The organism is Saccharopolyspora soli (assembly GCF_022678645.1).
GTDB lineage: Bacteria > Actinomycetota > Actinomycetes > Mycobacteriales > Pseudonocardiaceae > Saccharopolyspora > Saccharopolyspora soli.
The window spans coordinates 1-113938 of record NZ_JALBWV010000019.1; the positions used below are offsets into that span (position 1 = coordinate 1).

Sequence of the window (113938 nt, forward strand, 5' to 3'; positions counted from 1 at the left end):
GCCACACCACGTTGGGAAGCTGCTGCGCGGGCATACCGTTCTGGATGTTCGTCATCCGAACCCCACCCTTCCCCGAACTTACGCTGCACGATCGCTTGCACGTGCAGTTGATCGTGCATCTAAGCTATCAGGTGCAGATGCACGATTGAATGCACGTGCATCTCATTGAGATCTTGATCACACGATCGGGGTAATGTCGTCACTTGGCAGGTGCTGCGTCGTTGCGCACGGCGCGCAGCCGTCAGCGACGCAGGGCAGCTCGCAGCTGCGGTTTTTCCAGTGCGGCAGGGGTTTTCGCCAGCTCCTCGGCGGCGATCAGGCGTCCTTGAGCGCGGCTTTCAGCGTCTTGCGGGTCTGCTCCGGCGTCTGCGCGTCAACCGCGAGCCGGTGGCTGACCTTGCTGTACACCTCGACCTCGTCGGGCTTGTCCAGGTACAGCGCACCGCAGAGGTGCTCCAGGTAGACGATGTCCGGCAGCTCGGGTTCGCCGAAACGCAGGATGGTGAACGCGCCCTCCGCGCCGGACCGGCCGAGCTCGAACGGCAGGATCTGCAACGAGACCGTGGGCATCGTGGTGGTTTCGAGCAGGAACTCGATCTGCTCGCGGATCACCGCTCGGCCGCCGATCGGCCGGTACAGCACCGACTCGTCGATCACCGCCCACAACCGCGGTGCTTTCGCCTGGCTGAACAGCTTCTGGCGCTGCATGCGCAACCGGACCCGGCGATCCAGCTCGTCTTCCGGGAACTCCGGGCGTCCCTGCGTGGCGACCGCGCGGGCGTACTTCTCGGTCTGCAGCAGACCGGGGACGAACTGGATCTCGTAGGTCTGGATCCGGGAAGCGGATTCCTCCAGCCCGACGTAGTCCTGGAACCACGAGGGCATCAGGTCGTTGAAGCGGTGCCACCAACCCGGCTCGTTGGACCGGCGCACGAGGTCTAAGAATGCCTCGCGCTCGGCTTCGTCCCCCACGTTGTACAGGGTCAGCAGGTCTGCGACGTCGCGTTCCTTGAAGCCCACGCGGCCGAGTTCGAGTCGGCTGATCTTCGATCCGGAACCGCGGATGGCGTATCCGGCGTCCTCACGAGTGATTCCGCTCGCCTCGCGCAACCTGCGCAGTTGGCTGCCCAGCACGAGACGGCGGGCGGTGGGGCCGCTTCCCGTGGCACTATCCGGGGCCACGCGAGACCTCCTGTGGAATGGACGCTACGACCCACTGTCGAGATCCAGTGGTTGAACGTTACGGGAGGGCATAGTAGTGGAATCCGGCCACAGGTCGAGTGCCTTACCCGGATCGGCGGTACCTACCCGGTCATACACTGCGAGCACGCGATCACCTACCCTGGGTGCGTCGGGGGTGGCAAGGGTTGGGGAGTGGCATGACACGAACCGGCGGAGAACGTACGGGCGTGCCGGGCGGCATCGATTCCACGCGCCCCAGCAGTGCTCGGGTCTACGACGCGATCCTCGGCGGCAAGGACAACTATGCGGCCGACCGCGTACTGCGCGACGAACTGGCGGCGGTGACTCCCAAACCGGGAGTGTTGGCCTCGGTCAGCCGGGCATTCCTGTTGCGGGTCACCCGATACCTCGCCAGCACCGCGAACATCGACCAGTTCCTGGACTGCGGATCAGGTCTGCCCACTTTGGAGAACACGCACGAGGTGGCGCAGCGGGTCAATCCGGACGCGACTGTCGTCTACGTCGACAACGATCCGACGGCAATCGTGCACGGGCGCGCGTTGCTCGCGGAGAACGACAGCACGCACTTCGTCGCGGCGGACATCACCGAACCGGACAAGCTGCTCGCCGAACCGGCAGTCACCAGGGGTCTGGAGTGGACCCGGCCGATCGCGCTGTACGTGCTCAACACGTTGCACCACATATCTGCCGACCACCGCTTGGCGGATCTGATGGCCCGCTACATCAACACCCTGCCGTCCGGCTCGTACGTGGCACTGACCCACTTCTGCCGTCCCGGTCCCGAGGATCCCGAAGCCAGCGAGTTGGCCGACAAGATGGAATCGGCCTACCTCAACTCGATGGGCACCGGCTGGTTCCGGTCCCGCGACGAGATCGCCAGCTACTTCGGCGGGCTCGAACTGCTGGAACCGGGCCTGGTGACGGTCGCGGAGTGGTGGCCCGACGGACCGCGCGAAAACCCGCTGGAACCCTTCCACCGCGTGCTGGTCGGCGGCGTCGCCCGCAAACCGTAGGAGCCCCGGGGGCACGTCAACGTGCGATGCGCCTGGAGCGCCGCGGCGGAAGTCGTTTCAGTACTCCTGGGTTTGGACCCTCGTCGGGCCGTCGTGCCAGGTCGCGATCACCGATGAACCGTGTTGGCCAGCGGTGAATTCCACCCGCAGCCAGCCGTCCTGCTGGTCCCAGGTCTGCACGGTGTAGCCGGAGCGCGGGGTGGCCGAGATCAGTTCCGCGCGGTCCGGTCGCACCGAGAGCACGACCGCGCCGCCCTCGACCTCGTAGGTGCGCACGTCGCTGGCGTCCTCGGTCGGCGACGGGCTCGGTTTCGGGGTGGGCTGGGTTTCCTCCGAGGTCGGCGGGGCCATTGTGCCCGGTTGCGGCGGCAACACCGGCGGTGATTCCGCCGGGGGCGGTGCTGGGCTGGCGGCGGGAGGAGGCGACGGCGACTCCGCCGGGGCAGACGTGATCGGACGCACCACTGGAACCGAGTCGGACTGGTCGAGCACCGCGCCGCGGATCACATCGCGCACACCGAGCCAGGAAAGCGTGACAGCGGCGGTGGTCGCGGCGAACCACACGCCGACGTAGGTGACGGCTCGTCTCATGCGCACGGGAGCGCCATCTTTCACTGCCGCGCCGTCGCCGCGCAACCACCGACCGGGGATCGGTCGGGCAGAACGCGCAGCACCGCTGGCGGTGTGCCGCGGTTCACCCACCGACCGGAAGGCGAAGAACTCTCACAGTGCCCGTATCGTCCCGGCCATGGCTGTGGTTCTGGTTGTCGAGGACGATCCGGTTGTGCGGGCGGCGATGATCCGCGACCTGACCGCAAGAGATTGGGTGGTGCGCAGCGTCGGGACCGCGCTCGCGTCGCTGCGGGAAGTAGCCGAGCACCCACCGGACGTCATCATCCTCGATCTCGGGCTGCCCGACCTCGACGGCGGCGAGACGCTGAAGATGATCCGCGGCGTCTCGAACGTGCCGACCATCGTGGCCACCGCCCGCGACGACGAGAGCGAGATCGTGCGCCTGCTGCGCGCGGGCGCGGACGACTACGTCGTCAAGCCGTTCTCCAGCGAACACCTCAACGCCCGCATCGAAGCGGTGCTGCGGCGGGCCCGTGGCGCGCAGCCCGCGCAGCTCGTGCAGGTCGCCGGACTGCGCATCGACACCGACAGCAGGGTGGCCGCGCTGGATGGCGCCGAGCTGGAGCTGACCCGCCGCGAGTTCGACCTGCTCGCCTACCTCGCCGCGCGGCCGGGCCGGGTGGTGCCGCGTCGCGAGCTGCTGGCCCAGGTCTGGCGGCAGTCCTACGGCGACGACCAGACCATCGACGTCCACCTGTCCTGGCTGCGGCGCAAGCTCGGCGAGAGCGCCGCCGAGCCCCGCTACCTGCACACCGTGCGCGGTGTCGGCGTCAAGCTCGTGGAACCCGAATGAGACGGACCATCGTGCTGGTGGCGCTGGCGGTGACCTCGATGGTCGCGCTGGCGTTCCTGATCCCGCTCGGCCTGATGATCAAGGAGATGGCGCGGGACCAAGCGATGTCCGATGCCGAGCGGCAGGCCGTGGCGTTGGCGCCGGTGCTGGCCACCACGACCGATCACGCGCTGATCAGGAAGGCGATCGCCAGCACGCACGCCGGTCAAGCCGGGTGGCTCGCGGTGTACCTGCCGGACGGCGGGGTGGTCGGCGAAACCCGAGTCGGTGCCGGTGATGTGCACCTCGCGATGGCTGAGGTGCGGACCTCCACCATCGAATTGCCCGGCGGCTCGGCGTTCGTGCAGCCGATCGCGCTGGATGGCGGCCGCACCGCGCTCGCCGAGGTGTTCGTGCCCGCTGAGGAACAGACCCGCGGGGTGCTGCGGTCCTGGCTGGTGCTCGGTGCCGTCGGGTTGATCCTGGTCGCCGGATCGCTGCTGGTCGCCGACCGGCTGGCGGCGCGCGTGGTGCGCGCGGCCATTCGGCTCGCGGACGCCTCTTCCGCGCTCGGTGCGGGTGATCTCAGCGTCCGCGTGCACCCCAGCGGGCCGTCCGAACTGGCGGAAGCCGGTCAGGCGTTCAACACCATGGCCGACCGCGTCCGCCAACTGCTGGCCGCCGAACGGGAGATGGCCGCGGACCTCTCGCACCGCCTGCGCACCCCGCTGACCGCGTTGCGGCTCAACGCCGAGGCACTGGGCGATGACCAGGCCGCCGAGCAGACCCGGTTGGCCGTCGACCGGTTGGAGCGCGAGGTGGACCTGGTGATCACCAGCGCCAGGCGAGCCGGGCCCGGTGAGGAAGCCGAGTGCGACGCCGCGGCGTTGCTGCGGCAACGGCTGGAGTTCTGGTCGGCGCTGGCCGAGGACCAGCAGCGGTCGTGGTCGTTGCGCGGGGCGGACGGCGAGGTCTACGTCCCGGTGCCGAGCGCGGAACTGGCCGCTTCGGTGGATGCCGTGGTGGGCAACGTCTTCCGGCACACCCCGGAGCAGACCGAGTTCGTGGTGTCGTTGCAGCGCAACGAAGGTGTGGTGGGGGTGATCGTGGAGGACGCCGGTCCGGGTGTGGCCGAGCTGTCGGGCGCCGTGCAGCGCGGGCGCAGCAGTGCCGGATCGACCGGACTGGGCTTGGACATCGCCCGGCGGGTCGCCGAATCCACCGGCGGTCGGCTCGCGGTGGACCGCTCCAGCCTCGGCGGCGCGCGGGTGTGCATGTGGCTGTGGCAACGCCCGGCGGGTCCGCGCTCCATCCGCCGCCGCGATCGTCGGCGACGGACCCGCGAGGCGTTCTGGCTGGCCTGATCGGTCGCGAGTGCGGAACCGGGCTCCAGCCCGGCTGCGCACTCACGACTCCTGCGCTGATCGTCGGCGCGGATGGTTACCCTCACTGGCGTGCTGACTGTGTCGACCGTGAACGTCAACGGCCTGCGCGCCGCCGCCAAGAAGGGCTTCGTGGAGTGGCTCGCCGCCACCCGAGCCGACGTGGTCTGCCTGCAGGAGACCCGCGCCGAGCCCGACCAGCTCGCGTCCGAGATCCGCGAGCCCGCTGGTTGGCACACCGTGCTGGTCCCGAGCGCGGCGAAGGGTCGAGCTGGGGTGGCGATCTACAGCCGCGTCGAGCCGTCTGCGGTGCGCACCGGCTTCGGCTCGGCGGAGTTCGACGACAGCGGCCGGTACGCGGAGATCGACCTGTCCGGCGTGGTGATCGGGAGCCTGTACCTGCCCAGCGGTGATGTCGGCACCCCGCGCCAGGACGAGAAGGAACGCTTCATGAAGGAGTTCCTGACGTACCTGGGCGAACTCCGCGAGCGCGCGGCGGCGGAGGGCCGGGAGATGTTGGTGTGCGGCGACTGGAACATCGCGCACCAGCAGATCGACCTGAAGAACTGGAAGGCGAACCAGAAGGAAGCGGGCTTCCTTCCCGAAGAGCGGGCCTGGCTGACCGAGGTCTTCGAAAGCGGCTACCAGGACGTGGTCCGCCGCCTGCACCCGGAAGGACCGGGCCCGTACTCCTGGTGGTCCTACCGAGGAAAAGCCTTCGACAACGACTCCGGCTGGCGGATTGATCTGGTCGTAACGACCGAAGGCATCGCGGAGCGGGCCACGTCAGCGGTGGTGGAGAAGGCTGCGACGTACGACCAGAGGTGGAGCGACCACGCCCCGGTCACGGTGACGTTCGACTACGACTTCGCATAACGACTGCGGGCTGAGCTCACTGTCGGTACGCCGCCTTGATCTTTTCGGTTCCGCTGTGGGTGACGCGTTCGACGTCGAGACCAGCGATGTTGATGTGCTCGTCGAGTTCGACACAGGGCCGGGCTTCGACTACTTCGGCAGCTACTTCGGTTTGAAGGAAGGGCTTGAGCGAATCCTGGATCGGCCCGTCGACATCGTGAGCGTGTCCAGCATCCGCAATCCGTACTTCAAGCGACAGGTCCTGGACACCAGGGAACTCCTCTATGCCGCCTGACCCCCGGACGTACCTTTGGGATCCTGATTCATGGATACGCGACGGTCGATGACGCTATGACTGCGTGCTCCGCGCCGGACACGGTTGGGTTAGCGCTTGGTGTAGGTCAGGTGCATGATGCCGCTGGTGAAGACCTGGGTGTTGGTCAGGTTGTATTGCTGGGGTGCGAATTCGCCGTCGAATAGGGGGATTCCGGCTCCGGCGACCACCGGGTAGCGCTTGATGATCAGTTCGTCGATTTCCGGCCGCAGGGCCGCTGCCAGTTTGGCGCCACCGACCAGCCAGATCTTCTTGCCCGCTTCGGCCTTCAGCTCGCGGATCTTCTCGATCGGATCGGTCGCGACGAGCCGCACGCCGGGGTCCGGGCTTTCCTTGAGCGTCCGGGAGAACACGTAGTGCCGCAGGTGTGCGTACGCGTTGGAAATACCTGCCCGCAGGCCGAGTTCGTAGGAATTGCGCCCTTCTACGACGGTGTCGAAGTGCTTGTGCTCGGCGTCGGCGATCCCGAGCGCTTCGTGGACGTGCGTGGGGATGATCTCCGGGAACTCGGCCAGCAGCGATGGCAGGTAATCGGCGTCGGGCACCATCAGTCCGCTGCTGGTCGGGTCCGATCCGTCGGGTGCGGCGATGTAGCCGTCGATCGTCGCGGCGACGCAGTAGGTGAGCTTGCGCAAGAAATCTCCTCGTGGCTGTGTCGGCCTACCGCTTGGTGTAGGTCAGGTGCATGACGCCGCTGGTGAAAGCTCGGGTGTCGGTCAGGTCGTATTGCTGGGGTGCGAATTCGCCGTCGAATAGGGAGATGCCGGCTCCGGCGACCACTGGGTGCAGTTTGATGATCAGTTCGTCGATCTCCGAGCGCAGGGCCGCGGCTAGCTTTCCGCCGCCGCAGAGCCAGATTCCAGCTCCCTTCTCCTGCTTCAGCTCGCGCACCTCGGCCACCGGGTCGGTGGCGACGAATTCCACCGTGGGATCGGGACTTTCCGCGGTGCTGCGGGAGAACACGATGCTGCGCAGGTGCTGGTAGGCGTTCGTGATCCCCTCCCGCATGCCGATGTCCCAGCTGCCGCGTCCTTGCAGGACGGTGTCGAAGTGCTTGTTCGGCGCGTCCGCGAGGCCGATCAGCGGGCGGATGTGCGTCGGCATGATCTCCGGGTACTCCGCGCGGATGAAGTCGCCGTGATCACCTTCGTGCAGGAAGAAGTCCGGGTTGTCGTTGGCCGGGCCAGTGATGAAGCCATCGATGGTCGACGCGACCAGGTAGGTCAGTTTTCGCACGAGCGCCTCCCCATAAACCACTTCGTGTGTAGTGCTTCAAATGTAGTACTCTGCCCGTAGTGGTTGCAAGCCCATTTTCTGGAGGACCGATGGTGCAGAACCCCGCCAGGCGAACGGCGCTTGTCGACGCGGCCATCGAGGTGCTGGCGCGGGACGGCGCGCGGGGCCTGACGTTCCGCGCCGTCGATGCCGAGGCCGCGGTGCCGAAGGGAACGGCGTCGAACTACTTCGCGAACCGGGACGACCTGCTCAACCAGGTCGGCGCCCACATCCACCAGCGGTTGACCCTCGACCCCGCCCAGCTGGCATCGGCCCAGCTGCCGCCCTCGCGCGAACTGCTCACCGAACTGATGCGGGCGCTGTTCCGGCACATCTCGGACGACCGGACCGGCTGGCTCGCACTGCTGGAACTCCGCCTGGAGGCAACCCGGCGGCCGGAACTCCAGGCGGCGCTGACCGAAACCCTGCGCGCCAACCTGAACACGAACATCGAAGGCCGCCGTGAATCCGGAATCCCCGGCGACGACATGACGACCGTGCTGCTCTACTACGCGATGACCGGCCTCATCCTGGAACACCTGACGGTGCCCGAAGTCCTGGCGCCATTCGACACCGACGAGCTGATCGCCACCTTCGTGGACCGCTCGCTGGCCACCTGACGATCAAGCGATCAGCAACTGCGACAGCTCGGCTCGTTCGGTGTTGTCCCGCAACATGTTCCTCGCCCGGATGATGTGATCGGTCGCGGCGATCTCGATCTCGAAGGCGTCCACCGACTGGCGTGCGTCGAGATGCCGGGTCGACCAGTCGGCCACCTGCGACCAGGAGTACAGGGCCCAGCCGCCGGTGGACGCCGGAGGCGGGAACCCGCCCGGACCGCGACGCGCGGTTGCCAGCAACCGGACGCTCTCGTAGGTCCGCCCCAGTCGGTCCGCGATGGTGCGCAACGGCACCAGGTCGTCCGTCTGCACTCCCTCGACGCGGAATCCGGCCTGCTCGGCGTTCTGGATCGCAGTCACGAGCGCATGCGCAAGAGTCGGGGACTCCCTTGTGAAGTCGAGGAGTGCGATGCCATTGCGGATCTCCACCACGGCGTCATCGCAACCGGCTTCGAACAGTGCATCGTGTCCATCTTCATCAGGGGCTCGATCAAGGATCAAGGTGAACTCGTGGCTGCTCATGAGCACTCCTGGTGTCGGTCACAAAACTTGTTGATCTTCGCTGCATCGTTTCCGGCACTCTCGGTGTGCGCCAGATGGATATCCGTCCTTTGCATTGCATGCAGATGATGACGCCCCAGCGGTGCCCCTTATGCCGTTTGTGCACTATGAAGCCGTCCGCCTCGGCGCGTTTGATCGCGTCGGCGATCGGTTTCTTGGGGTGTCGTCCACTGCTGATCATGAATCCAGCGTGCCGCCGTGCGTTGTGAGTATACAACACACGATCGTGGGCTGGTGGTCAGCGGGCGATCAGTTCGTTCAGCGGGGTGCTGGGGTCGGCGAGGATCATCGGGTCGACCGTGGTTCCCGAGGTGATCAGGGTTTTGATCTGGTCCGTCACGTCCCAGATGTTGACGTTCATGCCCGCCAGCACCCGGCCCTCGGACAGCCAGAAGGCGATGAACTCGCGGGCCGCCACGTCGCCCCGGAACACCACCTGGTCATAGCCGCCCGGCTCGACGTGGCCGAGGTATTCCATGCCCAGGTCGTACTGGTCGGTGAAGAAGTACGGCAGCTCCGCGTACTTGCTGTCCCGCCCCAGCATCGCCGCCGCCGCCGTGGTCGGTTGGTTGAGCGCGTTCGCCCAGTGCTCGACGCGGATCGGCTTGCCCAGCAGCGGGTGGAACGCGTTGGCCACGTCACCGGCCGCGACGATGTTCGGGTCGCCGGTGCGCAGCGACGCGTCGACGAGGACGCCGTTCTCCACCCGCAGCCCGGCCTCCCGCGCGAGTGCGACTTCCGGGTCCACGCCCACCGCGATCAGCACCGCTTCGGCCGGGAGCTCGGTGCCGTCCCGCAGCCGGACCGCAGTCGCCTTGCCGTTCGAGGTGACGATCTCGCTGACCCGGCTGCCGAAGCGGAAGTCGACGCCGTGGTCCCGGTGCAGCGCGGCGAAGACCTCGGCCACTTCCGGGCCCAGCACCCGCAGCAGCGGCAGCTCGGTGGTCTCGACGACGGTCACTGCCACGCCCGCTTCGCGCGCGGCCGCGGTGACCTCCAGGCCGATCCAGCCCGCACCGACCACCACGAGCTGCTCGATGTCGGCCAAGGTCTGCTTGATGCGATCGCAGTCCTCGACGCGGCGCAGGTGCAGCACGCCTTCTGCGTTGATGCCGGGTATCGGTAGCGAACGGGGGCTGGCACCGGTCGCGAGCAGCAGCTTGTCGAAGTCGAGTCGGCTGTTGTCGGAGAGCTCGACCTGCCGCAGCGCCCGGTCGATCCGCCGCACCGACACCTCCAGCTGCAGATCCACGCGGTTGTCCAGGTACCAGGACTCGTCGTGCACGTAGGCGCTGTCGAATTCGGCGTTGCCCATCAGGTAGCCCTTGGACAGCGGCGGTCGTTCGTACGGGCGATGCGGTTCGTCCCCGAGAAGCGCGATTCGCCCGTCGAACCCCAGATCGCGCAACGCCTGCGCGCCCTTGGCACCGGCCATCCCGGCGCCGACGATCACGAAGGTCTCCGAATCACCCACGACCCCGCCTCACTCCCGGCGACAACCCCATTGCCCAGAGCGTCCTGCCCGCTACCGGCCCCGGCAAATCGGACGAGGTGAAGGGCACCATCGACCGACGACTTAGCCGGTCGAAGGTGCCCTTCACTACACCACTCGTACGGGTGGTGATCAGCGCACTGCGTCGAGGGCGTCGATCAGACCCGCTCCGTAGAAACCCGCACCGCGGGGGCCGCCCGCGCAGACCGCGTCCGGCTTGCCGTCGCCGTCCGGGTCGTAGTTCTCGGGGCAGGCCAGCGCGTCGGCCTGGTTGGTCAGCGCACCTATCACCTGCTGGGCACTCCACTCCGGGTGCGTGCTGCGCAGCAGCGCGACCACACCGGCCGCGTGCGGCCCGGCCATCGAGGTGCCCTGCATCCAACCCCAGCCGCCACCGGGCACCGAGGAAAGCACCCGGCCGTTCTGCGACGGCGTCGGCGGGATCTGCCGGGCGTCGCCACCCGGTGCGGTGACCGTGATGGACCCCAACCCGTAGTTGGAGTAGTACGACTTCACCGCCTGCACACCGACCGCGGAAACCGAGACCACCCCGGGCAGTTCACCAGGCAGGATGTGGCAATCGTGGCCGGTCTGCCGGTCCTGGAGCGGGCCGCCGTTGTTCGGGCTGTTGGTGTCGCGGATCGGCTTGGACAGGTCCCAGTTGCTGTTGCCCGCCGACACCACCGTGGCGACGTCCTTGCCCTCCGCGTACGAGACGGCGCGGCGCACCGCCTCGGCACCGGCCTTCTGGTCCGGGTCGCTGTCGCACCACAGGTACCAGGGGTCGACGAAGTACGAGTTGTTGGTGACGTCGAACCCGTGCTCAGCGGCCCAGATGAAGCCGCAGACCGCGTACTCGGGGTAGATGAAGCCGTTGTCGTCGATCACCCGCACCGACGCCAGCGTGACGTTCGGGGCGACTCCGGCGACCCCGACGCCGTTGCGCGCAGCGGCGATGGTGCCCGCGACGTGGGTGCCGTGGTCCTGCGTCGGGTCCTGCGGCTGCCAGGCTTCCTGCCGGGTGTCCGGCACGCCCTCGTTCACGCAGCTCACCGACTTGGACACGTCGAGGTTCGGCTTGAGGTCCGGGTGCGTCGGGTCGATGCCGTAGTCCAGCACGCCGACCGTGATGTCCTTGCTGCCCTGGGAGATCGCGCTGGCCTGGTCGGCCTTGATCTGCGCCAGGTCCCACTGGTCGGGCTCCAGCGGTTCCTGACCGGGCTTGGCCGCCAGCGCGGCGGCGCCCTCGAACTTTCCTTCCAACGCCTCCAGCCGCTGCGATTGCGCGGGCGGCAACTGCTCGGCGAGGTTGCGGCTGGCACCGGCCTGCTCCACGGCGGGTTGGGTGCGCACCGCGGCGGCGAATCCGGGGTCGGTCGAGGTCGCGACGACCACCCCGATCTGCGGCCAGCTCTGCACCACGGTTCCGCCGACGCCGCGCACCGACTCCTCGGTCTGCCGCAGACCGTCCCCGGTCGGGCCGAGCACGACGAAGTGCGCCGGTGCGGCGGTGGCCGCGGGCGCGGGTTCGGCCGCGCTCACGACGCTGGCGGGTACCAGCAGCGCCAACGCGAGCGCGGAGCCAGCGATGCGCACCGCGCGGCCGCTTGTTCTAGTGCCTGACACGTGTCCCTCCTATGGAGACAAAGTGCAAATCACCCAGTGGTAGTCGTCGGATTTTGCGCCTGAACCGGTGATCGCGGGTAGGCCGAAACGGAGTAATCGCGGATTGGATGTGACTGCGGGTGGCGGTCGGGCAAGCGGCGTGAGCCGCTTTCAACCACTCTCGCAGCTTGCGCCGCTGCGGGTTCTCAGAGGTTTTCTCGCGAGGACAGCCCCGACGTGGTGTATTTGGACATGCATGATGTCGGGGATCCCGGAGTCGAGAAGACCTCTGAGGTTGCGCTACCGGCATCGCCACGCAAACCAATCCATGCACTGTAAGAGGTCGGGAATGAGGTGCGCGGCACGTTGATGGTGGGTGGGCAGGGCGGCGTTGGCGACTTAGAGTCGGTGGGTGTCGGTTGCAGATCTGGAACTCGTCCCGCCGGAGCCCACCCCGAGCGCGTCAGCGATGCGCCGAGCGTTGCGCCGCGCCACCGATGGTGTGTCCCTGGATGCCACCGAGGCTGCGGTCCTGTTGCACGCTCGCGGCGATGACCTGGAAGAATTGTTAGCGGCGGCTGGTCGCGCCCGTGACGCGCACCTGATCGCGGAGGGCCACGAAGGAGTGGTCACCTACAGCCGCAACGTGTTCATCCCGCTGACCCGGCTGTGCCGGGATCGCTGCCACTACTGCACTTTCGCGACCGTTCCGCACCGGGTGGAATCGGCGTACCTGGAACGCGACGAGGTGCTGGAGATCGCCCGGCAGGGTGCCGCCAACGGGTGCAAGGAAGCCCTGTTCACGTTGGGCGACCGACCGGAAGAACGCTGGCCCGCGGCTCGGGAGTGGTTGGAGGCACGCGGATATTCCTCCACAGTGGACTACGTGCGGTCCTGTGCGATCGCGGTCCTGGAGGAAACCGGGCTGTTGCCGCACCTCAACCCCGGTGTGCTCAGCTGGTCGGAGCTGACCAGGCTCAAACCGGTCGCGGTGAGCATGGGCATGATGCTGGAGACCACCGCCGAGCGGCTGTGGCGCGAGAAGAGCGGACCGCACTACGGCAGCCCGGACAAGCAGCCCGCCGTGCGGTTGCGGGTGCTGACCGACGCCGGTCGCGTCGCGGTGCCGTTCACCAGCGGAATCCTGATCGGAATCGGGGAAACCCGCACCGAGCGCGCCGAATCGCTGCTCGCGCTGCGCGGCATCGCCCGGCAGTACGGGCACATCCAGGAAATCATCGTGCAGAACTTCCGGGCCAAACCGGACACCGCGATGCGCGCCATGCCCGACGCGGACCTGCACGACCTGGCCGCCACGATCGCCGTGGCGCGCCTGCTGATGCCTTCCGGGGTGAGCGTGCAGGCTCCGCCGAACCTCATCGGCGACGAGCAGTTGCTGATGCTGCGCGCCGGAATCGACGACTGGGGCGGCGTTTCGCCGGTGACTCCGGACCACGTCAACCCGGAAAAGCCCTGGCCACAGCTCGACGAGCTCGTCGCGAAAACCCGCGAAGGCGGGTTCGACCTGCGTGAACGCTTGACCGCATACCCGCGCTACGTGCGCACGGGGTTGGCCGGGGACAGCACGCAGTGGCTCGACCTGCGGGTGGCCTCGCACGTCGCTGGGCTGTCCGGTTCGGACGGGATGGCCCGCGCGGACGCCGAGGTCGTCGGCCGTGAATGGCAGGAACCGGACGGGGGTTTCGAGTCCATTGGTCGCACTGACCTGCACCGCAGCATCGACACCACCGGGCGCACGGAAGACCGTCGTGGCGATTTCGACACCGTCTACGGCGACTGGGACGAGCTGCGCAACCAACTGCCCGCCGACGCCGCCCCGCACCGACTGGACACCGATGTGCGCGACGGTCTGCGGACCGCCGAAACCGACCCGGCCGCACTGCTCGACGAAACCAACACCGCAGCCGCGATGGCCTTGCTGACCTGCGACGGAGCCGCCCTGGACGAGCTCGCTGGGATCGCCGACGCGCTGCGCCGGGAAGTCGTGGGCGACGACATCACCTACGTGGTGAACCGAAACATCAACTTCTCCAACATCTGCTACGTCGGGTGCCGCTTCTGCGCCTTCGCGCAGCGCGAACGCGATGCGGACGCCTACCGGCTCTCGCCGGAGGACGTCGCCGATCGCGCCGACGAGGCGTGGCGGGCCGGGGCAACCGAGGTGTGCATGCAGGGCGGCATCGATCCGCGCCTGCCGGTGTCCGGCTACGCCGACCTGGTGCGCGCGATCAAGCAGCGGGTGCCCGAGATGCACGTCCACGCGTTCAGCCCGATGGAGATCGTCAGCGCCGCCGCGAAGGCCGGGGCGTCCATCGCCGACTGGCTCGCGGAGCTCAAAGAAGCCGGTCTGGACAGCATTCCCGGCACCGCGGCGGAGATCCTCGACGACGAGGTGCGCTGGGTGCTGACCAAGGGCAAGCTGCCCGCCGCCGAATGGATCGAGGTCATCAGCACTGCGCACCGCCTGGGCATCCCGTCCTCGTCGACGATGATGTACGGCCACGTCGACACCCCGGAGCACTGGCTGGGCCACTTGCGGACCCTGGCGAGCGTCCAGGACACCGCGGCCGAGCACGGCAACGCCGGATTCACCGAGTTCGTCCCGCTGCCGTTCGTGCACCGCAACGCGCCGATCTACCTCGCCGGGCTCGCGCGTCCCGGGCCGAGCCGCCGGGACAACCGCGCGGTGCACGCGATGGCGCGGATCCTGCTGCACGGCCGCATCGACAACGTGCAGTGCTCCTGGGTGAAGCTCGGCGACGACGGCACTTCCGAGGTTCTCAACGGCGGTGCCAACGACGTCGGCGGAACGCTGATGGAGGAGACCATCAGCCGGATGGCCGGATCCGAGCACGGCTCGGCTCGCTCCGTTGAGGAACTGCACGAGTTGGCCGGTCGGGCGGGCCGTCCGGCGCGGCAGCGCAGTACCACTTACGGGCGGGTTGGTCGGGTGCAGCTCGGGATCAGCCAAGCCTAACCCGGTCGAGCGTGTCCGAAATCACTTGAATTTTTTGCACACGACCGGGTGTTGCCGGTTCCGGGGCGCTGGCCTGCGCGATCAGTTCACCGCGGGACCCGCTGAAAACCGTTGTGGGACGGAAAATATGATCATTTAGTCGTGGCCGGTTTACGCAAAGCGACCACGTCTGTAACGGGTGGTCGGTACGGTCCGTCACCGGACTCAAACGAGTAGGTGGCCCGAAAGGGTCAACTGTCGTAGGGAGGCAACGCTCGTGCGTAGCCGAATATCTCGCGTGGTCACGCGAGTTTCCGCGTTGGGCGCCGTGGTCACCGCAGTGCTCTTGGCGACCGCGAGCGGCGCCAGCGCCGCCGGGTCGGCCATCCTCGCGGAGCCCGGCCCGCTGGACAGGCTCAGCGCGCCGGTCGGTCTCACCGCGGTCGGACTCGGGTTGGTCGGGATGCTCGCGGGCGTGTTCCGGAAGAAGAAAGTGCAGCCGGAGAACCAGCGCAAGAGCTGATTCTGGCCGCGAACCGGTGACCTCGCCCCGGCCGCGCGCCGCGGCACTTGCGAGAATCAACCCGTGAGCAGCGACAGTCCCGCACCCCAGAACAGCGACCAGCCCGCGGCACGGCCGCGCGTGCTCTCCGGCATCCAGCCAACCGCCGACTCGTTCCACCTCGGCAACTACCTGGGCGCCCTGCAGGAGTGGGTCGCCATGCAGGCCGACCACGACGCCTTCTACTGCGTCGTCGACCTGCACGCCATCACCGTGGCGCAGGACCCGGAGCTGTTGCGTCAGCGCACCCGGCTCTCCGCCGCCCAGCTGCTGGCCATCGGCATCGACCCCGACCGCTCGACGCTGTTCGTGCAGAGCCACGTCCCGGAGCACGCCCAGCTCAGCTGGGTGCTGGAGTGCCTGACCGGCTTCGGCGAGGCCGGTCGGATGACCCAGTTCAAGGACAAGTCCGCCCGCCAGGAGGCCGACCACGTCAGCGTCGGCCTGTTCACCTACCCGGTGCTGCAGGCCGCGGACATCCTGCTCTACCAGGCGGACGCGGTCCCCGTCGGCGAGGACCAGCGCCAACACCTGGAGCTCACCCGCAACCTGGCGCAGCGGTTCAACTCCCGCTTCGGCAACACCTTCACGGTGCCCGCGGCGCACATCCCCAAGGAGACCGCCAAGATCTACGACCTGCAGGACCCGACCGCGAAGATGAGCAAGTCGGTGCCCGCCGGGGTGGTCGAGCTGCTGGAGGAGCCGAAGCGTTCGGCGAAGAAGATCCGCTCCGCGGTCACCGACCTGGAGCGCGAGATCCGCTACGACGTCGAGAACAAGCCGGGCATCAGCAACCTGCTGGTGATCTACTCCGCGCTGACCGGCAAGAGCATCGCCGAGCTGGAGGCGGCCTACCAGGGCAAGGGGTACGGCGACCTGAAGAAGGACCTCGGCGAGGTCGTGGTCGAGTTCGTCACCCCGTTCCAGGAGAAGGTCCGCGGCTACCTCGACGACCCGGCCGAGCTGGACAAGGTCCTGCACCGGGGCGCCGAGCGGGCACGCTCGGTCGCCGCGGAAACGCTGCGCACGGTCTTCGATCGGGTGGGCTTCCTGCCGCCGATGGGCTGAGCTGATCAACTGCGGGTAGCCTGCCACCGTTCGGCGGATGCCGTTCCGGCGGGAGGTGCATCGTGGCAGGTCAGAAGCAGGATGCGAAGCCGAGCCGAATGGCCCTGCTGCGCCGCCGGTACGAATGGCTGGACCGGCTCATCCGCGCGTTCGAGCGATACCAGAGCCGGTACGGCGACTACTACGCCGCCGCGATCACGTACTTCAGCGTGCTCGCGATGGTGCCGCTGCTGATGATCGCCTTCGCGGCGGCCGGGTTCGTGCTGCGCGGCGACCCGGCGCTGTTGGACCAGTTGCGGACCTCGATCACCTCGGCGGTGCCGAGCCCGGCGATGAGCGACATGCTCAACCGGGTCGTCGACCAGGCGATCGGCCAGGCCGGGGCGGTCGGGGTGATCGGTCTGCTCGCGGCCCTGTACTCCGGGCTCGGCTGGATGACGAACCTGCGGGAAGCGCTGACCGCGCAGTGGACGCAGGAGGCCGCCAAGCAGTCGATGGTCCGGCGGATGGCCTCCGACCTGGTGTCGCTGATCGGGCTCGGGGTGGCGCTGGCGGTCTCGTTCGGCATCAGCGCCATCGGCGGCGGGGTCGGGCAGCGGCTGTTCGAACTGATCGGGATCGAGCACACGCCAGCGGCGGGGTTCGTGCTGCGGGCGCTGTCGATCGTGCTGTCGCTGACGGCGAGCTGGCTGGTGTTCCTGTGGGTGCTGGCGCGCTTGCCGCGCAAACCCGTGACGCTGCGCAGCGCGGTGTGGGGCGCGTTGTTCGCCGCGATCGGGTTCGAGGTGCTCAAGCAGGTCGCGGTGATCTACCTGAATTCCGTCACCAGTTCGCCAGCCGGTGTGGCGTTCGGCCCGATCCTCGGCCTGCTGGTGTTCGCGAACCTGACCTCGCGGTTCATCCTGTTCGTCACCGCGTGGACCGCGTCGGCGCGGGAGAACCTGGAGCTGGCGGTGCCGCCACCGCCCGGCCCGGCGATCATCCGCCCGGTCATCGAGGTGCGGAACCGGATCGGGGTGCGCACCTCGGCGGGCCTGGTCGGCCTCGGTGCGGTCGCGGGCTGGGCCTGGCGCCGCAAGCGCTGACCGCCGTTCGCGCGGCCCGAGACCTGCGGTCGGTGTTCAGGGGAAACCGCCGAGCGAGCGGGCCGGGAGCGGAGCGTCTCGTCACCGACCGGTGGGGCCGTCCTGTCGATCTTGCCGTTCGGCGACGGCAGCGTCGCGCATCACCAGCAGGAAGCGCCGCACCGTAGCCAGTTCCGTTTCGTCGAAGGAGCGCATCGCCGCAATCATCTCGTTGATCAGGGGTCCGAAGAAGGACCAGCCCAGGTCGACGGCCTTGTCCTCTACGATCAGCAGCACTCGGCGGCGGTCGCGGGTATCCGGCGCGCGGCGGACCAGCCCCAGTCGCTCCAGTCGGTCGATCAGCGCAGTGGTCGATGCCGAGTTCACGCCCATCTGCGTGCCGAGCCATCCAGGTGTGGCGGTCACACCCGCCCGACCTGCATCCAGCAGGTGGATCAGCGCACGCACATCCGTGGGATGCAGCCCGTTGCCGTCGGCGAACTCGGCGGCGAAGCGATCGAGTTCCACCGTGACTTCCCGCAGCAGATGGACCAGTTGAAGCGCCGGGTCTTGGTCGTCCACATGCCCCTCCGGACAATATTATCTCGGCAGTCGAGATTATCGACGATCGAGAAATCTTATCGGACAGGGGTAGCCATGGGTGACGACGAGGAGTTCTTCGCGGCGTACGACGCAGTCCTGCGGCGGTGGCCTGACGATGTCAGTTGCGTCGACTTGCAGTCCGCCTACGGCACCACCCGGGTCCAAATCTGCGGCCCTGAAGACGGCGTTCCGCTCGTGCTGCTCCCGGGCGGTGGGACCACCTCGATGGTGTGGTTCGGCAATGTCGCCGACTTCGCTCGCGCCCACCGGGTTTACGCCGTCGACCTGATGGGAGACGTCGGCCGCAGCGTCCACGACGGGGCGCCGCTGCGCGGTGTCGCGGACCTGATGGCGTGGCTGGACACCTTTTACGACGCGCTGGGGCTGGACGCAGCTCAGCTGTGCGGCCATTCCTACGGAGCCTGGATCGCGCTGAACTACGCACTGCACGCGCCCCGGCGGGTCAGCAGGCTCGCGCTGCTCGATCCCACCAACTGCTTTGCTGGCATGCGGCTCCGATATCTCCTGCACGCGGTGCCGCTGCTGCTGAAACGCACTGCCGAGGGTGAGCGCGCCTTCCACCAGTGGGAAACCGGCGGTGCCACCGAGGATCCGGTGTGGCAGGGGTTCCTGGACGAAGCAGCCGACGCCCGGCGGTCGAAGGTCGTCGCGATGCGACGCCCCAAGGCAGCGGATCTGCGGACCTGCAACATCCCGACCCTCGTGCTGCTTGCCGAGCGCAGCCGGGCGCACGACGTGCAACGTGTGAGCGCTGGCGCCCGCCGACTCCTGCCCGACGTGACTGTCACCACCCTGCTGGATGCCTCCCACCATTCCCTTCCGACCGAACGGCCAGCGGAACTGAACCGCCTGTTGACGGAGTTCCTGGCCTGAGCGTCGCGCGGCGAGCTGGTCGGTGTTCCGGTGGGTGCTGGTGCGTTTGCCGCGCAAATCCGTGACGCTGCGCAGTGCGGTGTGGGGTGCGCTGTTCGCCGCGATCGGGTTCGAGAGCCTCAAGCAGGTCGCCGTGATCTACCTGAACTCCGTCGCCAGCTCGCGGGCCGGGGCCTGGCGCCGCAAGCGCTGACCGCCGCTCAGGCGAGCAGTCCGATCGCGCGGTAGAGGGATTCGAGGTACCGGCGGGCCGCGGTGGCGTCCAGCGGTTCCGGTTGCAGCAGCCGGAAGAGCATCCCGCCGACCATCATGTCGATGAGCACGTCCCGGTCGGCGTCGGCGGCGACCGTCCCATCGGCCTGCGCGCGTTCCAACAGCGCGCGGGCGAGGCGCCGCCGTGGCGCGACGTAGCTCTCCCAGTAGCTCGCCAACAGCTCCGGATGGCTGACGCTGGAACCGAAGACGCGTGCGACCATCGCGCGAAGCCGCGGGTCGGCGACCGCTTCGGCGAGTCCGGGCAGCGCGCGCTCGACCAGTTCGGTCACCGGTAAGTCGAGGTAATCCGCTGGCGAGGGCTCGGGAATCTCGTCCCGCGCGAACTCGATCGCGGCGGCGATCACGGCCTCCTTGGAGTCCCACCGCCGGTACACGGTGAGCTTGCCGACCCCGGCGCGTTTGGCGATTTGCTCGATGCTGGTGCCTTCGACCCCGCCTTCGATGAACAGCTCCAACGCGGCCTGCAGGATCGCCTTGTCGGCCTCGGGATCGCGTGGCCGTCCGCGCCGGTTGGTCATGTCGTCCGTCCGTTGCTCCGAAATTCGTCGAGCCACCGCGCCAGCGCGCGCTGGTCGGTCCCGCGCCAGGCGAGATGCGCGTCCGGCCGGATCAGCCAGCTCTCCTGCCGCGGCTGGTCCGGGGTCAGGTGCACGACATGTTCTCCCAGCGGCGCAAGGGTTTCCAGCCCAGTCGCGGTCGGTGCGAGCAACGCCCACTTGCCGCCGAGCTCGGTGTGCAGCCGGGTCGGCCGACCGCGGTCGTCCCGGCAGTCCAGATCGGGCACCCGATCGCCGGGGCGGGGCCGCGGTCCCTTCCCGGAGCCGAGCGGGCCCTTGCGGTAGGTGACCCACAGCTGCGACGCGATCCAGGTGACCCGCCGCTGCACGACCTTCAGGTTCACCAACGGGGTGATGAGCCGATCGCGCACGATCCGGGCCACGGGGCCGTCGGCCAGCATCAACTTGGTGTTCGCGGTGGTGTTGCGCACGACGTCCTCGGCCAGCGGTCGACGCTCCGCCTGGTAGGTGTCCAGCAGTGCGGCGTCGGCGCGCCCTTGCGCCACCAACGCGAGTTTCCAAGCCAGGTTCTCGGCGTCGCCGATGCCGGTGTTCATGCCCTGACCGCCGAACGGGCTGTGGATGTGCGCGGCATCGCCGACCAGCAGGACGCGTCCCTCGCGGTAGCGGTCGGCGAGTCGGCGGTGGATGCGGAAGGTCGAGGTCCAGGCCACGTCGCGGATCTTCGCGTCGGTCCGGCCGGTGCGCTCGGGCAGCAGTTGCTGGAGCTGGTCGACGACGTCCGGCTGCTCTCCGTCGGTCGGCCGGACGTCGGCCATCAGCCGCCACGTGTCGTTCTCGGCGCTGCGCATCGGCATCGCGAAGAACAGACCGTCCCGGTGGAACCAGCCGGACGAACCGGTGCGGTCCAGGTCCCAGTCCACGCGCACGTCGGCGAGCAACCACTGGTCGATGAGCGGGACACCGGGGAAGTCGATCCCGCTGAGCTTGCGGACCGTGGAGTGCGCGCCGTCGCAGCCCGCCAGGTAGTCGGCGTGCAACTCGCCGTCCTGGAGCGTCGCGGTGACGCCGTCGGGCTGCTGCGCCAGGCCGGTGAGCTCGCGGCCCCACTCGACGTTGCAGCCGAGCTCGGCGAGCCGCTGCCGCAGGACCGCTTCGATCTCCGCCTGCGACACCAGCAGCGCCGAGAGCTGCTTGCCCTCGATCTTCCCGAAGCTGACGGTGGCCAGCCGCTTGTCCGCGACGTAGTAGCTGATGCTGATGGCGTGCTGCGCGCGGTCCGACAGATCGCCGAGGGCGCCCAGCCGGTTCAGCACCTCGACGCCGCGACCGTGCAGGATGTTCGCCCGCGAGGTTGTCGCCGGTCCGGCGGCCTGGTCGATCACGCGCACCGGCACATCGTGTTCCCGGAGTCCGCAGGCCAGCGCCAGCCCGGCCGGTCCGGCACCCACTACCAGGACGTTCGTCGAGTCCATGGTCGCTCCAATTAATTAACGACACGGGTCCGTTAACTAATTGAACCACGCCGAGCGAGGCACTGGAAGCGGATTCGCGTCAGGGGTGGTCGTCTTCGTCCTGCTGGCGGCTCGCGGCGGCCAGCTTCGCGCGGCGTTGCCGACGCGCCAAGGCGACGATCGCGGCCGCGGCTGCCAACACGAGTACGGCCAGCGGGCCGCCAATCGTGCCGAACATCGACGAGCTCCGCGGCTGCCCGTCCTCGGGCGAGTTCGCCTGCGGCTCCGGCGAGCTGTCTACAGTGGATGGGCCGGGTGACGTGGTGACCAGTTCGCCGACCGGTTCGACGGCGCTGAGCCCGAACCCGTAGTCCAGCAGTTGCATGGCCTGCGCGGACAGCCGGATCGGCTGGTTCTCGCCGCGCATCAGCACCGCGACCAGCCGGTGCCCGCCGCGCTCCGCGGCGCCGATGAACGTGTGCCGGGCGTCGTCGGTGAATCCGGTCTTGCCGCCCAACCCGCCCGGATAGCCGAGCAGGACCTGGTTGTCGCTCCACACTTCCAGCGGCGGGCCACCCGGCGCGCCGGGCAGCAATGTGTTGTGGGTGCCGATGATCGCGGCGAACGCTGGCTCGTGCATCGCGGCGCGGAAGATCGCCGCCAGGTCGTAGGCCGAGGTGCTCATGCCCGGACCGTCCAAACCGGACGGTGTCGCGGTCCGGGTGTCCAGCGCGCCGAGCGAGGCGGCCACCGCGTTCATCTTGTCGACCGTGGCTTGCATCCCGCCCATCTTCATGGCGAGCGCGTGCGCGGCATCGTTGCCGGACTGCATGATCAGGCCGGTCAGCACCTGCTGCACGCTGTAGGTGACGCCGGGGCTGAGGCCGACCCGGCTGCCCTCCTGGTTCGCGTCGTCCTGGGTGGCCACGATCGTGTCATCCAGCCGCAGCGCGCGGAGCGCGGTGAGCGCGGTCAGCACCTTGATGGTGGACGCCGGACGGTGCCGGGCATGCGGATCCCGCGCCGCGAGCACCGCGCCGCTGTCGAGGTCGGCCAGCACCCAACTGGGGGCGCTGACCTCGCCGGGCGGCTGCGGCAGGCCAGGCGCGGTGATCACCCCGCACTCGGCCATCCGGTCACCGCCGACCGGGGTCTCCGGGACCGGCACCGGCGCGGGGACCGGCGCGCCAGGTGCGGGCACCTCCGAGGTGTCCACCGGAGGCGGCGGAGCGGCGTTGGGGCAGGCCGGGGGCGCCTGGGCCGCAGCGGTACCGCCGGTGGTCAGCGCGAGTCCGGCGACAAGTGCGCAAAGGGCCGCGCGTGAGGCGATTTTCGCGCGGAGCGGAGCGGCGGAACCGCGGGCACTCGAAGGCACACGCAGCAGGCTAACCAATCTCGCAGCGCAGCGGGGTTGGAACGACTACCCGGACAGGAGGGTGACCCGGATCGCAGCGGATACTGAAGACGTGACAGTTTCCCGTCGAGTTGCGTTGTTCTTGCTGGCCTTCGGCGTGTGGTCGTACCTGCTGTGGCCGAACTTCATGCGCAACATCTGGAACAGCGACCGCTCCTGGGCAGCCGGATCGCCGACGCCCTACCTGCTGGTCCACCTGGTGATAGCGGTGGTCTCCCTGGTCCTGGGCACGATCATCGGAGTGATCGGCTGGCGAGCCTACCGAGCCACCCGCCGCTGACCCGGCGACGGAGCGCAAAACGGCGCCCGTCCGGGGGCGGGCGCCGTTCCACGTCTGGGGTCAGCGGCGGCGGAACATGAGGGCTCGTTTGACCTCTTGGATCGCTTTGGTGACCTGGATTCCTCGTGGGCAGGCGTCCGTGCAGTTGAACGTCGTGCGGCAGCGCCACACGCCGTCCACGTCGTTGAGGATGTCCAGCCGCTCCTCGGCGCCCTCGTCCCGGCTGTCGAAGATGAACCGGTGCGCGTTGACGATCGCCGCCGGGCCGAAGTAGTTGCCGTCCGCCCAGTACACCGGGCACGACGTGGTGCACGCCGCGCACAGGATGCACTTGGTGGTGTCGTCGAACCGCGCCCGCTCGGCGACCGACTGGATGCGTTCCCGGGTCGGCTCGTTGCCGGTGGTCATCAGGTACGGCTTGACCGCCCGGTACGCCTCGAAGAACGGCTCCATGTCCACTACCAGGTCCTTCTCGACCGGCAGGCCCTTGATCGGCTCGATGGTCAGCGTGGTCTCGCCGCCCTTGGTCAGCAGGTCCTTCATCAGCACCTTGCAGGCCAGCCGGTTGACCCCGTTGATCCGCATCGCATCCGAACCGCAGACGCCGTGCGCGCAGGACCGGCGGAAGGTCAGCGTGCCGTCGACGTACCACTTGATGTAGTGCAGCAGGTTCAGCACGCGGTCCGACGGCAGCGCCGGAATGCGGTAGGACTCCCAGTGCAGGTCCTCGTCGACCTCCGGGTTGTACCGGAGGATCTTGACCGTGACCATCGTGGCGCCGTCCGGGATCGGCGGGGCGTCGTCCGGGAGTTCGGTGGTGTCGTTGTTCGTGGTGGCGGCGGTCATCAGTACTTACGCTCCATCGGCTGGTACCGGGTGACGACGACGGGCTTGTAGTCCAGGCGGATGTCGGCCTGGAATCCGGTCAACCCGAGCGGCGCGTTCGGGTCCTCGCGGTCGGGCAACACCTTGTACTGCATGCTGTGCCGCATGAAGTTGACGTCGTCCCGAGCGGTGTAGTCCTCGCGGGCGTGCCCGCCGCGGGACTCCTTGCGGGCCAGCGCGGCGTTGACCAGCGACTCGGCCAGGTCGAGCAGGAAGCCCAGCTCGATGGCCTCCAGCAGGTCGGAGTTGTACCGCTTGCCCTTGTCGTGCACGGAGATTCGGCCGTAGCGCTCCTTGAGCGCCTGCACGTCCGACAGCGCCGTCTTGAGGGTCTCCTCGGTGCGGTACACCGAAGCGTTGGCGTCCATCGTCTGCTGCAGTTCGGTGCGGATCGTGGCGACCCGCTCGCCGCCGTGCGCGGTGCGCAGGTGGTCGACCATGCCCTGCACGAGCTTGGTCGGCTCGTTGGGCAGCTCGACGTGGTTGTGGCTGTGCGCGTACTCGGCCGCGGCGATCCCGGCCCGGCGCCCGAACACGTTGATGTCCAGCAGCGAGTTGGTGCCCAGCCGGTTCGAGCCGTGCACCGAGACGCACGCGCATTCCCCGGCCGCGTAGAGGCCCGGGATGATGTGCTCGTTGTCCCGCAGCACCTCACCGACGATGTTGGTCGGGATGCCGCCCATCGCGTAGTGCGCGGTCGGGTAGACCGGCACCGGCTCCTTGGTGGGCTCGACACCCAGGTAGGTGCGGGAGAACTCCATGATGTCCGGGAGCTTCGCCTCAAGCAGCTCTTCGCCGAGGTGGGTGACGTCGAGCAGCACGTAGTCCTTGTTCGGACCCGCGCCGCGACCTTCCAACACCTCCAGGGCCATCGACCGGGCGACGATGTCGCGCGGCGCGAGGTCCTTGATCGTCGGTGCGTAGCGCTCCATGAACCGCTCGCCGTCGGCGTTGCGCAGGATGCCGCCCTCGCCGCGAACACCCTCGGTGATCAGGATGCCCAGCCCGGCCAGGCCGGTCGGGTGGAACTGGTAGAACTCCATGTCCTCCAGCGGCAGGCCCTTGCGGTAGATGATGCCCATCCCGTCACCGGTCAGGGTGTGCGCGTTGGACGTGGTCTTGAAGACCTTGCCGAAGCCGCCGGTGGCGAAGATGACCGACTTGGCCTGGAAGATGTGGATTTCGCCGGTCGCCAGCTCGTAGGCGATCGCGCCGGAGCAGACCTGCCCGTCCGGACCGTCGCTGAGCATGATGTCCAGGACGTAGAACTCGTTGAAGAACTCGACGCCGTGCTTGACGCAGTTCTGGTACAGGGTCTGCAGGATCATGTGGCCGGTGCGGTCCGCGGCGTAGCAGGCGCGGCGCACCGGGGCCTTGCCGTGGTCGCGGGTGTGGCCGCCGAACCGGCGCTGGTCGATCTTGCCTTCCGGGGTCCGGTTGAACGGCAGCCCCATCCGCTCCAGGTCCAGGACCGCGTCGATGGCTTCCTTCGCCATGATCTCGGCGGCGTCCTGGTCGACCAGGTAGTCACCGCCCTTGATGGTGTCGAAGGTGTGCCACTCCCAGTTGTCCTCTTCGACGTTGGCCAACGCCGCGCACATGCCGCCCTGGGCGGCCCCGGTGTGCGAACGGGTGGGGTAGAGCTTGGTCAACACGGCGGTGCGGGCGCGCTGCCCGGATTCGATCGCGGCACGCATCCCGGCGCCCCCGGCGCCGACGATGACCACGTCGTACTTGTGGAACTGCATGGTCGCCTCCTCGGGCTGTGGCGGGACCCGCGGTGGGGCGTCGATCTCGCCACGCTGTGGTCGTCTGCGGCGCTAGCCGATGTTCGGGTCGAAGGTGAAGATCACGAAGCTGCCCAGACCCACGGTGAGCACGACGGAGACGTACAGCAGCATCTTCAGCCAGAAGCGTGTGCCGTCTTTTCGGGAGTAGTCGTTGATGACGGTACGGAGCCCGTTACCGCCGTGCAGGCCAGCCAGCCAGAGCATGGTCAGGTCCCAGAACTGCCAGAACGGCGATGCCCAGCGACCGGCGACGAACGCGAAGTTGATCCGGTGCACGCCGCCGTCCAGGAACAGCATGATCAGCAGGTGGCCCAGCACCAGGAACAGCAGCACCACGCCGGACAGCCGCATGAACAACCAGCTGTAGAGCTCGAAGTTGTTGCGGCGCGCGGCGGGGCGGGACGGGGTGCGCGGCTTCTGCACGGAAAGCGGTGCGTCGGTGACGGTCATCTCAACCCCCGAAAACTTGCGCGACCGCGCGGCTGATCAGGCTGATCGCCGCCGGGATGATCAACACCAGCCACAGCACCACGACCGTCCACAGCATGGGCTTCTGGTACTTCGTGCCGTTGGCCCAGAAGTCGACCAGCATGACCCGGATGCCGTTGAACGCGTGGAACAGCACAGCCGCCAGCAGGCCCAGCTCGAACAGGATCATCAGCGGCTGCTTGTAGGTGTCGATGACCGTGTCGTAGGCGTTCGGCGAAACCCGGACCAAGGCGGTGTCCAGGACGTGTACGAACAAGAAGAAGAAGGTGAGTACGCCCGTGATCCGGTGGGCAACCCACGACCACATGCCCAGGTCGCCGCGGTAGAGGCGGCCCTTAGCGCGCGGTGCGGTGACGCGCTGCGGTGCCCCGGTCGCGGAGGCGGTGGTGCTGGCCATGGTGAAGGGCCTCCAACCTCGCTGGTGGACTGACGGCCCCGTTCGGGAACAGAGGGCGACCGGCCCCGAGTTGCAGTTGTCCCAATCGACATTGGGTGCACGCCCGTCACCGGCCACGAACTGGGGCCTTGACGTCTCGGATGCTAGACCCGACTAATCGACCGGGCCTACTCGCCTGAGCTCTCTGTGATCGACCAGACAAGCCCCCAGCCTCGGTTGATCGATGTAGAAATCATTTCGTGACACGCGAGCAATGCACAAGCAGCAGCGTCAAGACTTAATTTCGAGAGCCACGTCACCGAATGGCGTGCGCCGTGCACTGGAAGAACAATTCACCAGGGGCGACCCCTTCGTGTGGAGTTCTTCCGGCTTCGCGGACTTCCGGCCAACCGGGAGCGCGGCCGGGGGGCACGGCGTGAGGAGACAGGAAAGGGGAACGGCATGCGGCGAACGCCGATATGGGGAAGGCGCTCGGGTGCCGGACGATCGCGCCGCAATGGCGCCGCAGTGGTCGCTGTGCTGCTCACCGGCGCTTTGGCGCTGGCCGGGTGCGCGAAGGACAGCGGGGACGGCGGAACCAACACCGCCCAGGGGCAGGGCTGCCAGCTGAGCGCCCCGCCAGCTGGGGCTGTGGCACCGACCACTGCGGCCACCCAGCAGCAGCCGCCGCCGAACGCGGGCGCGATGCGGGTCGGGCTGGCCTTCGACATCGGTGGGCGCGGGGATGCCTCGTTCAACGACGCCTCGGTGGCCGGTGTGGACCGCGCCAAGGCGGAGATGGGCTTGGCCGACACCAAGGAGCTCGACGCGGGGGCCGGTGAGCCGGAAGACGCCAAGCAGACCCGGCTGCGGCAGCTGGCGCGGGAGGGCTACAACCCGGTGATCGCCGTCGGCTACGCCTACGCCGACGCGCTCAAGATCGTCGCGCCGGAGTTCCCCGGCACCAGGTTCGCGATCATCGACGAGACCATCGAGGGCATGCCCAACGTCACCTCGCTGGTGTTCGCCGAGGAGCAGGGCTCGTTCCTGGTCGGCGTGATCGCCGCGCACCGGTCGAAGAACTGCCACATCGGCTTCGTCGGCGGGGTGAACACCCCGTTGATCCAGAAGTTCGAGGCTGGATTCGTCGCGGGCGCCAGGGCCGCCGCACCGGACATCAAGATCGAGCGCAAGTACCTCACGCCAGCCGGTGACTTCAGCGGCTTCCAGGACCCCAACAAGGGCTCGGAGGTCGCGACCGGCCAGCTGGAGGCGGGCGCCGATGTGATCTACCACGCGGCGGGCGCGTCCGGTAAGGGCGTGTTCGCGTCGGTGCAGTCGGCGAACGCGCAGGCGATCGGGGTCGACTCCGACCAGTACAACCAGCCGACCGTGGCCGAGTACAAGGACGTGATCGTCAGCTCCATGCTCAAGCGGGTGGACCTCGCGGTGTACGACTACATCGCCGCGGTCGCGCGCAACGACCTGAGCACGGTGCCGAAGAAGTTCGACCTGTCCATCGACGGTGTCGGCTACTCCACCTCGGGCGGCAAGATCACCGACCTGGTGCCCACGGTGGACGCCTACAAGGCGGCCATCGCCCGCAACGAGATCCAGGTGTCCGACAAGCCGTGACAATTGAGGTGAAGGGCACCTTCGACCGGCTAACTCGGTCGAAGGTGTCCTTCACTCATCACCCGATCAAGTGGCGGTTTCGCGCCAAGATCGTCACATTTGGACGGAAACTGTCCAATGTTGAGCACCCATCTGGTTCGCTTCCGGTGTCGACCTCCCACGGAGCCCCATGAACACCTCCACTGCGCCGGATTCCGGCCGTCCACCCGGCGCTGCCGGGCCCCGGGCCGTTGAGCTGACCGGCATCACCAAGACCTTCCCCGGCGTGGTCGCCAATTCCGACGTGAACCTCTCGGTGCGCTCCGGGGAGGTGCACGCGCTGTGCGGCGAGAACGGTGCTGGCAAGTCCACCCTGATGAAGATCCTGTACGGGATGCAGGCCCCGGACTCCGGCACCATCCGGGTGCGCGGCGACCAGGTGCGGTTCCGCTCCCCGGCCGAGGCGATCCGGGCTGGTATCGGCATGGTGCACCAGCACTTCATGCTCGCCGACAACCTCACCGTGCTGGAGAACATCGTGCTCGGCGCGGAAGGCGAGCACGGCATCGGTGCGCGGGCGCGGCGGCGGGTGCTCGCGCTCGCCGAGCAGGCCGGTTTCGAGGTGCGCCCGGACGTGCTGGTCGAACGGCTTGGGGTGGCCGATCGGCAGCGGGTGGAAATCCTCAAGGTGCTCTACCGGGGCGCGCGGATCATCATCCTCGACGAGCCCACCGCGGTGCTGGTCCCGCAGGAGGTGGACGAGCTGTTCGCGACCCTGCGAACCATGCGCGAGCAGGGCTTCACGTTCCTTTTCATCTCGCACAAGCTCGACGAGGTGCGGGCCATCGCCGACACCATCACCGTCCTGCGGCGTGGCACCACGGTCGGCACCGTGGCCGCGACCGCGGTCAGCAGTCATCGACTGGCCGAGATGATGGTCGGCAGTGAGCTGCCGGTGCCTGAGCACGGCGCGTCCACTGTGACCGATCGCGAGGTGCTGGCCGTCTCCGGACTGTCCGCATCGGAACAGGATCGGATGGTGCTCGCGGACATCGACCTGGCCGTCCACGCGGGCGAGGTCGTCGGCATCGCCGGGGTGGAAGGCAACGGCCAGACCGAGCTGGTCGAAGCGATCATGGGCATGCGCCCGGTGGACGCTGGTCGGATCGAGCTCGGGGAGCGCGACCTGACCGGCCTGTCCACCCTGGCCCGCCGGGCAGCGGGCATCGGCTACGTGCCGGAGGACCGGCACCGGCAGGGTCTGCTGCTGGACGAATCGTTGTGGTTCAACCGGATTCTCGGTCACCAGACCCGCCGCCCGGTGGCCCGCGGCCGCTGGCTGGACCGGCAGGGCGCGAAGGCCGACGCGCAGCGGATCGTCGAGCAGTTCGACGTCCGCACGCCGGGCATCGAGGTGGACGCGGCCGCGCTCTCCGGCGGCAACCAGCAGAAGCTCGTGGTCGGCCGGGAGCTGTCCGGCGATCCGGTGCTGCTCATCGCGGCGCACCCGACGCGGGGCGTGGACGTCGGAGCGCAGTCGGGCATCTGGGACCACCTGCGCGCCGCCCGCGCGGCGGGCCTGGCGGTCCTGCTGATCTCGGCCGATCTCGACGAGCTGATCGGGCTTTCGGACACCATCCGGGTGATGTACCGGGGGAGGTTGGTCGCGGCGGCCGATCCGCGCTCGGTGACCCCGCAGGAGCTCGGCGCAGCGATGACCGGCGCCCAGGAGGCTGTATGAGCCACGATTTCTTGCCCGCTCATGCAGCCGACCGGGTGCGGGTGCCCGGCGAGACGCAGGAGGCGGGATGAACACCTGGCGGGCACGGCTGTTGCCGCCTGCGCTGGCGATCGTCTTCTCGGCGGTGCTGTGCAGCGTGGTGCTGGTGATCTCCGGCGCGAATCCGATCGCGACGTTGGCGGAAATGGTCGCGCAGGTCGGGCGCGGCACCACCGCGGTGGACATCATCAACACCGCGGGCGCGTACTACCTGGTGGCGATCGCGGCGGCGATCGGGTTCCAGATGAACCTGCTGAACATCGGAATCGAGGGCCAGTACCGGCTGGCCGCGTGCGTGGCGGCGATCGTCGGCGGTTCGATCAGCCTGCCGTTCGGGCTGCAGGTCGTGGTGATCGTCGCGGTGGGTGCGGCCGTCGGCGCCGCGTGGTGCGGCATCGCGGCGGTGCTCAAGGTCTACCGCGGGGTGTCCGAGGTGATCTCCACGATCATGCTCAACACCCTGGCCATCGGCGTGGTCGCCTACCTGGTGGCGACCTTCGGTGAGATGCGCGGAAACACCCAGGGCACCCGCATCATCCCGGAGAGCGGCCAGGTGCCGGGCATCCCGCTGGGCAGCGCGGGCACCATCTTCGGGCTGGTGCTGCTCTCCGTCGTGGTCGGCGTCGGCTACGCGGTGCTGATCGACCGCACCCGGTACGGCTTCGAACTGCGCGCTTCCGGCCTGTCGCCGACCGCGGCAGCGGCTGGCGGGGTCAACTCCAAGCGCATGATCATGTCCGCCATGCTGCTCTCCGGCGCCATCGCCGGACTGGCGGGCCTGCCGGAAATCCTCGGCCGGGACCACACCGTCACGCTCAACTTCCCGACCGGCTACGGCTTCGCGGGGTTGGCGATCGCGCTGCTGGGCCGCAACCACCCGATCGGCGTGGCGTTCGGCGCGCTGCTGTGGTCCTTCCTGGACAAGAGCTCGTTGACGCTGGACAACATCGGGGTGCCCAAGGAGATCGTGACGATCTTGCAGGGCACCATCGTGCTGTCGGTGGTCGTGGCGTACGAGTTGGTGCGCCGCCGCGAGCTCGCCGCCGAGCAGCGGCGGGTCGGGCGTGCCCTGGGCACCGCGGCCACCCCGGCGGCCGCCGGAACCGGAGGTGAGAGGGCATGACACCCCCTGCCTCAACCGCAGTCCTCCCCAACCGCACCTCAGGGGAACGTGACGCGAACCAGCCACAGGAAACCACGAAAAGCGAGATTCGTGCTGGACGCCACCACCACTGCGAATCGCGGAGAGGCGGGACAGTGAATCGCGGAGAGGCGGAACTGGAGGCGGGCCAGTCATGACCGCGGTCGCGACCGAACCGGCGCCGACGGAGCGCAAGACCAGCGGTCCGGGCCGCCGAATGCCCGGCTGGGCCCGTGCCCTGCTGTGGGTGCTGGTCGCCTTCGTGGCGGTGTCGATCACCTCGTACCAGACGGGAGTGCCCCAGCTGACCTCGTCGGGCACGGTGCAGGCCGCGGTGCGGCTGGGCATCCCGATCTTGCTGGCCGCGCTCGGCGGGCTGTGGGCCGAGCGGGCCGGGGTCATCAACATCGGCCTGGAAGGCATGATGATCCTGGGCACCTGGGGCGGGGCCTGGGCGGGCTACCAGTGGGGACCGCTGGCCGGGCTGGTCGCGGCAGCGGTGTTCGGCGCGCTCGGCGGCTTGGTGCACGCGGTGGCGACCGTGAGCTTCGGGGTCAACCACATCGTGTCCGGGGTGGCCATCAACCTGCTCGGCGCGGGCGCCGCGAAGTACCTGTCCACGCTGCTGTTCGAGCCGATCTCGCAGAACCCGCGGGAATCACCGCCGGTGCCGAAGTTCGACACCTACTCGATGCAGCCGTTCGGCAGTTGGCTGGAGCAGTTGGAAGACCTGCAGCGGGTCGGGATCTCCGACCTGGCGGGCATCATCGGCGGCCTGATCACCGAGGTGTCGCCGCTGACCATGCTGGCCTACCTGCTGGTGCCGGTGAGCTACCTGGTGCTGTGGCGCTCGCCGTTCGGACTGCGCCTGCGGTCCTGCGGGGAGAACCCGGTCGCGGCGGAATCGCTGGGCGTCAAGGTCTACCGCTACAAGTACCTGGCCGTGATCATCTCCGGTGCGCTGGCCGGGCTCGGCGGTGCGGCGCTGATCCTCAACCCGGGCCAGGCGGGCTACCTGGAGAACCAGACGAACAACCGGGGTTACATCGGCCTGGCGGCGATGATCTTCGGCAACTGGCGGCCCGGCGGGCTGCTCGGTGGCGCGGCCCTGTTCGGCTACTCCGACGGCTTGCAGCTGCGCAGCGGCGAAACCAGCGTGCACGCGCTGTTCTACGCGGCGACGCTGGTGCTGGTGGCGGTGGTGATCCTGCAACTGTGGCGGCGCAACTGGTTCGCCGCTGGCATCGCCTTGCTCTTCGCGGCGGCGATGTACTCGGTGTACTGGTTCACCGACCAGTTGCCGGAAGAGATCACCGCCTACACGCCGCACCTGGTGACGCTGGTGGTCCTCGGCGCGGCATCGCAACGACTGAGACCACCTGCCGCGGACGGAGTACCTTACCGCCGAGGATCCGACTGAGTTTGATTCCAGGCTCGTTTTGCGTGGCGGTGCGGGTGGCGGAACCTCAGACGCCGTCTCGACTCCGGGATCACCGACATCATGTATGCCCAATACACCACGTCGAGGCTGCCCTCCCGAGACGACGTCTGAGAACCCGCGGCGGTGCAAGCGCCGTAGGTGGGCTAAGCGGCTTCGCCGCTTCAAAAGACAAGACCGAACCAACTTCGGAGTCGACTGACCAGTGATGTCCACAGTGGATTGGGGAGCGCTGCGGGCCGCGGCGGTGGAGGCTGCGGCGCTGGCGTACTGCCCGTACTCGAACCTCCAGGTGGGAGCTGCTGCGCTGTGCGATGACGGCCGGGTGGTCGTCGGCTGCAACGTGGAGAACGGTTCTTTCGGGCTGACCCTGTGCGCGGAGTGCACGATGGCGGGCCAACTGCGGCTGACCGGGGGCGGCCGGTTCGTCGCGGTGGCCTGCCGCAGTGCTGCGGACGAGCTGCTGATGCCCTGCGGTCGCTGCCGCCAACTGCTCCAAGAACTCGGCGGGCCGGACTGCCTCGTGGACACCCCGCGCGGAGTCCTCCCGATGCGCGAAGTCCTGCCTGACGCCTTCGAATTCTGACCTCCTGGCCTGGGGTTTTGCCAAGATCACTCGTTCGGGGTGTATCTGGTGGAGGGGTTCGTTCCTCTTTATTGGCGGGAAGTTCCTGCGAGCCTTGGAGGCGACGGCGATGCATTCCGCTGTTGATGTGATCCGCGCGAAGCGCGATGGCGAGCGGTTGACCAACGAGCAGATCGACTGGGTGATCGAGGCGTACACCCGTGGCGAGGTCGCCGAGGAACAGATGGCCGCGCTGGCGATGGCGGTCCTGCTGCGAGGCATGACTCCAGCGGAAACGGCGCGCTGGACAGCGGCGATGGTCGCTTCCGGCGAGACGTTGGTGCTCGACGGGATCCGAAAACCCACTGTGGACAAGCACTCCACCGGCGGCGTCGGCGACAAGATCACGTTGCCGTTGACGCCGCTGGTGGCCGCCTGCGGCGCGGCGGTACCGCAGCTGTCCGGGCGCGGGCTGGGCCATACCGGCGGCACGTTGGACAAGCTGGAGTCGATACCCGGCTGGCGAGCACGACTGTCCACCGCGGAGATCCGCGACCAGTTGCGCGATGTCGGCGCAGTGGTGTGCGCGGCGACCGAAGGGCTGGCCCCGGCAGACCGCAAGCTCTACGCCCTGCGCGACGTGACCGGCACGGTCGAGTCGATCCCGCTGATCGCCAGCTCGATCATGAGCAAGAAGATCGCCGAAGGCGTGCAATCCCTGGTGCTGGACGTCAAATGCGGCTCCGGTGCCTTCATGAAGGATCTCGACCAGGCTCGGCGGCTGGCCACCGCGCTGGTGGACATCGGGACTGCCAACGGATTGCGCACCAGTGCCCTGATCAGCGACATGTCGGTGCCACTGGGGCGAGCGGTCGGCAACGCGCTTGAGGTCTCGGAAGCCGTGGCGGTGCTGCGCGGTGGCGGGCCGCCGGACGTGGTGGAGCTGACGCTGGCGCTGGCCCGCGAAATGCTGGGCCACGCGGGTCTGTCCGATGTGGATCCGGCCGCGGCATTGGCCGACGGCCGGGCGTACGAGACGTGGTGCCGGATGATCGCTGCCCAAAGCGGTGACCCGGAGGCCGAGTTGCCCCGTGCCCAGCACGTCGAGGTCGTCACCGCATCGGAAACCGGGACGTTGGCGGAACTCGACGCGTACGCGGTCGGGGTGGCGGCCTGGCGCCTGGGTGCCGGACGGGTCCGCAAGGAGGACGACGTCCAGCATGCCGCTGGCGTGCTGTGCCTGGCCAAACCCGGCGATCAGGTGATGGCGGGTGAGCCGCTGCTGGAACTGCACACCGATCGCCCGGAAACGGTCGGAGGTGCGCTGGAAGCGCTCGCGGGCGGATACGCGATCAGCGGTGCCGACCGGAAGTCGACACCGCTGGTGCTGGATCGGGTGGTCGCGGACCGCCCGCCAGCCGGGCCACCTTGATGGGCCGCTGGCGGGCAGTCCGGATCAGGCGCTTTCGGCTGTGAAGTCGTCGCCGTCGTCGGCGGTCAGCGCCTTGTCCGTGTCGCGCTTCGCGCTCTTCGAACGGCCGCGCCGCTGCTGCCGGGGCAGCGTGGTGGGGGGCGGCGGTGCCGATGGTGCACTGCCACCGAGGATCAACTCCGCGAAGGTGGCCATCGCCTCGTCGAGCTGACCGGCGTGCCGCCGCTCGCTCTCCTCGTTGGCCTCGCGGACCAGCGCGCCCAGCGAGTCGCTGTCGGGGCGTGCGGAGAGCGTCCCGGACAGCTGCGACAGGTTCTTCGACAGCGTGCCGCCGAGCTCACCGAGGCCGGTCTTGACGCCATCCGCAACGGTGTCGAGGCGGGTGCTGAAGCCCTGCTCGACGGTGTCGATCCGGGCGTTGACGTTGTCCTCGACCTGGGTGAGGCGACCGGACACCTGGTCCAACCGGTTGGTGAGCTGCTCCAACCGCTCGGCCAGCTTGTCCAGCCGGTCGGTCGGGTCCACGGCGGGCCGTGCGGCGAGCTGGTCGAGCTTGGCGTCCAGCTGGTCGCGGCTGCCGGACACGGCTTCGGCGAGCGTGTGCTGCACGCTGCCGGTGGAGTCGGTGACCGCGCGCTGCAACGCCTCGCGGGTGCCGTCGAGGTGCTCGTGCACGCCTTCGTCGATCTCGGCGAAGCGGCCGCGCAGGCTGGTCTCCAGCGAGTCGATGCGCTCGCGCATCGGCCCGTGCACCGAGCCGGGCAGCGCTTCCAGCCGACCGTCCTGCTTGTCGAGGTGCAGGCCGAGCTCGTCGAGGCGCTTGTGGATGTGGCCGAGCTTGTCCTCCAAGCCGTCCATCCGGCCGGAGACGCCGTCCATCCGGCCCGCGACCCCGTCCAACCGTCCGTCGAGCTGCGCGAACGGCTTGGCGAGCTTGTCCACCAGGCCGTCGACCGCGCTCTTCAGCTCGACCAGCGCGCCATCGTGCCCTTCGAGCTTCGCCAATGCCTCGTCGAGTCGTTCGGCGAGGACGCTGACCTCGGTGCGGTCCGGCAGCTCGGACAATCGTTTCCGAACCGAGCCCAGGGACTCCAGCGGGGACAGCCGAGCGTGGATTTCGTCCAGCGCGTCGAAAATCTGCTGTTGTTCGCTCTCGCGGATCTCAGCCGCACGCGTGAGCATGTTGCGCATGCGGTCGAACGACATGTTCTCGGTCACGGCTAGGAGCGTCCTTCGTCGAGGGGAGGTGAGGACTCCAGGAGCCTAGCCACTCGATTCTCACGTTCCCAACCACCCCCCGACACATTGCGTGATTACGAATCCATTCCAGGCCCCGTTTGGTCGTGTACTATTCGACTGAACGGTCCATGAGGCTCACCGCTGAATGTGCTAACCGGTTGCAATTGCACCCATCTGGGCGAGTTTGCGGTGCTGGGTGTTCTGTTGTACGTGCCCGCAAAGCGCCGCTTGTGCAGGGTTTTCTTCGGTTCGCCGTTGGTAGCTGTGCGTGAGGGCGTCACCTGCGCCCTGTAACGTAGTCGCATGTCGAATCCGGTGAACCTGGACACCATCCGGCTGGCGCCGAAGGTGCTGTTGCACGACCACCTCGACGGCGGGCTGCGGCCCCAGACGGTCATCGATCTCGCGCGCGCGGTCGGATACTCGGACCTACCCCATGAGGACGCCGATGAGCTGGGCAGATGGTTCGTCGCAGCGGCGGATTCGGGGTCGCTGGAACGCTACCTGGAGACCTTCTCGCACACCGTGGCGGTGATGCAGACCGAGGATGCGTTGGCCCGCGTCGCCGCCGAGTGCGTCGAGGACTTGGCCGCCGACGGTGTGGTGTACGCGGAGGTCCGGTACGCCCCGGAACTCTTCCAGGAACAAGGGCTCACCCTCGACCAGGTGGTCCAGGCGGTGCAGGAAGGATTCCGCGACGGGGAACGCCGAGCCGCGGCGATTGGAAAACGTATCCGAATCGGTACCTTGTTGTGCGCGATGCGGCAGAACGCGAGGTCGGCGGAAATCGCGAACCTCGCCGTTCGGTACCGCGATGCCGAGGTCGTCGGCTTCGACATCGCGGGTCCGGAAGCTGGATTTCCGCCCACCCGGAACTTGGACGCCTTTGAATACCTTCGCCAGCAGAATGCGCATTTCACCATTCACGCTGGTGAGGCGTTCGGATTGCCGTCCATTTGGGAGGCGATCCAGCACTGCGGTGCTGAACGCCTCGGGCACGGGGTGCGCATCGTCGACGACATCAAGGTCGACGAGGACGGCGCGGTGCACCTGGGCCGGTTGGCGTCCTACGTCCGGGACCGGCGGATTCCGCTGGAGATGTGCCCGTCGTCGAACCTGCAGACCGGTGCCGCCAAGTCGATCGCCGAGCACCCCATCGGATTGCTGGCGAAGCTGCGCTTCCGGGTCACGGTGAACACCGACAACCGGCTGATGAGCAACTGCTCGATGTCCGGCGAATTCGCCGCGCTGCACGAGGCGTTCGGTTACGGCTGGACGGATCTGCAGTGGTTCACGGTGAATGCGATGAAGTCGGCGTTCATCGGTTTCGACGAACGGCTGGAGATCATCAACGACGTGATCAAGCCCGGCTACACGGCACTCCTGGAGTGACCTGACAGCGCCGCCGCAGCGGTGCGGAACAATGCCAAACCTGAACACGATTCACGACCCGCGCGAGCGCCAAGACGATGCTGAAACTGGAGGGACAGGTGGCACGGGCCGGGGAACCTACCTTGATCACATCCGTGCAGCGCGCGTTTCGGCTGATGGAAGCGGTGAGTGAGCAGCCGGGCGGCACGACGGCGAAATACCTCGCCAGGCGCACCGGAATCGCGTTGCCGACCACCTACCACCTGCTGCGCACGTTGGTGCACGAAGGCTATCTGGAGAAGCTCGACGACGGGGCGTTCATCATCGGGGCGCAGGTGGTCGGACTGCATTTCGCCGCGCAGGGGCAGGGGCTGCGCAGCAGGGTGCGCGCCGTCATGGCCACCCTGCGCGAGGACCTGAACGCGGCCATCTACCTCGCCCGCTACCGCGACGGGGAGGTGGAGGTCGCCGAGATCGTCGACAGCCCGCGGACCCCTCGGGTGGAAACCTGGGCTGATTTCCGGCAGGCCGCGCACGCCACGGCGATCGGCAAGTGCCTGCTGTCCGGGCTGAGCAGGGCGGAGCGCGCCGATCACCTCGGCCGGTATCCGCCTGCAGACCTGACTCCGCGCACGATCACCCGGATTCGCGATCTGATCAACGGGCCGCTTCGCCCGGTGGTAACCGATTCCGAGGAGTACTCGCTGGGCACCGCGTGCCTGGCCGCGCCGGTCAGCGGTGCCGACGAGCCGGTGACCTTGGCGATCTCGTTCCCGGCGCGCAAGCTCGCCGCCACCAAGACCTATGCCGCGCCGCTGCGCTCGGCGGCCGGAGAGGTCTCTCGAATCCTCGCACTGGCGGGTGCTTTTCCCACTGCTGGGTGATCTTCGGTGGGATTGCGACTCTCCGCCGTGGGCTAATCACTATCTGAAATATTTCGTCTTGTCCGAGATCCGGACGGCCGCGAGCATCGTTGCAGTGGGGGCGTAGACGGTGAGGGGCGGCCACTGCTCGCCGCGCGGCAGCAGCGCCCCTCACCGGTGCGCAACGGCACCGAGGGGAACGATGTTCGCGAGCGACGATCGAATGCTGCTCGATGCGGTTCGGACCGGCTCAACCGAAGCATTCGGCGAGTTGTACTCGCGGCATCGCACTGCTGCGCACACCATGGCCAAGCAGGTCGCCAGCACGCCGACCGATGCGGAGGACCTGGTCGCGGAGGCGTTCGCCAAGATACTGGACGTGCTGCGCCGCGGCGGCGGTCCGGACGCCGCGTTCCGCGCCTACCTGCTCACCACGGTTCGCAACCTGGCGGTGGCGGCCAACAACCGGGACCGCCGGTTGCAACTGGTCGACGAACTCGACGCGGTCCACCGGCCGGAGTACTACGTGCCGTTCATCGATCCCGCGATCGTCGAGTTGGAGCGCGAGTTGGTGGCGAAGGCATTCGCCCGGCTGCCGCGGCGTTGGCGGCATGTGCTCTGGTACGTGGAGATCGAGAGCCGGTCGACGGCGGAAATCGGCCAGCGCTTCGGCATCAGCCGCAACAGCGCCGCCGCGCTCGCCTACCGCGCGCGAAAAGGGTTGCGCGAGGCATATTTACAGGTGTCCAAGGGCGAGCCGCCCCGTCGTCGACTAGCCGCGCCGGGACAACTGCTGACCGAGGCCGCCTGAGAAAGTCCGCGCCGCGGACCGCAAAACGTCGTTCTTCGAAACTTTCGACCAGCAGGACCGCCGCGCCAGGATTCCCCGATGCGTGCCAGTGCGGGGTTTGTGCTGATTCCGCGCGAAATCAGCACTTCTCGTGAGGAGTGGGCGGCGATCTCCCGCGAAATCGCCATCAGCTGAACGCCGCGCGTCGGCGCGGGGGCCGAGCCGGGAGCGGCTTTCAGTGCGTCCGGAACCGTTCTTCGAGGGCTTCCACCAGCTTGCGCCAAGCCGCGACCTCCGCGTCGAAGGGCGCGCTCGGCGGCAGCCGGTTCGGGTTCGGGCGCAGCACGAACGAAACCAGCCAGCCGAGCCGTTCCGAAGGTTGCAGAGCCTGCTCCACGCTGTCATCGCCAGCCCAGGTGGCCGCGTCCATGAGCAGTTCCTCGGCGAGGTCCAGCTGCGTGGGGTCCACTTCGGACGGACCGGCGCCGAGGTCGGCATCCAGGCCGGTCAGCACGTAGGTGTTCTCGGGGTCGACGTCGACCTGCAGCTCACCGGCGGTGGCCTTCTCCCGGACCTGCTGCCAGGTCGCGACCCGTGCCAAGTCGGTGTCCTCGACCGCGCTGTCGTCGGCCAGGAAGCGGGCCAGGGCGCGCGGCGTGGGGAACACGTCGATCTTGCCGCCGCTGCCGAGGAAAACCGGGTCGTCGTCGAGGTAGCAGCGCAGCGAGTAGTGCTCGCCGGTGCTGGTGATGATCTGGATCGGGTCGATGCCGACCTCGCCCCAGAAACCGACCTCTTCGTCCTCTTCGGACGAATCGACACTCTCGTAGGTGGTCTCGTCGTCGTCGACGACAGTCGCGATGCCGTCCGCCTCGGTGCCGCTGTCGTCGGCTTCCAACGCCTCGGCGAGCTCGGTCTCGGCGGTGGCGACCGCATCCGCCGGGACGTCCGGGGCGGTGACCACGCCGTCGATGGCGTCCAGCACCTCGTCCCAGCGCTCGGCGACGACCTTGCACAGGTCGGTCCAGCGGCGCTGTCCGTCCTTGCCGGAGAAGGCCAGGGTGCCCTGGTCCAGCATGGTGAACCCGGTGGCGGCGTCCAGCACGTCGTGCACCGCGTCCAGCTCGCAGACATCGGCCAGCGAGCGGGCGATATCGACGATGTCGGCCAGCTCGTTGATGGTCCAGGTGTCCAGCGGTTCGGCCACCAGCTCGGGGACACCGACCAGGTCGTACTGGTGGTCCTCGTCCGGGCTGAGCTCGACCGCGGACAGGGCGGGCACCACGTGCCAGGCCGGATGGTCGTCGAGGTCGTGCTCCTCGGCGGTGCGCACGAACGCGGCCAGGCGCGCGGCGTCGGGGAAGGCGTAGAGGGCGTCCTCGTGTCCGAGGAATGCCTCCCACTCCTCGCCGTCCTCGCGCCAGCGCGGCGCCCACAGGGTGACGACGTCGCCCTGCGGCAGCCCGAGCTCGATGGGGACGATGTCCTGCGCCATCTTTCTACCTCCGGTCACCGAACCAGACCTCGCGGAAGCCTACGGGTTGCCCGTTCGCAGCGTGTTCCCCGGTCCGGCTGTCACCGTATCGAGTCAGCCGGAGGCAACGGTCTACGGAACAGTTCGTAACAATCCTCCGTCGGGCCTGCGGCAACGGTCCAATCGGGGCTGCGCTGTTCGGCGCAGCGCCGCCCCGCACTCGGCGGTGGGCTCCCGGTTGGCGGTACCGGTTCGGTGCGTTTCGGACGATCATGATCGGAATGGATGTCACGGAGCTGTGGACGAAGATCGTGCGCTGGCTGACGGTGCACGCGCCGGTCACCGCAGCCGCCTTGCGTCCACCCGAACGGTCCCCGGATCTCGCCGAGCTGGAAGCGGAGTTCGCCGTCGAGTTACCGGAGGACCTGCGCGAACTGTGGGCCTGCTGCGGCGGCACCGAGACCAACGTGCTCGCCGACGTCCTACCGCCGTTCTACACCCCCTACAGCGCGGCGGAAGCGCTCCAGGCATGGCGGGACCACCGCAGGAACTGGACGGCGCGGTGGGATCGACCGGCCTGCGACTACTACGCGGGCTCGCCGGGTTCCAGCTTTCACCCGGCCTGGATCCCGATCGCTGGTGACGGCTTCGCCGACGAACTGGTGGTGGACCTGCGGCCGGGTCCGCTGCGCGGCTGCGTGCTGGAGTGGGAGCAGGAAGCGGCACAGGTCCTGCGCCCGGAGTGGAAGGGCGTCACGTCGATGCTCGCCGACGTCTACCGCTCGTTGAGCGAGGGGGTTCCGGCGGGTCACAGCTATCCGACGGTCACCGAAGACGGCCGCCTCGACTGGCAGATCCGCTGACCCGACTCGCTCTAGCGACTGGATTACCTTGCCACCGTGTCACCTACTAGTTTGCGAGACATACTAGTTGGTGTTACGTTGCTGACGTGGCGAACAAGACGGTCGCGGCCAGGCAGACGCAGTGGTTGCGCGGCGTGCTGGATCTCGCGGTGTTGGCCCTGCTCGCCGAAAGCGGCGAGGGCTACGGCTACACGCTGCTGCAGCGACTCGCCGAGGCGGGCTTGCCGGACATGAAGGCGGGAACGCTCTACCCGCTGCTCAACCGGCTTGCGGCGGACGGGTTGCTGCAAGCCGAGTGGCGGGCTGGCGAAGGCGGTCCGGGGCGCAAGTTCTTCGCGCTGACCGACGAGGGGCGCGCTGTGCTGGCCGAGCAGGGCCCGAAGTGGATCGAGTTCGCGAAGAACTCGATCTCGGTGGTGGAACGAGGGGTGCGGGAATGATGACGTTGGACAGGAAGTACCGGGACGAGCTGCTGATCGCGTTGCGGGCCCACGAGATCTCCGGTGAGCGGGTCGGTGAAGTGCTCGCCGAGGTGGAGGCGCACGTCGTCGAGACCGGGGAGAATCCGGTCGAAGCCTTCGGTCAGCCGCGGGCGTATGCCACCCAGGTCGCGGCGCAGTTGGACCGCAACACCGGTAAGAGGTCCACATCGGACATCGTGGTGAGCGGGTTGGTGATGGCGGTACTGGTACTGCTCGGATCGAGTTGGTTGCTCGACGGCCTGTCCGAGGCGGGCCCAGTGGTTCCGTACACGCTCAAGGACCTGGTGGCGCTGCCGACCCTGGTGGTGCTGTGCGTGGCCGCGGCGCTCCTGCTCGTCCGCGGGCTCGCCGTCCAGACTGGGAACGCGATCTACCTGGGGGCCGCCGCCGGGGCCTTGGTGCTGATGATCGTGTCGCAACCGGTGATCGGCTGGACCGTCGACGACGTGACGCCGCTTTTCGAGATGCCGCGCTGGCTGGCGATCGGCCTGGGAGCGGTGCTGCTGGCCGGTTCCATCGCCATGCTGGTCCACGCGATCCGGCGCGGCCGGGTGGTGTACCCGAAGGCCAGGTGAGTCGTGAGCGCGGAACAAGTCCGAAGTGATCGTTGGCGAAGAACTCGATCGGCGAGGGGTGCGGAAATGATGGCGCTGGACAAGAAGTATCACGACGAACTGCTGTACGCGTTGCGGGTGCACGAGATCTCCGGTGAGCGGATCGGTGAAGTGCTCGCCGAGGTGGAGGCCCACGTCGCCGAGACCGGGGAGGACCCGATCCAGGCGTTCGGCCAGCCCCGCGAGTACGCCGCGCAGGTCGTGGCGCAACTCGACCGGCGAACCGGAAAGCTGTCCACTTTGGACATGATGATGAGCGGCGTGGCGATATTGGTGCTGGCCGTGATCGGGTCGACGTTCTTCCTCGACGGCGTCTTCGACGAGACCTCGGCGATTCCCTACACGCTCAGGGAGGTGGTGGGGCTGTCAGCAGTGCTGGTACTGGGCGCCACCGGAGGACTCCTGCTCACCCGTGCGGTCACGGCCGCGGCCGGTACTGCCGTCTACGCGATCACGGGCATCGGGATCATCGTGCTGATGCTCTTGTCGCAGTGGGTCATCAGCTGGACTGTCGATGATGTGACACCGGTGTTCGAGATGCCTCGTTGGTTGGGGATCGGTCTGGGGGCCGTGCTGCTGGCCGGTGCGGTCGGCATGGTGCTCCGTGCGAGACGGCGCGGCCGGGTGGTGTACCCGAAGGCCAGGTGAGTCGTGGGGGGGGGAGCCGGGGGGCGCCCCCCGTGGGCGCACCCACCACGGGCGGGGGCCCCCCCGGGGGCGCGCGGGTTTTTTTGGGGGGTTGGGGGGGGGGGGGGGGGGGGGCGGCCGCCGGGGGGCGGGGGGGGGGGGGGGGGCGCGCCCCCCCCCCCGGGGGGGCCCCCCCGCCCCCCGCGGCCCCCCCCCCCCCCCCCCCCCCCCACGACCTGGTCAGGTCCCGACCGGGTGCCAGACGGTTTTGGTCTCGGTGAAGGCGCGGAGGCGCTGGAGGTCGGGTTCGCGGGTCCAGTCCGGTTCGCCGCGCACCGGCAGGACCCGCTTGACCGTGCCCGCAGCCGTTCGCGCCAGTTCGGCGCGCAGCGCTTCCGGGGCTCCGGTCGGGTCCAGCGCGTTGACGTCCGCGTGGGCGGCGAGCCACGGGGCGAGCTCGGTGGCCCGGCCGGTCAGGATGTTGACCACGCCGCCGGGCACGTCCGAAGTGGCCAGCACCTCGGCGAAGGTCACCGCGGGCAACGGCCGGTCCGCGCTGGCCACCACCACGCAGGTGTTCCCGGCCGCGATCACCGGGGCCACCACGCTGATCAGGCCGAGCAGCGCGGAGTGCTGCGGCGCGAGCACCCCGACCACCCCGGTCGGCTCCGGAACGCTGAACGAGAAGTACGGCCCCGCGACGGGATTCGCAGCGCCGAGCACCATCGAGATCTTGTCCGTCCAGCCCGCGTACCAAACCATGCGATCGACGGTCGTGTCCACAATGGATCGAGCTTGCTTGCGGGACACACCCTCGGCGGCGACGATCTCGGCGGCGAACTGCTCGCGCCGTCCCTCCAGCACCTCGGCGATGCGGAACAGCACCTGGCCGCGGTTGTACGCCGTCGCGCCGGACCAGCCGCCGAACGCCTTGCGAGCTGCGGCGACCGCGTCGCGGACGTCCTTGCGGGAAGCGTGCGCGGCGTTGGCGAGGAAGGCGGCGTCCGTGCCGTGCACCGGGTACACCCGGCCCGACTCGGAGCGCGGGAACGCGCCGCCGATGTAGAGCTTGTAGGTCTTGGCCACGGCCAGCCGCTCCGGGTTGTCAGACATCGAGGTACGCCTCCAAACCGGCCCGCCCGCCTTCGCGGCCGAAACCGGACTCCTGGTAGCCGCCGAACGGCGCGGTCGGATCGAACCGGTTGAAGGTGTTCGCCCACACCACCCCGGCCCGCAGCCGTTGCGCCGCCCACAGGATCCGAGAGCCCTTCTCGGTCCAGATCCCGGCGGACAGGCCGTAGGGGGTGTTGTTGGCCTTGGCGATGGCCTCCGCCGGGGTGCGGAAGGTGAGCACCGACAGCACCGGCCCGAAGATCTCCTCGCGGGCGATCCGCATCGACTGCTGGACGTCGGAGAACACCGTGGGTGCGAAGAAGAATCCCCGCTCCGGCAGCGGGCACGGGCTGGTCCAGCGCCGGGCGCCCTCGGCGTCGCCGCTGGCGGCCAGCTCGGTGATCTTGGCGAGCTGCTCGGCCGAGTTGATCGCGCCGACGTCGGTGTTCTTGTCCAGCGGGTCGCCGACGCGCAGCGTCCGCACCCGGATCCGCAGCTTTTCCAGCAGCTCGTCGGCGATCGATTCCTGCACCAGCAGCCGCGATCCCGCGCAGCAGACGTGGCCCTGGTTGAAGAAGATCCCGTTCACGATGCCCTCGACGGCCTGGTCCAGCGGGGCGTCGTCGAAGACGATGTTCGCGGCCTTGCCGCCCAGTTCCAGCGTCAGCTTCTTGCCCGATCCCGCGACGCTGCGCTGGATCTGCTTGCCGACCTCGGTTGATCCGGTGAACGCGACCTTGTCGATGCCGGGGTGCGCGACCAGTGCCGCGCCGATGTCACCGGCCCCCGGCAGGATGTTGACCACACCCGGTGGGAGCCCGGCCTGTTGGCAGATCTCGGCGAAAACCAGCGCGGTCAGCGGCGTGGTCTCGGCGGGTTTGAGCACCACGGTGTTGCCGCAGGCCAGCGCGGGGGCGATCTTCCAGGCCAGCATGAGCAGCGGGAAGTTCCACGGGATGACCTGCCCGGCGACCCCGATCGGCCGCGGGTCGGGGCCGTAGCCCGCGTAGCCGAGCTTGTCGGCCCACCCGGCGTGGTGGAAGAAGTGCGCCGCTGCGGTCGGCACGTCGGCGTCGCGCGATTCCTTGATCGGCTTGCCGTTGTCCAACGACTCCAGCACCGCGAGTTCGCGGGCGCGTTCCTGGATGAGCCGGGCGATGCGGAACAGGTACTTCGCGCGTTCCCGGCCGGGCATCGTCGACCAGGTGTCGGCGAAGGCCCGCCGTGCCGCCCGAACTGCGCCGTCCACATCGGACTCCGATGCGCTGGAGACCTCGGCGAGCGGTTCCTCGGTGGCCGGGTTGATGCTCTTCAGCGGTTCACCGCCGCCGTCGACGAACTCGCCGTCGACGAACATCCGGTAGCTGGGTTTGAGGTTGGCGGCCTCGCGCGATTCGGGGGCGGGTGCGTACTCCCACGGGCTTTCGGTCATCAGTCCACCGCCACGTAATCGGGGCCGCTGTAGTGGCCGTCGAGCTGGGTGCGCCGCTGCATCAACAGGTCGTTGAGCAGGCTGGACGCGCCGAAGCGGAACAGCTCCGGGGTCAGCCACTCCGGACCGGCGACCTCGTGCACGGCCACCAGGTAGCGGATGGCGTCCTTGGTGTTGCGGATGCCACCAGCGGGTTTGACGCCGCGGAGTTCGCCGGTGGCGTCCCGCCAATCCCGGACCGCCTGGAGCATCAGGTGCGTCACGGGCAGCGTGGCCGCGGGAGAGACCTTGCCGGTCGAGGTCTTGATGAAGTCGCCGCCCGCGAGCAGCGCCAACCAGGACGCGCGGCGCACGTTGTCGTAGGTGGCGAGTTCACCGGTTTCCAGGATGACTTTGAGGTGCGCGTCGCCGCAGGCCGCCTTGACGGCCTGGATCTCCTCGAAGACCTGCCCGTAGCGGCCGGACAGGAAGGCGCCGCGATCGATCACCATGTCGATCTCGTGGGCCCCAGCTGCCACAGCGAACTCAACGTCGGCGAGCTTCACCGCCAGCGCCGAGCGCCCGGACGGGAAGGCTGTGGCCACCGACGCGATCCGGATGTCGGTGCCGTCGAGGTCCTGCACGGCGGTGGCGGCCATGTCGGAGTAGACGCAGACCGCGGCGACCTGCGGGGTGTCCGGCCGATCCGGGTCGGGGTGGCGGGCTTTGGCGCACAGCGTGCGGACCTTGCCCTCGGTGTCGGCGCCTTCCAGGGTGGTCAGGTCGATCATCGAGATCGCGGTGTCGATCGCCCAGCGCTTCGCGTTCTTCTTGATGCTCCGCGTCGCCAGGCCAGCGGCCCGCTGTTCCAACCCGACCTGGTCGACGCCGGGCAACCCGTGCAGGAACCGGCGCAACGACCGGTCATCCCGCACCGCATCGGCGAGCTCGGACGATATCGGCGACTGTGCCATGCCCGGAGTCTAAGCGCCGAACCCGTGCGGGCGCTCCGGCTGGAGTGATCACGCCAGCGCGGACCAGCCCGTCCTCGTGATCGTTCGGCGAAGCCGGAGTGCCGCGAGTTCGCATGCTTCAGGCCGCGTTTTCTCCGGGTGGCGTATCCAGTCCAGCGGTGGGACTGTGGCACGACGTCGGCAATGGGGGCTCACGCGTGCATCTCGACCCCGAATTGGCAGCGGCTCTGCCCGAACTACCGGATCTGCACATTCATGATCTCGCCGGGGCCCGTGTCCGGATGGGGGAGCTCGCGGCGAGTGCCGCTCTCCCCTCAGCCGGTGAAGTCAGCGTTGTCGATCAAGCGGTTCCCGGCGCTGACGGCGTCCCCGTTGCGGTCCGGGTGTGCAGGCCGCCCGAGCCCGCTGGTCCGCTCCCTGCTCTCCTCCTGCTGCACGGCGGCGGATTCGTCATGGGGGGCCTGGAGATGACCACTGCTCAAGCAGTCGGCCTGTGCACCGAGTTGCCCGCGGTCGTGGTGGCCGTCGGCTACCGGCTGGCTCCCGAACATCCGTATCCAGCTGCGCTGCAGGATGCCGAGGCGGCACTTCGCTGGGTCGCCTCCGAAGCTGAAGGCGTCGACACCGCACGGATCGGCGTGTACGGCATGAGTGCGGGCGGCGGACTCGCGGCCGCGCTCACCTTGCTCATGCGAGACCGGGGTGGCCCGCAGGTGTGCTTCCAGTTGCTCGACGCCCCGGAGGTCGACGATCGCCTGGACACCCCCTCGGCACGCACGTTCGACGACACCCCGTTGTGGAATCGTGCCGACGCGGTGCTGAGCTGGCAGCACTACCTGAGCGGCTGCGAAGGGCCGGTGCCCGCATACGCGGCACCGGCTCGCGCCGACGATCTTTCGGACCTCCCCCCGGCGTACGTGTCGGTATACGAGAACGACCCGTTGCGGGACGAGGGCCTCGCCTACGCCGCCAGCCTGCTGCGAGCCGGGGTCTCCGTCGAGCTGCACCTGTTCCCTGGGACGTTTCACCGATCGGCCGTCGTCGCGGGTGCGGCGGTGTCCCGCCGCCAGTCCGCTGAAACCCTCGGCGTGCTCCGCCGCGCCTTGCACCCAGCCGGGTAGGCCCGAGCTGGAACGACGCCCTGGGCAAGCCTCGCCGGGGTTTTCCATTGTTCAATGTGGACATTCGCACTCGGCTGGGAAAAATCCACAATGGATGTATGTGTTCGGCTGGGGTAGGCGAATGTAAAGCCTCCCAACGTACTGACGGGCGCGGGCCTCACCTCCGGTGGCCGTTTAGGCGGGCTCGGCGGGTCGGGGATGGTTGCTGTTGTGTCGCCGGGCGGTCTCCGCGGGTTGGGGTTGCTACGCCGACTGGTTTGTGGCGGTCCCAGGGGAGCAGGTTCTTCGAGCCCGATCGGTCCGCTACGCGTAGGGATTGGGCCGAGGTGATCCACTCCTCCGCTGGTTCCGCGATTTCCAGGAGCAGGGCTTCGAACTCCGAGCGGGTTGTTTCCAGGATGTGCGGGGCTGCCAGCCAGCGCAGGACGTTTCGGCCGGTCACGGCCATCCTTTGGCGGGGTGAGGTGACCAGCTGTTCGTCGAAGTAGCGGATCAGCACCTCGTCCACCACGTCCCAGGCGTTCGCCGCGCCGAACAGGTCGCGGACGTCGTCGGCGTCGAGGATGTGGAAGCACTCCTCCAACAGCTGCATGACCTCCACCCGCAACACGTTCAGGTGGCCGTAGGAGGTGAACTTCAGGTTGTTGCGCAGGTCCAGGCCGCTGCGCCGGACCACGGCCATGCTGCCGAAGGCCATGTCGTGGGCGCGTTCCCGGATGACGTCGGAAATCCGCTTGTCCCGCCAGAACAGCGCGACCTGGTTGTTGAACTGGATGAACAACCGGTGGAAGTCGGTGTTCGGCCGCGAGTTCCCCGAGCCCAGTCCGCGTCCGTAGCCGAGCACTCGCCGGTAGGCGCTGATCCGGTCCCGCCTGGTGTAGCGCAGCACGTCGCGGCGGTCGAACCGGTACAGGCCGAACGCGCCCGGCCCGTCGGAGAGCCGGATCGCGCCGCGCTGGAACAGTTCCTGCATCTTCTGCACGACGCGGAACACCCCGATCCGTTCGTGCTGGTACAGGTAGTAGAGGTCGCCGACGGCGATGATGCGCTCCGATGCGACCGTCTCGTCGTAGGACTCGATGCCGTGCGGCATCCGGGTCCCGCCGAGGTCGCCGGACGCCTCGCCGCCCAGGCCGACCAGCTGCGCGAGGCCGCCGTCGGCTGGTCGAGGTCGGGTCTGCTCCTCGGTTTCGACGGCGAAGAGCATGTCGTCGATCTGCTTCAGGATCGCCTCGCCGACCTGGGGATTGCTGCCCAGCTCGTTCGACAGGTCGCCAGCGACCTGTCTGCGCAGCGCGGCTACCCGGTCGAAGAGTTCCCGGTACTGCTTTTCGGTGGCCATCATTCCTCCGTGCGGGGCGCGGGCGGACCGCTATTCCGGCCGCGGGGCGGGCTTGGGCTCGGGACGCTTGCGCGTGCTGCGCCGCTTGGCCGCGGGGTCGGACGGCGCGGCGACCGGGGCGGCCATCCCGGCGGTTCCCGGCGCGGGCGGCACCGGAGGCGGCGGTGTCGGCTCGGGCGGCGCCGGGGGCCCCGACGGGTCGGCTGGCGCCGCACCGTGTCGGATCGGCCGGGCGATGCGCACGATTTCCTGGAGGTGGTCGTGCAGCTCGTCGATCGCGCGCTGGACGCGGGAGCTGAAGAACCCCGGCGGCAGCGTCGCCCGGTAGTTGCCCGGCACGTCCTGCTGGTCGTCGGTGCGTTTGGGCAGGTTGCCGACGATCCGCTCCAACCGCTCGGCGACCTGCAGGAACGCGCTGTCCACGCCGTCCTTTCCCGCGGACTCGATCAGCTTGCCGCCTTCGAAGCAGGCGAAGTCCTGCACCCAGCGCAGCAGCCCGCCCAGCGACATCGAGCCGCCATCGGGATCGGGGATGCGCAGGACCTCGCGGTCGCCGCGATGGATGCTGACCGAACGAAGCGCCGAAACGAGCTCGTCGGTCTGCACCGCCGCAGCCGAGAGCAGCTGCGACAGCGCCACGACGGTGGGGCCGAAGAACGGCGACTGCCCGGTCTCCGGGTGCGCGAACGGGTCGATCCGGCTGCGGGCGTCCAGCCAGCCGCGGTACAGCGACAGCACCCAGTCGACGAGCGTGATGAACGACGTCTGGATGCGTTCCTCTTCGATGGTGTTGACCAGGCCGCCGACCAACCCGAACTCGTCGCGCAGCTGACCGAGGTGCCCGCGCACCTGGTCGGCGTCCACAGCGGACGACGGATTTCCGAGCAGCAGCAGGAAGAGCTGGTCCACGCGCGGCACCCGCACCAGCGGACTTTCCAGTTCCTTGCGGATCTCCTCCAGCCCGTGACGCACCAGGCTGCGGAATCCTTCGCCGTTCTCCGGGTCAGCGCCGGGGCGCAACGGTCGCAGCGAATCCAGCAGCGCGGTCGCGTCCTTGATGGCGCTGCGCGCACGTGCGGCCAACGACGCCTGCCCGCCGGTGACCGCGCCCAGGTCTGCCTGGATGGCGTAGCCGCGCGGCGTCCAGGTTGCCTCGGTGTGCCCTTCGACGCGCTTGAGCTCGAAACTCCCGGTCAGCGCGGCGACGAAGCCCTTGGTGTCGCCGTCGCGCCACTTCCACCCGAGCACGTCGCTGATCGCCTTGTCCGCCAGTCGGCCGGGATGCGCCCACCAGGGTGGGCATGCTGGTTCATGCCGGGTGACCAGCGGATACGCGCTGTCGATGTCTTGCGCCGGTGGTAGTGCGGCGCCCCGGTCGTCGTTGATGGTCATCGCTGGTCCGCCTCTCCGCGTTTCACAGTTGTGGTCGCGCCCAGCCGATCTCGGCGTTTCATGGTTTCTGGTGGCTGGTTTGCGTCACGCTCCCCTGATGTGCGGTTGGGGAGGACTGAAGTTGACACAGGGGGTGTCATCGCCTGCCCTCGCAGTTCCCGACCCGCACCGCGAGTTCGGCTGCCTCGCGCCAACACCGCAGCATGCTGTTCTCCGTGCTGCGCAACGAGTCCACGCATCCGTCCACACCGGACCGAATGCTGCGCGCCCAACCGAGCCACTGCGGGCCGCGACCGTGCACGGCGCGGGTCAGCTCGGCAGCGGCGTGGTGGCACCGGAACTCGTCCTCGATCCGCCGCTGCATGCGCAGCAAGGCCAGCGCCGTGGTGTGCAGGGCGTCGCCGTCGGGCCGACCGCTGATCGCGCGCAGCGCCGGTTGCAGTTCGGCCGTGCCATCGGTGACCACCTCGGCGAGCCGGTCGGACATCGCCGGGCTCTCGCCGGTCGGCCGGTCCTCGATCACGCTGATCTCCAGCGCGCGCCACGACGCTGCGAACTGCCGGAGTTCCCGGGCCAGCACCGGGAGTTCGCCGTGCAGGGTCACCGCGCTCGCCTCCCCAGCTCTTCCATGAAGAACCGCACCAGGCGTTTCGGCGGCGCCATCCGCTGTTCGAGCGCGTGCCGGACGGCGCCGATGAGGAACCGCTCCGGCACCACACCGGGCGACACGCCGTCGGCAAGGCGCTCGGCGGCTTCCTCGATCATCCGCTGTTCCTTGGGTTCGAACCGCAGCACTTTCGCCAGGCTGCGGTTTCCCAGCGATGGGAACGAGGTGAAGCACATGGCGTCGACGACGGCCGGAATCGCCTTGGCGGCGGTCGCCAGCAATGCCTCGGGCGCCGAACGGAGCTTCGGGCGCGGGTAGAGCGCGTGCCAGGCTCGGGCGTATTCCTCTGCGCGGCGCGGGAATCCCATCCGGTTCAGCAGCTCGATCGACAGCTTCCCGCGCAGGTAGGGCACCGGATGCACCGCTCGCGGGGTGAACCGCAGCGACTCCGCCGGGGTCCGCCCGATCACATCGAACAACGAACCGACGATCGCCGGGCCGCCGAGCAGCAGCCCGGACAGGTCGGCGTAGCTCTCCCGGTTCCACCGCACCCAGATCGTCACCACCGACTTCGGCAGACCGGCATCGGTGAGCCGCGCCGCGACTTGCAGCGGGATCGCCCGCGCCAGCCCCAGGTCGTTCTGCAGGTTGTGGCTGACCTCGTGCAGCACCGCGCCCAGCGTCCACGGGTTCACCAGCCGGTGATAGGGCAGCTGGATCAGCGGGAACGGGTTGAGCCGGTTGCTCAACCGCCGCAACGGGATGCCGCGCCGCGAGGTCGCCGGGCCGTGGCTGGGTTCCAGGTAACAGAACGGCGGCGGGGTCGGGATGGACCGCCAGCGGCCGATGCCGAGGTAGGCGTACTGGTAGCAGTCCAGTGCGATCCGGTCGGCGGCCACCAGCCACGGTGCGAACGCGCTCTGCCGTTGGTTGAACAGTTCCAGGTAGAAGTCCCACAGCCGTTCGGTGTCCCGCACCCAGCGATGCGCCCGCGATTTCGCCTTCAGCACGGCCTGCAACCGGCGCGAATCCGGTTCCGCCGCAGCGGCCTCCGCTGCTCGGCGTGCAGCGCGGGTGGCTTCGTGCAGCGGTTCCCGCAGGCCGGACATGGTCTCGTTGACCGCTGCCAGGTGTGCCCGGCTGGGCCCGGTGGCCGGGTCGCCGAACTCCGTCCAGCTGAACGGCCGCAGCGCGACCAGGTGCCGTTCGACGTTGGTCGCCTGGGTACGCACCCAGTTCGCCAACAGCCGTTCGGCTCCGCGATCCGTTGGCTGGGTCGGCCGGGCGTGCGGCATGGCCGACCGCAGCTCAGCGACGGCGGCCACGGCCCTTCCCCCGACGACGCGCCTTCGCGGTGCCGCGGGCTTTCGCCGCGCCGGACCGCGCCCGAGTGGTGCGGCGGGCCTGGGCGGCACGCGGCGCCCGGCGGGCCGACTTGGCGGCGGGCTTGCGTCCCCGGCGCGCGGCTGGGCGGCGTCCGCGGGCGCCTTGGCCGCGACCGATGGCGTCGGCGGTGTGCCCGGCCAGCGAGCGTGCGATGTGCGAGCCGGTGACCTTCTGGCCGTTCGCGTACCGGCGGCCGATGTCCCGCACGGTACGACCGGCGATCTTCGGCACTTGGCGCACCGCCCGGCGCGTCGTGGGGTTGCGCCACAGCTTCTTGCCGACTGACTTGACACCCCGGATCAGCTTGGGGGCGACCTTCTTGGCCAGCGGCAGCACCTTCGGCGCCAGGCTCAGCGCGGCCGGGGCCAGCGCTCCCAGGAAACCTTCGACCTCCGCCTCGGTTTCGGCGCGCTCGGCCTCGAAGGCGAGTTTGGCCATCGTCTCGGCGTCCGGGTAGATCCGGCGGATCGGGTCGGCGAACGACTCGTCCTCGTCCTCGAACTCCGCCTCCAGTTCGCGGACCAGCTGTTCGAACTCGAACTCCAGCTCGTCCTCGTCCTCGTCTTCGTCCTCGTCTTCGAATTCGAACTCGTCCTCCAATTCGCGGACCAGGTTCTCCAGCTCGTCCTCGAACTCGTCTTCGTCCTCGAACTCCAACTCGTCTTCGAGTTCCTGGGCGAAATCCTCAAACTCGTCTTCGAATTCGTCCTCGAACTCGTCTTCCAGTTCGCGGGCGAGCTCGTCCTCCAGTTCGCCGTCGACGACTCGGTAGCGACTCATGGCGGATCCTCCTGTCCAGCGCCGCGTCCGGCGGCGGTTTCGGAAGCCGGGCGTCGGTGCGCGCCTGCGAACAGTCCAGTCACCGGCGCGTTCGGGCGGTAGTCGCACGTTCAAGCGCCCGTTGTTCGCGTTAGTTCACCCGGGTGTCACACGAATCGACGATGTGCGAGCGGCGGATCTTGGATTTGCTGGTATGCACCGCGCGAGGGCGGTGATCGGCCTGCGGCTGGGCGCGGGTCGTTGCGAGGTGGCGCGACCCGCCACCCGCACCGTGGACTGGGGAGGCCGGTACATGCCGAATGACTCGACCGCCACGTCGATTCCGCGCGTCCGCCGTGGATTGCCCGAGCCGGAACCGCCTTGGCCGGAGCAGGCAGGTGCCGACGAACTGAGCTCCGACGAACTCGTGCAACACCTGGTGCGCGCGTTGGTGCGCCGAGTCGGTGAACTCGCGGGTCCGCATCGCGTGGCGCGAAAACCCTTGCTGGACGCCACCGAACTCGGCGTCCGCTGCCTGCTGGTACCGGTTGCTCCTGGCATCGACGAGGTGCTCAGCCCGCGGGAGCGGGAGATCGCGCGAATGGTCGGGCTCGGCTACACCAACCGCTCCATCGCAGCAGTCCTGGACATCAGCTTGTACACGGTTTCCGCCCACATGCGGCGGATTTTCACGAAACTCGGCGTAGGTTCACGCGCCGCGATGGTGGCTGCGCTCGCCGACGATCCCAAGCTCTACGTCGCGGAGTAGCGGGTTTCCGCGGTTCCGGCACGAAATGGCGCGGTGCATCGGGCATACCTGACATCCCTCGCGCCGAAAGTTCCGCAGCGCTCCGGCTTTTGCTCCGAATGCGACCCTTTGCGTGATCATCTGCGGTTAGGCTCGTGCTCGCTCAACGGGTCACACGAGGAGAACCTGTGCTCAAACGTCCGTTACTCGTCGCGGCGACGGCCGCGCTCTTGCTTTCGTCCCTGGCCGGTGCGGACACTGCGCTGGCGGAACCCGCCCTCGACTGGACACCGTGCGGTGACCTGCAGGGCGAATGCGCCACCGTCCAGGTGCCGATCGACTGGAACAACCCCGATGGGGAGAAGACGAACATCGCCATCGGTCGGCTGCCCGCCACCGAGCCGCAGAACCGGATCGGCGTGCTGTTCGTCGCCCCAGGCGGGCCGGGCGGGTCCGGCATCGACTCCTACATCCTCGGCGCGAACAAGCTGCAGAACGGCGAGCTGCGCAAGCGATTCGACATCGTCAGCTGGGACCAGCGCGGTGTGAAGCGCAGCAACGAGGTCCGGTGCAGCGCCGAGCTGTTGGACCAGGCACCGAGCGATTACCCGGCCAACGAGCAGGAGTACCAGGAACTGCTCGCCTACAACGCGAAGCTGGGCGAGGACTGCCGAAAGAACACCGGGCCGGTGTTCGACTTCGTCGACACCACCAGCGTCGTGCGCGACCTGGACGCGATCCGCGCCGCGCTCGGCGAGGAACAGCTGAGCTTCTACGGCGCGTCGTACGGAACGCAGGTCGGGCAGCAGTACGCCGAGCTGTTCCCGAACCGGGTCCGCGCGATGACCATCGATTCGAACATGGACCACAGCATCCAGTCCGGTGGCCGCTACATCGAGACGGCCAGCGAGGACCTGGAGGGCTCCTTCAACGCCTTCGCCGACTGGTGCGAGCGGACCGCGAACTGCTCGCTGCACGGCCAGGACGTCCGTGCGGTGTGGGACGACGTGCACGCCAAGGCCGAGGCCGGAACGCTGACGGATCCGGCGACCGGCACCGCGCTGAGCGCGAGTTCGTTGCGCAGCGAACTGATGAACGCCATGTACAGCCCCGAGGCGAGCTGGTATCCCCTCGCGGACCGCTTGAAGGCGCTCGCCGAAGGCAACCCGGCGGTCACCGCGCAGGCGGCGCCCGCGGAGCTGGCGGAGAACTCCTACCAGGCGATCTGGTGCGACGACTGGAGTTGGAAGGTCCGCGACTTCGCGGAGTTGCAGCGCTACCGGGAGAAGGCCGAGCACGTCGCGCCGCACACGAAGCTGTCGGCGTTCTGGAGCGACGTGACCTCGTGCCTCGGTTGGCCCGCGGAGGTCAGCAACCCGCAGCACGAGCTGTCGATCAACGGTGCCCCGCCGATCCTGATCGTCAAGGGCCAGTACGACGTGGCGACCCCGGCGGCCTGGAACTTCGCGGTGGCGGAGCAGATCGACAACTCGGTGCTGCTCAGCTACGACGGCATCGGCCACGGCCAGTACTACCGCAGCGACTGCGTCAGCGAGCAGGTCGACCGGTACCTGACCACGTTGGAAACCCCGGCGCCGGGCACGCACTGCGAAGCGGTCTGGCCAACAACGCCGAGCCCGGCCGCGGCCGCGATCGCGGGCCCGACGGTTCGGCCGGTCCACGCGGACTGACGCTTTCGGAGCGGGCGGAGGTCGCCATCGCCCTTCGCCCGCCCGGCCCACGGCGCGGACGAGGCTCCTGCACAGGACCAGGAGGTCACGCCACGCCGAGAAGTGCGAGTTTTAGAGAGCGCGCGGATCATGAGCACGTACGGCCCGAGCCGCAGCCGCGTCGTGAGTGGTTATGGTCGTCCTGGCGACCACAACCACTCACGACACCGAGGCGAGCCCCAATCCGCGTGCCCCTCCTAGGCAAACGTGCCCCTCTTGGGCAAAACTGACACCCTGCGCCCAGGGGGTGGGCAGTTTCATGCATCAAAATTGGTAGTTGGGCGTAGGGGGTGGCTCGGGGGCGTGCTATCGCATGTGCTGTGGCTTGGCGGGCCTCCGGGGTCGGGGAAGACCACCGTTGCTCGGTTGCTCGCTCGGCGGCATGGTTTGCGCTGGTACAACGCCGATGCGCACACCTGGGAGCATCGGGATCGGGCGCTGCTGGCCGGGAATCCGGCGGCGGCGCGGTTCGAGTCGTTGAGTCCGGCTGAGCGGACGGCACTGCCGGTTGCCGAGCGGGTTGCGATGTCGCTGCACGTCGAGCGAGGGCCGATGATCGTCGACGACCTCCGCCAGCTGCCGACCTCACCGCTGATCGTCGCGGAGGGTACATCGGTGACGCCGAACATGCTTCCGCCTGGTAGCAACGCGGTTTGGTTGCTGCCGTCGTACGAGGTTCAGCGTGCCCGGCTGGCTGAGCGGCACCACCCGAACAGCGCACCGGAGCTGTACCTGCACATGTGGCGGGTGATCGCGGCCGAGGTGCGGGATGCGGACGCCACGCTCGTCGTAGACGACTTGACCGTCAACGAAACGGTCGCAGCAGTCGAGCGGCATTTCGCCGACAGCCTCTCAAAAGGCCCCAACGCGGAGACCATCGACGAGCGACGCCAACTCTTGCGCTACGCCAACCGCGCGATCGTCAACCAGCACGAAGCGGGTTTCGCGCGACCGTGGGCCACCGGTGACGTCCGGACCGCGATCCGAACCTTCGACTGCGAATGCGCCCAACCCGACTGCGAAGCAACCGTCGACCTGCCGATCGCCGCCTTCCCACCACCGCCCGACACGACGTCCCCACCCCTGCTCGCCCCAGGTCACCGCGCCGAAGGGTCGTGAGTGCACCGCAGGGTGACGGGAACGGGGTGAGGGGCACCCTTCACCAACTTACTTGGTAAAGGGTGCCCCTCACCCCTCACCTGACTGGGGTCGTGAGTGCGTAAGTGGGCTCCAGCCCCGGCTGCGCACTCACGACCTTCGCAGCGACGGAGCTTCTAGCGGAGGGTTTCGAGGAAGCTGGACCATTGGGGGCGGGTGAAGGTGAGGGTGCCGCCGGTGCGGTCCTTCGTGTCGCGGACCCCTACCACCTCCGGCGTCACCGCCACCTCGACGCACGACGAGTTGTTTGCGCTGCGCCTGGCCTTGCGCCAGGTGGCCATGTCTAAGACTGATGACCGATCGTGCTGCATGCAGCCACCTTACGGTGCTTTCACAGGCGTTTGTAAGCGTCGCGGATTCGTCTCAAGGAGTCTTCCCTGCTGAGAGCGCTTTTCGTTGCTTCTGCATGCGCCAAGCCGTATTCCCGGACGGTTATCGGATCGAAGATCAGCTGTGTCGAGGTAACGGTCTCCTGCCACAAGAGCGTTGGCAGCTGGCCGCTTGGAAATGTCATCAGGTAGAAGCTGGAGCCACCCATGGCGTGATGGCCTGTGGCCTCAAACGGAACAACCTGCAACACCAGGCTCTCCGGCAGAGTCTCGATCAATTTCTCCAAGTGCATGAGCTGGTCGGCGAGGACCCGCGCACCACCGATCTGCTGGTGCAGCGCAGCTTCGCTCATGACTGAAACGAGCTGAACCGGGAAGTCTCCGAAAAGACGCTGCTGGCGGGCAAGTCTTGCCTTGGCTCGTCGATCGACCTCTGCGAGTCGAACGTTCGGGCTGCCAGCTTCGATAATCGCGCGGGCGTAGTCAGCTGTCTGGAGCAGGCCATTCACTAGGTCGCTGTCGTAGGTGTGCAGACTCTCCGCTCCGTGCTCGAAGCCGAAGAACCGGAGCATGTCGGTATTGAAGATCGCGGAGTACTTGCTCCACCAGCCTCGATGTGTTGCTTGCTCGCGCAGGTTGCGAAGTTCTTCGGCCTCGTCATCAGGAAATTCGTATACCGCGATCAAGACTTCAAGCCGATCAGCCGACAGGTTCTTCTTCCCGCGCTCGACGTCGGACAGGTAGGCCGCTGCGATACCGATTTTCTTCGCAGCGGCAGAGCCGCTAAGACCTGCTTCTTCCCGCTTGTCGCGTACTCGCAGGCCGAGCGCCCATGCCGAGACGGTGGGAGAGACCGGTGCCATGTTGCTCCTTCCGTGGGATCCGTACGCACGAGATCAAACTCGATCGGCTGATCAAGCTAGTTAATTAACAAGGCGTGTCATATGGTCGAGACAAGCAGTAACGATATCAATACGGAACGTTACTGCTTGGCGGTGGCTCCGGTTTCGACCCCTCCCCGACCCCCGGCCGGGGCCACCGTCTCCTACAAGCCTTGGGAGGCAACGTGTTCGGGTTTCTTCAGCAGCAGGTCGTGGTCGCTTACTGGCGCCCTTTCGACGGCGTACGGCACGGGTTGCATCCGGACCAGCCGCCGTATCCCGGTCAGGAGCGCGAAACGCTGTGCGGGCTGACCATGACCGTCGGCATACCCACGGAGGTCGAATGGCTCGCGCCCACCTGCGAACCGTGCTGGGACGACGCCCGATTCCGCCGCGACGCGGCTTCCCGCCGCGCGGACTAGCGCTCACAAGGTCGAGTGCGGTCGACCCCGCCGGGCAGCATTCCCTCCTCCTGCGCGGTGAAGTCGCGGTCGGCGAAGCGGCACAGGTGCTCGAACCACTCCTCGGGGTCCAGCGGGATGGGGTTTCGCCGACCAGGTGTCTGGTCCGGGAGGAACACGGCACCTTCGACCGCCGGTTCGGCATAGCTGGACAGGAGCTGCACTCCGCCGGAGACCGGGCGCTGCTCGTTCAAGTCCCAGATCCGGATGTCCCCGCCGAGCCCGGTGAAGAGGTAGTGGTCGGAGAACCCGATGATGTTGTTGATATCGGCGTTGATCTCGGCCCGCACTTCCAAGGTGTCCAGGTCGATCACCTTCACGGGACTGGACACCCACTCGGCGGAGGCCGCTGAGCCGTCCGTCGACACAACGGGGTAGCCCACGGCTTGTCCCTCGATGAAGGGGAATTCGCCCACGGGCTTGCGCAGGTTGACGTCCCACACCGCCAGTCGTCCGCCCGACATCACGAGCACTTGCTCGGGATGTCCTGGTCGAGCAGCCAGCGTCGGGTTCTCCGGGAGCCCGCCCCGTGCATTGAACTCCTCGAGTACGAGTGGCGGGGAGGTCTGGGTGCCTGTTCTCAGGTCCCAGAAGGACAACATTCCCCCAACGCAGACCATCAGTCCGCCGTTCGGTCGCGGGAGCATCGAAACATCGGTGTCGTCGTCCATTTCGGACCCTACGTGCCCCGGCGGCAGGGGAAGTTGCAGTTCGTGCTCCAGCACCAGTCCGGCGGTGCGGTACGTGCGCACCCTCGGGCCGATCGCCAGAGCGATTCGCTCGCCCGTGCCGTCGAAGGACAGCTCCACCCTCGTGGTGTCCAACGGCATCCTGCCCGTGTCCGGGACGATCGTCGACGCCAGAACCGCGCCGGAATCGTCCTGCAGGACCAGTTTCAGACCGGCCGGATCGTCGCTGACTGCGGCCCACCGCTTCTTGTCAACCGATGCGGCGCGACGACTGTAGTCCCCGGCCGCAGCGGTGGTCGTCACGGTGCGCACCTCCATCGCAGCGTCCCGACTCGCGATGACGGTCAGCTGGTGGTCGTCGCGCGCGCTGAGCACGAGGTTCTGGAAAGACGCCTGCAACAGCCTGGTGTACATCCGATGCCACGTCGGCCAGTGGATGATCTGCTGGTGTTCGCTGGGCAAAACGTTCGGCGCGTCCAGCAGGAGGTACTGGCCGGTGAGGTCGACGGCGAGGTCGGTTTGGACGTCGGAGCACTGCACGTCCGGCATTTCGCCGATGGTCCGGCCGGTGAGCGGTTCCACTGCGTGCAGGCCGGTGGCATCGCACTGCACCAGCAGCGTTCCGCCTCCGACGAGCAGATGGACGTCGGGATACGCGCCGGTCGGGTAGGTGCGGACGCGCGCGCCGGTGGCGAGATCTCGCACCACGACTGGAAACTGGTACTCGTCGTTGCCCAGGTCGTGGCTTTCCTTGGTGATCAGGTACCGGCCGTCGGGGGAGGGGTGGATCTCCGCGACCGGGTCCTCGCCGGGAATTTCTTCGAACGTCACCTGGCTGGGGAGTTCCCGCATGGTTGCCAGGTCCCACACCCGCACCGGCTGCCGGTCGTCGACCGGTTTGGCGCTGAGGAACCTGCTGTTCCAGCTGAAGTCGACGAAGCTCACGTCGTCCCGCTCCAGGAGCGTGATCGGCTCGTCCGGATTCGTGAGCTCCAGCAACCGCAGACCGGTGCCCGGTCCCTGCGGGTGCACCGCGAGGAACCGGCCGTCCGGGCTCAGCTTCACCTGCGCGGGAGGGGTGTTGGCCGGGTCCACCGGGATTTCGCGATGCCGCGGGTTCGGTCCGTCGAGGTCCCACCACACCGTGGGTCGCTTCGCCCAGTCCTCGGGGTAGATGACCAACACCCGCCCGTCAGCGCTGGCGAAGACCGATCGAACACCCGAGTCCGGCATCAGATCTGGCGAGATGACCCGGTCCACGTCGTGCCAGTACACGCGCTGCTGGAACAGGGCGCCGTAGGCATCGGGGCTGTCGGGTTTCTCCCGGTAGGCGGCCAAGGCCAGTTGCAGTGCTTGGCGCGGATCCACCCCGGCGGCGCGTTCGGAAGCCTGGGCTAGGAGGGCCGCGTTGGTCGTTCGCAACTGATTGTTCGTCCGCACGGCGTAGGTGGCGACCACAGCGGTCAGACCGGCGGCGATCAGCGTCAGCACGAGGGACATCACCGTGATGGTGCGCCAGCGGCGTTGGCTCCTGCGTTGGACCGCCGCACTGTGGCGGATGAAAGTCCGCTGGCCTTCGGGGATGTCCTCGGGGCGGGCTTGGAGCCAGTCGGTGGCTTCGACGAGCGGAGCTGCGGTGAGTTGGCCCTCGGAGTTCTGCAGATCGGTGAGTTTCGCCTGCCAAGTAAGGAAGTCCGCATCCTCGGTGAGCCAGCCGCGCAAGGTCGGCCAGTGGTCGATCAACGCCTGGTGGGGGAGTTCCACGCGCTCGTCGCGGACGACCACGAGCCGTTTCGCCGCGAGTTGCTGGGCGATTTCGCGCAGGTCGTCGAGCTCTTCGAGGTTGGCGCTGCGGCGGGCGTGGCCGCCTTCGCCGTCGGGGCGGGTGAGCCGGGTGAGCAGCCGTCGGGCCTGCTGCCGTGCAACGGGGCGCAGGCTGTCGAGGATTTCATCGGCTCGCCTGCTCAACGCGCCGGGCACGCGGCCGAGCTCTTGGTACGCCTCGTGGGTGAGCCAAACCCCTTGGCGGCGTTGCCAGAGCTGTTCCAGCACCTCGGAGAGCAGGGAAAGCGTGCCGTGACCGGGCGGGCAGTCGTGCAGGATCGCATCGAGCAGCCCGACTTCCAGCGCGAGGCCAGCGGACTCCGCTGGGCGCTCGATCGCTTCCCGCAGCTGTTCGGTCCGCATCGGTTTGACCAGCCAGACCGACTGGTTCAGCTGCTCGGCCGTGTCGGGCGTGATCAGGTCGTCCAGCGAGCGGGAGCGCAGGGTCAGCACGACGCGCAACGGCGCGGGTTCGCCCGGGCGGCGCGGTTGTTCGGTGACGCGCTCGATGACCTCCGCCAGCACGGCCCGCCCCTGTTCGGGATCGGCGACGACCTGTTCTTCGAACTGGTCGAGGAACAGCACCGTGCCGTCGGCTGCCTCTTCGAGGGATTCGACGACCGTCACTCCCTCGCGCTTGAGCCGAGGCAGCAAACCAGCCCGGACCAGCGAGGACTTGCCGCTGCCGGATGGTCCCGCGATGGCCACCATGTCCTGCCGCCGCAGCAGGTCGAGCAATTCGGCGATCTCCGCGTCGCGCCCGTGGAACCGATCGGCGTCGGCTTCCTGGAACGGCTTCAACCCGAGGTAGGGGTTGCGGTCCGAACCGACCCACTCGCGCAGGAACGCCATCGGCACCAGGTGCGCCGTGCTGTCGTCGGAACGCGTCACCACCATGCCGACGACGCCGCGCAGCCGCTCGTCCCAAACCGGTGCCCCGCTGAAGCCGGGCACGATCCGCTGGTGGTGCGGATCCACCGCCATCTGCACCCGACCGGCGCCCTGGTGCCCGGCAATCCTGCCCCGGACCCAGACCCCGTCGGGCTCGACGGCGGTGAACCCGAGGACGCGGAACCGGTGGTCCAACACGTCGTTGTCCAACCGCACCGGGGCCGGACGGACGGCCGACGGCGGGTCGAGCAGCCGCAGGATCGCGACGTCGCTGTCCTCGTCGGCCTCGACGACCTCCACCGCATGACCACCGGAACCGAACAGCGGGAAATCCGCGGTGATCCCGTCCGCCCCGGCCACGACGTGCGCACAGGTCGCGACCAGGTTCCCCGGCAGCACGAACCCGGTCCCCAACAGCGAAGACCCGGCCACCAGCCGCACCACCGAACCGGCGAGCGGTTCGGCCGCGGTCACATCCGGACGCTCGGTCACATCCACCTCACCTGCAGGGCGGTTCGTCGCTCACGCCATCGGGCAGCGAAGCCCGCTCCTGCGGCGTGAAGTCGCGATCGGAGATCCGACAAAGGTCGTAGAACCACGTCTCGGGATCGAGCGGGATCCGTTCGTGGTTGCCGGGGCGGCGGTCGGGTAGGTACGCGTTCCCCTCGACGGCCTGGGCCTCGTAGTTGGTGTCCAGATCCACGGTGGTCAACTTTCTGCTTTCCCTCCAGTCCCAAACCTGGACGCCTGCGGTGCCTTCCTCCGCGAAGAGGTATCTCCCGGCAATCCCGATCAACTGGGAGGTCTGCGCAGGTAGGGACTGCGGCACGGCATCTGATTCCAGGTCGACCACCGCGATCGAACCGTGGATGTCATCCGCCACCGCGGCGACAGCGCCGTCCGTGGACACGACGAACCGGCTGCCGGGTACGGGGTAGGTCCGCAACTGCTCCCCGGTGCCGAGATCCCAGACCGACAGGCCCGAATCGGATTGGGACACAACCTGTTCCGGGTGACCCGGCCGCAGCTCGATCTGCGGTCCGCTGCTCAACGGTTCCCCAGCCGCCGATGCGGCGGTCAACGGCGGGCGCGTCTGCACCCCGGTTCGAACGTTCCAGGACGACACCACGCCCAGATTGCTCACCAAGACTGGGCCGCCCGGAATGGCCCTGACATATGCGTTGCTGGAAGTCCCCTCGTCCGCGCGCCGTCCCGGTGGAACCGGCAGAGCCACGTCCCTTTCGAGCACCAGGTCGTCGGTGCGGTAGATGAACATCCTCGCGTCGATGACCACGAGGACCCGCTCACCGGAGGCGTCGAACGCCACGGCCTGCGGATAGGCCGGAACATTCGTCCTTCGAACGGGCACTCCGCGGGAGTCCAGGAGCACGATCTCGCCCTGGTCCTCGGCCAACCCGCTGGGTGCGTAGCCGTAAGCGACCCATGACTTTCCGTCCGGGCTCTGGGCCAAGAGGTCGCTGCGAACTTGCTGGACTTCGGCCCGTTTGGCGCCGACTGGAATCGAGCTCACCTGCACGGCGCCGTTGCGAACCGAGACCGAGCTCAGCGAGCCGTCCTGGTTCGGCACGAGGAGCGGGGCGGGCGTGACGTCCCACGACCTCGGTACCACCGACTCGGAGAAGTTCGACTCGGCCCCCGTTCGCCACTGCACCGCCGTGCTGATCCCGACGCCGTTCGGATTGTCGTTGAACAGCAAGAACTGCCTGCTGGCGTCTAGGAGCAGGTTGCAGTCCCCAGTCCTGGTGTAGGTCACCGCACCGGTGAAGGAATCGCGGATGTTGAGTCCGCCGTCGGCGCAGGTCGCCACCTGCAAGCCGTCGTCGAGCAGTTCGATGTCGGAGCTCTCGGCCTGCTCGGATCTGCGAATCTCGTTGCCAGTGGCCAGGTCGCGGGCGAACGCCGTGTAGCCCTGGTTACTGTTGGGCATCGTGCCGCTCTGTTCGATCACCACCACCGACCGTCCGTCCGGCGAGGGGTAGAGCGCCTCGGACGGATTTGCACCGTCGTATGCATATCGTGCGGGTTCCGGAATAGACCGGATGTCCTGGAGGTCCCAGAGCAAGATGGTTCTCGGTGAGCCGTCCGGGAAAGCTGGGAGCGCCAGGAATCTGCTGTTGGCGCTGAAGGAAATCGCGTTGGGGTCGGACTCGACCGGTGGGTGCAGGACCATCGGGTCGCTCGCAGATGTGAGATCCCACAGCAGCAGGCCCTGATCGGGGTCGTACTGGGCCAGCAGCCGCCCCTCCTGGGTCAATGCGAACTGCGCCCCCTGCGACGTCGGAATTTGGCGGTGGGAGGCGTTGGCGGTCAACAGATCCGACCACACGACGACCTGGTCGGCGGGGTTCTCCGGCACGAAGATCACCACCCGGCCGTTCGCGCTGGCCAGCGTTTCCGCCACGCCGCGCAGCGGCGGCTCGGTGAGCACGCGATCCACTCCGTGCCAGTACAACCGCTGCTGGAGCAGTGCACCGAGAGCTTCGATGCTGTCGGGCTCTTCCTGCCACGCGGCGAGCGCGAATTGCAGAGCCTCGGACGGATTGGACTCGGTGGCGCTGTTCGAGGCTTCCGCGAGATCCGCTGCGTTGATCAACCGAATCCGCGCATCCAGTTCGACGTTGTTCCTGAAGACCACACCGGCCAGCACTGCGGCCACCAGCATCAACGTGACGGACACCGCCGTGATGGTCCGCCAGCGGGTTCGGTCCCGACGCTGGGTCGCGGTGCTTTGGCGGATGAATTGCCGCTGGACCTCGGGAATGTCCTGGGGCCGTTGGCGCAGCCAGGTCTCGGCCTCGGCCAACGGGGCGTCGCGGAGCAGCCCACCGGAGTCGTGCAGATCTTGCAACTTCGCGTGCCAAGCAAGGAAGTCCGCGTCTTCGGTGAGCCATTCGCGCAGCGTCGGCCAGTGGTCGATGAGGGCCTGGTGCGTGAGGTTGACGTGTTCGTCCTGGATCACCAGCAGGCGTTTGGCTGCGAGTTCGTGGGCGATTTCCTGGAGTGCCGGGTCGAGGTCGGCGAGTTGTGCGTTGCGGCGGGCGTAGCCGCCTTCGCCGTCGTACCGCGTCAACCGGGTGAGCAGGCGTCTAGCCTGCGACAAGCCGCCCGGCCGCAGACTGGCGAGCACATCGTCGGCGCGTTTGCTCAGCGCTCCGGGAACTCTGCCCAGCTGTTGGTAGGCCGCATGCGTGAGCCAAACACCTTGCCGGTGCTGCCAGAGCTGTTGCAACACCTCGGACAGCAGCGCCAGCGTGCCGTGTCCGGGCGGCGAGTCGTGCAGGATGCTTTCCGGGAGACCGACTTCGAAGGCGAGTCCGCCGGACTCCGCAGGTCGCAGGATCGCTTCCCGCCGCTTCTCCGGCCGCATCGGCTTCAGCAGCCACACCGCTTGGTTTAGCTGCTTCGCGGTATCCGGTGTGATCAGGTCGTCCAGCGACCGCGAACGCAGCGTGAGCACCACCCGCAGCGGCGCGGCTTCGCCTGGTCGGCGTGGATGCGCGGCAATCTGCTGGATGATCCGTTCCAGCTTGTCCCGCGCGGCATCCGGGTCGGCGACCACCTCTTCCTCGAACTGGTCGAGGAGCAGCACCGTGCCGCCAGCCGCCAAGTCTTCGACGGGATCATCGGCCCCGAGTTCGACGACCACCGCCCCGGTTCGCCTCAGCCGAGGCAGCAATCCGGCCCGGACCAGCGATGATTTGCCGCTGCCCGATGGCCCGGCGACGGCGACCATGTCTTGCTGCTCCAGAAGCCCCAGCAGTTCGGCGATCTCGTCGTCCCGGCCGTGGAACCGGTCGGCATCGGCTTCCTGGAAGGGCTTCAGACCGAGGTACGGGTTGTGCTCGGAATCCACCCGCTCCCGGAAGAAACCCATCGGCACGAGATGCGCTGTGGTATCGGTGTTCCCGGACCGGGTGACGACCATTCCCACCACGCCGCGCAGCTGCTCGTCCCACACCGGAGCACCGCTGAACCCGCTCGCGATGCGTTCGTGGTGCGGATCCACGGCCATCTGCACCCGGCCAGAACCCTGGTGACCAGTCAGCTTCCCCTCGGCCCAAACGCCTTCCGGTTCCGCTGCGGTGAAACCGGGAACGCGGAAGCGGTGGCCCAGCACCTCGGTGTCGAGTCGCACCGGAGCGGGGCGGACGCCCTCGGGTGGATCCAGCAGCCGCAGGATCGCGACGTCGTTCGTCTCATCGAGCTCGACGACTTCTACGGCGAAGCCGCTGGTTCCCAGCAGCGGGAAGTCGGCCATGACGTCGTCGGCGACGACGTGCGCGCAGGTGGCGATCAGGTTGCCAGGCAGCACGAATCCGGTGCCCAGCAGGACCCGGTCGGTGACGAGCCGAACAAGCGCAGCGGCGAGGGGTTCGGCCGCGGTCAGGTCCGGCCGGTCTGCCATGTCACCTCCCTATTCGCACGGCGGCTCGGTGCTCGCCCCTGCGGGCAGCAACTCCTTCTCCTGGTCGGTGAACTCCCGGTTCGACATCCGGCACAGGTCCCGGAACCAGGCTTCGGGGTCGAGCGGAATCGCGGTCCGGCGGCCTGGAACGTTGGTGACGAGCTCGTTGCCCACGACCGCAAGTGGTGCGTCCGGGTCGGCGAGACGCACGGAGGCCACCCTACGGCGGGCAGACCAGTCCCATGCCTCGAACGCCGCGAGATTTCCAGTGAAGAGGTAGTCGCCGGAGATTCCGACGAGTTCGTCGAACTCCCCGTTCACCCGTGGAAAGGTCTCCCCGTCGTCCAGGTTGACCAGCGAGACCGCCACGCCGTCCAACGCAGCGGCGACCGAGCCGTCCGAGGACACCACCGGCGGGTCTGGGTTGGACAAGATCAACGGCATCGGGAACTCGCGCTGGAGCGTCCGGTTCCGGAAGTCCCACGCCGCCAATGATTCGTCGGACCGCACCAGGATCTGCTCGGGGTGCTGCGGCCGTAGCGTGATGTTGGGGCCGACGGGCAGACGAGCAGGTCTGTCGAGAGGTGTCTGCAACGTCAATGTCGGGGCCGTCTGCGTACCTGTGCGGATGTCCCAGTACGACAGGATTCCTGCCTGGCTCACCAGGGTCTCGCCGGTCGGCGCGGTCAACACGGAAGCGCCGGTGCGGTCCGAGACCTCCGAGGCGTGGCGGCCTTCGGGCAGCGGTAGCTGCACCTCGCGCTCCGGTACGAGCCCGTCAGCGCGGAGGATGCGCAGCGTCGCACCGGTGACCAATAGGACGCGTTCGCCCGACGCGTCGAAGGCGATTCCGCTTGGCCACGGCGAGATGTGGGTGCGCGCCAGTGCGTTCCCGCGTGAGTCCAGAAGTGCGAGCTCGCCGCTTTCGTAGTTGTCTTCGCTTTGGGTGAAAGTGATCCAGCGTTGACCATCGGCGGTCCGAGCGGTCAGCAGCGGAGAAGTAGGCGATGGCCCCGTCGCTTCGAAGTGGTCGTCCGGGGTTGCTTCCACCACCTGCAATGTGCCGGTGCCGCGCAGCGAAAGAATGGATCCGGTGCCGTCGGGTTCCGCGACGACCACCGAGTCTCCGGAGATCAAGGGGTTTTCGACATCCAAATCGCGGAAGACGTGCGGTATCCCGGTGCGCCACGGAACTGCGCCAGCGCCTGTCCTACTGGGCACCAGCAGGTATTGCCCGCTGGCGTCGGGCTTGAACCAGCAGCCCGGCAGCGGGATTTGTTGCGCGGTGGTCGCGCCGGTGAAGGAATCCAGCACCGTCAACGTGTTGTCGGTGCACACACCGAGGCGCGTTCCGTTGCCCAGCAGTTCGCCGCCAAGATCGGTGAACGGGGCGAACGTCCTGATCTCAGCGCCTGTCTCGCGGTCCCGCACGACCGTGCGGTAAACGAAGTCGCCCTGATCGTTGGTCCTGGGTTCGAGGATCACCAGCGCCCGCCCGTCCGGCGACGGATACGCCTCGCTGATCGATGCCGATTCGTAGGTGCGTTCGAAGATCACCTGGCTCGGCAGCTCCCGCATGCTCCCGAGGTCCCAAGCTCGCACCGGTGATCTCAGCGGCTCGCCAAGACCACGGGGCAAGGCGGCCAGGTAGCGGCCGTTCGCGCTGAAGGTGGGAGGCGCGAAATCCAGCTGGGAATCCAACACGATCGGCTCGCCAGCAGGATCGGTGAGATCCCACATCCGCAGGCCCGCATCCTCGCCGGACGCGGCCAACATCCGGCCGTCCGGGCTCAACACGAACTCGTTGCCCGACTCCGGCGTTACCTCGCGATGGATCGGGTTGGGTCCGAGCAGGTTCCACCACACCGCCACCTTCGCGGCGGGGTCTGCGGGTTCGGTGACCACGACGCGCCCGTCCGCACTGGAATGGAGAGTCGTCACGTCACCGAGCAGTTGTGGGGGCAACACCCGGTTCACGCCGTTCCAAAGCATCCGCTGCTGCAGCAGCGCGCCGTAGGCGTCCGGACCGTCCGGGTTCTCCCGCCAGGCGGCGAGCGCGAGTTGCAGCGCCACACCGGGGCTGGCCTCGGTGGCGAGGTTCGCCTGCTGGGCGATCAAGGTGGAGTTGGTGGCGCGCAGTTGGCTGCTGACCTCGGAAGCGCTGGTGATCACGGCCCCGGTGAGGACGGCTGACAGCAGGGTAAGAACGGCCAACACGGCGCTGATGGTGCGCCAGCGGCGTTGGTTTCGGCGTTGCGCCGCGATACTGCGGCGGATGAACGACCGCTGCTGCGCGGGGATGTCCTCCTCGCGCTCGCCGAGCCAACCCGTTGCTTCGGCCAGCACCGCGTCGCGCAGCAGCACCCCGGAGCTCTCCAGATCCTGGATTTTCGCTTGCCAGGTAAGGAAGTCCGCGTCCTCGGTGAGCCATTCGCGGAGTTGGGGCCAGTGGTCGATGAGGGCCTGGTGCGTGAGGTTGACGCGCTGGTCCTGGATCACCACGAGGCGCTTGCTCGCGAGATCGTGCGCGGTTTCCCGGAGTTCCGGGTCGAGATCGGTGAGCTGCACACTTCGGCGGGCGTAGCCGCCTTCGCCGTCGTGGCGGGTCAGCCGGGTGAGCAGTTGGCGAGCGCCCTCCCGTTGGCGTGGGTTCAGCGAACGCAGCGCCTCGTCGGCGGCATTGCTCAACGCGCCCGGCACGCGGCCGATGCTCTCGTATGCCTCGTGCGTCAACCAGCCACCGTGCCGGTGCTGCCAAAGTTGGTCCAAGACAAGGGAAACCAGCGGCAACGTACCCGGCTCGTCCGCCGTGTCGTCCAGGATCCGTTGCACCAGACCGGATTCGAACGCCAGGCCGCCCACCACCGCCGCCGGTTTCTCGATGGCCGCGGCCAGCTGCTCGCGGGACATCGGTTCGAGGAACCACACCGCGCGGTTGAGTTCCGCCACGGTCTCCCGGCTGATCAGATCGTCCAGCGACCGCGACCGCAGCGTCAACACCGCGCGCAGGGGCGCGGGCTCGCCTGCTCGGCGCTGCTGGGTCGCCACCGCTTTGCTGACCGCCGCGAGCTTTTCCCGCGCTGCGGCCGGATCCGCGATGACGGTCTCCTCGAACTGGTCCAGGACCAGCACTGTTCCGGGCGTTGTCGGGATGTCGTCGGTTTGGCCGAGATCGACGACGTCCGCTCCCGCCTGCTTGAGCCGGGGGAGCAACCCCGCGCGCACCAGCGAAGATTTACCGCTACCGGACGGGCCCGCGATGGCGACGATTTCCTGCTGCGCTGCCAACTGGACCAGGCGGTCGATGTCCGCGTCGCGGCCGTGGAACAGTTCCGCGTCTTCCTCCTGGAACGGCCGCAGACCCCGGTACGGATTGCGCGCCGGAGTCGTCCAGGCATCGCCGAGCGCGGTCGTGGGCACCAGGTGCGCTGTGGTCTCGTTGCGCGCGGCGGTGGTGACGACCATGCCGACCACCCCGGCCAGCTCCTCGTCCCAGACCGGGGCGCCGCTGAAGCCCGGTTCGATGTGCCAGTGGTCCGGATCGACCGCCATCTGGATCCGACCCGCGCCCTGCGCGCCGAGCAACCGGCCGGTCACCCAGATGCCGTCCGGCAGGTCGCGCGGGAAGCCGAAGGTGCGGAAGCGGTGGTCGCGCACGCCGCCGGTGATCCGGGCCGGGACCGGCAGCGCGCCCGGCGGCGGATCGACCAGCCGCAGGATTGCCACGTCCAGCTCGTGGTTGCGCTCCAGCACTTCGACGGCGTGATCGGCGCTGCGCAGCAACGGGAAGTCGGCCACCGGCTCGGTCGCGTCGCCGATCACGTGCGCGCAGGTGGCGATCACCTCGGGAGCGATCAGGAAACCCGCGCCGAGCACGTGCGGTCCGTCGCGCAGCCGGACCACCGCCGGGTCGAGCGGGTCCGCAGCTAATCCGCTCATCAGCTCGGGTCGACGCCGGTCCACTCGATGCTGACGTTGAAGTTCGCCTCACCGGCCGACTTGGCCACCGCCAGGTTCGCCTCGCCGGTGACCTTGATGCCGAACTGCACGTTGATCTTGGAAGGCGGCTGGTCCATCGCGCGCAGCTCGCCGAGCACCGCCTCGGCCGCTGAGCGGATGCTGCCCATCGCCCGCTGCACGGTCTCGGAAGCCTGCACGACCCGGCCGGTGCCACCAGCCGGTATCGCACCTTGGCCGTCGGCCGCTTCGATCAGCAGTTCGCCGCCGTCGTTCAACGGCATTTTGACCAGTGGCATGTCTCGGCGCTCCCGAATCCGCGACTGGGGACTTGATCGAAGTTAGCCGAAGATCGGCCGCTGGTGGGCAAGTTCCGGCAACTCCCCGTAGGGCGCTCGTTCGGGTGACGCCCGTCCGTGTCTTGAGTCGCTGGGTGCGGGGTAGCCCGAAGTCGGCATGCACATGGAATTCGCGCGTTTTCCACCCGGAGGTGGTCCGTGATGAAGGCAGTCGTGTACCAGGAACCCTTCTCGGTAGCAATCAACGAGGTGGACCGGCCGACGGTCCAGCACCCCAACGACGTGATCGTGCGCATCACCTCGACCGCCATCTGCGGCTCCGACCTGCACATGTACGAAGGTCGCACGGCCGCCCAACCGGGCATCGTGTTCGGGCACGAGAACCTGGGCATCATCGAGGAGATCGGCTCCGGGGTGGCCAGCCTGAACCGCGGCGACCGGGTCGTGATGCCGTTCAACGTGGCCTGCGGGTTCTGCAAGAACTGCATGGCGGGCGACACCGCGTTCTGCCTGACCGTCAACCCCGGCTTCGCCGGAGGCGCCTACGGCTACGTGGCGATGGGGCCGTATCCCGGTGGGCAGGCCGAATACCTCCGCGTGCCGTTCGCGGACTTCAACTGCCTGAAGTTACCGTCCGACGGCAGCCACGAAGCCGATTTCGTGCTGCTGGCCGACATCTTCCCCACCGGCTACCACGGCTGCGAGCTCGCGAGGGTCTCGCCCGGTGAGAGCGTGGCCGTCTACGGGGCCGGACCGGTCGGGCTGATGGCGGCGTACTCGGCGCTGCTGCGCGGTGCGGCGCGGGTGTTCAGCGTCGACCGGGTGCCGGAGCGGCTGGCCAAGGCGGAGGAGATCGGTGCGACGCCGATCGACTTCTCCAGGGGCGACCCGGTCGAGATGATCAAGGAGCAGACCGACGGGGAAGGCACCGACAAGGGCATCGACGCGGTCGGCTACCAGGCGAAGGTCGGCGACAGCACGAAGGAGGAACCGGCCGTCGTGCTGAACTCGCTGATCGAAACGGTGCGGCCGACTGGGCGGCTGGGCGTGCCCGGCCTGTACGTGCCATCCGATCCCGGCGGACCGGACGCCAACGCGAAGCAGGGGATGCTGCTGGTCTCGATCGGGCGGATGTTCGAGAAGGGCCAGGTAATCGGCACCGGTCAGGCCAACGTCAAGAAGTACAACCGGCAGCTGCGGGACATGATCATCGCGGGGCGGGCCAAGCCGAGCTTCGTCGTCTCGCACGAGCTTTCCCTGACCGACGCACCGGATGCCTACCGAAAGTTCGACCAACGAATCGAGGGCTACACCAAGGTAGTCCTGCACCCGTGAGGTCTTGAGACCTGTATCTGAACTCGTTTTGCGGGGCGGTGCGGGTGGCGGATCCGAAGTCGTGAGTGGTAATGGCCGTTCTAGCAGCCATTACCACTCACGACGCATCAGCGGTCGAGCACGGTGCGGAGCGCCTTTTCCAGTTCGACGGCGGTTCCGGCGCCTTTGCTGCGCCAGGCGATGAAGCGGTCCGGGCGCACCAGGACCGCGCCGTCCGCGCTGACTCCGTACGGCCCGGTCCAGTCACCGGTCACGGCTCCGCCGATCAGGTACGGCCTGAGACGGATCCGGAGGTTGTCGGCCACGTCCTCGGCGTTCTTCGCCCACGCCTCGGATCCGGTCAGCAGTACGAAACCTCGCCCGAATATGTCTATTGTGGACAGTTCGCCGTCGGGAGTGGACAGCGGCACGTGCGGGGCGCGGGAACCCGGTCGGCCAGTCGGCTGGGCGGGGTCTTCGAGGAGTTCGCCGTCGTCGCCCGCTTCGCGGACGATCGCGCCGCCGTGCCGGTAGCCGAAGAACAGCAGGCCCGGATCCTCGATCGGCGGCGTGTCATCAGGCTTGGCCAGGTGCGGCATGTTGCGCACGATGGCGTTCTTGTACTGGTTCTCCGCGATCAGCTCGGCCACCGGTCGCCGCTCGACGTCGTGGCTGTCCAGCAACCCCGGTCCCGCCTCGCCCCGGATCACCGCGGCGAGCTTCCACGCCAGGTAGAAACCGTCCATCAGCGCCGTGTTGCCGCCCATCCCGCCCTGCGGCGGCATGGTGTGCGCGGCGTCGCCGACGAGGTGCACCCGCCCGGAGCTGAACCGGTCGGCGATCCGCATGCTGCTCACCGTGGTGTCCGCGAGCAGGATCTCGACCGCCAGTTCGGGCACGCCGGTGACCAACCGGATCTGCTCCAGGCTGCGCTGCTCGGTGAAATCGGCCAGGCCCTCCCGCTGCGGGTCGTAACCGACGCCGACCACGAACCGGTCCGGGTCGTCGGTGCTGGCCAGCACGCCGGTTCCGCCGGAGAGCAGCGGATTCTGCAGGTAGTACATGACCTGGCGGTCGCCGACGACGGACGAGAGATCGGCACGCACCAGCCACTGGATCCCGTGCCCCAGGGTGCCGCGGCCGTGGGTGCCGATTTCGAGCTGGTCGCGGATCGGGCTGCGATGGCCGTCGGCGGCGACCAGGTACTGCGCCCGCACGGTGGTCTGCTCGCCGGTGGCCACGTCGCTGAGCAGTGCGCGAACCCCGGACTCGTCCTGCTCGAACGATTCCAGCTTGGTGGCGAAGCGGATCTCGGCGCCCAGTTCGCGGGCCTGATCGACCAGGATGCGTTCCGCGTTCGCCTGGCTGACATCGGCGGAGCCCGCCGGAGTCAGGTGGTCGAGCCGCAGGAAGGTGTCGTGCAGGATCTCGCGGTACACCGGACCGCTGGCGCTTTCCGCGATGCGCAGCAGGAATCCCTGGGACTTCGGGGAGGCGGCGGTGAAGGCGGCTTCGAGACCGGCCAGCCGCAACGCCTCCATGGTGTGTTGCTGCTGGCCGCGCGCCTTCGGGTGGGTGGAGGTGCTCTCGTGCCGCTCCACCACCAGCGATGGCGTGCCGTGCAGGCCGAGGAAAACCGCGGTGGACAGGCCGGACAGCCCGGCGCCGACGATCAGGACGCGCGTTTGCTCCGACATCGGTGACCCCCTCTGTGTGAACAGTGTTCGTGATGGACGAACGCTGTTCTACTCACGAACAGTGTTCGCGTCAAGTACGGTGTTCGCCAGATTCGCGTGATTGAGGAGGCGCCCACCGATGTCCGTGCCCGTCCCGCCCTGGCAGCAGCGAGCCGCGCGCAACCGGCCGGTGAAGCAGTCGCTGAGCCTGGAGCTGATCGTGCGCACCGCGCTCGACCTGCTCGACGGCGAAGGGCTGGATGCGGTCAGCATGCGCAAAGTCGCGCAGCGGCTCGGCACCGGCGCGGCCTCGCTGTACGCCTACGTCCACAACAAGGACGAGCTGCACGAGCTGATGCTCGACCTGGTGATCGGCGAGATCGAAGTGCCGGAACTCGATCCGCAGCAGTGGCAGGAGCAGCTCAAGGATCTGGTCCGCCAGCAGGTCCAAGTGCTCACCGCGCACCCCGGCATCGCCCAGGTCGTGATGCGCACGCCCGCACCGACCGGGCCGAACGCGCTGGTCATCTCCGAGGCGATGCTGGCCATCCTGCACTCGGCCGGGCTGCCGGACCGAGTGGTGGCCTTCGCGGTCGACATCCTCGCCCTGTTCGGCACCGCGGTCGCCATGGAACGCAGCGCGGACTTCGGGCTGAGCGATGCGGAACGCGACGAGCGGATGCGCCAGGTCCAGCAGTACTTCTCGGAACTCCCGGCGGAGCGCTTCCCGACCATGGTCGCGATGCTGCCCGCGCTGATGTCCGGCGACGCCGACGAGCGCTTCGAGTTCGGCCTGGACCTCCTGGTCCAGGGCATCGCCACCCACGCACCATCCAAGTGAGGTGAAGGGCACCTTTTACCAACTGACTTGGTAAAAGGTGCCCTTCACCTCGCCTTCATCGAGTGAACCGGCGGGTGCGGCGCTTGTGGACGGGATCGGTCGGGGCGCCGTGCTGAGCAGGGGTAACGTGTTGGCGAGGTTCGGCCGTTACTGTTGTCGGTCATGGATGTTCGGGTCGTGGACCACCCCCTGGCGAAAGCAAGACTGTCCACAATGCGCGATGCGCGCACCAACAGCGCCGCATTCCGGGCCGCATTGCAGGAACTCACGCTGATGCTCATCTACGAGGCCACTCGGGACGCCGAGGTCTCGGTGCAGCCGATCCACACGCCGGTCGCGCGCACCAACGGCTACCGGCTGGCGAACCCGCCGCTGCTGGTGCCGGTGCTGCGGGCCGGTCTGGGCATGGCGGACCAGGCGCACCGGCTCATCCCGGAAGCCCAGATGGGGTTCGTCGGGCTGGCCCGCGACGAGGAGACCCTGCGGCCCACGCCGTACATGGAGTCGCTACCGGTCGACCTGGCCGGACGTCCGGTGTTCGTGCTGGACCCGATGCTGGCCACCGGCGGCTCGATGCTGCACACGATCAGCCTGCTGGTCGACCGGGGTGCCAGCGATGTCACGGCGATCTGCACGCTGGCCGCGCCGGAGGGGATTCAGCGGCTGGAGGAGTCCGGGCTGCCGGTGCGGGTGGTCACCGCGAGCGTCGACGACCGGCTCAACGAGTCGGGATTCATCGTGCCGGGCCTCGGCGATGCGGGAGATCGGGAGTACGGCGCGGTGTGAGCCGCCCGCAGCAGCACATTGCGGCCGAACAGGCGCTAGCTGGTCTAGACCTGATTGGAATATGGTCTATACCACGTTCCGAGGTTCGCAAGCAGATCCAGGAGTCGCCATGTCCGCTCGAAGAAGCCGCCGCTTCCCGTTCCAGTCGTGAGTGGTTGTGGCTGCACGAACGACCAGGGTCACTCACGACCGCGCTGGCCCCGAGTAGCCAACCCCCGTCGCTCGGGGTCAGCGCCTCCAACCCGCGATGCTGTTGCGCAACGCTCGTTCGTAGCGAGCACCGCGATCGTCACCGGCGGGCGCCGAGCCGCTGAGCTCCAGCGAAACCAGGCCGTGCACGAGCGCCCACGCCGCGAAGACGAGCTCAGCCGGATCGGCGTCGACCACCGCGCCGTCCGCGATCGCCCGGTCGACGGCCTCCCGCAGCGGCCGCATGCTGCGCAGCGCCTGCTCCAGCGCCTGCTCGTCGGGAATGAAATCCGGGACCGCGTGGCCGAACATGATCGAGTAGAAGTGCCGGTTGGCCAGCGCGCTGTCCCGGTAGGCGAGGCCGAGCGCGGTCAGGTCCCGCACCGGATCGTCGGTGCGCGGCACCTGCTCCATCCGGTCGCAGAGCCGCCGGAATCCCTCCACGTACAGTTCGCGCACCAGTCCCGGCTTGCCGCCGAACAGCGAGTACACCGCCGTCGTCGAGGTGTCCACGTCCGCGGCGAGGCGGCGCAGGCCCAGTCCCTCGGGCCCGTGCGCGGACAGCAACTCCCCTGCTCTGTCCAGCAGACGGGTGCGCAGGGCTTCGTCGTGCACTCGCGGTCTCGCCACCGACCGAAAGTATCGTCTTTTACCAAGTGGTATCAGCGCGATACCATCTAGCGCATGGCCATGACCTTGCGCCTCACCGAAGAAGAGAACCATCGGCTCGCCGAGCTCGCGGCGGCCGAAGGCCGGTCCAAGCAGGAGGTCGTGCGCAGTGCGCTGGCCGATCGCTGGGCGCGTCAGCAGCGGGAACAGCAGCTGGAGGACGTCGTGCAGCGGGTGCTGCCGCGATATCGGGGATTGTTGGAAAAGCTCGGCCCCGCATGATCGACTATTGACCGGTGACCGTTTATCTCGACACGTCCGACCTGCTCCTGCTCGCCACCGCGGTTGCCGACGGCGACCTGATGGTGCGGGACAGCGGACTGCTTGACGCGGCGGCGTACCGGCCGCGCGCGGAAGTCCTCGGCGTACCGGCGTACGAAACCCTGTGGCTGAAGTCGGCCGCGTTGCTGGATTCGATCGTGCGCACCCGGCCGTTGGCCGAGGGCAACTGGCGGCTGGCCTGGGTGGCCGCGGTGGCGATGTGCGATGTCAACGGCTGGTGGGTGGAGGCCGACGACGACGCGGCGCTGGTGCTGGTCCGCGAGGTCGGCCGCGACCTGCGGGAACTGCCCGAAGTGGCGGACCACCTGGAACGCTGGGCAAAGCCGAAGGTCTGACCTCTTGTCTCCGCTTTTTGAAGCGGCGCAGCCGCACCGCCACGCAGGACGAGTTCAGCGTCAGCTTGTGATTTGCGCAGAGTTCAAAACGAATTCGTGCCGTTGAACGGAGTCGTTCAGGGCGCTTCGTGGCACGCTGTGGCGGTGGTTTCACCGAGACAAGGCACGAGCTGGATACCGATGCTGCTCGGTGTTGCGGTCGCCGGAGTGCTGATCCGCAGCGCGCGCACCATTCTGCAAACGCGGACCATCGTCCCGCTGCACGAGCCGCAGTCCGCCGCGGTCCTGCCGCCGAGGGTCACAGTGGTCGTACCAGCCCGCAACGAGGCCGCGGTGCTGGCCGGTTGCCTACGCGCGATCAGTGCGCAAACCCATGGCGGGCAAGGGGATTCGCCGCTGCGCGTGGTTGTTGTGGACGACGGTTCGACCGACCGGACCGGGGAGATCGCCCGCGCGCACGCCGACGCGGATCCACGCGTGGCGGTGGTCCGGGTGGACGCGCCGCGACCAGGGTGGAGCGGCAAGGTGCACGCGATGCACGTCGGGGTGGAGCAGGCCGGGCCGCCGGAGGCAGGTGAATGGTTGCTGTTCGTCGATGCCGACACGGTGCTGGCTCCCGACCTGCTCAGCAGGCTGCTGGCCACCGCCGAAGCGGTCGACGCGGACCTGGTGTCGACGCCCGGCGGCCCACCGCCGCGGCACTCCGCGACCTGGCCGCTGCTGATGCCGCCGGGGTTGCAGTTGATCGGCGAGAACGCCGCGCCGGACGGTCGCGGGCGCAAGGCATTCGCGATCGGCCACTGCATCCTGCTGCGCCGCTCGCACTACGACAAGATCGGCGGCTGGGCCGCCTTCGCGGCGCAGCGCAACGAAGATGTCGCGATCGCCACCGCCGTGCGGGACCACGGTGGCAGCACCCGCACCGTGGACGGGTTGGACCACATCACGACCAGCGGCATGGACCCGTTCCGGCAGGGCTGGGCGTCGTTCCGGAAGAGCTTCGTGGCCGGTACCCGAGGCTCGGTACCGCTGTTGACCGGTATCGGGTTCGGACAGATCGCGATGTCGCTGGCCGCTCCGGCCGCGGTCGCGTTCGGCTGGCACAAGGGCCGTCCGGTGCTGACCGCGCTCGGGCTGGTCGGCTGGTCGGCGCAGAGCGCCGCACATGCCCGGACCGCGAAGTTCATGCGCGCGAACCAGTGGCTGGCGCCGTTGGCACCGGTCAGCGGCACGTTGTTCGGGGTGTTGCTCCTCGACGGCGCGGTGCGCGCGGTACGTGGTGCGACGAGTTGGAAGGGCCGCCGGACCAAGTTCTGAAGCGCTGGCACGACAGTGGCCCGTCCGGCGTTCGGACGGGCCACTGCGGCGGTCAATCGTTCGGTTTTGCGGTCAGGTCTGTCAGCACGAGCGCCAGGTCGTCGTCCTGGTGGAACAGTCCTCAGCCGACGGCGTCGCTTTGCAGCCTCCGCAAGGCAATCGGTGCGCCCGCTAGGTCTTCCTCGTTGCAGAGCAACTTCAGGTCGTAGTAGGGGGCGCCTTCGCGGTCGTCGTAGTCCAGGTGGACTGCGATGACATCGATGGGTTCACCAAGCCAGTCCTGCGCTTGGCGGAGCCATTGGGCGGACCGCTCCAGGGCGGTCGGTAGGTCGTCGTCGCGGAACTCGACAGGTCGGTACGGAACGCCCTGAACCTGATCGTGCGGACCGGGGGGCTGTGGGAGATCCACGGAGACGCCGGAGTCGTCGAGTTCGAGTCGGATCGCTTCCTCACTCACCGTCGCAGGGTAACCCCTGGAGGCGGTGGAATGCTGCCGGAGGGCCTGCGCAGTTGTCGTGAATTCCGCTCTTGGAGAGTGCGCGGAGTGGCTTGCGGGGCGGTGCGGGTGGCGGAACCTCAGACGCCGTCTCGGTCCGGGATCCCCGACATCATGTATGCCAACCACGTCGTGGCTGTCCGCCCGGCACGACGTCTGAGAACCCGCAGCGGTGCCGGTTGCGAGGGTGGGAGGAAGCAGCACCGCCGCTTGCCTGACGACCCCCTCGGCACACCCAATCCGCGCGAGTTCTTGGCGGTTGGTGCCCTCCGTCCGATTACCATGCGCGAGAGTCCGTGGCGCCCTGAACATCGCACGTTGATGAGGGAAGGCGGGCTTTGCCCAGGGCGCCACGGGTGTCGTCAAGGGGCGCGCCCCGACGACACGATCAGGTTACTCCGGGCTCGCCGACCAAGATCAACTGGGGTTCGGCCTGGTGGTGAACACCTGCCAGGGCGTCGGAACGCGCTGGAACGGCTCCCCGATTTCGTCGCTTGACCAGTGGGAACGTCGCGGTCAGGGCATCAGCCCGGCCGCGACGGTGGCGCCGAGTTCCCAGCACGCCTCCAGCGCGTCCTTGTCCGGTTGGCCGAGCACCGCGACCGGCTCGGCGACGAGTTGCCAGGACAGGCCGGTCGTGATCGACCGGATCGCCCGCAGCGCGCCTTCCACGCCTTCGTTGCCGTGCACGTAGCAGCCGTACGGCCGACCGGCGGTCGAATCCAGGCACGGGTAGTAGATCGTGTCGAAGAAGTGCTTGAGCGCACCGCTGATGTAACCGAGGTTGGCCGGGGTGCCGAGGAGGTAGCCGTCGGCATCGAGGACGTCACTGGCCGTGGCGCCCAACGCCGGTCGTCGCACCACTTCGACACCCTCGATCTCGTCGGTGGTGGCTCCTGCGACGACCTTTTCGAACATCGCCTGCATGCCCGGCGACGGGGTGTGGTGCACGATCAGCAGCCTCGGCATCGTCAGTCTCCTCGCACGAGTTCGGAAACCGCTTGCTCCAGCGTGGCGAGCCGGTCCGCGGCCCGCTGCTTGGCCGCCGCCAGCGAAAGCTCTCCGACCTGTTCGACGACCTGCAGGTAGCACTTGAGCTTGGGTTCGGTGCCGGAGGGGCGGATGACGACCCGAAGCCCACCCGCTCCGGTGATCACCAGCGCATCCGTGTCCGGCAGCAGGTCCGCAACGTCCACAGTGGTCCCAGCCAGCCTGGCCGGCGGCTTTGCGCGCAGTCGCCGCATGATTCGTGGTATCACGCTCAGATCCGTTACCCGCACCGAGACCTGACCGGTCCGATGCAGTCCGTGCACAGTGGACAGTTCGTCGAGCAGGTCCGGCAAGCCGCGTCCGGCCGCCTGCGCAGTGGCGGCGAGATCGCAGCTGAGCACGGCGGCGGAAATGCCGTCCTTGTCGCGCACCCAGTCCGGGTCGACGCAGTGCCCGAGGGCTTCCTCGTAGGCGTAGACCAACCCCGTCCCGGCGCCGTCACCGGCACGCACCAGCCACTTGAACCCGGTCAGCGTCTCGGCGTAGCGGACCCCGAACTCCGCGGCGATCGAACGCAGCATGGTGGCCGACACGATCGTCGTGGCCACCAGCGGATCTGGTGCCGCTCGGCGGTCCAGTGCGGAGAGGATGTGCTGGGCGAGCAGGACACCGGTCTCGTCGCCGCGCAGCATCCGCCAGGTGCCGTTCTCCGGCACGCCGAGCGCGCACCGGTCGGCGTCCGGGTCCAGCGCGATGGCCAGATCCGCGTCGATCTCGGCGGCCAGCTCCAACAGCGCGTCGGTCGCGCCCGGCTCCTCCGGGTTCGGGAAGCCGACGGTTGGGAAGTCCGGGTCCGGTTCCGCTTGGGACGCAACGAGATGCACGTCATCGAAACCTGCGCGGTGCAGTGCTCGCAGCAGCGGTTGCGCCCCGACACCGTGCAATGCCGTCGCCGCGATCCGCAGCGTGCGAGCGTCGCCGCGCGGCAAGGTGGCCACCCGCGCCAGGTAGTCGTCCAACGCGGACTCGTGGATCGACCAGCTTTCCTTGCGCGGCACCGAATTCGCGGCCGGTGTCGCGGCGATCGCGGCCTCGATCTCGGTGTCGGTCGGGCTCACCAGTTGGATGCCGCCCTGCAGGTACAGCTTGTAGCCGTTGTCCTGCGGCGGATTGTGCGAAGCGGTGATCTGGATACCAGCGACCGCGCGCAGCACGCGGCTGGCATGCGCGAGCACCGGCGTTGGCAGCGGCTCAGGCAGCACGCGCACGTCGAAACCGGCTGCTGCCAGCACCCCGGCTGCGTCAGCGGCGAAATCCTCCGAGCCGTGCCGCGCATCGCGACCGACCACGACGACACCGCCACTGTGACCGTGTTCGGTCAGCCAGGCCGCCAGGCCAGCCGTGGTGCGCACGACCACCGCGCGGTTCATCCCGTTCGCCCCCGCGCGCCCCGGTGCGCGCAGGCCCGCGGTCCCGAACTGCGGCATGCCGGACATCCGATCCGCGAGTTCCGCGTCATCGGCGTCGAGCAGCCGCCGCAGCTCGGCCTGACTCCGCGGATCGACGTCGTCGGCGATCCACTGCCGGGTCGCCTCGCGCAACCGCGCATCCAGCGTCACGCGGCCTCCGGTGTCTTGCGGGACACCCGCACCCGGTCGGCGTCGCGAGCGGGTGCGAAATCGTCACTCACGCAGCCTCCAGGAGGGAGCGCAGCAGTTTGCCCATCCGGCTCGCCGAAGCTCGACCGGCGTCGAGCACTTCCTGGTGGCTCAACGGTTGTCCGCTCAGCCCAGCCGCCAGGTTCGTCACCAGCGACAGCCCGAACACCTCGGCGCCTTTGGCGCGGGCCGCGATGGCTTCCAGCACCGTCGACATCCCGACCAGGTCGACGCCGAGCCCGCGCAGCATCCGGATTTCCGCCGGGGTCTCGAAGTGCGGACCGGGCAGCCCCGCGTACACGCCTTCCTCCAGCGTGGGATCGATGCCCCGGGCCAGGTTCCGCAGCCGCGGCGAGTACAGGTCGGTGAGGTCCACGAAGTTCGCGCCGACCAGCGGCGACCGCGCGGTCATGTTGACGTGGTCGCTGATCAGCACCGGCTGGCCCACCTGCATGCCTTCGCGCAACCCGCCAGCGGCGTTGGTGAGCACCACGGTCCGGCATCCGGCGGCGGCCGCGGTCCGCACGCCGTGCGCCACCGGCTCGATGCCCTTTCCCTCGTACAGGTGCGTCCGCCCGAGCATGACCAGCACCTGCTTGTCGCCCACCGGCACGGACCAGATCTTGCCGCTGTGCCCGATGGCGCCCGGTGCGGCGAAGCCCGGCAGGTCGGACATGCTCACCTCGGTCGCCGGTCGGCCGATCTCCTCGGCGGCGGGCTGCCAGCCGGAACCGAGCACCACCGCCAGGTCGTGGCGCGCGATGCCGGTGACCTCGGCGAGCTTGGTGGCGGCCGCGTTCGCGGCGGCGGACGGGTCGGAAGTCGTGGAAGGCGTCACGGCCGCGCAGCTTAGTCCTCGCAGGCCGAGCAACGCTGATTCAGCGGGGCAGGAGCGCGTCGAGGTCGCCCCTGGCCCTGGCGAAGGCGAAGTGGTCGACGTAGTCGCGCGAGGCGACGATCTGGCCGTCCCGCACCCGCAGCACGAACACGCAGGGCACGGCGAACGGGGTCCCGTCGTGCGCCGTGCCGTGGTACTCGAACTCGGCGACGACCACCTCGGGGTCGGTGGTCTGGTGCACTACCACGTTGCGGGCCTGGAAATCCTGCGCTGTTCGGGTCAAACCGGCGCGGAAGTGGGCGGCCAACTGTTCGCGACCGCGCAATGTCGGACCGCCGAGGGGGTCCATCGGGTGATCCACCACGGCGTCCGTCGCGTAGAGGTTCGGCAGGTCCTCGACCTGCCGGTGGGTCACGCCGTGCACGAGTTTTTCGAACACTTCGGTCGGGGTGGGGGCGTTGGACATGGCTGTCTCCTGCACGCTTGGTGGAGCACCGGGAAAGTTAACCGGAGCGACGACTCCGAATATATGGAGTCCTCACTCCGGTTGTCAACGAGCGGGGAGCCCGTGACCACACCGCAGCCAGCACCGGACCGTCCGCTGCGCGCCGACGCGCGCCGCAACCGGGAGCGCATCCTCGACGTCGCCGACGCGGTCTTCGGCGAAGCCGGGCAGGCCGCGTCCACCGAGGAGATCGCCCGTCGCGCCGGAGTCGGCATCGGCACCGTGTTCCGGCACTTCCCGACCAAGGAAGCGCTGCTGGAAGCGGTTTTCGTGCGGAGGCTGACGGGTTTGCGCGATCGCGCCGCGCAACAGCTCGACGCGCGTGATCCGGGGCAGGCGTTCTCGGACTTCTTCACGCTGGTGGTGCGCGACGCACCGGCGAAGCTCGCCATCGCCGGTGCCCTGGCGGACAGCGGCGCGAACCTGCGCACCGCCGTCCACGATGCGCACCAGGAGCTGCGGGCGGCCTTCGGCCGACTGCTGGAGCGGGCGCAAGCCGCCGGAGCGGTCCGCCGGGACGTCGAACTGGCCGAGGTCTACGCGCTGCTGATCGGCACTTCCCGCGCCGCAGCTGCCGCCGACGTCGATGATCGCGTGCTCACCGGGACCTTGCGGATCGTGTTCGACGGTCTGCGCGCTACTCGGTCTTGAGGCTTGGCAGCACCTGGTTGAGGAACGGTTCGGCGTTGGCGGCTTGGTCGCTCGGCACCGTGACGCGCACGACCCACAGGTCGTCGCCGCGGCCGATCAGCTCCGCTGTGGTGCTGCGCTGGCGCTGCGGGCCGGGTCCGCCGACCATCTTGTGCTCGGCGGTCGTGTAGCTGATCCGCTCCATGCGGTCGCCCTCGGAAAAGCTGTTCAACACCTGGATTTGGCCCCCGCCGCCCGCCGCGGACCGCCGGAGAGCTGCCTCGTAGTCCGAGATCTTGTTGCCAGCGCGGAAGAAATTGCCGTAGCGCTGCACGGCGATCTCCGTCGCGCCATCCGGCGACACGAACGACACGACCGAACTGTTGGCGATATCGGTGCGTTCACTGTGGAACAGCCGCCAGCCCGCATCGCTCGGCGCCAGGATGCTGAACTGGCCGCCGTTGGGAGCGGAGGTGTGCTTCGCTTCGTCTGTGTGCTCGATCAGGTTGAGCTTCGCCACCGGCTCACCGGGTTCGGCGCTCGCCGTCGGCCGCTCCGGCAGCAACGACCTACCGGCGAGCAGCCGGGTCGCCGCGAAACCACCGGCCAGCGCGGCGACGAAGAGCACGACCGCGGCGATACCGAGCGCCAGCACTGGCCACGGGGACCGGCGCGGTTGCGGTGGCGGCTCCCGCAGCGCGAACGGCGGCAAACCGGGATCGTGGGCCAGCGGGGCCGAGGCCGATTCGTACGCGGGCTGCTGCATGGGCGGCAGCGCATCCCGTTTCCGCACCTTCACCGTCGGCGCGTCCGGGTCCAGCAACATCGCGAACGGGCGCGCACCGGGTTCGGGCAACAGGTGCTGGATCCGGCGGCGCACGTCGGTGAGCGCCATCCGCTGCGCCGGATCCTTGACCATCAGGCCCCTGATGATCTCGCCGATCGGACCGGGCCGGGTGGCCACCGGCACCGGACCGCGCACCACCTCGGTGATGGTGGCCAGCGGATCGTCGTCCACGTCGTAGGGCGGTCGTCCCTCGGCGGCGGCGAACATCGTGGCGCCGAGCCCCCACAGGTCCGCGGCGGCGGTGACCCCTTCGCCCGCCGCGACCTCCGGCGCGATGAACGCCGGGGTGCCGAGCAGGATGCCGGTGCTGGTGATGGTGTGTTCGGCGATGTTGCGGGAGATGCCGAAGTCGCTGACCTTGATCCGGCCGTCGTCGCCGATCAGCACGTTGCCGGGCTTGACGTCGCGGTGCACGATGCCAGCCCGGTGCGCGGCCTCCAGCCCGGCGGCGACGCCGTCGGCGATCACCGCCAACTGGTGGTCGTCGAGCGCGCCGTGCTCGCCGAGGATCGTGGCGAGGCTCTGGGAGGGCACCAGTTCCATCACCACGAACGGTTCGCCAGCCTCCCGAGCCACGTCGTAGAGGGTCACGACGTTGGGGTGCGAGAGCACGGCGATGGCGCGGGCCTCCCGGAGCGCGCGTTCGCGCATCTCGGCGGCCTCTTCCTCCGGCATTCCCGGCGGCAGCTTGACCTCCTTGACGGCCACCGGTCGCCGCAGCAGTTCGTCGATGCCGGACCACACGGTGCCCATCGCACCGCCGCCGAGTTCGTGTTCCAGGCGGTACCGGTCGCCGATCAGCCGACCGGCGCCCGCGAGGGTGTCGTTGCTATCCGTGGGCACGACCACATTTTCCACGGTCGATCGGTCGCCCGAGTGCAGACCGAACAGGATCGTTGCTCAGCTGGGACGATTGCCGGTACCGCCGAACCGCTCAGCCAGCGGGCCCGCGATGGCGTTACCAGAAGTGAACTATCCCACGCGGACAGTCGCGGATCCGGGCGCCGTGATCCGGCCAAGGTCATTTCGCCGCAACGAAAAACGCCCTCCGAGCGGCGAATACGCCGATCACGCCGGATTGGCCGGGTCTGGTGCGTTTCGGATAAGTTGGGCACCGATCGGACCTCGCTGGACATCGGTGGCCCGAGCCTTCCTCAAGCCGATATTCGCAGCGGTCGTATTGCTGCGGCGCTTCCAGTCGCGGTGCGCCCGCGGGAGCGGCGGCGAACAATCCCGGTAGTCGGGTGTCGGCGGGTCCGCATGACCACGGCCAGTCGGCGTCGAGGAGGTGCCCTTGTTCGCGTTCGTGATCGTGCACCTGTTGGTGGCGCTGGCCCTACCGGTCCTCGCCCGGCGCAGCACCCGTGCCGCGTTCCTGACCGCTGCGCTTCCCCCTGCCGCGGCGCTGGTGTGGGTGTTGGCGCAGGCGCAGCCCGTGCTGACCGGGCAGGTGATCAGCGAGACGGTCGCGTGGGCGCCGTTGCTCGGGCTGGAGTTCAGCTTCCGGCTGGACCCGCTCGCGCTGCTGATGACCGTGCTGGTGGCGGGCATCGGTGCCCTCGTGCTGGTCTACTCCGACGCCTACTTCAGCCCCGGCAGCGGTGCCGCGAAGCGCTCCGCCCCGCTGCTGCTGGCCTTCGCGGGCGCGATGCTGGGGCTGGTCCTCGCCGACGATCTGATCACCGTCTACGTCTTCTGGGAACTGACCACGATCTGCTCGTTCCTGCTCGTCGGGCAGGCCGGGATCAGCCGCGAGTCGCGGCGCTCCGCGTTGCAGGCGCTGATGATCACCAGCCTGGGTGGGTTGGTGATGCTGCTCGGCTTCGTGGTGCTCGGCGAGTCCGCGGGCACTTACCGGATCTCCGAGCTGATCGCGAACCCGCCCGGTGGCACCGCGGTCGCGGTGGCCGCCGTGTTGATTCTGGTCGGAGCGTTCACCAAATCCGCGCAACTGCCGTTCCACAACTGGCTCCCGGCGGCGATGGTGGCGCCGACTCCGATCAGCGCCTACCTGCACGCCGCGTCGATGGTCAAGGCCGGGGTGTTCCTGGTGGCCCGACTGGGGCCGGTGTTCCTCGGGGTGCCGCAGTGGTGGCTGCCTGCGGTGGTGATCGGCCTGGCCACCATGCTGCTCGGCGGCTGGCGGGCCTTGCACGAGTGCGACCTGAAGAAGCTGCTCGCCTACGGCACGGTCAGCCAACTCGGCTTCCTGATGGTGCTTTTCGGCGCTGGTACCCGCACCGCCGCGATCGCCGGGGCCACGATGCTGTTGGCGCACGGCATGTTCAAGGCGACGCTATTCCTGGTCGTCGGCATCATCGACCACCAGACAGGCACCCGCGACATCCGCGAGCTGTCCGGGTTGGGCCGCCGGATGCCGTGGCTCGCGGCGATCTCGATCGCGGGCGCGGCGTCGATGGCTGGACTGCCCCCGATGCTCGGCTTCCTCGGCAAGGAAGCGGCGTTCAGCGCGTTCCTGGACGGTCGGCAGGGCGATCTGCTGGTCGATGCAGTGCTGGTGGTAGGCGCGATGTTGACCGTGGCCTACAGCGTCCGGGTGCTGTGGGGTGCCTTCGCGGACAAACCCGACCTGGCGCCGACCCATGCGAAGCCAGCTGGTGCCGAGGCACTGGTGCCGACCGCGTTGCCCGCGATAGCGGGCATCGCGCTGGGCGTCGGCTACCCGATCGCCGACGAGCTCGCGGGCGCCTACGCGAGCGCCTTCCCGTCCGGTCACGACCCGTACCACCTGGAACTCTGGCACGGCTGGACGGTGCCGTTGCTGTTGTCGGCGATCGCGGTGGCCGGTGGTGTGGCGCTGCACCTGAACCGAGTCCGTCTGACCGCGCTGTGGAAGCGACTGCCCCGGTTGTTCGACGCGCAGCGCGGCTACGAGCGGATCATGGCGTTGCTGGAACGGGTCGCGGTCGGCGTCACCGGTCGCCTGCAGGTGGGTTCGCTGCCGACTTACCTCGGCATCATCTTGCTGACCGTGCTGGCGATCCCCGGCTCGGCATTGGTGATCCGGGCCAGCGTGCCGGAGGATCTGCGCGCCTACGACTCCCTGTTGCAGATCCCGCTGGGCATCGTGGTGGTGGTCGCGGCGATGGCGGTGCTGCGCGCGCAACGGCGGCTGACCGCGGTGCTGCTGGTCGGCGTCGTCGGCTATGGCATCGGTGGTCTGTTCATCGTGGACGGTGGACCGGACCTGGCGTTGGCGCAATTCCTGGTCGAGACGTTGACGCTGGTGGCGTTCGTGCTCGTGCTGCGCCGACTGCCGGTGCGGTTCAACCAGACCGACACCGCGAAAGGTCTGCGGGTGCCCAAGGCGATCATCGCCGGTGCGGCCGGGGTGTTCATCTCGCTGGCGGCGGTCATCTTCAGCGCCGCCAGGCAGACGCCGTCGGAGGCCAGCGCGGACTTCATCGCCAACGCCGAGCACGGCGCCGGGGCGACCAATGTGGTCAACGCGATCATCGTCGACTTCCGCGCCTTCGACACGGTCGGCGAGATCGCCGTGCTCGCCGTCGCGGCCACCGGGGTCGCCAGCCTGATCCTGGCCGCCCGGCACGAACGCCGGAAACGCAGCACCCGGGTGACCCCGCCGATCCGCGTCAAGGCACTGGCCAAGCAGCAGGAGGAGGTGCGCGAATGACCTCGCCGACGAAACCCCGACCGTCCTGGACGAACTGGGACGCCCCGACCGAGCGCTGGCTGCTGTCCGGGTTCTGCCGGGACGCCAAGCAGCGCTCCGTGCTGCTGGAACTGGCCGCCCGGATCGTGTTCCCAACGGTGCTGGTGCTGTCCATCTACCTGCTGTTCGCCGGACACGACCGGGCCGGTGGCGGGTTCAGCGGCGGTCTGGTCGCCGGGCAGGCGTTCGTGCTGCGCTACTTGGCCGGTGGCCGGATGGACGACAGCGCGATCGTGTCCATGCGCCCGCCGGTGCTCATCGGCCTCGGACTGATCATCGCGACCGGTTCGGCGTTCGTGCCGCTGCTGTTCGGCGGGCAGCTCCTGGAGACCGCGATCTACAAGTTCACCGTGCCGCTGCTGGGCGAGCTCAAGTTCGTCACCAGCGTGCTGCTGGACAGCGGGGTGTACCTGCTGATCGTCGGCGTGGTGCTGGACCTGCTGCGCACCCTCGGCTCGGGCATCGAAGCCGACGCGGCCGCCGCGGCCAGGGGGCAACGATGACACCCCCTGTGTCAACCTCAGTCCTCCCGAACCGCAGCTCAGGGGAACGTGACGCAAGCCAGCCACAAGAAACCACGAAGCGGGAGATTGGGCGGGGCGCAACCACCACTGTGAAATGCGGGGAGGCGGACCAGTGACCATCAACCTGGCGATGGCGATCGTGCTCGCCGTGCTGTACTCGGTCGGGTTCTATCTGCTGATGCAGCGCTCGCTGATGCGCATCCTGCTGGGCATCGTGATCCTCGGGCACGGCTCGAACCTGCTGCTGCAGACCGCCGGTGGCCCGCCCGGCCGGGCCGCGATGATCGGCACCGCGACGCCGGGCGAGATGGCCGACCCGCTGCCGCAGGCGATGGCGCTGACCGCGATCGTGATCACCTTCGCGCTCACCACCTTCCTGCTGGCGCTGGCCTACCGGTCGTGGACGCTGCTCGGCCACGACGAGGTCCGCGACGACGTGGAGGACCGGCGCATCCAGCGGCTGGAACGCCGCCTGGCCGAATCCGAGGAGGACAGCACCGAAGAGCTGGCGAAGGCGGCGCGTGGATTGGATACGCAACGGTGACGTCAGGCAAGCGGCGTCAGCCGCTTTCAACCACCTGCGCAGCTGGCACCGCCGCGGGTTCTCAGGGGTCGTCTCGCGAGGACAGCCCCGACGCCGTGTATCGGACATACATAAGTCGGGGATCCCACAGCGAGACGGCGTCTGAGGTTCCGCTTCCTGCACCGCTACGCAAATCACGCCGCGCGGACATGAAGGAGGCGACACAGTGACGGTTCTGGTGGCTCTGCCTGTGCTGCTGCCTTTGGCCGCCGCCGGATTGTCGTTGGCGCTGGGGCGGTTCGCCGATCTCCAGCGTGCTCTCGGGCTCGTCGTGCTCGGCGGGATCATCGTCGACGCCGCAGTGCTGCTCTACGTCGCGGACCGCGACGGCCCGGTGGTGCTGCAGATGGGCGGCTGGCCCGCTCCGTTCGGGATCACCCTGGTCGCGGACCGGCTTTCGGCGCTGTTGCTGGTGGTTTCCTCGGTGGTGACCTTCGCGGTGCTGATCTACTCGATCGGCCAGCGCATCACCGACTACGGCCGGGAGCGCTCCAGCACCACGTTCCACCCGATGTACCTGATGCTGTGCGCGGGCGTGTCGCTGGCCTACCTCACCGGCGACCTGTTCAACCTGTTCGTCGCCTTCGAGATCATGCTGAGCTCGTCGTACGTGCTGATCACCCGGCGCACCACGGCCACTCGGGTGCGCGCGGGCATGACCTACACGATCGTCAGCCTGGCCTCCTCGCTGCTGTTCATCACGATGATCGCGCTGGTGTACGCCTCCACCGGCACGGTCAACCTGGCCGATCTGGGCGAGAAGGTGCACCAGCTGCCGGACGGGTTGCAGATCGCGCTGGCGCTGCTGGTGGTGATCGTGTTCGGGGTGAAGGCGGCGATGGTGCCGCTGCACTTCTGGCTGCCGGACAGCTATCCGACCGCGCCCGCGCCGGTCACCGCGGTGTTCGCCGGGCTGCTCACCAAGGTCGGCATCTACGCGCTGATCCGCACCCAGACGCTGGTGTTCAGCCACGCCGAGAGCTGGCACCTGATGCTGGGCATCGCGCTGGTCACCATGATCGTCGGCGCGCTGGGCGCGCTGGCCCAGAACGACCTCAACCGGCTGCTGTCGTTCCTGCTGGTCAGCCACATCGGCTACATGCTGTTCGGGCTCGGCGTCTACAACGTGGCCGGGCTGACCGGGGTGATCCTCTACGTGGTGCACCACATCACCGTGCAGGCCACGTTGTTCCTGGTCAGCGGGTTGATCACGCGGCACACCGGCACGGTCGCGCTGACCCGGATGGGCGGCTTGGCCAAGGCCGCGCCGCTGATCGCGGTGCTGTTCGCGCTGCCCGCCCTGAGCCTGGCCGGTGTGCCGCCGTTCTCCGGCTTCGTCGCCAAGCTGGCGCTGTTGCAGGCCGGTGTCGGCGCGGACACCTGGACCGCCTACGCGGTCACCGCAGGGGCGGTGCTGACCAGCCTGCTCACCCTCTACGCGATGGCGCGGGTGTGGACCAGGGCGTTCTGGGGCCAGGTCAAGGTCCCGGACCCGGACCCGGATCCGACCGACGAGCTGGTCGTCGGCACCGCCACGTCGAGTCGGCCGATGGTTGCCGCGACCGGGGTGCTGGTGGCCGCGAGCGTGGTGATCGCGGTGGTCGCCGGTCCGCTGGCCGCGGTCAGCGGGCGAGCGGCGAACGACCTGATGCACGGCCAGACGTACCGGAGCGCGGTGTTGGGAGGTGTCGCCAGTGAGTGAGATCAGCCGAGTGCTGCGACGGCTGCCGCTGGTGGCCTGGCTGACCCTGGTCTGGGTGCTGCTGTGGGGTTCCTTCGACCTCGGCACGCTGTTCTTCGGCCTGCTGATCGCGGTGCTGGTGACCACCGTGTTCCCGCTCCCGGCGATCAACACCGGCATCGTGCTGCGACCGCTGCGGTTCGCGCTGCTGGTCGGCTACCTGGCCTGGGACATGGTGATCTCGACCGCGCGGGTGGCCTGGCAGGCGGTGCGGCACGGGCCGAACGCGAAGTCGGGCATCGTCGCGGTTCGGCTGCGGACCGATTCCGACCACCTGACCGCGATGGTCGCCAACGCGGTGTCGCTGGCGCCGGGCAAGTTCGTGCTGCAGATCGACCGGGGCAACCGGCTTTGCTACGTCTACGTGCTCGGCATGCGACCGGACGACGTCGAATCGGTGCGGCGCGACGTGCTGGCCCTGGAGAAGCAGGTGGTGCGCGCGGTCGGGACGGCGAACGAGGTGTCGCTGGTGACCGGACGGGAGGGGTGAGCATGGCCTGGGTCTTCCTGGTGACGTTCGGTCTGCTGTGCGTGGCGGGTCTGCTGGTGGTCGTCCGGTTGCTGCGCGGGCGCAGCACCCTGGACCGGATCGTGTCGGTGGACGTGTTCGTCACCCTGGTCGTCGCCGCGACCTGCGTCGGCATGGGCTGGCAGGGGGACGGGTCGAACATCGCGCTGCTGGCCGCGTTCGCGCTGCTTGCCTTCATCGGCTCGGTCAGCGCGGCGCGGTTGATCGAGAAGAAGGAGCCGTACCGATGAGCTGGCTCGACGTGTTCTCCGCGGTGTGCCTGCTGGGCGGCGCGCTGTCCTGCCTGCTGGGTGCGATCGGCGTGCTGAGCTTCCCCGACGTGGCCGCCCGGCTGCAGGCGGCGACCAAGCCGCAGACCCTCGGGCTGATCCTGGTCCTGATCGGCACGGCGGTGCAGCTCGACTTCGTCTACGCCTCCGGGCTGATCCTGGTCGGCCTGTTCCAGATGCTCACCGCGCCGGTGTTGGCGCAGCTCGTCGGCCGGGCCGCGTACCGCGCGGACAACATCGACCGGGACACCTTGGTGATCGACGAGCTCGGTGACCGCATCGAGCGGGAGCGGTCGGTTCACTAGATTGGTACTGGCACTGCGCCGATCCGGCGGAACTCGAAGATCCTGGTCACTCTCGGCGTTGCATATGATCAAATAGACCGGTACGAGTGACCTCCGAAGTGTCGTCGATGGACGCGGTGCAGAAGGATGTGGAGCCAACATGTGGCGGACCGGCCGCGTGCTCGCTGGCCTTGCGATCGCGTTGTTCCTCCTGCTGACGCCGCCAGCCGTGGCCAGCGGAGCCGTCGACACCGCGGTGGAGGTGGTGGCGCAGCAACCGAACCCGACCCCGCCCGCGCAACCGGCGGCCGACGAGCGGCAGCGGCTCGCGATCGGCGTCACGGGGGTAGTGCTGATCGGCTTGGTGCTGTTATCCCGCAAGGCGAGAAAGAAGCCGGTCTTCTTTGTCAAGCGCAAAAAGTAGCAAGCGAAGTAAAACCGGCGTGCTGGTCGGTTCTTTGCGGAATTATTTCGGTGCCAATTCTCGTCATGGACTAGACCTAGCGCCGAACCTGTGGGATTTTCACAACTGACTGCGTGCGCGCATCGCTCCCCGGTAGGAGGAACGACGACGTCAGCGCACCTGCGACGGGGTATCAAGCCCCCACAGACGTGGGCTGGCACCGGGAAGCCCCCCGACCGGTGCCAGCCCACACCCTTGTTCACCGGCTGTCGCAGTGCGGTCCACCAGGTCGGTGCTCGCCGATCCAAGACAATTCCTCGGTGCGGAATTCTGCGCACCGCGTCGGTCGAACTCCAATTCTTCGGTTCCGCTGAATCGCGACCACCCGTTCGTCGCAGTGCGCCGACCGGTGGGCTCCCGATCGTGCAGCGCCCGCCGCGGCCCCGAAGCCGATGATGCAGGATGGGGCGCAAATGAGTGCCACCCCGTTCGTGCCCCGCGACGACCGTTCCACCGCAGTGCGAGCCCACTGCCGTGCCTCGGTGCAGCGCCACGAACCGGAGTTGGTCGAGCTGTCCCGCAGCATCCATGCCGACCCCGAACTGTCGTTCGCCGAACACCGCAGCGCCGCCAAGGTCGCGGGATTGCTGGCCCGGCACGGCTTCGCGGTGCGAACCCCGGTCGCCGACCTCGACACGGCGCTCGTCGCCGAATCCGGCACCGGTGAGCTGGTCGTCGGGATCTGCGCGGAATACGACGCGCTGCCCGAGATCGGGCACGCCTGCGGGCACAACATCATCGCCGCGGCCGGAGTGGGTGCCGCGCTCGCACTGGCGGAGATCGCCGACGACGTGGGCATCACGGTGCGGTTGATCGGCACCCCGGCCGAGGAAACCGGCGGCGGCAAGGTGCTGATGTTGCAGCGCGGTGCCTTCGACGACGTCGCGCTGGCGATGATGGTGCACCCGGGTCCGCAGGAGATCTGCCGCCCGACTTCGCTCGCCATAACTGACCTCGAAGTCCGCTACACCGGCCGTGCGTCGCACGCCGCCTCGGCCCCGCAGCTCGGCCGCAACGCGGCCGATGCCCTGACGGTCGCGCAGGTCGCCATCGGACTGTTGCGCCAGCACCTAGAACCCCATCAGATGGTGCACGGTATTGTTACCGCAGGTGGCGCGGCGCCGAACATCGTTCCCGCGCACACTGCGGCGGTCTACAACCTGCGTGCTGCCCAAGCGCGCTCCCTCCAGGGCCTGGAGAACCGGATTCGGGCCTGTTTCGAGGCGGGTGCGACGGCAACCGGATGTGAGCACGACGTCGTGCAGATCTCCCCGGTCTACGCGGAGCTGAACCCCGACGGCTGGCTGTCGGAGGCGTACCGCCGGGCGATCACCGAGCTCGGGCGCGAACCGCTCGACCGGGGCGAAGAGCAGGGCCAGGTCATCGGCAGCACCGATATGGGCAACGTGACCCAAACCCTGCCCGCGATCCATCCGATGATCGCGGTGGACTGCGGCGACGCGGTCAACCACCAGGCGGAGTTCGCCGCTGCTTGCGCGACCCCGGCCGCGGATCGCGCGGTGCTGGACGGGGCGGTGGCGATGGCCTGGACCGCGGTGGCTGCGGCGTTGGACGGCGCGCAACGCGATCGCCTGCTGGCAGCGGCGCGCGACCGATCCGGTCGGAGTTCGTCGGAAGAGTTCTGCACGTCGGGGAGGCCGCATGAGTGACGATCTCGCGTCGCGCTCAGGTAGCCGACCGGGTGCGGGTGTTTCGCAAGACGCTGGAGGCGTGGCGTGACCGTAGTGGATTCTCGTGGCTCGGATCCGAGCCAGTCCTCGAACGGTGGTTCGGCGGTGGAAGACGCGGACTGGGATGCGGCGGAACGTTCCGCCGTCGCCCAAGGCGCCCTCGTCGCGGCGGGGGTGGACGGGCCGAGCGCGCCCATCGGCAGCACCATGTCCAGCGTGGCGTCCAGTATCGGGTCCGGTGTGGAATCTGCGGTGGCAGATCCCGGTGCCGGTCGTGGACCGTCCTGGTTGGATGCCTGGTTGGACGCGAATGCGCATCGGGTGGTGGCCTGGCGGCGGCACATCCACGCCTACCCCGAACTTTCTCGCGCGGAACACGAGACCACCGCGTTCCTCGCGGAGCGGCTGACCAGGGCCGGTCTGCGCCCGCGGATCCTGCCGGTGGGCACCGGGCTCGTGTGCGACATCGACGGCGACGGGCGACCCGGCCAACGCACCGTGGCGCTGCGGGCCGACATCGACGCCCTGCCGCTGCAGGAAACGACCGCACTGCCCTACGCGTCCACAGTGGACGGAGTCGCGCACGCCTGCGGGCACGATGCGCACACCACGATCGTGCTGGGTGCGGCGCTGGCGCTGGCCGCCGCGCCGAGCCTGCCCGGCCGCGTGCGGCTGATCTTCCAACCGGCCGAGGAAGTGATGCCCGGCGGTGCCTTGGACGTGCTGGCGGCCGGTGCGCTCGAAGGCGTGGACCGGATCTTCGGGCTGCACTGCGACCCGCGGCTGCCGGTCGGCCAGCTCGGCACTCGGGTCGGGGCCATCACCTCGGCCAGCGACCTGCTGGAACTCCGGCTGAGCTCGCCCGGCGGACACACCTCGCGCCCGCATCTGACGGCTGATCTGGTGCACGCGCTGGGCACCGTCATCACAGGCCTGCCGACGCTGCTGTCGCGCCGGGTCGATCCGCGCACCGGAACCGTGTTGACCTGGGGCGCGGTGCACGCGGGCGAGGCGCCGAACGCCATCCCGCAGAACGGTGTGCTCACCGGGACGCTGCGCACCGGTGATCGCGGCACCTGGGCGAAGCTGGAGCCGCTGGTGCACGAACTCGTGCAGAGCATGCTCTCGCCGCTGGGCGTCGGGTTCGACCTGCAGCACCGGCGCGGTGTGCCACCGGTGGTCAACGACACGACGAGCACCGAGCTGTTCCGGGCCGGGATCGCGGCAGGGCTCGGCGACGAGGCCCTGACCAGCACCTCGCAGTCGTCCGGTGGTGAGGACTTCGGCTGGTACCTGGAGCACGTGCCGGGTTCGTTCGCGCGGCTGGGCGTGCATTCCGGCGTGGGTCGGGTCAGGGACCTGCACCAGCCGACGTTCTCGCTGGACGAGCGGGCGCTGTTCGTCGGCATCCGAGCGATGGTGCACACCGCGCTGACCAGCTTGCAGCACTGAGCGGGCACGTTTGCGCAGGTAGGTGACTGTGCGCATGGCGAGAGCGGTGCGCACGAGTTCGCCCTGGTTCCATCCGATCGAGGTGTATCCAGCGGTAGCTGTATCTGTTCGCGGGGTTGCCGTCTCTATTAGGGCATGACCGCGAACATCATTTGCCCCGAAGTGCCACCGCTGGTGGCCGCCCAGCACGACGATCCCGGCCGATGGCCGCAGCCATCGCTGCACGGTGCGATGACGCGCGGCGACGCCGAACGGTTGCTCGGCTGCGCCGAGCTCGCCGCGGGTCTCGCCGAAGAACGGTGGGTCGAACCCTGGTTCGGCGTTGTCGTCCCGGCCGCCCGCGCCCAAGACCCGCTGACCCGAGCGGCGGCAGCGCTGCTGCGCGCCGGGCCGTACTCGGTGCTGTCCGGTGCGACCGCTGCGGCGATGCACGGCTGCGGCTCCGGCTCCGACGACGTCGTGCACGTGACGATTCCCTACCACCGCGAACTCCGCTCCCAGCCGGATCTCGTCATCCACCAGGCGTGGATCAGGGAGTGCGATGTGGTCGAACTGGACGGGTTGCGCACCCAGGCGTTGGACGTCGCCATCGCCGAGTTGCTGTGCACCGGTCCGCAGCGGCCCGCTCTGGACTGCCTGGAGCAGGCGCTCGCGCAGCTCGGCGACAGCGCCGAGCGGTTCCGCGCGATCGTCGGGGAACGCCTCGCCCGCCGTCGAGATCGCCGGGGCACGCGGCAGGCGGCCGCGCTGCTCCAACTGGCCTGGTCAAAACCGCAGTGCGACGAGCTGGTCGGTGGAGGTGTGCGATGAGCGCCCGAACGTCAGTCCGCCCGCCGGAACCAGCCCGCGCTCTGGGCGGATTCGCGAATCTGGACGAACCGCGCGTAGGCATCGTCGTAGTAGGCGCGATTGGTCTCGACGGGTGGCAGCGGATCCGACGTCCCGACCAGTTCGCGCGCCACGTCGGTGATGTCGCGACCCGTCAGCAGCGCGTGCGCGGTCACCGCGGCGCCCCTGGCACCTGCCTGTTCGTCGGTGGTGCGGACGACCGGCAGTCCGGTCACGTCCGCGATCACCTGGCGCCACAGCGGACTGGCCGAACCTCCGCCGGTGACCCGCAGCTCGGTGGGCTGCGCGGTGCTGGCCCGCAGGCAGTCCCGGATCACCAGGGCCAGCCCTTCCAGGCAGGCCCGTGCGATCTCGGCCGGACCGTGCTCCAGGCTCAGGCCGTGCAGGCTCCCGCGGGCGGCCGGGTCGTAGAACGGCGCGCGTTCCCCGCCGAGCGAGAGGTACGGCAGCAACAACAGGTCCTTGCTGCCCGGCTCGGCCTGTTCGGCGAGCTCGGTGAGGTCTTCCGGATTGGGCAGGCCGAGCACCCGGCAGGTCCACTCCACGACCTCGGTACCGGCCAGCGTGGCGCTGGCGAGCATCCAGCGGCCGGGCATCGGGGTGCGCAGGGACATCCCGACCGGGGTGCGCTCCAGTCGGGGGCTGTCGCTGATCACCTCGGTGCAGATGGTGGTGCCCAGGATCGTGCACGCCTGGCCGGGCTCGGTCACACCCGCACCGATGGCTGTCGAGATCACGTCGTAGGCGCCCAACACGACCGGTGTGCCCTCGGGAACTCCCAGCCGCTCGGCGGCCGACCCGAGCAGCGGCGCGATCCGCTGCTGGCCGTCGACGGCTTCGGGCAGCAGCCGCCGGGCCCAGTCCAGGCCGAGTTCGGTGAGCACCGCGGCGGAGTACTGGCCGGTCCGCGCGTCGAGGAAGGGGTTCGATGCCTCCGAGACGTCCCAGGCCAGCTGCCCGGTCAAGCAGTGGAACAGCCAACCACCGCAGGTCAGCACCTTCGCGGCGGCGTCGATGCGGGCCGGTTCGTGCTCGGCGAGCCAGCTGAGCTGCGCGTGCGGCAGCCCGGCGAAGCCGACCGAACCGTTGATCTTGAAAAGGTCGGCGAGCAGCCCGGAATCGGCCCAGTTCGCGACGATCGCCGAGGCTCGGGAGTCGTTCCACAGCAGTGCGGGACCGGTGGGGCGACCAGCGGCATCGACGAGCCAGCACCCGTCGCCCTGCGCGGTGATGGCCAACGCGGACACATCAGCACCCAGTCGGCTGACGAGTTCGGCGACCGTGTCCGCGACGGCCGACCAGACGTCGAGCATGTCCTGCTCGGCCCAGCCGGGGCGGGGGTGCTCGACCCTGGTCGGGCGGCTGGCGACCGCGAGTTCGGTGCCGTCCGCCGCGTAGCCGACGCTCTTCACCACGGAGGTACCGGCGTCGATGCCGATGGTGATCACGGGCGTTCCCTCCTGATCCCGCCTGGCTGGTCGGCGCGATCGATCCGCACCAGCAATATCACAGCATTGAGTGTTAAAAATTTCAAGATGAGTGTTATGTTTGCACTGGGATGTGACATCACGGTCCCGGTTGTGGACCACCACCGGAAGGACGCGACGTGCCCGCCCAACCCCGCTCCAACTCGGGAGCCGACCGGATCGACCTCGTGCTGCTCGACGTCGGCGGCCCCATCTACGACGACACGGCCTACCGCGACGCGCTGCTGCGAGCCGCGCGCGAACTGGCCGCCGAAGACGGCCGAAACGTCGACGAAGCCGAGTTCCAGCAGGTCTACGACGAGCGCCGCCAAGCCCAGGGCGGGTCCCTGCGCACCGCGATCGCCGAGCGTTTCCTGACGGCGCAGGACCGGCAACGGCTCTCCGAGCGCGCCGAGCGCTACTGGGAGTACCCGCCATCGGCCCTGCACTCCGACGTGTTGCCGACGCTGCGACAGCTCGCCGGGCGTTACAAGCTCGCGATCGTGGCCAACCAGCGGGCGGTGGTGGTGGAAGCGTTGCGCCGCGACGGCGTGGCCGACTACATCGACATCTGGGCGGTCTCGGAGGTGGTCGGCGCGGAGAAGCCGGACCCGCGGATCTTCCAGCACGCCCTGCGGGAAGCGGGCGTCGAGCCGAAGAACGCGGTGCACGTCGGCAACCGGCTGGACACCGACGTGCGCGGCGCCCATCACGTCGGCCTGCGCACGGTGTGGGTGGTGCGTGGCGAAGCGCCGCCCGAACCCACCCCGGAGCAGCTCGCCGAGCCCGATGTCGCGGTGTTCTCGCTCGCCGAGCTGCCCACCGCGCTGGAGAAGTTGCAGGAGGCCGAATGAGCGAAGGGCTCGCGAAAGCGCTGGAGGCTGACCGATGAACGGGCTCGTTGCTGGCGTCGACGTCGCGACCGCGAACGTCCGGGTGCAGGTCCACGATCCGGCGGGAGCGGTGGTGGCCGCGGCGTCCCGGCCGTTGCCGCAACCGGTGCGCTCGACGGGTGGCCGCTCCGAACAGGACGCCAGCAGTTGGTGGCCAGCGGTTCGGGACTGCCTGGCCGAGTGCACAACGGCTTTGGGGCCGCGCAGCACCGAGATCGGTTCGCTGGCGATCTCGGCGACATCGGGCACGGTCGTTGTGGTCGACGGCAACGGCGAGCCGCTCACCGCAGCGCTGATGTACGACGACCGGCGTGCCGAAGCGGAAGCCCGAACCGCCGCCGAGGTGGGTGCGAGCCGCTGGCAACGCACCGGCATCACCCCGTCGGCGGGCTCCGGGTTGGCCCGGATCGGTTGGTTGGCACGGCACCTCCCGGACGGCGCCGCGCTGGTGTGCCACACCCCGGATCTCCTCGCCTGGAAGCTCGTCGGACACCCGGTCGCCACCGACTCCAGCCATGCGCTCAAAAGCGGCTACGACGCCGTGGAAGGCGAGTGGGCGACCGAGGTCTTCGAAGCTCTGGGCGTGCCGGATCGACTGCTACCGGAGGTCGTACGACCAACTGCGGTGCTGGGCACGGTCTCCGCGACGGCCGCCGCGGAGACCGGCCTGCCGATCGGCTGCGAAGTGCGTGCGGGCATGACCGACGGCTGCGCTGGTCAGCTGGCGTGCGGGGCTGTCGACATCGGACAGTTCGTGACCGTCCTCGGGACGACACTGGTGTTGAAGGGAGTCGCCAAGGAACTCGTGCACGACCCGGCTGGCGCGGTGTACAGCCACCTGCACCCGGACGGCATGTGGCTGCCGGGCGGTGCTGCCAACATCGGCGGCTCCGCGCTGTCCGATGTGGACACCGCGGAACTACCGCGACTGGACGCGGCGGCCACCGCGCGGGGCCCGGCCAGCGTGGTCAACTACCCGCTGCGCGGCGAGGGGGAGCGATTCCCGTTCCTCGCCGAACACGCCACGCGGTTCGTGCTCGGCGAGCCCGCAGACCAGATCGACGAATACCGCTCCCGCCTCGAAGGCGTCGCCTTCTGCGAGCGGCTCGCGCTGGAGCGGCTGGCCCAACTCGGTGCACCAGCCGAAGGCTCGGTGCGCACCGCGGGCGGCGGGGCCCGCAGTGTCGACTGGTGTCGGATCCGAGCCTCGGTGCTGGACCGGCCGGTGCTGCGAGTCCAGGGGGCGGGCACGGCACTGGGCGCCGCCCTGCTGGCCGCCAGCGGCTCGGTCCACCCGGACCTGAGCACAGCCGCGGCGGCGATGGTGCCCAACGCCGAACTCGTTGAACCGGTGCGCCCAGAGGTGTCCCAACTGGACGACAGCTACCAGCGCTTCCTCGGCGAACTACGTGACAGGGGCTGGATCTCCGGAGCTTGATCAGGAACCCCCGGGCCGCTCGGAGAGGGCCTCGGCAACGGTGAGGCTGTCTTCGTAAACGGCGTAACGGGTGATCAGGCCGTCCTCGACGGTCAGGTGCAACGCGCACAGCGCGGTGTAGGGCCTGCCGGTGGCCTTCACGGTCTGCCGGATGTCGCCGAGCACGACCGCGTCCGCGCCATCGACGAGGATCCGGGAAGCCGATCCCGCCGCCTTCTCGGGCACGTGGCAGTCGGCGATCGCGCGGAAGTGGTCGGCGACCTCGGCTCGGGTCGATCGCGGCCGGATCCACGGCACCGCCGGATGACCGCCGACCGGCCAGTTCAGCACCCAGTCGACGTCCTCGGCGAACACCGCGGCGATCCGGTCCGGATCTCCCTCGCCGAGTCGGCGGAGGAAGTCCACCGCGGTGGAGCGGTGCTCGCGCCCTCGGACGGCACGGTGAACTGGTGGTCGGACCGGATGCGTCCGTCCTCGTCGAGAACCACGAAGACGCGCCCGGTCCAGGCGATGTCGCCGCCGCCGTCGGCGGGGACCATGTGCGTGGTGAAAGCGATCGTGTCGTGGTGCCCGGTCGCGTCGTCGGCGGACCGGAAGACGAAACCCGCAGCCCGCACCAACTGGTCGTGGGCCTCGGTGATCCGCGCCTCCAACTCTTGGTGACCGTGGTACTGGGCCGACTCGGTCACCTCGACGCCGTCCGCATCCCACAGCGCGGCGATGGTATTGCGCCTGGCCACCGGGTCGGGCTCGTTCCACACCGCGACGTAGCGCTCGACGAATCGATTGATGTCGATGTTCATGGGCCGGACGCTAACCAGACTTCCCTGACACCTCCTGTCAGTGCTTGTCTTTGTTCTTGTTTTTGAAGCGGCGCAGCCGCTTAGCCCACGTACGCCACTTGCAACGCTGCCGGTTCTCAGCCGTCGTGTCGGGAGGACAGCCTCGACGTGGTGTATTGGCGTACATGATGTCGGGGATCCCGGACCGAGACGGCGTCTGAGGTTCCGCCACCCGCACCGCCACGCAAAACGAGTTCGAAGACAGGCTGTCAGTGGAGCTCGGCAGACTCCGACCTATGCGTGCGAGTCGGTTGGTATCGATCCTGTTGCTGCTGCAGACGCGAGGGCGGATGACGGCGCAGGAACTGGCCGACGCGTTGGAGGTTTCGGTGCGCACCGTCTATCGGGACGTGGAATCCCTGAGCGCGGCAGGTGTGCCGCTGTACGGCGAGCCAGGGCACGCGGGCGGCTACCGGCTGCTCGACGGATTCCGCACCCGGCTGACCGGGCTGACCACCGGCGAGGCCGAATCGCTGTTCCTGACCGGGCTGCCCACGGCGGCCGACGACCTCGGGTTGGGCGCCGTCGTCACCGCGACCCAGCTCAAGCTCATGGCCGCCCTGCCCGCCGAACTGCGCGACCGGGCCGGGCGGATCGCCGAGCGGTTCCACCTGGACGCCCCGGCTTGGTACCCGGACGCCGACCACACCCCGCACCTGACCGAGGTCGCGGAAGCGGTGTGGCACAACCGCGCCATTCGGATGCGCTACCTGCGCTGGGCCGAACCCCGCGAAACGATCCGGACCGCGCAGCCGTACGGGCTGGTGCTCAAAGCAGGTCACTGGTATCTCGTGGCTGGGCCTGCGGAACAGATCCGCACCTATCGCATCTCCCGGATCGTCGACCTGCACGTCCTCGACGAGCACTTCGTCCGACCGGACGGGTTCGACCTGGCCACCCACTGGCAGAACTACCTGGCGCACTTCGACGCGCGACGCCACCGGAGCACGGCAACCATCCGGCTGTCCCCGAGCGGCTTCGACCGGTTTCCGCACTTCATGGAGGCAACCGTGGTCGAGCGAGCCCGGCGAACCGCGACATCCCCCGACGCCGATGGTTGGACCCGAGTGGCGATCCCCATCGCGTCCGTCGACCAAGCGCTCCCCGAACTCCTCAAACTCGGCGCCGACGCCGAAATCCTCGCCCCGACCGAACTCCGCGAACGCCTCACCGCGACGCTCAACGGCCTGAGCCGCATCTACCGCACAGCATCCTGAACCGCCGCTCAGCCTTCGGCGATTTCCAGCGCCACGCCGGAGTTCCGGAGCCCGTCGCGCAGCGGCTTCGGCGTCCCGGCATCGACCACGACGACATCGAACTCCGTCAGCGGCGCCAGCTCGTGCACCGCGCGCCGGTCGAACTTCGAGTGGTCCAGCAACAACACCCGCTTGCCCGCGGTCTCCATCAGCGCCCGTTTGACCTGGATCGTCTCTTGCGAGCGGTGCAGGCAGTGCCCGCCGACGACTGCGGTGGTGGACATGAACAGCACGTCGGAGCGCATCGTGCGGGCCATGTTCGCGGTGTGCAGGCCGAGGAACGCGTCGTAGGAGGGCTGGTAGTCGCCGCCGAGGCCGATCAGGTGCAGGCCCGGTTCGCCGCTGAGCAGGTTGATCACGGACAGGAAGTTCGTCACGACGGTCAGCGGCGCCAGCGAGGCCAGTCGTTCGGCAACCGCCAGCGCGCTGGTGCTGTCGTCGAGCGCCACGACCTGGCCAGGGGAAACGAAGTGCATCGCATGCTTGGCGATGCGGGCTTTCTCCTCGGCGGCGTCGGCGATCCGGGCCCGCACCGACGTCTCCAGGAGCGCGGTCGGGGTCGACGTCGCGCCACCGCGCACCTTGCGCAGCCACCCCTGCTTTTCGAGGACGTCCAGGTCGCGGTGGATCGTCATGCCGCTGACCCCGTGCTCGGCGGCGAGCCCTTCGATGCGGACGAAACCGCTGGCCAGCACCTCCTGGCGGATCTGCTCGCGCCGTTCCTGCTGGCTGAGCGGCGTCTCGGCGGCCTCGGTCACGGACACCCCCAACCTCGCGTGTGCAACCGAAGTGATTATCACACGCCAGGCGTGATGTTCGAACCAGATGTCACGCGCGGATCAGGGACCGACGTTGTGGCACGGACGTTTGCGCAGCTTCTCGACGTAGTCCTCGGGAGCCCCGGCGGCCTCGGCGGCATCGGCCATCACACCGAGATACCGCGCCGACGGCAGACCGCCCTCGTAAGCGTCCAGCACGTACAACCAGGCCAGCACCGCTCCGTCCAGCGTCTGCACCCGAAGCCGGAGCTTCTTGTGCATGCCCAGCTCGCCGCCTTCCCAGCTGTCGAGCTGCCGCTCGTCCTCCGGGCTGACGTCGTAGAGCACCGTGAAAACCTGTGAACCTGGCTGCTCGACGATGGTGGCGAGGGCGCCTTCCCAGCCGTAGTCCTCCCCGCCGAAGGTCAACCGCCAGTCCACCAGCCAGCCCGTTCCCGCCATCGGGGAATGCGGGGCGCGCTTCATCATCTGGGCCGGATCCATGTTGGACCCGTACGCGGCGTACAGAGGCACGCCCAACAGGGTAGCGATCGACAGCCCGAGTGGCGGAGCGGACCACGTCACGAATGTGGGTACCGAGGCGGCAATCGCGAGGAATTCCAGCGTCCGTCCGGTTTCTGGCTGCGTTCGCCGCGCCGACGTCGAAGTGCGGCACCCGCTGGTCGCGGTCGCGCCATCTGAGGTCAACTAGCCGCCTTGCAGGGGGACCCAACTCGCACCGACGCAGGCGTCTCGTGGTGAGTTGGGGTTCACGATGTCGGGGATCCGACATCGAAGTGGCGTCCGGGTTCTGCTGCGCGAACCACTCTTAGGGGGCGGTACCACCCGAATTGCCTGGACTCGCCGCAGCGTACGGTGGGCCCGGCGCCCACAAGGCAGGCGGATCCGGGGAGGAGCGCGAAGTGACCCGCATCGTGATCATGGGAGGCGGCCCCGCGGGCTACGAGGCGGCGTTGGTCGCCGCTTCGAACGGGGCGGACGTCACGCTCGTCGAGCCGGAGGGACTCGGTGGAGCATGCGTGCTCTACGACTGCGTGCCGTCGAAGACCTTCATCGCGTCCGCGGGTGCTCGGTCCGCGTTCCGGGATGCCCGGGAACTCGGCATCCGCACCAAGACCGAGGCTTCGGACGTCGACGTCGCGGTGGTGCACGGCCGGGTCAAGGGCCTCGCGCTGGCGCAGTCCGCCGACATCCGGTCCAGGGTCCGCCGCGAGGGCGTGCAGATCCTGGCGGGTCGGGCGCGGTTCACCAACCCGACCAAAGGCATGGCCGTGCACCACGTCGGGGTCGATCTCGCCGACGGCGGCTTCGAGGAGTTGACCGCGGACGTCGTGCTGATCGCCACCGGCGCCACTCCCCGGATCCTCAAGGGCGCCGAACCGGACGGGGACCGGATCCTGACCTGGCGCCAGCTCTACGACCTGCCCGACCTGCCCGAACACCTGGCCGTGATCGGTTCCGGCGTCACCGGCGTGGAGTTCGCCTCCGCCTACACCGAGATGGGCGTGAAGGTCACCATGATCTCCAGCCGCGACCGCGTGCTGCCGCACGAGGACGCGGACGCCGCGGCGGTGCTGGAGGAGGTGTTCGCGGAGCGCGGCACCGAGGTGGTCAAGCACGCGCGCGCGGAGAAGGTGCAGCGCACCGACACCGGGGTGCTGATCCACCTGGCCGATGGTCGCCAGGTGGAGGCCAGCCACGCGCTGATGACCGTTGGATCGGTGCCGAACACCACCGACATCGGCCTGGACCGGTTGGGCATCGAGCCCGACCGCGGCGGTTACATCCCGGTCGACCGGGTGTCGCGGACCAACGTGCCGGGCGTCTACGCGGCCGGTGACTGCACCGGTCTGCTGCTGCTGGCTTCGGTGGCGGGCATGCAGGGCCGCATCGCGATGTGGCACGCGCTCGGCGAAGGTGTCGCCCCGATCAAGCTCAAGACCGTGGCGGCCAACGTCTTCACCCACCCGGAGATCGCCACCGTCGGCATCAGCCAGCAGGCCATCGACTGCGGCGACGTGCCCGCGCGGACCGTGATGATGCCGTTGGCCACCAACCCGCGGGCCAAGATGGAAGGGCTGCGGCGCGGTTTCCTCAAGGTCTTCTGCCGCCCGCAGACCGGCGTGGTGGTGGGTGGCGTGGTGGTGGCGCCCAACGCCAGCGAGCTGATCCTGCCGATCGCGCTCGCGGTGCAGAACCAGGTGACCGTGGAAAACCTGGCGAACACGTTCTCGGTGTACCCGTCGCTGTCGGGTTCGCTGACCGAGGCCGGTCGTCTACTGATGCGCCACGACGACCTGGACTAAGACGGTGCGGGGTCGTCTTGCTTGGCGGTGCGGGTAGCGGAACCTCAGAGGGTTTCCCGACTCCAGGATGTATGTCCGATACGGCCACCTCCGGCACACCCACCCCGCGCGAGATCTGATCCGGCGACCGGTCCACCGCAGTCCGCGATCGTCCCCGCGAGTGGCTGTGCTGGAGCGGGTCGCGTTTGCGATCGTTGTTGGTGGGAGCACCCGCCATCGGCGGGTCCAGTGGAAGGGGGACGGCGACCATGACCGATCTGCCCGTGCTGATCTACGACGGCGACTGCGGGTTCTGCACGCGCAGCGCGCGGTTGGCGGAGCGGTTGCCGGTGCGCATGCGCATCATGCCGTGGCAGGAGGCCGATCTGGCCTCGTTCCGGACCACTGAGGATCGCGCCCGGCACGAGGTGCTGTGGGTCGCCCGCTCCGGCCGCGTGTTCGGCGGTGCGGCCGCCGTCGCGGAACTGCTCAAGAACTCCCGGATGCCGTGGCCGGTGCCCGGCTGGCTGATATCCGCACCGGTGCTGCGATTGCTGGCCGAGGGTGCGTACCGGTGGGTCGCGGCGAACCGCTACCGGTTGCCCGGCGCGACCCCAGCATGCCAGTTGCCGCCCGAAGAACGTCCGGGCTATTCAGATCGTTCCTGACCACTGTCGATTCTGGCCGAAAGTACGAGGAACGAATTCGTTCTTCCTGACCGATCGGCCGATTTGAGCTGCCAATTCGGCTGAGCCGCCGGACCCTCGCTGAGCCATAACTTTGACGTCGTCGGGGGTTCGAAGAGGCCGGGCCCTCCGCTCCAGGGGATCGGCGGAGGGCCCGGCCCACGACCAGGAATTGGTGCGTCTTGAGCACCAACGCGGCGTGAAAGGCGAGGTGGCTTGAGATGTACGGCAAGGCGTTCGCCCCGGAATACCAGGGGCAGCTCCGAGACATGTCGGTGAACACGGCTTACGAGGACGTCCTGGCGGCGGCGCGGGAGCGCGAGTTCCGCGCCGTGGACAAGGGCTCCGGCCTGGAGCTGGCCCAGGCGCGGTTGGCGGTCGCGGAGGCGTGTCGCCGCCTGGGCAAGCTCGACGAGGCCGACGCGGCGTGGCGCGGGAGCTATCGGGCGGCCCGGAGCGCGGGCGAGCCAGGTGCGATGGCGTGGGCGCTCTGGAGCGGCGGCACCCTGGCCCGGCAGCGCGGGCAGCTGACCGCGGCGGTGCGCTGGCTGAGTTCCGGACGAGACCTGGCCAAGCAGGCCGGTGATCAACTCGCCTACGGCTATTCGCTCGCCGGAATCGCCGAAACGCTTCGGATCCGCGGCGATCACGAGGAAGCACGTGAGCTGCACGAGCAGCTGCTGGCCGAAGCGCGCGAGCGCGGTGAGTGCAGGCACACGGTGTGGGCACTGGAAGGGCTCGCCCAGCTCGACCGCAATGCCGGTGATCTGGATTCCGCGTGGCAGCGGTTCGCGGAGGCCGCCAAGATCGCCAAGGAAGGTGGGGACGAACGCGGGCTCGCTTGGGCGTTGCGAGGTCTGGCCGACGTCAACTCCCTGTGCGGGGAACACGACGAGGCGTTGCGGCTGCTGACCTGGGGCGAGCACATCTGCCGCCGAATGGATCTGAGCAGTGCGCTGGCTTACAACCGCAAGATGCGCGGCAATGTCCTCTTCCGCGCGTGCTGGTACAGCGAGGCCGCTCGCACCTATCGGGACGCGCGGAAGATGTTCCGGTCCATCAACGAGCCACGTGGCGCGGCACTGGCCGAGTTGGGCTTGTTGAAGAGCCTCGACAAGCTGGGCCGTCCACGACCAGCCACCGAGCGTGAGCTGTACGCCCTGCTGGACACATTGGACAGTCGCGAACTGCGGCACACCAAGCGAATGGTGGAGGAGGCGATCATCGAGATGCGAGAGATGGCGGCATGAGCCGAGTCGCGCGTCGAACGTCGGTCTGAGGTCCTGTCTGCTGGTGCTGCTCTTGGTTGCGGTCGTTATTTCCGCGTCGTTCTTCGGCGTCGCGGTCGCGATCAGTCGTAACTGGACTTCGGAGTACGCCGAACCGTTGTGGGCTACTCGGTGAGTTGTGCCGCTGTTGCACGAAGTTCCGCACCGGCGTGCTCGATGATCGGTTCTCCGTGACCGAAGCACACGACCTCGGTGTCGAGTTCGGCGAGGCGGTGGAACGACTCGATCGCTCGGACACGATCCGTGTTGAAGGTGCCGAGCATCACCTCGTTGACGTTGGCGATGGTGTCCCCGGTGAACAGAATTCGGCTCCTTGACAAATAAACAGCGATGCTCCCATCTGTGTGACCTGGAATGGAAAGCACGCGGGCGCCGCCCGCGAAGTCGAGCACGTCGCCTTCCGCGAGTTCCTGGTCGACCGGGCAGGGCGGGGGCGGCGGGACGGTCGGGACGATGCTGTCGAACAGGGGCCGCTCCCAGTCGAGCAGCACCGGGTCGGGTCGCGGCCGCTCGCCCCGGACGATCGGCGCGTCCAGCCCGTGCGCCAGCACGGGCGCCCCGGTCGCCGCCCGGAGCTCGGCGGCGGAACCGACGTGGTCCTCGTGCCCGTGGGTGAGGACGATGCGTTCCAGTTCGGCGTCGAGTTCGGTCAGGAGAGCGACGATGGCCGAACCGGAACCGGCGATCCCGGTGTCGATGAGGGTCGCCGAGCGGCCCTCCCGCCACAGGTACGCCTGGCCGAATTCGAACCGCAACAGCAACAGGTTCGGCACCACGGTGACGACGTCCACGTCAGCCACGGTAGAACTCGGAACCCGCCAGCGGCGCCGCTTTCGTTGCTGGCGAACAGGATCCTGGGGTCCTGGTCACACCAACGCGCAATTGACGCGACATCCCGCGTCGGGGTGCGTTAGCCTGGGCACATGGCGCAGGTGCAGCTCTACCTCTGATCAGTCCGCTTCCAAAGCGGCAGTGCAAGGCGGCTTTGGTCCGCCTGTTTCGCGGCGCTTCGACGCGCACCCGGATTCCGGTTCCGGAGTCCCATCGCCTGCTCACGAATCCGAGTTCCCGAGCTCGGCCATCGCTTCCTGGTGGCCCCGCTCCGCTGCTCGGTTCCGTCGACGGGTTCGGTGCGGTCGTTGCGGCGCGGCAATCCGAGTGAACACTTTCCGCGCCGCTCGCTGCGTCGAGGGCGTTTCTGATCAGGAGTGGAAAAACATGGCCAAGATGGCCCAGAACAGCTATCGCACCCGGCCCGCGCACATCGCCTTCGTCTCCATCCCGGCGCACGGGCACGTCAATCCGGGGCTCGGCCTGGTCACCGAGTTGGTGAGCCGCGGGCACCGCGTCAGCTACGCCACGACCGACGACTTCGCCGCGCAGGTGGCGGAGGCCGGTGCGATCCCGGTCCGCTACACCTCCCTGCTGCCGGGGCCGTCGGCTGCGACCCAGGAGTGGCCGGACGAGGAGGTCGCGGCCCAGATGATGTTCCTGGCCGAGACCAAGGCCGTGCTGCCGCAGCTCGAACGGGCGTACGCGGCGGACCGGCCCGATCTCATCGTCTACGACGTCGCGGCGTTCCCGGCGCTCGTGCTCGCGGAGAAATGGCGACTGCCCTGCATCCAGCTGTCCCCGACGCACGTCTACGCCGACGGGATCGAGGAGGCGTTCGACATCGAGCTGACACCGGAGAAGGTCGCGGTGCGAGCCAGGTACGACGAGTACTTCGCCCAGCAGGGGGTCGAACTGACCTTCCACGACGTGGCGGTGCCGCGGCGTTGCATCGTGACCATCCCGCGGACGTTCCAGTACTCGGGTGACCGGGCCGCGGATTCGTTCACCTTCGTCGGACCGATGTTGACCGAGCGGGCGCTCCAAGGAGATTGGCAGGCACCGGATTCCCGTCCGGTGCTGGTGATCTCACTCGGCTCGGCTTACAACGAGCGGTTGGCCTTCTACCGCAAGTGCCTGCGTGCGTTCGCCGACCTCGACTGGCATGTGGTGATGTCGGTCGGCCAGTCGGTCGATCCGGCGGAACTCGGTGAGATTCCGTCGAATTTCGAGGTGCGGCAGTGGATTCCGCAGTTGCGGGTGTTGTCGCAGGCGAGCGCGTTCATCACCCATGCGGGCATGGGCGGCACGATGGAGGGCCTGTACCACGAGGTGCCGCTGATCGCGGTGCCGCAGGCGGCCGAGCAGTTCCTGAACGCGGCCCGGATCGAGGAACTCGGCCTGGGCGTTCAGGTGGACGGCGAAACGGTCACGCCGGAGCAGCTCCGCGCCGCGTTGCAGAAGGTCAGCACGGATGAGCGGATCCGACTGCGGTTGAAGGAAATGCGGCAGGAGATCCGGGAATCCGGCGGCCTGCGGCGCGCTGTCGAAATCCTCGAAGCCCTGTTGTAGGAGACCGTGCCGAGGTGGGCTGCCGGGCCAGTCGGGCAGTCCACCGAACCGCGCAGCCGGGAAGTGACGCGGGCCGAGACGGCTGCCGGTGCGGCGGACGGCTACTGGAAGCGGGCGACGAAGCGGCGTTGCCAGGGCGTCTCCACGGCGCGTGACGCGTAGTGCTTCCGGACGTAGGCGACTGCCTCGTGGCTGGGCACGCCGTCCAGTACGGCGAGGCAGGCCAGCGCGGTGCCGGTTCGGCCGTACCCGCCACCGCAGGCGATCTCCACACGTTCTGTCTCGGAGCGCCGCCACGCCTCGCGAAGCGCATCCCCGGCCGCAGCGCGGTCGGACGGCAACCAGAAGTCCGGCCACCGAAGCCAGCGAGCTTCCCAGCGGACCGGGGCGGGTTCGCGCCCGAGCAGGTACAGCGCGAAGGCAGGCTCCGGCCCAGCTGGGAGTGGGCGTCTGAGCCCCCGGCCGCGAACCAGTCGGCCGGAGGGCAGACGCAGCACCCCCGCTGTCTCGGGGTCCCATGCACCGTTCACCGGTCCTCCAACGTGCGGATGCCCGTCCTTCAGGACGGGGCTAGGTCAGGCTAGAACTCGCGGATTGGGTGTGACGTGGTTGGTCGTCGGGCAAGCGGCGTAGCCGCTTTCTGCCGCTCTCGCAGGTTGCACCGCCGCGGGTTCTCAGAGGCATTCTCGCGAGGACAGCCCCGAAACCGCGTTGGACATGCATGATGTCGGGGATCCCGGAGTCGAGAAAGCCCCTGGGGTTCCGCTACCGCCACGCAAAACGAGTTCAGCACCCGCGCGCGTCTGTGAACTTGTCAGCCGACGTGGTCCGCGCGGGCTCAGCCGAGGGCGCCCCTGCCGCGATGAGTTCTGGCCGGGTCGCGAGTCTGTTCTGGTGACCGTCGAATGTCTTACGACGCTGCCCGGCACGAGACACCACGGAGGACACCATGACGACCACGCCGAGTGACCCGGCCGCCGCGCTGCCCGGCCGTCCGCCCGTCGTTGACCTGGCCACCTGGCAGACCGCCCGTGATGAGCTCCTGGTCCGCGAGAAGGCCCACACCCGCGAGGGCGACGCCCTCGCAGCGGCGCGACGCCGACTGCCGATGGTGGAGTTCGACGGGACGGCCGAGGTCGTCGGACCTGACGGCTCGGTCCCGTTCTTGGACCTGTTCCAGGGCCGCGACGAGCTCGTGGTCTACAAGCACATGTGGTACGACGGCGCGCCGCACCAGGGGCAGTGCGAGGGCTGCACCACCACGGCCTGGCACCTGAAGGACGCTGTCTACCTCAACGCCCGCGGCGTCTCGTTCGCCATCCTGACCACGGGCCGGTGGGCCGAGGTGGCCTCCTACGTCGAGTTCATGGGTTACACCCAGCCCTGGTACTCGGTGCGCGGTGTGGAGGCGCCGGTCGGCGGCAGCATGGGTTACATCACCTGTTTCCTGCGCGACGGCGACCGCGCGTTCCTCACCTACTCCACGACGGGCCGTGGCAACGAGCGGGTCAACGGGTCCCTCGGCCTGCTCGACATGACGCCTTACGGCCGCGGCGAAGCGTGGGAGGACAAACCCGAGGGCTGGCCCGAGGGGCGCGGCCCGTGCTGGTCCTGGCGTTCGGATGCGGACGGGAACGCCACCTGGGGCCCGACCAGCCGCCCCGTGCCGCAGTGGACCCGCCCCGGCGCGACCCCCGTGGAGTCCCTCGGTCGGCACGGCCACCACCACTGACGGGCCTTCGTCGAGGGCGTCGGCAAAGGTGTCAGGTGCCGGGCGGAACCTCCGGACGATGCGAGGGTCCGCCCGGAAGGCGAAGGACTCCTGGTAGGAGAGGGGCTGTCTGAGCTTGCGCCTCGTACGAGACTACGAGACCTTCCCAGCCTGCCACAAAGCCATGATCTGGACCGCCACCTGGCAGCTCAGCAACCGCCTCCCCCGCTGACCCAGTTCGCAGACGCTCTCTTAGTGATCTATGTGCCAGCGGTGACGTCCGCTGGGCGCGCGAATGATAGAGGCGCGATGTGCTGAGCGAGAGCCGAGCAAGCACAACAACCTCCACTCTTGACCTCGGCTGAGTGGATCGCGGGTGTTGACGGGCTGGATGATCGGGCGGCTGCCAGTGCGATCCGGCGAACGTCTCGGCAAGCGCACTAGCGAAGGTGCTCGCTGGCGGCAGCCGCGAGCCGTCGAGCCCGCGCCAGGTCGCCGACGAGTCGGCCGCCGCGTTTGACGACGCGGCCAGCGACCAGCACCGTGTCGACGTTCCCGACATGCGCGGCGAGCACGACCGCTTCGGCCGGGGCGGTGAGCGGCGCCAGGTTCACGTCGTCGGCCCGCAGCAGTACGACATCAGCGGCCTTGCCCGGAGCCAACGAACCGATCCGGTCCGACAAGCCGCTGGCGGCAGCGCCGTGCACGGTCGCCCAGGACAGAACGTCCCGTGCCGGTAGTTCGCGCCCCTGCCAGGCGCGGTGTGCCGCGACGGCCATCCGCATCTGCGTGAACATGTCGGCCGCTGCGGCGGTCTCGCTGTCCACGCTGAGGGTCGGCGCGAGGCCAGCGGCCAGCAGCCTTTCGATCGTCGGCAGACCGAGGCCGGGCATGGCCAGCTCGATCTGCGGTGCGATGGAAACGCTGACGCCGTGGTCAGCCGCCAGCGCGAGCTCGCCGTCGTGGCATCGCGAGGCGTGCACCAGTGTGATGTCCGGGCCCAGCAGTCCAGCACCGTGCAGTCGGACGACGTCGTTGTCGCCCAAGACGTGCATGGTGATCCGGAGTCCGAGTTCGCGGGCCAGTTCGAAATCGGCGGTGGTGACCTCCGGAATCGTGCTGCCCGGCCCGCGCGCACCCATGGCGAGCGTGATCAGGCCGTCGTCACCGGGAATCCGCTCACGCAGGCGGAGCAGGTCCGCCGGATGCGGCTCGGCGCTGTTCGACATCCAGCGTCGCGCATCCGTGCACGGCCAACCGTGCGCGAAGACGGCGCGGATCCCGGCGTCGCGCAACGCCTCGATGCCAGCATCGGCATGCTCGGGGGTGTTCTGCACGTGGGCCCAGTCCACGAGGGTCGTCACGCCGCTGTCCAGCGCCGCCAACGCGCCGAGCAGCGTGCCCGCGTACACGTCCTCCGGTCGCATGCGCGGGCCGATGCGGAGGAAGATCTCCTCGAAGTAGTCCGAGAAGCTCCAGTCCGCACCCCGCTGCCGCACGACGGACTGCCAGGTGTGCCGGTGGGTGTCCACGAGTCCGGGCAGCACGAGCATGCCGGTCGCGTCGATGACCTCGGCGTCGACCGCTGGCAGGGCCGGTCTGACGGCGGCGATCCGGTCGTCCTCGATGAGCAGATCTCCCCGGCCGTCAACACCCACCTGACCGTCGGGAACCGACCGGTCGAGGCCGATGAGCAGGCCGCCTCGGAGCAACGTTCGTCCGGTCATCGCTTGCCTTCCGCGGCCGCCAGTTGCCCGAACGCGTCCAGCTTGTTCGCCATGAGCCCCAGGCAGGCGTCGATCGCGGTGCGCTGGCGGAGCAGCCGGGCCTGGTGGTCCAGCAGGATCTCCCGGCGCCGGTCGATGGTGTGCTCGCCAGCGCGCATCAGGTCCAGGTACTCCCGCAGGGTGCGGATGGTCATCCCGGTCTGCCGCATCCGGATCACGAACACCGCCTGGGCGATCGTCTGTTCGTCGTAGCGCCGCCGCCCACCGGCGTCCCGCTCGACGGGCTCCAGCAAGCCCACTCGCTCGTAGTAGCGCAACGCGTTCGCACTCACGCCGCAGTGCTCGGCGGCTTCGCCCACCTGCAACAAGTCCACGAAACCAAACTAGGAGTTCGCGTGCGGGCGAAGTCAACAACCGAAGCCAGCGGCCCGGTGACCAGGTCGTCTCGCCCGGCCGGGCCCTCGAGTCACGAATGCGGGTGATCTTGGAATTCGCCGCAGCGGTCGCTATACCTGTTGAAGAGGCACACCCGTTGCCGGGAGGTCCGGTGGACGTGCAGGAAGCGAGGTGGGCCTGATGGCTGCGACGATCACCGGCCTGCGGACCTACGACATCCGATTCCCCACTTCTCGCGAATTGGACGGTTCGGACGCGATGAACCCGGACCCGGATTATTCGGCGTCCTACGTGGTGCTCGACACGGATGCGGGCGACGCCCTCGAAGGCCACGGCTTCGCCTTCACCATCGGCCGTGGGAACGACGTGCAGACCGCCGCGATCCACGCCTTGGAACCCTTCGTGGTCTCTCGGCCGCTCCAGGAGACCTTGGACGACCTCGGCGGCATGTGGCGGGCGTTGGTGCACGACTCCCAACTGCGCTGGCTGGGCCCGGAAAAGGGCGTCGTGCACATGGCGATCGCGGCCGTGATCAACGCGCTGTGGGATCTGAAGGCGAAGCGGGCGGGCAAGCCGCTGTGGCAACTGCTGGCCGAGCTGACCCCGGAGCAGATCGTCGATCTCGTCGATTTCCGGTACCTCAGCGACGCCCTGACCCCGAGTGAGGCGCTGGAGATCCTGCGCCGGGCAGAGCCGGGCCGGGCGGCCCGCGCGGCAGCGCTGCGGGATCGCGGCTACCCGGCGTACACCACGACACCGGGCTGGCTCGGATATTCCGACGACAAGCTGCGGCGGCTCTGCCAGGAAGCCGTTGAGCAGGGGTTCCGGCAACTGAAGCTCAAGGTCGGGTCGAACCTGGCGGACGACGTCCGGCGGATGCGGATAGCCCGTGAGGCGGTCGGCCCGGACGTCCGCATCGCCGTGGACGCCAACCAGCGCTGGGACGTGGATACCGCGATCGCCTGGGTCCGCGAACTGGCACCGTTCGACCCGTGGTGGGTGGAGGAGCCGACCAGCCCGGACGACGTGCTCGGGCACGCGGCCATCGCGAAGGCGATTGCTCCGGTCCGGGTCGCCACCGGCGAGCACGTGCCGAACCGCGTGGTGTTCAAGCAGTTGTTGCAGGCCA

At 68.6% G+C, this 113938-nt stretch carries 105 protein-coding genes and 1 pseudogene (1 of these 106 cut by a window edge); 58 read left to right on the top strand and 48 right to left on the bottom strand.

The annotated features are described in order from the left end of the window. Positions 1-315 precede the first annotated feature (315 nt). Positions 316-1182 (bottom strand): Sco1979 family transcriptional regulator, encoded by an 867-nt coding sequence (locus MOQ72_RS16200; RefSeq protein WP_242184411.1) that lies wholly within the window; start codon positions 1180-1182, stop codon positions 316-318. Between the two features lie 197 nt (positions 1183-1379). On the opposite strand from MOQ72_RS16200, the gene MOQ72_RS16205 reads away from it, so the two are divergent. Continuing rightward, positions 1380-2216 carry an SAM-dependent methyltransferase gene (locus MOQ72_RS16205; protein WP_242184413.1) on the top strand — a complete coding sequence of 279 codons (837 nt, stop codon included), beginning with the start codon at positions 1380-1382 and terminating at the stop codon, positions 2214-2216. 57 nt (positions 2217-2273) lie between these two features. On the opposite strand, the gene MOQ72_RS16210 is transcribed toward MOQ72_RS16205, so the two are convergent. Next, positions 2274-2807 carry a hypothetical protein gene (locus tag MOQ72_RS16210; RefSeq protein WP_242184635.1) on the bottom strand — a complete coding sequence of 178 codons (534 nt, stop codon included), beginning with the start codon at positions 2805-2807 and terminating at the stop codon, positions 2274-2276. Between the two features lie 157 nt (positions 2808-2964). On the opposite strand from MOQ72_RS16210, the gene MOQ72_RS16215 reads away from it, so the two are divergent. From MOQ72_RS16215 to MOQ72_RS16230, 4 genes are all read left to right on the top strand, one after another. After that, entirely contained in the window at positions 2965-3642 is a 678-nt protein-coding gene (locus MOQ72_RS16215; RefSeq protein ID WP_242184415.1) for a response regulator transcription factor, read from the top strand. Then, the gene (locus tag MOQ72_RS16220; protein ID WP_242184416.1) at positions 3639-4985 is read left to right on the top strand and encodes a HAMP domain-containing protein; all 1347 of its coding nucleotides are present in this window, start codon (positions 3639-3641) and stop codon (positions 4983-4985) included. The genes MOQ72_RS16215 and MOQ72_RS16220 overlap by 4 nt, the downstream gene beginning before the upstream one ends. 90 nt (positions 4986-5075) lie before the next feature. Further along, the gene (locus tag MOQ72_RS16225; protein WP_242184417.1) at positions 5076-5879 is read left to right on the top strand and encodes an exodeoxyribonuclease III; all 804 of its coding nucleotides are present in this window, start codon (positions 5076-5078) and stop codon (positions 5877-5879) included. Positions 5880-5898: 19 nt separating this feature from the next. Next, positions 5899-6153, top strand: a complete 255-nt coding sequence (locus MOQ72_RS16230) for a nucleotidyltransferase family protein (RefSeq protein WP_277954186.1) — start codon at positions 5899-5901, stop codon at positions 6151-6153. 89 nt (positions 6154-6242) lie between these two features. On the opposite strand, the gene MOQ72_RS16235 is transcribed toward MOQ72_RS16230, so the two are convergent. Together MOQ72_RS16235 and MOQ72_RS16240 are read right to left on the bottom strand one after the other, a co-directional pair. Beyond that, positions 6243-6827, bottom strand: a complete 585-nt coding sequence (locus MOQ72_RS16235) for a dihydrofolate reductase family protein (protein ID WP_242184419.1) — start codon at positions 6825-6827, stop codon at positions 6243-6245. A gap of 25 nt (positions 6828-6852) precedes the next feature. After that, the gene (locus MOQ72_RS16240; protein WP_242184420.1) at positions 6853-7428 is read right to left on the bottom strand and encodes a dihydrofolate reductase family protein; all 576 of its coding nucleotides are present in this window, start codon (positions 7426-7428) and stop codon (positions 6853-6855) included. Positions 7429-7517: 89 nt separating this feature from the next. Here MOQ72_RS16240 and MOQ72_RS16245 point away from each other — a divergent pair, with 89 nt between their 5' ends. Continuing rightward, positions 7518-8087: a TetR/AcrR family transcriptional regulator gene (locus MOQ72_RS16245; protein ID WP_242184422.1), complete on the top strand. Its 570-nt coding sequence runs from the start codon at positions 7518-7520 to the stop codon at positions 8085-8087. Between the two features lie 3 nt (positions 8088-8090). Here the strand turns inward: MOQ72_RS16245 and MOQ72_RS16250 are convergent, their stop codons facing one another. The 3 genes from MOQ72_RS16250 to MOQ72_RS16260 all read right to left on the bottom strand — a co-directional run bounded on the left by MOQ72_RS16250 (position 8091) and on the right by MOQ72_RS16260 (position 11766). Then, on the bottom strand, positions 8091-8609 hold the full coding sequence (locus MOQ72_RS16250; protein WP_242184423.1) for a hypothetical protein: 519 nt from the start codon (positions 8607-8609) through the stop codon (positions 8091-8093). A gap of 277 nt (positions 8610-8886) precedes the next feature. Next, positions 8887-10122: an NAD(P)/FAD-dependent oxidoreductase gene (locus MOQ72_RS16255; protein WP_242184425.1), complete on the bottom strand. Its 1236-nt coding sequence runs from the start codon at positions 10120-10122 to the stop codon at positions 8887-8889. A 150-nt stretch (positions 10123-10272) separates the two neighbouring features. Beyond that, a complete protein-coding gene (locus MOQ72_RS16260) occupies positions 10273-11766 on the bottom strand; it encodes a S8 family peptidase (RefSeq protein ID WP_242184427.1) in 1494 nt (497 codons plus the stop codon). A 448-nt stretch (positions 11767-12214) separates the two neighbouring features. Here MOQ72_RS16260 and MOQ72_RS16265 point away from each other — a divergent pair, with 448 nt between their 5' ends. The 4 genes from MOQ72_RS16265 to yhjD all read left to right on the top strand — a co-directional run bounded on the left by MOQ72_RS16265 (position 12215) and on the right by yhjD (position 17437). Then, positions 12215-14743, top strand: a complete 2529-nt coding sequence (locus tag MOQ72_RS16265; RefSeq protein ID WP_242184637.1) for a bifunctional FO biosynthesis protein CofGH — start codon at positions 12215-12217, stop codon at positions 14741-14743. A gap of 277 nt (positions 14744-15020) precedes the next feature. Beyond that, positions 15021-15245: a hypothetical protein gene (locus MOQ72_RS16270; protein WP_242184430.1), complete on the top strand. Its 225-nt coding sequence runs from the start codon at positions 15021-15023 to the stop codon at positions 15243-15245. Between the two features lie 63 nt (positions 15246-15308). Continuing rightward, positions 15309-16352, top strand: coding sequence for a tryptophan--tRNA ligase (gene trpS / locus MOQ72_RS16275; RefSeq protein WP_242184432.1), 1044 nt, complete (start codon positions 15309-15311; stop codon positions 16350-16352). Between the two features lie 62 nt (positions 16353-16414). Then, positions 16415-17437, top strand: coding sequence for an inner membrane protein YhjD (yhjD, locus tag MOQ72_RS16280; protein ID WP_242184433.1), 1023 nt, complete (start codon positions 16415-16417; stop codon positions 17435-17437). 81 nt (positions 17438-17518) lie between these two features. Here the strand turns inward: yhjD and MOQ72_RS16285 are convergent, their stop codons facing one another. Then, entirely contained in the window at positions 17519-17998 is a 480-nt protein-coding gene (locus tag MOQ72_RS16285; protein ID WP_242184436.1) for a MarR family winged helix-turn-helix transcriptional regulator, read from the bottom strand. Positions 17999-18073: 75 nt separating this feature from the next. Here MOQ72_RS16285 and MOQ72_RS16290 point away from each other — a divergent pair, with 75 nt between their 5' ends. Beyond that, the gene (locus MOQ72_RS16290) at positions 18074-18913 is read left to right on the top strand and encodes an alpha/beta fold hydrolase (RefSeq protein ID WP_242184438.1); all 840 of its coding nucleotides are present in this window, start codon (positions 18074-18076) and stop codon (positions 18911-18913) included. Positions 18914-18929: 16 nt separating this feature from the next. Continuing rightward, positions 18930-19106, top strand: a pseudogene (locus MOQ72_RS16295) (inner membrane protein YhjD); the annotation flags it as partial. A gap of 7 nt (positions 19107-19113) precedes the next feature. Here the strand turns inward: MOQ72_RS16295 and MOQ72_RS16300 are convergent. The 3 genes from MOQ72_RS16300 to MOQ72_RS16310 form a co-directional block, all read right to left on the bottom strand. Continuing rightward, a complete protein-coding gene (locus tag MOQ72_RS16300; RefSeq protein ID WP_242184440.1) occupies positions 19114-19707 on the bottom strand; it encodes a TetR/AcrR family transcriptional regulator in 594 nt (197 codons plus the stop codon). After that, positions 19704-21182 (bottom strand): FAD-dependent monooxygenase, encoded by a 1479-nt coding sequence (locus MOQ72_RS16305; protein WP_242184441.1) that lies wholly within the window; start codon positions 21180-21182, stop codon positions 19704-19706. Before MOQ72_RS16305 ends, MOQ72_RS16300 begins: the two co-directional genes overlap by 4 nt. A gap of 79 nt (positions 21183-21261) precedes the next feature. Continuing rightward, on the bottom strand, positions 21262-22536 hold the full coding sequence (locus MOQ72_RS16310; RefSeq protein WP_242184442.1) for a D-alanyl-D-alanine carboxypeptidase family protein: 1275 nt from the start codon (positions 22534-22536) through the stop codon (positions 21262-21264). A gap of 91 nt (positions 22537-22627) precedes the next feature. Here MOQ72_RS16310 and MOQ72_RS16315 point away from each other — a divergent pair, with 91 nt between their 5' ends. Then, positions 22628-22855, top strand: a complete 228-nt coding sequence (locus MOQ72_RS16315; protein WP_242184443.1) for an SCO4848 family membrane protein — start codon at positions 22628-22630, stop codon at positions 22853-22855. 60 nt (positions 22856-22915) lie between these two features. On the opposite strand, the gene MOQ72_RS16320 is transcribed toward MOQ72_RS16315, so the two are convergent. The 4 genes from MOQ72_RS16320 to sdhC form a co-directional block, all read right to left on the bottom strand. Further along, complete coding sequence (locus MOQ72_RS16320) at positions 22916-23701, bottom strand: succinate dehydrogenase iron-sulfur subunit (protein ID WP_242184444.1); 786 nt, start codon at positions 23699-23701, stop codon at positions 22916-22918. Continuing rightward, positions 23701-25488: a succinate dehydrogenase flavoprotein subunit gene (gene sdhA / locus MOQ72_RS16325; protein WP_242184452.1), complete on the bottom strand. Its 1788-nt coding sequence runs from the start codon at positions 25486-25488 to the stop codon at positions 23701-23703. Before sdhA ends, MOQ72_RS16320 begins: the two co-directional genes overlap by 1 nt. A gap of 72 nt (positions 25489-25560) precedes the next feature. Continuing rightward, the gene (locus tag MOQ72_RS16330; RefSeq protein WP_242184453.1) at positions 25561-25980 is read right to left on the bottom strand and encodes a succinate dehydrogenase hydrophobic membrane anchor subunit; all 420 of its coding nucleotides are present in this window, start codon (positions 25978-25980) and stop codon (positions 25561-25563) included. A 1-nt stretch (position 25981) separates the two neighbouring features. Beyond that, positions 25982-26416, bottom strand: coding sequence for a succinate dehydrogenase, cytochrome b556 subunit (gene sdhC / locus MOQ72_RS16335; RefSeq protein WP_242184454.1), 435 nt, complete (start codon positions 26414-26416; stop codon positions 25982-25984). 441 nt (positions 26417-26857) lie between these two features. Between sdhC and MOQ72_RS16340 the strand changes: the two genes are divergently transcribed. From MOQ72_RS16340 to MOQ72_RS16365, 6 genes are all read left to right on the top strand, one after another. Beyond that, positions 26858-28030, top strand: coding sequence for a BMP family lipoprotein (locus MOQ72_RS16340; RefSeq protein WP_242184455.1), 1173 nt, complete (start codon positions 26858-26860; stop codon positions 28028-28030). Positions 28031-28199: 169 nt separating this feature from the next. After that, a complete protein-coding gene (locus MOQ72_RS16345) occupies positions 28200-29750 on the top strand; it encodes an ABC transporter ATP-binding protein (RefSeq protein ID WP_242184456.1) in 1551 nt (516 codons plus the stop codon). A gap of 67 nt (positions 29751-29817) precedes the next feature. Then, positions 29818-30912, top strand: coding sequence for an ABC transporter permease (locus MOQ72_RS16350; RefSeq protein ID WP_242184458.1), 1095 nt, complete (start codon positions 29818-29820; stop codon positions 30910-30912). 172 nt (positions 30913-31084) lie between these two features. Beyond that, complete coding sequence (locus tag MOQ72_RS16355) at positions 31085-32350, top strand: ABC transporter permease (protein ID WP_242184460.1); 1266 nt, start codon at positions 31085-31087, stop codon at positions 32348-32350. A 226-nt stretch (positions 32351-32576) separates the two neighbouring features. Further along, positions 32577-32954, top strand: a complete 378-nt coding sequence (locus tag MOQ72_RS16360; RefSeq protein ID WP_242184461.1) for a cytidine deaminase — start codon at positions 32577-32579, stop codon at positions 32952-32954. Positions 32955-33063: 109 nt separating this feature from the next. Continuing rightward, positions 33064-34365 (top strand): thymidine phosphorylase, encoded by a 1302-nt coding sequence (locus MOQ72_RS16365; RefSeq protein ID WP_242184463.1) that lies wholly within the window; start codon positions 33064-33066, stop codon positions 34363-34365. A 24-nt stretch (positions 34366-34389) separates the two neighbouring features. Here the strand turns inward: MOQ72_RS16365 and MOQ72_RS16370 are convergent, their stop codons facing one another. Continuing rightward, positions 34390-35583 carry a coiled-coil domain-containing protein gene (locus MOQ72_RS16370; protein ID WP_242184465.1) on the bottom strand — a complete coding sequence of 398 codons (1194 nt, stop codon included), beginning with the start codon at positions 35581-35583 and terminating at the stop codon, positions 34390-34392. Between the two features lie 324 nt (positions 35584-35907). On the opposite strand from MOQ72_RS16370, the gene MOQ72_RS16375 reads away from it, so the two are divergent. From MOQ72_RS16375 to MOQ72_RS16385, 3 genes are all read left to right on the top strand, one after another. Continuing rightward, on the top strand, positions 35908-36996 hold the full coding sequence (locus tag MOQ72_RS16375) for an adenosine deaminase (protein WP_242184468.1): 1089 nt from the start codon (positions 35908-35910) through the stop codon (positions 36994-36996). A gap of 77 nt (positions 36997-37073) precedes the next feature. Continuing rightward, on the top strand, positions 37074-37859 hold the full coding sequence (locus MOQ72_RS16380; RefSeq protein ID WP_277954177.1) for an IclR family transcriptional regulator: 786 nt from the start codon (positions 37074-37076) through the stop codon (positions 37857-37859). Positions 37860-38040: 181 nt separating this feature from the next. Beyond that, positions 38041-38649, top strand: coding sequence for an RNA polymerase sigma factor (locus MOQ72_RS16385; RefSeq protein WP_242184472.1), 609 nt, complete (start codon positions 38041-38043; stop codon positions 38647-38649). Between the two features lie 214 nt (positions 38650-38863). Here MOQ72_RS16385 and MOQ72_RS16390 read toward each other — a convergent pair whose 3' ends face one another. Then, positions 38864-40123, bottom strand: a complete 1260-nt coding sequence (locus MOQ72_RS16390) for a SatS C-terminal domain-containing protein (RefSeq protein WP_242184473.1) — start codon at positions 40121-40123, stop codon at positions 38864-38866. Positions 40124-40383: 260 nt separating this feature from the next. Here MOQ72_RS16390 and MOQ72_RS16395 point away from each other — a divergent pair, with 260 nt between their 5' ends. From MOQ72_RS16395 to MOQ72_RS16410, 4 genes are all read left to right on the top strand, one after another. Further along, the gene (locus MOQ72_RS16395; protein ID WP_242184474.1) at positions 40384-40965 is read left to right on the top strand and encodes an SMI1/KNR4 family protein; all 582 of its coding nucleotides are present in this window, start codon (positions 40384-40386) and stop codon (positions 40963-40965) included. Positions 40966-41051: 86 nt separating this feature from the next. After that, positions 41052-41405, top strand: coding sequence for a PadR family transcriptional regulator (locus tag MOQ72_RS16400; RefSeq protein WP_242184476.1), 354 nt, complete (start codon positions 41052-41054; stop codon positions 41403-41405). After that, entirely contained in the window at positions 41405-42022 is a 618-nt protein-coding gene (locus MOQ72_RS16405; protein ID WP_242184477.1) for a hypothetical protein, read from the top strand. The genes MOQ72_RS16400 and MOQ72_RS16405 overlap by 1 nt, the downstream gene beginning before the upstream one ends. A 66-nt stretch (positions 42023-42088) precedes the next feature. Then, positions 42089-42709: an HAAS signaling domain-containing protein gene (locus tag MOQ72_RS16410; RefSeq protein ID WP_242184478.1), complete on the top strand. Its 621-nt coding sequence runs from the start codon at positions 42089-42091 to the stop codon at positions 42707-42709. A 219-nt stretch (positions 42710-42928) separates the two neighbouring features. On the opposite strand, the gene MOQ72_RS16415 is transcribed toward MOQ72_RS16410, so the two are convergent. From MOQ72_RS16415 to deoC, 3 genes are read right to left on the bottom strand one after another with little or no spacing between them, the layout of a single operon-like run. After that, entirely contained in the window at positions 42929-43801 is an 873-nt protein-coding gene (locus tag MOQ72_RS16415; protein ID WP_242184479.1) for an aldehyde dehydrogenase family protein, read from the bottom strand. Beyond that, on the bottom strand, positions 43794-45233 hold the full coding sequence (locus MOQ72_RS16420; protein ID WP_242184480.1) for an aldehyde dehydrogenase family protein: 1440 nt from the start codon (positions 45231-45233) through the stop codon (positions 43794-43796). Before MOQ72_RS16420 ends, MOQ72_RS16415 begins: the two co-directional genes overlap by 8 nt. After that, positions 45233-46186, bottom strand: a complete 954-nt coding sequence (gene deoC, locus MOQ72_RS16425) for a deoxyribose-phosphate aldolase (protein WP_242184482.1) — start codon at positions 46184-46186, stop codon at positions 45233-45235. Before deoC ends, MOQ72_RS16420 begins: the two co-directional genes overlap by 1 nt. A gap of 197 nt (positions 46187-46383) precedes the next feature. Between deoC and MOQ72_RS16430 the strand changes: the two genes are divergently transcribed. After that, a complete protein-coding gene (locus MOQ72_RS16430) occupies positions 46384-47307 on the top strand; it encodes an alpha/beta hydrolase (RefSeq protein ID WP_242184484.1) in 924 nt (307 codons plus the stop codon). Between the two features lie 157 nt (positions 47308-47464). On the opposite strand, the gene MOQ72_RS16435 is transcribed toward MOQ72_RS16430, so the two are convergent. The 5 genes from MOQ72_RS16435 to MOQ72_RS16455 form a co-directional block, all read right to left on the bottom strand. Further along, positions 47465-48649 carry a hypothetical protein gene (locus tag MOQ72_RS16435; RefSeq protein ID WP_242184485.1) on the bottom strand — a complete coding sequence of 395 codons (1185 nt, stop codon included), beginning with the start codon at positions 48647-48649 and terminating at the stop codon, positions 47465-47467. Between the two features lie 30 nt (positions 48650-48679). Then, entirely contained in the window at positions 48680-50041 is a 1362-nt protein-coding gene (locus MOQ72_RS16440; protein WP_242184487.1) for a hypothetical protein, read from the bottom strand. A 136-nt stretch (positions 50042-50177) separates the two neighbouring features. Then, the gene (locus MOQ72_RS16445) at positions 50178-50645 is read right to left on the bottom strand and encodes a hypothetical protein (protein WP_242184488.1); all 468 of its coding nucleotides are present in this window, start codon (positions 50643-50645) and stop codon (positions 50178-50180) included. Continuing rightward, the gene (locus MOQ72_RS16450) at positions 50642-51973 is read right to left on the bottom strand and encodes a hypothetical protein (protein WP_242184489.1); all 1332 of its coding nucleotides are present in this window, start codon (positions 51971-51973) and stop codon (positions 50642-50644) included. The genes MOQ72_RS16445 and MOQ72_RS16450 overlap by 4 nt, the downstream gene beginning before the upstream one ends. Further along, the gene (locus tag MOQ72_RS16455; protein ID WP_242184490.1) at positions 51957-52814 is read right to left on the bottom strand and encodes a hypothetical protein; all 858 of its coding nucleotides are present in this window, start codon (positions 52812-52814) and stop codon (positions 51957-51959) included. The genes MOQ72_RS16450 and MOQ72_RS16455 overlap by 17 nt, the downstream gene beginning before the upstream one ends. A gap of 193 nt (positions 52815-53007) precedes the next feature. On the opposite strand from MOQ72_RS16455, the gene MOQ72_RS16460 reads away from it, so the two are divergent. The 3 genes from MOQ72_RS16460 to MOQ72_RS16470 all read left to right on the top strand — a co-directional run bounded on the left by MOQ72_RS16460 (position 53008) and on the right by MOQ72_RS16470 (position 56390). Then, positions 53008-53562, top strand: a complete 555-nt coding sequence (locus MOQ72_RS16460; RefSeq protein ID WP_242184491.1) for a helix-turn-helix transcriptional regulator — start codon at positions 53008-53010, stop codon at positions 53560-53562. Between the two features lie 167 nt (positions 53563-53729). Continuing rightward, positions 53730-55232, top strand: a complete 1503-nt coding sequence (locus MOQ72_RS16465; RefSeq protein WP_242184492.1) for an alpha/beta hydrolase — start codon at positions 53730-53732, stop codon at positions 55230-55232. Between the two features lie 405 nt (positions 55233-55637). Beyond that, positions 55638-56390, top strand: coding sequence for a hypothetical protein (locus MOQ72_RS16470; RefSeq protein WP_242184494.1), 753 nt, complete (start codon positions 55638-55640; stop codon positions 56388-56390). Between the two features lie 155 nt (positions 56391-56545). Here the strand turns inward: MOQ72_RS16470 and MOQ72_RS16475 are convergent, their stop codons facing one another. Together MOQ72_RS16475 and MOQ72_RS16480 are read right to left on the bottom strand one after the other, a co-directional pair. Further along, entirely contained in the window at positions 56546-56710 is a 165-nt protein-coding gene (locus MOQ72_RS16475; RefSeq protein ID WP_242184495.1) for a DUF397 domain-containing protein, read from the bottom strand. A gap of 50 nt (positions 56711-56760) precedes the next feature. Further along, positions 56761-57621, bottom strand: a complete 861-nt coding sequence (locus MOQ72_RS16480; RefSeq protein WP_242184496.1) for a helix-turn-helix domain-containing protein — start codon at positions 57619-57621, stop codon at positions 56761-56763. 203 nt (positions 57622-57824) lie between these two features. Between MOQ72_RS16480 and MOQ72_RS16485 the strand changes: the two genes are divergently transcribed. Further along, complete coding sequence (locus MOQ72_RS16485) at positions 57825-58061, top strand: HC3 family zinc finger protein (protein WP_242184497.1); 237 nt, start codon at positions 57825-57827, stop codon at positions 58059-58061. Here MOQ72_RS16485 and MOQ72_RS16490 read toward each other — a convergent pair. Genes MOQ72_RS16490 through MOQ72_RS16505 form a run of 4 tightly spaced genes read right to left on the bottom strand, consistent with a single transcriptional unit; the run spans position 58058 to position 70186 of the window. After that, positions 58058-61996, bottom strand: a complete 3939-nt coding sequence (locus tag MOQ72_RS16490; RefSeq protein WP_242184499.1) for an nSTAND1 domain-containing NTPase — start codon at positions 61994-61996, stop codon at positions 58058-58060. The two genes, MOQ72_RS16485 and MOQ72_RS16490, sit on opposite strands and share 4 nt — an antisense overlap. Before the next feature lie 7 nt (positions 61997-62003). Further along, positions 62004-65930, bottom strand: a complete 3927-nt coding sequence (locus MOQ72_RS16495; RefSeq protein WP_242184500.1) for an nSTAND1 domain-containing NTPase — start codon at positions 65928-65930, stop codon at positions 62004-62006. A 9-nt stretch (positions 65931-65939) separates the two neighbouring features. Next, a complete protein-coding gene (locus MOQ72_RS16500; protein ID WP_242184501.1) occupies positions 65940-69869 on the bottom strand; it encodes an nSTAND1 domain-containing NTPase in 3930 nt (1309 codons plus the stop codon). Then, complete coding sequence (locus tag MOQ72_RS16505; RefSeq protein ID WP_242184502.1) at positions 69869-70186, bottom strand: CU044_2847 family protein; 318 nt, start codon at positions 70184-70186, stop codon at positions 69869-69871. The genes MOQ72_RS16500 and MOQ72_RS16505 overlap by 1 nt, the downstream gene beginning before the upstream one ends. Positions 70187-70387: 201 nt before the next feature. On the opposite strand from MOQ72_RS16505, the gene MOQ72_RS16510 reads away from it, so the two are divergent. Further along, positions 70388-71521 (top strand): glutathione-independent formaldehyde dehydrogenase, encoded by a 1134-nt coding sequence (locus MOQ72_RS16510; RefSeq protein WP_242184503.1) that lies wholly within the window; start codon positions 70388-70390, stop codon positions 71519-71521. A 107-nt stretch (positions 71522-71628) separates the two neighbouring features. Here the strand turns inward: MOQ72_RS16510 and MOQ72_RS16515 are convergent, their stop codons facing one another. Next, entirely contained in the window at positions 71629-73197 is a 1569-nt protein-coding gene (locus MOQ72_RS16515; protein ID WP_242184504.1) for an FAD-dependent monooxygenase, read from the bottom strand. 118 nt (positions 73198-73315) lie between these two features. On the opposite strand from MOQ72_RS16515, the gene MOQ72_RS16520 reads away from it, so the two are divergent. Continuing rightward, on the top strand, positions 73316-74017 hold the full coding sequence (locus MOQ72_RS16520; RefSeq protein WP_242184505.1) for a TetR/AcrR family transcriptional regulator: 702 nt from the start codon (positions 73316-73318) through the stop codon (positions 74015-74017). Positions 74018-74179: 162 nt separating this feature from the next. Continuing rightward, entirely contained in the window at positions 74180-74803 is a 624-nt protein-coding gene (upp, locus tag MOQ72_RS16525; RefSeq protein WP_242184507.1) for a uracil phosphoribosyltransferase, read from the top strand. A 228-nt stretch (positions 74804-75031) separates the two neighbouring features. On the opposite strand, the gene MOQ72_RS16530 is transcribed toward upp, so the two are convergent. Continuing rightward, positions 75032-75622 carry a TetR/AcrR family transcriptional regulator gene (locus MOQ72_RS16530; protein ID WP_242184510.1) on the bottom strand — a complete coding sequence of 197 codons (591 nt, stop codon included), beginning with the start codon at positions 75620-75622 and terminating at the stop codon, positions 75032-75034. A 54-nt stretch (positions 75623-75676) separates the two neighbouring features. Here MOQ72_RS16530 and MOQ72_RS16535 point away from each other — a divergent pair, with 54 nt between their 5' ends. The 3 genes from MOQ72_RS16535 (at position 75677) to MOQ72_RS16545 (ending at position 77595) form a co-directional block, all read left to right on the top strand. Further along, complete coding sequence (locus tag MOQ72_RS16535; protein ID WP_242184511.1) at positions 75677-75883, top strand: type II toxin-antitoxin system VapB family antitoxin; 207 nt, start codon at positions 75677-75679, stop codon at positions 75881-75883. Positions 75884-75897: 14 nt separating this feature from the next. Next, positions 75898-76278, top strand: a complete 381-nt coding sequence (locus MOQ72_RS16540) for a type II toxin-antitoxin system death-on-curing family toxin (RefSeq protein ID WP_242184513.1) — start codon at positions 75898-75900, stop codon at positions 76276-76278. Positions 76279-76422: 144 nt separating this feature from the next. Next, complete coding sequence (locus MOQ72_RS16545) at positions 76423-77595, top strand: glycosyltransferase family 2 protein (RefSeq protein WP_242184514.1); 1173 nt, start codon at positions 76423-76425, stop codon at positions 77593-77595. A 121-nt stretch (positions 77596-77716) separates the two neighbouring features. Here MOQ72_RS16545 and MOQ72_RS16550 read toward each other — a convergent pair whose 3' ends face one another. The 5 genes from MOQ72_RS16550 to MOQ72_RS16570 all read right to left on the bottom strand — a co-directional run bounded on the left by MOQ72_RS16550 (position 77717) and on the right by MOQ72_RS16570 (position 82043). Next, the gene (locus MOQ72_RS16550; protein WP_242184515.1) at positions 77717-78052 is read right to left on the bottom strand and encodes a hypothetical protein; all 336 of its coding nucleotides are present in this window, start codon (positions 78050-78052) and stop codon (positions 77717-77719) included. A gap of 555 nt (positions 78053-78607) precedes the next feature. Continuing rightward, the gene (locus MOQ72_RS16555) at positions 78608-79060 is read right to left on the bottom strand and encodes a flavodoxin family protein (RefSeq protein WP_242184516.1); all 453 of its coding nucleotides are present in this window, start codon (positions 79058-79060) and stop codon (positions 78608-78610) included. Between the two features lie 2 nt (positions 79061-79062). After that, positions 79063-80700 carry a phospho-sugar mutase gene (locus MOQ72_RS16560; RefSeq protein ID WP_242184517.1) on the bottom strand — a complete coding sequence of 546 codons (1638 nt, stop codon included), beginning with the start codon at positions 80698-80700 and terminating at the stop codon, positions 79063-79065. A 67-nt stretch (positions 80701-80767) separates the two neighbouring features. Then, positions 80768-81577, bottom strand: coding sequence for a purine-nucleoside phosphorylase (locus MOQ72_RS16565; protein WP_242184518.1), 810 nt, complete (start codon positions 81575-81577; stop codon positions 80768-80770). Positions 81578-81617: 40 nt separating this feature from the next. Continuing rightward, entirely contained in the window at positions 81618-82043 is a 426-nt protein-coding gene (locus tag MOQ72_RS16570) for a nuclear transport factor 2 family protein (RefSeq protein ID WP_242184520.1), read from the bottom strand. A gap of 102 nt (positions 82044-82145) precedes the next feature. Between MOQ72_RS16570 and MOQ72_RS16575 the strand changes: the two genes are divergently transcribed. Continuing rightward, entirely contained in the window at positions 82146-82733 is a 588-nt protein-coding gene (locus tag MOQ72_RS16575; protein ID WP_242184523.1) for a TetR/AcrR family transcriptional regulator, read from the top strand. Here MOQ72_RS16575 and MOQ72_RS16580 read toward each other — a convergent pair. Then, entirely contained in the window at positions 82720-84402 is a 1683-nt protein-coding gene (locus MOQ72_RS16580) for a serine/threonine-protein kinase (RefSeq protein WP_242184525.1), read from the bottom strand. The genes MOQ72_RS16575 and MOQ72_RS16580 overlap by 14 nt on opposite strands. Positions 84403-84853: 451 nt before the next feature. Here MOQ72_RS16580 and mbhE point away from each other — a divergent pair, with 451 nt between their 5' ends. The 11 genes from mbhE to MOQ72_RS16635 all read left to right on the top strand — a co-directional run bounded on the left by mbhE (position 84854) and on the right by MOQ72_RS16635 (position 95599). Then, positions 84854-87214 carry a hydrogen gas-evolving membrane-bound hydrogenase subunit E gene (gene mbhE / locus MOQ72_RS16585; protein ID WP_277954179.1) on the top strand — a complete coding sequence of 787 codons (2361 nt, stop codon included), beginning with the start codon at positions 84854-84856 and terminating at the stop codon, positions 87212-87214. Further along, positions 87211-87756, top strand: coding sequence for an MnhB domain-containing protein (locus MOQ72_RS16590; protein ID WP_242184529.1), 546 nt, complete (start codon positions 87211-87213; stop codon positions 87754-87756). The genes mbhE and MOQ72_RS16590 overlap by 4 nt, the downstream gene beginning before the upstream one ends. A 133-nt stretch (positions 87757-87889) precedes the next feature. Next, a complete protein-coding gene (locus tag MOQ72_RS16595) occupies positions 87890-88321 on the top strand; it encodes a Na(+)/H(+) antiporter subunit C (protein ID WP_242184531.1) in 432 nt (143 codons plus the stop codon). 205 nt (positions 88322-88526) lie between these two features. Next, the gene (locus tag MOQ72_RS16600; RefSeq protein WP_242184534.1) at positions 88527-90062 is read left to right on the top strand and encodes a Na+/H+ antiporter subunit D; all 1536 of its coding nucleotides are present in this window, start codon (positions 88527-88529) and stop codon (positions 90060-90062) included. Further along, the gene (locus tag MOQ72_RS16605; protein ID WP_242184536.1) at positions 90055-90591 is read left to right on the top strand and encodes a Na+/H+ antiporter subunit E; all 537 of its coding nucleotides are present in this window, start codon (positions 90055-90057) and stop codon (positions 90589-90591) included. The genes MOQ72_RS16600 and MOQ72_RS16605 overlap by 8 nt, the downstream gene beginning before the upstream one ends. A gap of 2 nt (positions 90592-90593) precedes the next feature. Beyond that, positions 90594-90860 (top strand): MrpF/PhaF family protein, encoded by a 267-nt coding sequence (locus MOQ72_RS16610; RefSeq protein ID WP_242184538.1) that lies wholly within the window; start codon positions 90594-90596, stop codon positions 90858-90860. After that, positions 90857-91204 (top strand): monovalent cation/H(+) antiporter subunit G, encoded by a 348-nt coding sequence (mnhG, locus tag MOQ72_RS16615; protein ID WP_242184540.1) that lies wholly within the window; start codon positions 90857-90859, stop codon positions 91202-91204. Before MOQ72_RS16610 ends, mnhG begins: the two co-directional genes overlap by 4 nt. A 139-nt stretch (positions 91205-91343) precedes the next feature. Continuing rightward, positions 91344-91607, top strand: coding sequence for a hypothetical protein (locus MOQ72_RS16620; RefSeq protein ID WP_242184543.1), 264 nt, complete (start codon positions 91344-91346; stop codon positions 91605-91607). A 452-nt stretch (positions 91608-92059) separates the two neighbouring features. Then, positions 92060-93316 (top strand): M20 family metallopeptidase, encoded by a 1257-nt coding sequence (locus MOQ72_RS16625; RefSeq protein WP_242184545.1) that lies wholly within the window; start codon positions 92060-92062, stop codon positions 93314-93316. 228 nt (positions 93317-93544) lie between these two features. Further along, on the top strand, positions 93545-94789 hold the full coding sequence (locus MOQ72_RS16630; protein WP_242184639.1) for a M20 family metallopeptidase: 1245 nt from the start codon (positions 93545-93547) through the stop codon (positions 94787-94789). 135 nt (positions 94790-94924) lie between these two features. Beyond that, entirely contained in the window at positions 94925-95599 is a 675-nt protein-coding gene (locus MOQ72_RS16635) for a hypothetical protein (protein WP_242184547.1), read from the top strand. 11 nt (positions 95600-95610) lie between these two features. Here MOQ72_RS16635 and MOQ72_RS45195 read toward each other — a convergent pair whose 3' ends face one another. Further along, positions 95611-97086 (bottom strand): FGGY-family carbohydrate kinase, encoded by a 1476-nt coding sequence (locus MOQ72_RS45195; protein WP_242184549.1) that lies wholly within the window; start codon positions 97084-97086, stop codon positions 95611-95613. 158 nt (positions 97087-97244) lie between these two features. Between MOQ72_RS45195 and MOQ72_RS16645 the strand changes: the two genes are divergently transcribed. Further along, positions 97245-97958, top strand: a complete 714-nt coding sequence (locus tag MOQ72_RS16645) for an HAD family hydrolase (protein ID WP_242184550.1) — start codon at positions 97245-97247, stop codon at positions 97956-97958. A gap of 34 nt (positions 97959-97992) precedes the next feature. Then, positions 97993-99435 carry an FGGY-family carbohydrate kinase gene (locus tag MOQ72_RS16650; RefSeq protein ID WP_242184551.1) on the top strand — a complete coding sequence of 481 codons (1443 nt, stop codon included), beginning with the start codon at positions 97993-97995 and terminating at the stop codon, positions 99433-99435. Here MOQ72_RS16650 and MOQ72_RS16655 read toward each other — a convergent pair whose 3' ends face one another. Beyond that, a complete protein-coding gene (locus MOQ72_RS16655) occupies positions 99436-99789 on the bottom strand; it encodes a nuclear transport factor 2 family protein (protein ID WP_242184552.1) in 354 nt (117 codons plus the stop codon). After that, positions 99759-100238, bottom strand: a complete 480-nt coding sequence (locus MOQ72_RS45200) for a hypothetical protein (protein WP_242184553.1) — start codon at positions 100236-100238, stop codon at positions 99759-99761. Before MOQ72_RS45200 ends, MOQ72_RS16655 begins: the two co-directional genes overlap by 31 nt. A 275-nt stretch (positions 100239-100513) precedes the next feature. Between MOQ72_RS45200 and MOQ72_RS16665 the strand changes: the two genes are divergently transcribed. After that, complete coding sequence (locus tag MOQ72_RS16665; RefSeq protein ID WP_242184554.1) at positions 100514-101494, top strand: helix-turn-helix transcriptional regulator; 981 nt, start codon at positions 100514-100516, stop codon at positions 101492-101494. 8 nt (positions 101495-101502) lie between these two features. On the opposite strand, the gene MOQ72_RS16670 is transcribed toward MOQ72_RS16665, so the two are convergent. Both MOQ72_RS16670 and MOQ72_RS16675 read right to left on the bottom strand, forming a co-directional pair. After that, positions 101503-102297 (bottom strand): DeoR/GlpR family DNA-binding transcription regulator, encoded by a 795-nt coding sequence (locus MOQ72_RS16670; protein WP_242184555.1) that lies wholly within the window; start codon positions 102295-102297, stop codon positions 101503-101505. Positions 102298-102372: 75 nt separating this feature from the next. Continuing rightward, positions 102373-102825, bottom strand: coding sequence for a gamma-glutamylcyclotransferase (locus tag MOQ72_RS16675; RefSeq protein WP_242184557.1), 453 nt, complete (start codon positions 102823-102825; stop codon positions 102373-102375). Positions 102826-103214: 389 nt separating this feature from the next. On the opposite strand from MOQ72_RS16675, the gene MOQ72_RS16680 reads away from it, so the two are divergent. The 3 genes from MOQ72_RS16680 (at position 103215) to MOQ72_RS16690 (ending at position 106533) form a co-directional block, all read left to right on the top strand. Beyond that, positions 103215-104618: an NAD(P)H-quinone dehydrogenase gene (locus MOQ72_RS16680; protein ID WP_242184559.1), complete on the top strand. Its 1404-nt coding sequence runs from the start codon at positions 103215-103217 to the stop codon at positions 104616-104618. A 248-nt stretch (positions 104619-104866) separates the two neighbouring features. Further along, positions 104867-105265, top strand: coding sequence for a thiol-disulfide oxidoreductase DCC family protein (locus tag MOQ72_RS16685; RefSeq protein ID WP_242184560.1), 399 nt, complete (start codon positions 104867-104869; stop codon positions 105263-105265). 239 nt (positions 105266-105504) lie between these two features. Further along, positions 105505-106533, top strand: a complete 1029-nt coding sequence (locus MOQ72_RS16690) for a tetratricopeptide repeat protein (protein ID WP_242184561.1) — start codon at positions 105505-105507, stop codon at positions 106531-106533. Positions 106534-106676: 143 nt separating this feature from the next. Here MOQ72_RS16690 and MOQ72_RS16695 read toward each other — a convergent pair whose 3' ends face one another. Next, the gene (locus MOQ72_RS16695; RefSeq protein WP_242184562.1) at positions 106677-107363 is read right to left on the bottom strand and encodes an MBL fold metallo-hydrolase; all 687 of its coding nucleotides are present in this window, start codon (positions 107361-107363) and stop codon (positions 106677-106679) included. A 427-nt stretch (positions 107364-107790) separates the two neighbouring features. Between MOQ72_RS16695 and MOQ72_RS16700 the strand changes: the two genes are divergently transcribed. Next, entirely contained in the window at positions 107791-108975 is a 1185-nt protein-coding gene (locus MOQ72_RS16700) for a macrolide family glycosyltransferase (RefSeq protein WP_242184563.1), read from the top strand. Between the two features lie 101 nt (positions 108976-109076). Here the strand turns inward: MOQ72_RS16700 and MOQ72_RS16705 are convergent, their stop codons facing one another. Continuing rightward, positions 109077-109505: a protein-tyrosine phosphatase family protein gene (locus MOQ72_RS16705; RefSeq protein ID WP_242184564.1), complete on the bottom strand. Its 429-nt coding sequence runs from the start codon at positions 109503-109505 to the stop codon at positions 109077-109079. Positions 109506-109924: 419 nt separating this feature from the next. Between MOQ72_RS16705 and MOQ72_RS16710 the strand changes: the two genes are divergently transcribed. After that, on the top strand, positions 109925-110707 hold the full coding sequence (locus MOQ72_RS16710; RefSeq protein WP_242184565.1) for a DUF899 domain-containing protein: 783 nt from the start codon (positions 109925-109927) through the stop codon (positions 110705-110707). A 419-nt stretch (positions 110708-111126) separates the two neighbouring features. Here the strand turns inward: MOQ72_RS16710 and MOQ72_RS16715 are convergent, their stop codons facing one another. Both MOQ72_RS16715 and MOQ72_RS16720 read right to left on the bottom strand, forming a co-directional pair. Further along, on the bottom strand, positions 111127-112413 hold the full coding sequence (locus MOQ72_RS16715) for an amidohydrolase family protein (RefSeq protein WP_242184567.1): 1287 nt from the start codon (positions 112411-112413) through the stop codon (positions 111127-111129). Beyond that, positions 112410-112787: a MerR family transcriptional regulator gene (locus MOQ72_RS16720; RefSeq protein ID WP_242184569.1), complete on the bottom strand. Its 378-nt coding sequence runs from the start codon at positions 112785-112787 to the stop codon at positions 112410-112412. Before MOQ72_RS16720 ends, MOQ72_RS16715 begins: the two co-directional genes overlap by 4 nt. 202 nt (positions 112788-112989) lie before the next feature. Here MOQ72_RS16720 and MOQ72_RS16725 point away from each other — a divergent pair, with 202 nt between their 5' ends. Continuing rightward, positions 112990-113938, top strand: partial view of an enolase C-terminal domain-like protein gene (locus MOQ72_RS16725; protein WP_242184571.1) — the 5' portion only. It continues 374 nt past the right edge of the window; 949 of the gene's 1323 nt are visible here — the first part of the coding sequence; its start codon is at positions 112990-112992; its stop codon lies beyond the right edge, outside the window.

Bases quoted from the DNA above. Each gene is read 5' to 3' on its own strand.
- MOQ72_RS16205 (WP_242184413.1), top strand. From the start codon at position 1,380: ATGACACGAACCGGCGGAGAACGTACGGGCGTGCCGGGCGGCATCGAT.
- MOQ72_RS16210 (WP_242184635.1), bottom strand. From the start codon at position 2,807: ATGAGACGAGCCGTCACCTACGTCGGCGTGTGGTTCGCCGCGACCACC.
- MOQ72_RS16215 (WP_242184415.1), top strand. From the start codon at position 2,965: ATGGCTGTGGTTCTGGTTGTCGAGGACGATCCGGTTGTGCGGGCGGCG.
- MOQ72_RS16220 (WP_242184416.1), top strand. From the start codon at position 3,639: ATGAGACGGACCATCGTGCTGGTGGCGCTGGCGGTGACCTCGATGGTC.
- MOQ72_RS16245 (WP_242184422.1), top strand. From the start codon at position 7,518: ATGGTGCAGAACCCCGCCAGGCGAACGGCGCTTGTCGACGCGGCCATC.
- MOQ72_RS16250 (WP_242184423.1), bottom strand. From the start codon at position 8,609: ATGAGCAGCCACGAGTTCACCTTGATCCTTGATCGAGCCCCTGATGAA.
- MOQ72_RS16265 (WP_242184637.1), top strand. From the start codon at position 12,215: ATGCGCCGAGCGTTGCGCCGCGCCACCGATGGTGTGTCCCTGGATGCC.
- MOQ72_RS16290 (WP_242184438.1), top strand. From the start codon at position 18,074: ATGGGTGACGACGAGGAGTTCTTCGCGGCGTACGACGCAGTCCTGCGG.
- MOQ72_RS16300 (WP_242184440.1), bottom strand. From the start codon at position 19,707: ATGACCAACCGGCGCGGACGGCCACGCGATCCCGAGGCCGACAAGGCG.
- MOQ72_RS16305 (WP_242184441.1), bottom strand. From the start codon at position 21,182: ATGGACTCGACGAACGTCCTGGTAGTGGGTGCCGGACCGGCCGGGCTG.
- MOQ72_RS16320 (WP_242184444.1), bottom strand. From the start codon at position 23,701: ATGACCGCCGCCACCACGAACAACGACACCACCGAACTCCCGGACGAC.
- sdhA (WP_242184452.1), bottom strand. From the start codon at position 25,488: ATGCAGTTCCACAAGTACGACGTGGTCATCGTCGGCGCCGGGGGCGCC.
- MOQ72_RS16330 (WP_242184453.1), bottom strand. From the start codon at position 25,980: ATGACCGTCACCGACGCACCGCTTTCCGTGCAGAAGCCGCGCACCCCG.
- sdhC (WP_242184454.1), bottom strand. From the start codon at position 26,416: ATGGCCAGCACCACCGCCTCCGCGACCGGGGCACCGCAGCGCGTCACC.
- MOQ72_RS16340 (WP_242184455.1), top strand. From the start codon at position 26,858: ATGCGGCGAACGCCGATATGGGGAAGGCGCTCGGGTGCCGGACGATCG.
- MOQ72_RS16345 (WP_242184456.1), top strand. From the start codon at position 28,200: ATGAACACCTCCACTGCGCCGGATTCCGGCCGTCCACCCGGCGCTGCC.
- MOQ72_RS16350 (WP_242184458.1), top strand. From the start codon at position 29,818: ATGAACACCTGGCGGGCACGGCTGTTGCCGCCTGCGCTGGCGATCGTC.
- MOQ72_RS16355 (WP_242184460.1), top strand. From the start codon at position 31,085: ATGACCGCGGTCGCGACCGAACCGGCGCCGACGGAGCGCAAGACCAGC.
- MOQ72_RS16360 (WP_242184461.1), top strand. From the start codon at position 32,577: ATGTCCACAGTGGATTGGGGAGCGCTGCGGGCCGCGGCGGTGGAGGCT.
- MOQ72_RS16365 (WP_242184463.1), top strand. From the start codon at position 33,064: ATGCATTCCGCTGTTGATGTGATCCGCGCGAAGCGCGATGGCGAGCGG.
- MOQ72_RS16375 (WP_242184468.1), top strand. From the start codon at position 35,908: ATGTCGAATCCGGTGAACCTGGACACCATCCGGCTGGCGCCGAAGGTG.
- MOQ72_RS16380 (WP_277954177.1), top strand. From the start codon at position 37,074: ATGCTGAAACTGGAGGGACAGGTGGCACGGGCCGGGGAACCTACCTTG.
- MOQ72_RS16385 (WP_242184472.1), top strand. From the start codon at position 38,041: ATGTTCGCGAGCGACGATCGAATGCTGCTCGATGCGGTTCGGACCGGC.
- MOQ72_RS16390 (WP_242184473.1), bottom strand. From the start codon at position 40,123: ATGGCGCAGGACATCGTCCCCATCGAGCTCGGGCTGCCGCAGGGCGAC.
- MOQ72_RS16395 (WP_242184474.1), top strand. From the start codon at position 40,384: ATGGATGTCACGGAGCTGTGGACGAAGATCGTGCGCTGGCTGACGGTG.
- MOQ72_RS16405 (WP_242184477.1), top strand. From the start codon at position 41,405: ATGACGTTGGACAGGAAGTACCGGGACGAGCTGCTGATCGCGTTGCGG.
- MOQ72_RS16410 (WP_242184478.1), top strand. From the start codon at position 42,089: ATGATGGCGCTGGACAAGAAGTATCACGACGAACTGCTGTACGCGTTG.
- MOQ72_RS16415 (WP_242184479.1), bottom strand. From the start codon at position 43,801: ATGTCTGACAACCCGGAGCGGCTGGCCGTGGCCAAGACCTACAAGCTC.
- MOQ72_RS16420 (WP_242184480.1), bottom strand. From the start codon at position 45,233: ATGACCGAAAGCCCGTGGGAGTACGCACCCGCCCCCGAATCGCGCGAG.
- deoC (WP_242184482.1), bottom strand. From the start codon at position 46,186: ATGGCACAGTCGCCGATATCGTCCGAGCTCGCCGATGCGGTGCGGGAT.
- MOQ72_RS16435 (WP_242184485.1), bottom strand. From the start codon at position 48,649: ATGGCCACCGAAAAGCAGTACCGGGAACTCTTCGACCGGGTAGCCGCG.
- MOQ72_RS16440 (WP_242184487.1), bottom strand. From the start codon at position 50,041: ATGACCATCAACGACGACCGGGGCGCCGCACTACCACCGGCGCAAGAC.
- MOQ72_RS16455 (WP_242184490.1), bottom strand. From the start codon at position 52,814: ATGAGTCGCTACCGAGTCGTCGACGGCGAACTGGAGGACGAGCTCGCC.
- MOQ72_RS16460 (WP_242184491.1), top strand. From the start codon at position 53,008: ATGCACCGCGCGAGGGCGGTGATCGGCCTGCGGCTGGGCGCGGGTCGT.
- MOQ72_RS16475 (WP_242184495.1), bottom strand. From the start codon at position 56,710: ATGGCCACCTGGCGCAAGGCCAGGCGCAGCGCAAACAACTCGTCGTGC.
- MOQ72_RS16480 (WP_242184496.1), bottom strand. From the start codon at position 57,621: ATGGCACCGGTCTCTCCCACCGTCTCGGCATGGGCGCTCGGCCTGCGA.
- MOQ72_RS16495 (WP_242184500.1), bottom strand. From the start codon at position 65,930: ATGGCAGACCGGCCGGACCTGACCGCGGCCGAACCCCTCGCCGCTGCG.
- MOQ72_RS16500 (WP_242184501.1), bottom strand. From the start codon at position 69,869: ATGAGCGGATTAGCTGCGGACCCGCTCGACCCGGCGGTGGTCCGGCTG.
- MOQ72_RS16505 (WP_242184502.1), bottom strand. From the start codon at position 70,186: ATGCCACTGGTCAAAATGCCGTTGAACGACGGCGGCGAACTGCTGATC.
- MOQ72_RS16510 (WP_242184503.1), top strand. From the start codon at position 70,388: ATGAAGGCAGTCGTGTACCAGGAACCCTTCTCGGTAGCAATCAACGAG.
- MOQ72_RS16515 (WP_242184504.1), bottom strand. From the start codon at position 73,197: ATGTCGGAGCAAACGCGCGTCCTGATCGTCGGCGCCGGGCTGTCCGGC.
- MOQ72_RS16520 (WP_242184505.1), top strand. From the start codon at position 73,316: ATGTCCGTGCCCGTCCCGCCCTGGCAGCAGCGAGCCGCGCGCAACCGG.
- upp (WP_242184507.1), top strand. From the start codon at position 74,180: ATGGATGTTCGGGTCGTGGACCACCCCCTGGCGAAAGCAAGACTGTCC.
- MOQ72_RS16535 (WP_242184511.1), top strand. From the start codon at position 75,677: ATGGCCATGACCTTGCGCCTCACCGAAGAAGAGAACCATCGGCTCGCC.
- MOQ72_RS16555 (WP_242184516.1), bottom strand. From the start codon at position 79,060: ATGCCGAGGCTGCTGATCGTGCACCACACCCCGTCGCCGGGCATGCAG.
- MOQ72_RS16570 (WP_242184520.1), bottom strand. From the start codon at position 82,043: ATGTCCAACGCCCCCACCCCGACCGAAGTGTTCGAAAAACTCGTGCAC.
- MOQ72_RS16590 (WP_242184529.1), top strand. From the start codon at position 87,211: ATGACCTCGCCGACGAAACCCCGACCGTCCTGGACGAACTGGGACGCC.
- MOQ72_RS16610 (WP_242184538.1), top strand. From the start codon at position 90,594: ATGGCCTGGGTCTTCCTGGTGACGTTCGGTCTGCTGTGCGTGGCGGGT.
- mnhG (WP_242184540.1), top strand. From the start codon at position 90,857: ATGAGCTGGCTCGACGTGTTCTCCGCGGTGTGCCTGCTGGGCGGCGCG.
- MOQ72_RS16620 (WP_242184543.1), top strand. From the start codon at position 91,344: ATGTGGCGGACCGGCCGCGTGCTCGCTGGCCTTGCGATCGCGTTGTTC.
- MOQ72_RS16625 (WP_242184545.1), top strand. From the start codon at position 92,060: ATGAGTGCCACCCCGTTCGTGCCCCGCGACGACCGTTCCACCGCAGTG.
- MOQ72_RS16630 (WP_242184639.1), top strand. From the start codon at position 93,545: ATGTCCAGCGTGGCGTCCAGTATCGGGTCCGGTGTGGAATCTGCGGTG.
- MOQ72_RS16635 (WP_242184547.1), top strand. From the start codon at position 94,925: ATGACCGCGAACATCATTTGCCCCGAAGTGCCACCGCTGGTGGCCGCC.
- MOQ72_RS16650 (WP_242184551.1), top strand. From the start codon at position 97,993: ATGAACGGGCTCGTTGCTGGCGTCGACGTCGCGACCGCGAACGTCCGG.
- MOQ72_RS45200 (WP_242184553.1), bottom strand. From the start codon at position 100,238: ATGAACATCGACATCAATCGATTCGTCGAGCGCTACGTCGCGGTGTGG.
- MOQ72_RS16665 (WP_242184554.1), top strand. From the start codon at position 100,514: ATGCGTGCGAGTCGGTTGGTATCGATCCTGTTGCTGCTGCAGACGCGA.
- MOQ72_RS16685 (WP_242184560.1), top strand. From the start codon at position 104,867: ATGACCGATCTGCCCGTGCTGATCTACGACGGCGACTGCGGGTTCTGC.
- MOQ72_RS16690 (WP_242184561.1), top strand. From the start codon at position 105,505: ATGTACGGCAAGGCGTTCGCCCCGGAATACCAGGGGCAGCTCCGAGAC.
- MOQ72_RS16700 (WP_242184563.1), top strand. From the start codon at position 107,791: ATGGCCAAGATGGCCCAGAACAGCTATCGCACCCGGCCCGCGCACATC.
- MOQ72_RS16710 (WP_242184565.1), top strand. From the start codon at position 109,925: ATGACGACCACGCCGAGTGACCCGGCCGCCGCGCTGCCCGGCCGTCCG.
- MOQ72_RS16715 (WP_242184567.1), bottom strand. From the start codon at position 112,413: ATGACCGGACGAACGTTGCTCCGAGGCGGCCTGCTCATCGGCCTCGAC.